Below are 112,622 nucleotides of genomic sequence, written 5' to 3'. Positions count from 1 at the left end.
CGCGCCCTGCCGTCATCGCGAGGCCGCAGATCGGATGCTATGATGACCCAATCGGGTTCATCGACTTTCCCATGCGTATCATCCTGATCACCGGCATCTCCGGTTCCGGCAAGTCAGTGGCGCTCAACGCGCTCGAAGACGTCGGCTACTTCTGCGTCGACAATCTGCCGCCGCGCTTTCTGCCGCAACTCGCCCAATATCTTTCCGAAGACGGCTACGACCGCCTCGCGGTCGCGATCGACGCGCGCTCCAGCTCCTCGTTCGAGGACATGCCGGAGATGATCCGCGGTCTCGCGCGCGAGCACGATGTGCGCGTACTGTTCCTCAACGCCAGCACGCAGTCGTTGATCCAGCGCTTCTCGGAAACACGCCGCCGCCATCCGCTCTCCGGCTCCGCCGCGCATGACGCCAATGTCGGCATGCTCAAGTCGCTGGAAGAAGCGATCGAGCACGAGCGCGAACTGGTCGCCAATCTCGCCGAATTCGGTCATCAGGTCGATACCAGTAACCTGAGCTCGAATTCGTTGCGCCAGTGGGTGAAGGTGTTCGTCGAAGGCGAGCGCGGCTCGCTCATGCTCACCTTCGAATCGTTCGGCTTCAAGCGCGGTGTGCCGCTCGACGCGGATCTCGTGTTCGACGTGCGCACGCTGCCCAATCCGCACTACGACGCCCGCTTGCGTCCGCTCACCGGGCTCGACCAGCCCGTGATCGACTTCCTCAAGGCGCAGCCGGCCGTGCATGAAATGATCGACGATATCCATGCGTTCGTCGCCAAGTGGCTGCCGCATTTTCGCGCCGACAACCGCAGCTATCTGACCGTCGCGATTGGCTGCACCGGCGGCCAGCATCGTTCGGTCTTCATCGCCCAGACGCTCGCCACGCGTTTTGCGGGCGAGTCGAACGTGATCGTGCGTCACCGCGATGCACCTCTCGACGTTGGAGAATCGTCCCGGCTGATCGCCTAACTGGCCGCGCACGCGCGGCCTTAACCGAAAGCGTTGCGCCATGCCCTCTTCTCCTGCCGTGCTCGCCGATTTGCCGCTCTTTCCGCTGCATACGGTGCTCTTCCCCGGCGGCCTGTTGCCGCTGAAGATCTTCGAAGCGCGTTATCTGGACATGGCGCGCGAGTGTCTGCGCGAAAAAACGCCATTCGGCGTGTGCCTGCTCAAAAGCGGCGGCGAAGTCGCGCAGCCCGATGAGCCTTCGGTGCCCGAAACCGTGGGCTGTCTTGCCGAAATCGAGCAATGCGATGTAGAGGCGTTCGGCATGCTGCTGATCCGCGCGCAAGGCACGCGCCGCTTCCGCCTGCTCTCGCATCGCGTGCAGCCCGACGGTCTGCTGGTCGGCATGGCCGAGCCCTTGCCCGCCGACATACCGCTCGAAGGCGCCGAGCCGCTGGCGCGCTTCGGCGCCTGCGCGGAAGTGCTGGAGCGCATTATCGCGACGATTCGCGAACGCGATGCGGCGAGCCTGCCGTTCGCCGAACCCTACCGCTTCGACGATCCTTCCTGGGTCTCCAACCGCCTCGCCGAAGTGCTGCCGATCGCATTGCGTGCGCGTCAAAAACTCATGGAACTGGACGATGCGGGTACGCGTATCGACGTCGTGCATCACTACATGCAGCAACATCAGTTGCTCTGACGCCCCCGCATGGAAGGCACGCGCGACGCGTCAGATAAGTGATCCGCGCAGGCCGTCGAGCAGTTTGCGCACCGGCGCGGGCACGCCATAAGCGTCGATCTCGCGCAGCGCGACCCACGCTGTTTCCGCCTCCTGCGCGATCAGCACACCGCCTTTGCGCCCAAGCTCAGCGACACGCGGCTCGATATCGAGTTTGAAGTGCGTGAACGTATGGGCGAACGGCGCGAGTGGTGAAACCGATGCGACATCGGCGCCCAAACCTTCTGCGCGCTCGGCAAGCGCGGCTTCGTCGGCGGCTTCGGGCAGACTCCACAAACCACCCCAGATACCCGAAGGCGGACGCTTCTCCAGCATCACCGCATCGCCATCGAGCAGCACGAGCATCCACGTGCGGCGCGTCGGCACGGCCTTCTTCGGGCGCGAAGCGGGCAACTGGCGCTGGCGTCCCGTCGTCATGGCGACGCAGTCGCCCGCAAACGGGCAGCGCTCGCAATCGGGCTTGCCGCGCGTGCAGAGCGTCGCGCCCAGATCCATCAAGCCCTGCGTATAGGCGCTCACGTCGGCGTCCGTTGCCGATGCGTCGGGCACCAGCGACTCGGCCAGCGTCCACATGCCGTTCTCGACGCGCTTCTCGCCCGGAAAACCTTCCACGCCGAACACCCGCGCCAGCACGCGCTTGACGTTGCCGTCGAGGATCGTCTCACGCGCGCCGAAGGCGAACGAGGCGATCGCCGCCGCCGTCGAACGGCCGATGCCCGGCAACTCCGCCAGTCCTTCGAGCGTGCGCGGAAACTGGCCGCCGTGCTGCTCGGCCACCACCTGTGCGCAGCGATACAGATTGCGCGCTCGCGTGTAATAGCCAAGACCGGCCCACAGCGCCATCACATCGTCGACGGGCGCGGCGGCGAGCGCCTCGACAGTCGGGAAGCGTTCGAGAAAGCGCGCGTAGTACGGAATCACCGTCGACACCTGGGTCTGCTGGAGCATGATCTCCGAGAGCCAGATCCGGTACGCATCGCGCGTGTTTTGCCACGGCAGGTCGTGGCGACCGTGCTCGCGCTGCCAGGCGATCAGGCGCGGCGCGAAGCTGGCGAGCAGTTCGGCGGGATAGGTGGCCTTCAGCGCGGCCTGGCGCGCGGCGCTCGTGAGCGTGTTGGTGGATGCGGTCGAGAGATACATGGAGAAACTGGTTCGTCAGCGCTGGCAGCGCGGACAGAAATAGGTGGAGCGCTGGCCCTGCACGATCTGTTTGATCGGCGTGCCGCACACGCGGCACGGCTGGCCCGCACGGTCGTAGACAAAATATTCAAGCTGGAAATAACCGCTCTCGCCATTGCTGCCGACGAAGTCGCGCAGCGTGCTGCCGCCCTTCTCGATCGCCGAGGCGAGCACGGCGCGCACGGCGTCAGCGAGCAGTTCGTAGCGCGCGAGCGAGACACGGCCCGCAGCCGTGGTCGGGCGGATTCCTGCGCGAAAAAGGCTTTCCGACGCGTAAATGTTGCCCACGCCCACGACGATATCGCCCGCAAGCAGCGCCTGCTTGACGGCGACACGGCGCCCGCGCGTCTCGCGAAACAGCAGCGCACCGTCGAAGGCGGGCGTGAACGGTTCGATGCCAAGGCCTGCGAGCAGCGGATGACCAAGCACGTCGCCCGCCTCGCGCGGGTGCCAGAGCACCGCGCCGAAGCGACGCGGATCGCGAAAACGCAGCGTGAAATCGTCGAACAGCCAGTCGACGTGATCATGTTTTTCGGCGGCGGGCGGCTTTGGAAGATTACGTAACACCCTGAGCGTTCCAGTCATGCCAAGATGCACGATGAACCAGCCTTCATCGACTTCGAACAGCAGATATTTGCCGCGCCGGCCCACGGAACGGATCGTGCGACCGCGCAGCGTGCGGGCAAGCGTAGCCGGCACCGGCCAACGCAGCGACGCGTTGCGCACGTCCACGCGTTCGACCCGGCGACCGGCGACCCACGGCTCGATGCCCCTGCGGGTGACTTCGACTTCTGGCAGTTCTGGCATGGCTAACGACTGGTGAGAGTGTGCTGGAACGATGTGGGGATGAATACCAACCGATCAACGAACGATCGACAAACGATTGGGGAGCAATGCAGGGCTGGTCTGCAACTTGCGTCATCGTCGTGCGCGTATTGTAGCCAGCGCGTTACAATCGACCGAAACATTCGACGGAATTCCATGGAACTGTCTTTCGTAAAGCTGTTTGCGAAGCGCCTGCCTGGAGCAGCGCCGCGTCTGCGCAACACCACGTCGCTGCGTGCGTTCGGCCCCCGTCGCCTGATCGGCGCGGCCGTGCTCGCGGTGTGGGCGTTGACCACGTCCAGCGCGTACGCGCAAGATCCGTCCCTCGACACGGACGACACTTCCGTTACGATGCCGGACGCCTTCGGCCCCGCCTCGGCGGATGAGCAGAAGGACCTGCCGGGCATCGCGCTCTCCAGTCAGATCGTCTTCCAGGTGCTCGCCGCCGAAATCGCGCTACAGCGCGACCAACCGGCGCCCGCCTATCAGACCTATCTCGCGCTCGCGCGCGACACGCACGACCCGCGCATGGCGCAGCGCGCGACCGAAATCGCGCTCGCCGCGCAAAGCCCGACCGATGCGATGACGGCCGTGCAGCTCTGGCAGCAGTACGCGCCCAATTCGGAGCGTGCGGCTCAGCTCGACGCGTCGCTGCTCGTGCTCGGCGGCAAGCCCGCCGACGCGCAGCCGCTGCTCGCGCGCGAACTGGCACGCGTGCCCGCCGACAGCCGCGGCCCGGCGATCCTGTCGCTGCAACTGCTGCTGTCGCGCGGCCCGAATCGCGCGGGCGGCCTCGACGTGCTCAAGTCGCTGCTCAGCAACGACATGAACCGCCCCGAGGCGCAGCTCGCGATCGGCCGTCAGCAACTGCTGGCCGACGACGTCCCCGGCGCACGCAAGTCCTTCGAACAGGCGCTCACGATCAAGCCCGACTATCTGCCAGCCGCGCTGATGCTCGCGCAGATGGGTCCGGAAGAGCGCAAGGAGGGCATCGCTGCGATCGAGAAGTACGTGCAGGCCAATCCGAAGTCGCGTGACGGCCGTCTTGCGCTTGCGCAGACCTATCTGGCCTCCGACCGCCTCGACGACGCGCAGAAGCAGTTCGAGATCCTGCACAAGAACGACTCGAAGGACCTGATGCCGCTGATGGCGCTCTCGCTCATCGACGTGCAGCAGAAGAAGTACGACGACGCGAAGAAGTACCTGACGCAATACGCGCAGCAGGCTGAAAAGACCCCGGGGGCGGATCCCGGCCAGGCCTACATCTACCTGGCGCAGCTTTCCGTCGAGCAGAAAGACGACGCAGGTGCCCAGGCGTGGCTCAACAAGATCGGCCCGTCCAGCCAGCAATACGTGCCCGCGCAGATCACGCGCGCGCAGATGCTCGACCGCCAGGGCAAGATCGACGACGCACGCCGCCAGCTCGCGAGCATCCAGAGCGACGACCCGCGCGACCAGGCGCTGATTGCCCGCACGGACGCCGCGATCCTGTTCGACGCGAAGCGCTACACGGATGCCGAAGCGCGCCTCGCCAAGGCTACCGCCGACTTCCCGGACGATCCCGACCTCACCTATGACTACGCGATGGCTGCCGAAAAGAACGGCCATTACGAAATCATGGAAGCGCAACTGCGCAAGTTGATCCGCACGCAGCCCGACAACCCGCAGGCGTACAACGCGCTCGGCTACTCGCTCGCGGACCGCAACCAGCGCCTGCCGGAAGCGGACAAGCTGGTCGAGAAAGCTTCCGCGCTCGCGCCCGACGACGCGTTCATCATGGACAGCGTGGGCTGGGTCAAGTACCGCATGGGCGACAACACCGACGCCATCAAGCTGCTGCGCCGTGCCTACAGCATGCAACCGAACGCCGAAATCGGCGCACATCTGGGTGAAGTGCTCTGGAAGAACGGCGACCAGGACGGCGCGCGCGAAGCCTGGCGCGAAGCGCGCAAGCTCGAGCCCGACAACGACACGCTCGTGAAGACGCTCAAGCGCTTCCAGGTCAACGATCTCTGATCGACATCTGATGGCTGAAACTTACCTGCACACCCGCCTGGCCGCGCGCCTCATCCGGCGCCCGGCGCTGGGCGTGGCGGCCGCCGCGCTGCTCGCCCTCGCGGGTTGCGCGACGCAAGCGCCGCGCGAGCCGTCCACCGCGCGCGCCACGACCTCGCTCACCACGCAGACGAGCCGCGCGTATCACGGCCGTTTCGCGATCCAGTACAACGATCAGAACGGTCAGCAGCGCAATGCCTATGGCAACTTCGACCTGCGCGAAGCCGATTCGACCGTGACTTTGCAACTGCTCAATCCGCTTGGGCAGACGCTTGCGATCGTGACGTCGGCGCCGGGCCAGGCCACGCTCGAACTGCCGAACAAGCAGCCGCTCACCGCCGACAACGTCAGCACGCTGATGCAGCAGGCACTGGGCTTCGCGCTGCCAGTCGACGGGCTGCGCTACTGGCTGCAGCCGTCGGCTGCGCCCGATTCGCGGGCGCACACAACGCCTGACCCGAAGAATCCGCAACGCCTCTCGCAGATCGAGCAGGACGGCTGGACCATCGACTATCTCGCTTACGCGGATGCGCCGGCCACCGGCGTCAAACGCGTGAACCTCACGCGCGAAGATCCGCCGTTGCAGATCAAGCTCGTGCTCGACCAGTAACACAGGAACCGCGCCCGGCACGCGCTCCCCGTCACCCGCGCCTCATCCGCAGACGCATCGACCAACGCCTTCGCCGGGCGCCACGCATCATGACCGAAACTCAAGACTCGCTGCGCGACTGCCTCGCGCCCGCGAAACTCAATCTCTTCCTCCACATCACGGGCCGCCGCCCGGACGGTTATCACAATCTGCAAACCGTGTTCCAGTTGCTCGACTGGGGCGACACGCTGCATTTCACGCGCCGTCAGGACGGCCGCATCACGCGTACGACGGAAGTCGACGGCGTGCCCGCCGAACACGACCTCACCGTGCGCGCCGCAACGTTGCTCAAGCAACATACGGGCACGCAGGAAGGCGTGGAGATCGACATCGAAAAACGCCTGCCGATGGGCGCGGGCCTCGGCGGCGGCAGCTCGGACGCGGCCACCACGCTGCTCGCGCTCAACCGTCTGTGGAAGCTCAATCTGCCGCGCGAAGAATTGCAGGCGCTTGCGCTGAAACTGGGCGCGGATGTGCCCTTCTTTGTGTTCGGGAGAAATGCGTTTGCCGAAGGTGTCGGTGAGGCACTCGAGGCGGTACAATTGCCCGCGCGCCACTTTCTGGTGGTGACGCCGCAGGCTCATGTTCCTACCGCTGAAATTTTTTCAGAAAAGTCGTTGACACGGGACACTGAGCACTGCACAATAGCAGTCTTTCTTGCACAGCAAGCAACGCAGAAGGGATGGCCAGATAGCTTCGGTCATAACGATATGCAAGCGGTTGTCGCAGGAAAATACGCGGAAGTAGCGCAGGTGTTGCGATGGTTTGAAAATGTTTCAAACAGCGTCGCCCCAGCGCGGATGACCGGATCGGGTGCAAGCGTCTTCGCAGCATTCGCCAGTCGGTACGAAGCAGAAGCGGCTCAGGCCAAACTGCTTGCGGAACAGCCGAACTGGAGAAGCGCAGTCACCACGAGTCTGGAGAAACATCCACTCTTCACTTTCGCGGCATAGTTTTGCGTGGTTGATCGGTCCTACCCGGTCAGGCAGGCACGAAGTTGAGTGTAGGGGAGTCGCCAAGTTGGTTAAGGCACCGGATTTTGATTCCGGCATTCGAGGGTTCGAGTCCTTCCTCCCCTGCCAAAAATTCCAAGTAGTTCGCCCAAGTAGTTCCTCTCGCCCCCCCAAGTCCGCAGCAGGTGCATGATGAGCAGCCATGACGGCCTGATGGTATTTACTGGCAACGCCAATCCCGCGCTTGCACAGGAAGTCGTCAAGATCCTCGGTATTCCCCTCGGTAAGGCTATGGTTAGCCGCTTCTCCGACGGTGAAATCCAGGTCGAAATCCAGGAAAACGTGCGTGGCAAGGACGTCTTCGTCCTCCAGTCCACCTGTGCTCCGACCAACGACAATCTGATGGAACTGATGATCATGGTCGATGCGCTCAAGCGCGCATCCGCCGGCCGGATCACTGCCGCCATCCCCTACTTCGGCTATGCCCGTCAAGACCGCCGCCCCCGTTCGGCGCGCGTCGCCATCTCGGCGAAGGTCGTGGCGAACATGCTGGAAATCGCGGGCGTCGAGCGGATCATCACGATGGATCTGCACGCTGACCAGATCCAGGGCTTCTTCGATATTCCCGTCGACAACATCTACGCTACGCCCGTGCTGCTCGGCGATCTGCGCAAGCAGAACTACGAGAACCTGCTGGTCGTTTCGCCGGACGTTGGCGGCGTGGTGCGCGCCCGTGCGCTCGCCAAGCAGCTTGGCTGCGATCTCGCGATCATCGACAAGCGTCGTCCGAAGGCGAACGTCGCCGAAGTGATGAACATCATCGGTGAAGTCGAAGGCCGCACCTGCGTGATCATGGACGACATGGTCGACACCGCCGGCACGCTCTGCAAGGCAGCGCAAGTGCTGAAGGAACGCGGCGCGAAGCAGGTCTTCGCTTACGCCACGCACCCGGTTCTCTCGGGTGGCGCGGGCGAGCGTATCGCCGCTTCGGCTCTGGACGAACTGGTCGTGACCGACACGATTCCGCTGGGCGCAGAAGCCCGTGCCTGCTCGAAAATCCGCGCGCTCACGAGCGCCGGCCTGCTGGCAGAAACGTTCTCGCGTATCCGTCGCGGCGACTCGGTGATGTCGCTGTTCGCGGAAAGCTAAAAAGATTCACGCGCCAGGCGCGGCATTCGCAAGGATGTCGCGCCTTCGTGTAATCAGCGCAGACGGACGAAGGTCTGCGCTGTATCGTCGGGGACCTTCTGGCACATGTTTGCCGTAAGGCCCCCGTTTTATTTACTGCCTGGTCGCGGGCAGTGCATTGAAAAAGAGAACACCATGAAAGTCATCGCTTTCGAGCGTAACCTGCAAGGTACGGGTGCGAGCCGCCGCCTGCGCATCGCTGGCAAGACCCCTGGCATCGTTTACGGTGTCGGCGCTGAGCCGCAACTGATCGAAGTCGATCACAACGCGCTGTGGCACGCCCTGAAGAAGGAAGCCTTCCACTCGTCGATCCTCGACCTCGAAGTGGCCGGCAAGTCGCAACAAGTTCTGCTGCGCGACGTGCAATACCACCCGTTCCGTCAGCTCGTGCTGCACGTGGACTTCCAGCGCGTCGACCCGAGCAAGAAGCTGCACACGAAGGTGCCCCTGCACTTCATGAACCAGGAATCGAACCCGGCCGTCAAGCTGGGTGGCGCGATCATCTCGCACGTTCTGGCTGAAATCGAAGTCCAGTGCCTGCCGGGCCAACTGCCGGAATTCCTCGAAGTCGACCTGGCGAACATCCAGGCTGGCCAATCGCTGCACGCCAAGGACATCACCCTGCCCGCAGGCGTGACGCTGGTCTCGCACGTCGAAGCCGAAAACCCGGTCGTCGCATCGGCACCGGTTCCGGCTGGCGCGCAAGCTGCTGCTGAAGGCGACGCTGCAGCCGAGTAAGCTGCAGGCGCAAGCCGATCCTCTCGATCCGTTTGAATAAAACGGTCGACGTGACCCGCCGCGGTTCGCCCGGCGGGTTTTTTTTCGCACTCTTTTCTACACTTCCGTACACTTGCGGATCGGTTAGCGATCTTTGCAGGCGGAACACCACACATGATCAGGTTGATCGTCGGGCTCGGCAATCCGGGCGCCGAATACACGGCGACGCGCCACAACGCGGGCTTCTGGCTCGTGGACCAGCTTGCGCGCGAAGCCGGCACGACACTGCGCGACGAGCGGCGCTTCCACGGCCACTACGCGAAGGCGCGCCTCTACGGCGAAGAAGTGCATCTGCTCGAACCGCAGACCTATATGAACCGTTCGGGCCAGTCGGTCGTCGCGCTCGCGAACTTCTTCAAGATCCTGCCCGACGAGATCCTCGTGGCGCACGACGAACTCGATCTCGCGCCCGGCACCGTGAAGCTCAAGCTCGGCGGCGGCAGCGGCGGCCACAATGGCCTGAAGGACATTTCCGCGCATCTGTCGACGCAGAATTACTGGCGTCTTCGCATCGGCATCGGCCATCCGCGCGATCTGATTCCCGAAGGCGCGCGCGCCGGCGCCAAGCCCGACGTGGCGAACTTCGTGCTCAAACCGCCGCGCCGCGAGGAGCAGGATGTGATCGACGCGTCGATCGAGCGCTCGCTCGCCATCATGCCGACGTTCGTGAAAGGCGAAACCGAGCGCGCCGTGATGCTGCTGCATCGCAATAGCTGATTTTTTGCGCGCGGTCGTGCAGGGTTGACGGCATTTGCACCCACCGCGCCGCAGGTCATATCGAAGGAGAGCGTCTTGAGTCGTTTCTGGAGTGACATCGTCCACCGTCTCGTGCCCTACGTGCCCGGCGAACAGCCGGCGCTCGCGCACCCGGTGAAGCTGAACACCAACGAGAACCCCTACCCGCCCTCGCCGCGCGTGCCTGAAGCGATCCGCGCTGAACTCGGAGAAGCGGGCGAATCGCTGCGCCGCTATTCCGATCCGGTCGCGAAGCGCCTGCGCGCCACGGTGGCCGCGCATCATGGCCTGAAGGCGGACCAGGTGTTCGTGGGCAACGGCTCCGACGAGGTGCTTGCGCACGCCTTCCAGGCGCTGCTCAAGCACGACAAGCCGATCCTCTTCCCGGACATCAGCTACAGCTTCTATCCGACCTACGCGCGCCTCTACGAAGTCGAGTACAACACGGTGCCGCTCGACGAGCAGTTCGCGATCCGCGTGGACGATTACCTCGGGCCGAACGGCGGGGTGATCTTCCCGAATCCGAACGCGCCCACCGGCCATGCATTGCCGCTCGCCGAAGTCGAGCGTCTGGTCGCGGGCAATCCCGATACGGTTGTGATCGTCGATGAAGCGTATGTGGATTTCGGCGCGCAGTCGGCGATCGCGCTGATCGACCGCTATCCGAATCTGCTGGTCGTGCACACGACGTCGAAATCGCGCTCGCTCGCGGGCATGCGCGTGGGCTTCGCGTTCGGCCATGCCGACCTGATCGACGCGCTCAACCGCGTGAAGGACAGCTTCAACTCCTATCCGCTCGACCGTCTCGCGCAGGCAGCGGCAACGGCCGCGTATGAAGACGACGCGTACTTCAAGTCGACCTGCGAACGCGTGATCGCGAGCCGCGCACGCTTGACTGCGTCGCTCGAAACGCTCGGCTTCGAGATCGTGCCGTCGGCGGCGAACTTCGTGTTCGCCAAGCATCCCGCGCACGATGCGGCGACCATTTCCGCGAAACTGCGCGAGCAGGAAATCTTCGTGCGCCACTTCAACGCGCCGCGCATCAACCAGCATCTGCGTATCACCATCGGCACCGATGCCGAATGCGACACGCTCGTCGAAGCGCTCAAGGCCATCGTCGCCTGAAACACGGCTGTTTTCGGCCTGAGCATAAAAAAACGCGCCCTCGGGCGCGTTTTTCGTTTGCGGCACGGCTTCAGGCGTTCTTCGTCGCCGTCAGCGTCTCGTACTTCTGCATCAGTTGCTCTTGCGTTTCGACGTGCTCGGGATTCTTCGGGATGCACTCCACCGGACACACCTGGATGCACTGCGGCTCGTCGAAATGGCCGACGCACTCCGTGCACTTGTTCGGGTCGATCACGTAGATTTCCGGGCCCATCGAGATCGCGTCGTTCGGGCACTCAGGCTCGCAGACGTCGCAATTGATGCACTCGTCGGTAATCATCAGGGCCATACTTCTCTCGCTTTTCCCTTCAAAAACAATACATTATAGCGCTGCGGCCCTAGGTCTGCCGACCCGCGAATCGCTCAGGGCTTGACCGCGGCGCCGAGCGTCGCCACCTTGTCCTGCAAACGCTTTTCCACCGAAGGAAACACGAACTTGCTGACATCGCCGCCCAACTGGGCGATTTCGCGCACGATCGTGCCCGAGATGAACTGGTATTGATCCGACGGCGTCATGAACATCGTTTCGACGTCGGGCAGCAGGTAGCGGTTCATGCCGGCCATCTGGAACTCGTACTCGAAGTCCGACACCGCGCGCAGCCCACGCACGATCACGCGCGCGTTGTTGCTGCGCACAAAATCCTTGAGCAAGCCCTTGAAACTCATCACCTGCACGTTCGGATAATGGCCGAGCACCTCGTGGGCAATTTCGAGCCGCTCGTCGAGCGAGAAGAACGGCTTCTTGTTGCGGCTGTCGGCCACGCCGACCACCAGCGTGTCGAAAATGCTCGATGCGCGCCGCACGAGATCTTCGTGACCGCGCGTGAGCGGATCGAACGTACCGGGGTACACGGCGACTACCATGAGGCTTCTCCTCTCAACAGAAATGGGGCGCATTGCAACGCCTGGATAGGGCATGCGCGAGTGCTTGCGTGGCGCCAATGCCGCCCGCCCGCTTCGTTATCGAACGCGCATTATTCCTCATTTTCGCGCTGCAGCAAATGATAGCGGACCGCGCCCGCCTTGCCCTCGCGAACCACGCTCCAGCCCGCCAGCGCCGGCTGTGCGGCTGGGTCCACCGGCTCGCCGGACTCCACGTAGAGCCAGCCGTCTGGCGCGACGAGCGGTGCGGCCAGTTCGAGCGAGCGCGTGAGCAGCGCGGCATCGCCGAACGGCGGATCGAGGAACACCACGTCGAAAGAGCCCGGCGCGAGATTCGCGGCGAGGCGCAGCGCATCGGCCTCGGCGATCTCGATCATGCGCGCACCCAGACGCGTCTGGTTCGCGCGCAATTGCGCCGCGGCGCGCGCGCTGCGCTCCACCATCACGACGCGCGCGGCGCCCCGCGACGCCGCCTCGAAGCCGAGCGCACCGCTGCCCGCGAACAGGTCGAGGCAGCGCTGGCCATCGAGACTCTGGCCAAGCCAGTTGAACAGCGTCTCGCGCACGCGGTCGGGCGTCGGGCGCAGACCGTCGAGATCGAGCACCGGCAGGGGCGTGCGCTTCCACTCGCCGCCGATGATGCGGATCGTATGTGCGCCGCCTTGTGCGGACTTTGCGCCATGAGCTGGGCGGTTGCCTTGCGGGCGCGGGGAGGATGAACGGGCCATACGTGTTGAACTGTCTGTATCGATGCGGGTTTGCGCCGGCGGACGTGGGCGGGATTGCGCCTTGAAACGGCGGTTTTGAAACCGCTCGCGCCCCTCGCGCCAGCGCCGCGCCGGCCATTGCGCGAACGTTACCACAGGGGCACGCAAACGCCGCAGCGAGGCCACGTACAAGCGCTGTCGCGGGCATCGCCGCGGGTCGGAAATAGCGCGAAAACAGCGCGAGGCCGGTCGCGACGACGCGCCCGGGGCCGCCTGATAAAATGCTGTGTTTTCCACGCGTTGCCCGCATCCACGACGTCGATGACCGTCCCTCGGTCAGACCCGCAACGCGACGCCACCACACCAGACCATGTTCAGTTTCTTCAAACGACTCCGGGGCTCGAAAGGCGCCGGAAACGAGGCGTCCGAGTCCGCCGCGACGAGCGAAAGCGAAGCCGCACACGACGAAGCGCCCGAAACGCTCGACGCGCCCCTCGCCGTCGAACCGCCTGCTCCTGCCGCAACAACGCCGGCGCCTGCGCCCGAGGCCGACGAGACCGAACTCGACATCGTCGAAATCGTGCCGCCGCCCGCGCTTGACGCCAGCGCGAAGAAGTCCTGGCTCACGCGCCTGAAGTCGGGTCTGTCGAAGACCAGTTCGAACATCCAGAGCATCTTCGTCAACGCGAAGATCGACGACGATCTCTACGAAGAGCTCGAAACCGCGCTGCTGATGTCCGACGCGGGCGTCGAAGCGACCCAGTATCTGCTCGACACGCTGCGCCAGAAAGTGCGCACCGAGCGCCTGACCGAGGCACAGCAGGTGAAGGAAGCGCTGCGCCAGTTGCTGATCGACCTGCTCAAGCCGCTCGAACGCTCCCTCGTGCTGGGCCGCGCGCAGCCGCTCGTGATGATGATCGCGGGCGTCAACGGCGCGGGCAAGACCACCAGCATCGGCAAGCTGGCCAAGCATCTGCAAAGCTTCGACCAGAGCGTGCTGCTGGCCGCCGGCGACACCTTCCGCGCCGCCGCGCGTGAGCAGCTGACGATCTGGGGCGAGCGCAACAACGTGACGGTCGTGCAGCAGGAAAGCGGCGACCCCGCCGCCGTGATCTTCGACGCGGTGAACTCGGCGCGCGCGCGCGGCATCAACGTCGTCATGGCCGACACGGCCGGCCGTCTGCCCACGCAACTTCACCTGATGGACGAACTGAAGAAGGTCAAGCGCGTGATCGGCAAGGCGTTCGACGGCGCACCGCACGAAGTGCTGCTCGTGATCGACGCCAACACGGGCCAGAACGCACTGACCCAGGTGAAGGCCTTCGACGATGCGCTCGGCCTCACCGGCCTCGTGGTCACCAAGCTCGACGGCACCGCGAAGGGCGGCATTCTGGCGGCCATCGCGCGTCAGCGTCCGGTGCCGGTGTACTTCATCGGCGTGGGCGAAAAGGTCGAAGATCTACAGCCGTTCGTGGCCGAGGAATTCGCAGACGCGCTACTGGGGAACTGATCTCCCGCGCGGTCAGTGCGCAAACACAAAGGGCGCCATTCTTTCGAACGGCGCCCTTTTTTCATCTACTGATGCGGTCAAGCTCGCATCTGGCTTATTCGGCGTCCGGCTGCTCGCCCGGCGCCGCGCGCGCGAAGGCGTCGAGTTGCATGGCGTAGTCGTAGATACGCTGAATGGTCGGATAGCGCGTCGTGTCGATCTTGAAGCGATTTGCGTTGAACACCTGCGGCACGAGGCACAGATCGGCGAGAGTCGGCGTATCGCCGAAGCACAGCTTGCCGGTGCGCGGGTCGCTCGCCAGGCGAGCCTCCAACGTGGCAAAACCGCTCTCGATCCAGTGACGATACCAGGCATCCTTGGCCGCGTCGTCCACGCCCAGCGTGTGCTTCAGGTATTTCAGCACGCGCAGGTTGTCGATCGGATGGATTTCGCACGCGACCTGAAGCGCGAGCGAGCGCACGTGCGCGCGGTCGACGGGCGATTTCGGCAATAGCGGCGGCTCGGGATGCGTCTCCTCGAGGTACTCGATGATCGCCAGCGACTGCTGGATCGCGTGATTGTCGTCGTCGACAAGCGTCGGCACGATCGCATCGGGATTGATCTTGCGATACTCGGGCTTCAGTTGCTCGCCGCCCTCGCGCACCAGATGGACCGGTTGGTATTCGTAGGGCAGATTCTTCAGATTCAGCGCAATACGCACGCGATACGACGCCGAACTGCGGAAATAGCTGTAAAGCTTCATGCTCCTCTCATGCTCCCTGTCAGGATTTTTAGACCACGCGCACGGCGAATTCACCCAGGCCGTCTACGCCGCCCGTCATGACATCGCCGGACTTCACGGCGCCCACACCCTCGGGCGTGCCCGTGTAGATCAGATCGCCAGCCTTGAGCTCGAACAGCGTGGAAAGGAACGCGATCGTGTCGGCAACCGGCCAGATCATCTGCGAAATATCCGAACGCTGCTTTTCTTCGCCATTCACTGCGAGCCAGATCGCGCCTTTGGCCAGCTGGCCGATTTGCGCGACCGGATGGATCGGGCCGATGGGGGCGCTGTGGTCGAAACCCTTCGCCGTATCCCACGGACGACCGAGCTTTTTCGCCTCGGCCTGAAGGTCGCGGCGCGTCATGTCGAGGCCGAGCGCATAGCCGAACACATGATCGAGCGCGCTCTCGACAGGGATGTTCTTGCCGCCCTTGCCGATGGCCGCCACCAGCTCCATTTCGAAGTGCACGTTCTGCGACTGGGCCGGATACGGGAATTCGGCCGTTGCACCCGGTGCGACATAGAGCACGGCGTCGGCGGGCTTGGCGAAGAAGAACGGCGGCTCGCGGTTCGGATCGTGGCCCATCTCGCGCGCATGCGCCTCGTAATTGCGGCCAACGCAGTAGATGCGGCGCACCGGGAAACGCGCGTCGCTGCCAGCGACCGGCACGGCGGCTTGCGGCGCCGGATCGAATACATAAGTCATCGAAATCTCCGTCTTCTTGATGAGGCCTGGTCGCAGCCGATGGGAATCGCGCGAGCGGCGAGGCGCAACGCACGAGTGTAACGCGCGAGGGTGGCGGGACGTCAGCACGGCGCGGCAACACGCCTGCTGCGGCCCTTTCTGTGCCCACTGCGTCCGGCCCGGCCGCGCCGCTCATGCGATACTTCCCGCATCCCCGACACCACCGACATTGAGCGCAGCGGCACGCGTCGCCTGCGCAACCTCGACGCCATGAACGCCCCCGATTCCACCGACACCTTCTCCTGCGCCCGCTTCATCAAGGAGATCGGCCGCGGGCCGCATGGCGCGCGCTCGCTGTCGTCCGAAGACACGCACGCGCTGTATGCGGCGATGCTCGACGGCCGCGTGCCCGAACTCGAACTGGGCGCCGTACTGCTCGCCTATCGCCTCAAGGGTGAGACCGCCGACGAACTGGCCGCGATGCTCGCCGCGGCGCACGCGTCATTCGCACCGATTGCCGTGGCGCAAGGCGCGTATCGTCCGGTGTCGATTCCGAGCTACAACGGCGCGCGCAAGCAGCCGAACCTCGTGCCGCTGCTCGCGCTGCTGCTTGCACGCGAAGGCGTGCCGACGCTCGTGCATGGCGTCGTCACCGATCCTGGGCGCGTGACCAGCGCCGAAATCTTCGCGGCACTCAATCTGCCCGCCGCGCGCGATCACGCCGACATCGAGACTCAACTGGCCGGTCGCAAGGTGGCGTTCGCGTCGATCGAAACTCTCGCGCCCCAGGTTGCGCGGCTGCTTTCGCTGCGTCGACGCATGGGCGTGCGCAACTCCACGCACACACTCGTCAAGCTGCTCCAGCCGTTCGCGACGCCAGGCCTGCGGCTCGTCAACTACACGCACCCGCCCTATCGCGAAAGCCTGAGCGCGCTGTTCGCCGCGCATCCGGAAGCGGCCGCGGGCGGTGCGCTGCTGGCGCGCGGTACCGAAGGCGAAGCCGTCGCCGACACGCGCCGCCAGGTGCAGGTGGACTGGCTGCACGACGGTATCTGCGAGACGCTTCACGAACCGGAGCGCTCATCGCCGGATGCGCCCGAAGTCGATCTGCCCGAAGGCCGCGATGCGCCCACGACGGCTGCCTGGATCGACGCGGTCTTGCGCGGCGAAGCGCCGATACCTGCCGCCATCGCGCGTCAGATCGAGACAATCAAGCGCATCGCGAAGCGCTAAAGCAGCGCCAGAGAGGCGCATCGGCCAATCTGCTGAAAGCCGCGCGGGGCGGGCGTCCCGCGCGAACCGCGAAATGCGATTGGCGCGCTTCGTCGGCCATCTGCACGCATCTTCACGCGCCCAATCTGCAAAATCCCTGTTGACACACGCATCCGCCCTGATTTACATTGGACGAATGCGTTCCTACCCGAACACCCTCCGCATTGCCTTCGGCCTACTATCGGCCCTATCGCTACGCCTAGCCTAAAGCTGGTGTAGCGCCGCAACGACCACCTCTCCGGTCACCGCGGTCCTCCCAAAGCAGTTCTCGCAGTACCCCAAATCCGCTGTATCTCTACAACCTGTCGTCTGCATTCGTCCGCTTACCGTTCGGACGAGTCGCGAGGTCAAAATGCACGTTGCATGGGCATCGTTCACGTCCGCTTTCGCCGCGCCGGCTACCGCCGTCACCGTGGCCGTCTTCTTTGCGTTCGAGGTTGCCGCCCGAACGCGTGAAGTTTCGCGCACCGTGCTCCGTCGCCAGCCCGCCAGCCGCCCGCTGCCGACCGCCATCGCAAACGACAAAACGAAGAACGAGGCTCGTCATGTTGCGTAATCCCGCCGAGAAATACCGCCCTTTCCCCGCCATCCGCTTGAACGGCCGCAAGTGGCCGACGCGCTCCGTCGAACGCGCGCCGATCTGGATGAGCACCGACCTGCGCGACGGCAACCAGTCGCTGATCGAACCGATGAGCATCGAGCAGAAGACTGAGTTCTTCGAAATGCTCGTGGCGATCGGCTTCAAGGAAATCGAAGTGGGCTTTCCGTCCGCTTCGCAGACCGACTTCGATTTCGTGCGCAAGCTGATCGACGAAAAGCGCATTCCCGATGACGTCACCATCGAAGTGCTCGTGCAATCGCGCGAAGAGTTGATCGCACGCACCTTCGAAGCGCTCGAAGGCGTGCCGCGCGCGATCGTGCATCTCTACAACGCGATCTGCCCGTCGTTCCGCAAGATCGTGTTTGGCCAGTCGAAGGATGAAGTGAAGGCGCTCGCGGTCGAAGGCACGCGCATCATCCGCGAATACGCCGACAAAAACCCGCAAACACACTGGATTTATCAGTACTCGCCCGAAACGTTCAGCATGACCGAGTTGACGTTCGCGCGCGAAGTCTGCGACGCCGTCGCCCAGACGTGGCGCCCGACGCGCGATCACAAGATGATCGTGAATCTCCCGGCGACCGTCGAAGCAGCCATGCCCAACGTCTACGCCGACCAGATCGAGTGGATGGACCGCAATCTCGCGTATCGCGACAGCATCGTGCTCTCGGTGCATCCGCACAACGACCGCGGCACGGCCGTGGCCGCCGCCGAAATGGCGCTGCTCGCGGGGGCGGATCGTATCGAAGGCTGCCTGTTCGGCAACGGCGAGCGCACCGGCAATGTCGATCTCGTCACGCTCGCGATGAACCTCTACACCCAGGGCATCGACCCGGGTCTCGACTTTTCCGATATCGACGCCGTGCGCCGCGTCGTCGAACGCTGCAACCAGTTGCCCGTGCATCCGCGTCACCCGTATGCGGGCGACCTCGTGTTCACAGCGTTCTCGGGCTCGCACCAGGATGCGATCCGCAAGGGCTTCGCCGTGCAGCAGGCCGACGCCGTCTGGGAAGTTCCCTACTTGCCGATCGACCCCGCCGATCTCGGCCGCAGCTACGACGCGGTGATCCGCGTGAACAGCCAGTCGGGCAAGGGCGGCGCGACGTACCTCCTCGAACGCGCTATGGGCTTCACGCCGCCGCGCCGCGTGCAGATCGAGTTCAGCCACGCTGTGCAAACGGTCGCCGATTCGTCCGGTGAAGAGATCACCGGCGAGGCGATCTCCGCGCTGTTCGCTCGCGAGTACTTCGAAACGACGGGACCGGCGGCACATATTGGCGCGGGCCGAGTGCGCTTCGATGACGAGGACATTGCGATCGCCGCAGCCGCGCACGCCGACGAAACTCACGCTCAAGCCGTTGCGACGGCGATCGGCACCGCCGCCGGCGAAAGCATTGAGATCACGTCGTATGAAACTGCGCGCACGTCGCAAGGCGGCATGGCGGTATTCGTCGGCGCACGCGTCGGCGGTCAGGCGCTGCGTCATGGCGTGGGCGTCGCGGACGACGCGGCTCAGGCAGTGGTCGCCGCCGTCGTCAGTGCGGTCAATCGCGCTGCATGGCAGCACGTCGATCGCCGCGTAGCGGCCTGATCGACACACAAGGAATCAGCAGTCTGAAGTAGCAGCAAATCAGGAAAAAGCCAGGAAGGCGGCGCCGTTGAGCGCCGGCGGCATCACGGGCCGCTGGCGTGCGCCCGATCCGCTTATCAGGCGGAATCGGCGAGTGGACTAATCGGTCATCACTCGATCGCGCAACGCGTCGCCTGCCACGCGAGCAGACGCCAGTGGCCATCCTCCTGCGTCTGGATCGCCGTGTAGGCAATCGGAAAGAGCAGCGCGCCGTTGTTCGCTTCCATTTCGATCAGCGCGCGCCCCGAGACGACACAGGTCTCGCGCCCCACAGGCAGCACGTCCTGAGACTGGATCTCGATCTGGCGATAGCGGCGGCGGCCCGCCGTGATCGCATCGATAAACTGCTGCTTGGTCTCGCGCTTGCCGTTCGTATGCACGAAGGTCGCACTGTCGGAGAGCAGTTGGTCCAGCGACGTACCGTCGCCTTCCACCATCGCGCGAAACCGCTCGCGCTCCAGTCCGCGAATCGCATCGATTACTTTTGCCACCATTGCTCGAGCCCCCTGCGCAAGTCCACGGCGATTCCGCCGACTCGCGCCGATGATTGACCGCACGCGCCTCGCAGAAATTTATACCAGGATTTCGCGCAAGGATACTTGCGATCAAAGGAAGCGCCCTCATCTAGGTTGTCGAGCGCACACGCGCAGAACGAAAGCGCGCCTCTATGTCGCAGCGCTGCATTTTCAGATACCTCTGATGTCTATCCGATGTGTTGCGGGATCAGAATTCGGGCCTGTTTAAGATCCGATTAAGATCTCCTGGCTACGATAAAAACCGTGGCAACCATCACCTTGAAGTCCCGTTATTCCTGCCCTTTTTCTCTACCGTTTCCGTACAGGATTCGGCTCCGTTCTAGAGTATTTCTTCGACCCGCAGGTGTGCGCGGGTCCGTCCCGGGCCGCAGGCCCCGTCCAGCTTGCCTGCTGCAGTTTCGCTGAAACCTATCGAAACAACTATTTCGATAGGATAGCCGGAACCTTGAAGCCCTTACAGACTCCAAGTATTAGCACTCACTGATTCAGAGTGCTAACATCCACCGTGGAGTCGCAGTCCGACTTTTGCAAGATTCCTGAGGAGTTCGCTACGTGAGCAACGCAATGACCATGACCCTTCCGAATACGCTGAGCCCTTCGTCGGCCAAGGCCGGGGGTTCGGGTGTACTGGCGCTCGCGAACGCTTCCATGCTGCCCGGCCAGTTGGGCAACATCGACGCCTACATTCAGGCCGTGAACCGGATCCCGATGTTGACGCCGCAAGAGGAGCGCCAGTTCGCGACCGAGTTTCGCGAGCAAAACAATCTTGAAGGCGCACGCCGCATGGTGCTCTCGCACCTGCGTCTCGTGGTGTCGATCGCGCGCAACTATCTGGGCTACGGCCTGCCGCACGCCGACCTGATCCAGGAAGGCAACATCGGCCTGATGAAGGCCGTGAAGCGCTTCGACCCGGAGCAGAACGTGCGCCTCGTGTCGTACGCCATGCACTGGATCAAGGCCGAGATCCACGAATACATCCTGCGCAACTGGCGCATGGTGAAGGTCGCCACGACCAAGGCGCAGCGCAAGCTGTTCTTCAACCTGCGCAGTCACAAGCAGGGCCTGCAGTCGTTCACGCCGGAAGAGATCGAAGGCCTGGCGCAAGAACTGAACGTGAAGCGCGAAGAAGTCGTGGAGATGGAAACGCGTCTGTCGGGTGCCGACATCGCGCTCGAAAGCCAGAACGACGACGGCGAGGAATCGTTCGCGCCGATCGCGTGGCTTGCCGACTCGCATAACGAACCGAGCGCCGTGCTGGCCGCACGTTCGCGCGATCGTTTGCAATCGGACGGCATTGCAAGCGCGCTCGAAGCACTCGACGCACGCAGCCGCCGCATCATCGAGGCGCGCTGGCTCCACGTCGCCGACGACGGTTCGGGCGGCTCGACGCTGCACGAACTGGCCGACGAGTTCGGCGTCTCCGCCGAGCGTATCCGCCAGATCGAGGCGAGCGCCATGAAGAAGATGCGCACGGCGCTGGCCGAGTACGCCTGATACAACCGACGGCGCCGCCTCCGGCGGCCTCTGGCCCGGTACAAAGCCCCGCTCCATTCGAGCGGGGCTTTTCTTTTGGTGCGCCGCAATCGCGCACGCCGCGACGTACATCTTCGCACCGCCGATTTCCGTTCCCTCATAAGATATTTTCAGGATGATGCCGCCCTTATGCGGCAATGGCGTCACACATCCTGGCATTCGACCCCGCAAAACTGACCTATAACAATAAGGTCGCGATGCCTTAGTAGTGCCAAGATTGTGAGCAAGGGAGATGTGGGCAGATGCGACCCCAAGGTCGCCGCCCCGGCAACAGGAAACTGCAAGGAGCCCTCGTCGCCATGATTTCCACCCCAGGCCAGTCACGACGCGTCCCGTTACTGCTGGGCGCACGCATTCTTCAGTGGGTGCGCGGCCCGACGTTCTCGCGCGACATCGTGCTCGTACTCGCCTTCAAGCTCATCCTGCTGATGGCGCTGAAATACGCGTTCTTCAATCATCCGCAAGCCGACAACATGACCATGCGGCCCGCGGACGTCGCACAGGCCATCCTGTCCGTGCCCGTACCGCCCGAGAAGATTCCGCCTCAAGGGGACCACCATGCCCATTAGCGAAACCGTCGATCTCTCGCGCTTGCAATTCGCCGTCACCGCGCTCTATCACTTCCTGTTCGTGCCACTCACGCTCGGCCTCTCGTGGCTGCTCGTCATCATGGAGTCGGTCTACGTGATGACCGGCAAACCGATCTACAAGGACATGACGCAGTTCTGGGGCAAGCTCTTCGCGATCAACTTCGTGATGGGCGTCACCACCGGCCTGACGATGGAGTTCCAGTTCGGCACCAACTGGTCCTACTACTCGCACTACGTGGGCGACATCTTCGGCGTGCCGCTGGCCGTGGAAGGACTCGCCGCGTTCTTCCTCGAATCGACCTTCGTGGGCCTCTTCTTCTTCGGCTGGAACCGCATGACGAAGGGCGGACACCTGATCACCACGTTCTTCGTCGCGCTCGGCTCCAACCTCTCGGCACTGTGGATTCTGGTCGCCAATGGCTGGATGCAGAACCCCGTGGGCGCATCGTTTAACTACGAAACCATGCGCATGGAGCTCACCAGTCTCTTCCAGGTGATCTTCAATCCCGTTGCTCAAGTGAAGTTCGTGCATACGGTGTCGGCCGGTTATGTCACCGCGTCGATGTTCGTGCTCGGCATTTCGTCGTGGTATCTGCTGCGCCGCCGCGATACCGAATTCGCACTGCGCTCCTTCGCCATCGCCGCGGGCTTCGGCCTCGCTTCCACGCTCTGCGTGATCGTGCTCGGCGATGAATCGGGCTACCGCACTGGCGAAGTGCAACAGGTGAAGCTCGCTGCGATCGAAGCCGAATGGGAGACCGCGCCAGCACCCGCGCCATTCACGCTGTTTGGCATCCCTAATCAGAAGGAAGAGCGCACCGACTACGCGATCCGTATTCCGTATCTCATGGGCATCATCGCGACGCGCTCGATCGACGAGCCGGTGATCGGCCTGCGCGATCTGATGGGACGCGCCGAAGTGCGCATCCAGAACGGCATGCTCGCTTACGCCGCGCTGCAAAAAATGAAAGAAGGCACGGCCGACAACGCCACCCGCGACGTCTTCGAAGCGCACAAGGCCGACCTCGGCTACGGCCTGCTCGTGAAGCAGTTCGCGCCCAAGGTCGTCGATGCCACGCCCGAGCAGATCAAGGCCGCCGCGAAGCACTCGATCCCGCCGGTCGCGCCGGTGTTCTGGTCGTTCCGCGTGATGGTGGGCCTCGGCATGCTGCTGCTCCTCAACTTCGTGCTGGCGTTCTGGTTCTGCGCACAACGCTCGCTGCTGCGGGAGAACCGCCGCTGGTTCCTCAAATGGGCCGTCTGGGCGATTCCGCTGCCGTGGCTCGCCGCCGAATTCGGCTGGGTCGTCGCGGAACTGGGCCGCCAGCCATGGACCATCGCCGAGGTGCTGCCAACCCACCTTTCCGCCTCGAGCCTCGCGCCCGGCGACGTCTGGCTAAGCCTCGCGGGCTTCGTCGTGTTTTACACCGCGCTCTTCATCATCGAGATCACGCTGATGTTCAAGTACGCGCGCCTGGGGCCGTCCGCGCTGCATACGGGCCGCTATTTCCACGAGCAGGCGTCGGCGGTGCCCAGCGGCAACCGCGTCGCGTGAAGCGAGCCATCGTCCTTTAAGGAACCACATCATGGACTACGCGACTCTCAAGGTGATCTGGTGGGTGTTGATTGGCGTGCTCTTGATCGGCTTCTCGCTCACCGACGGCTTCGACATGGGCGCGGCCGTGCTGCTGCCCTTCATCGGCAAAACCGATGCCGAGCGCCGCATCGTCATCAACACGGTGGGGGCGACCTGGGAAGGCAACCAGGTCTGGCTCATCACGGCGGGCGGCGCGATGTTCGCCGCCTGGCCGCTGGTCTACGCGGCGTCGTTCTCGGGCTTCTACTTCGCAATGCTGCTCGTGCTGTTCGCGCTGTTTTTCCGGCCCGTGGGCTTCGACTATCGCGGCAAGCGCGACAACCCGAAGTGGCGCGGCGCGTGGGACTGGGCGCTCTTTATCGGCGGCTTCGTGCCGGCGCTGGTGTTTGGCGTGGCCTTCGGCAATCTGCTCCAGGGCGTGCCGTTCCAGTACGACACCGACCTGCGCGTGACCTATTACGGCAGTTTCTGGGCGCTGCTCAATCCGTTCGCGCTGATCTGCGGACTCGTGAGCCTCTCCATGCTGACCGCGCACGGCGCGGCGTTCGTGAAGCTGAAAAGCGACGGCATCGTGGCCGTGCGTGCGTCGAAGGCGCTGCGTATCACGGCAGGCCTTGCGGTCGTATTGTTCATCGTGGCGGGCGCGCTGGTGGCCACGCTGATAGGCGGCTACGCGATCACCACGCCCGCGCCCTATGACACCGTCGCCAATCCGCTACTGAAGAGTGTCGAGCCTGGACCCGCATTGTGGATCAGCAACTACATGCTCTATCCGTGGATGGCGACCGCGCCAATCGCCGGCATTCTGGGCGGCGTGATCGCGTTCATCCTTGCGGGCTCGCGACTGGAAAAGACGGCGTTCCTCGGCACTTCGCTGTTGATCATCGGCGTGATTCTCACCGCGGGCTTCTCGATGTTTCCGTTCATCATGCCCTCGTCGCTGGACCCGCGTTCGAGCCTGACCGTGTGGGATTCCACCTCGAGCAAGCTGACCCTCGAAATCATGCTGGTCGCTGTCATCATCTTTTTGCCGATCGTGCTGGCCTATACGACCTGGGCATATCGCATCATGCGCGGCAAGGTCACGATCGAAGCCGTCGAAGACAAGCGCAATTCGTTGTACTGAGTCTTGCGCGGCGCGATCCTGATTGCGTCGATGGAATAAAAAAACCGGCCCGAAGGCCGGTTTTTGCATCGCGTCGAACCACGCTCAGGCAGACTGGAGCGACAACGCATCCGCGTAACGTTGCGCCGCATTGCCGACGACGATATGCAGCGTGTCCGCCGACACCCAAACGACGTCCAGCGTATCGAGTCTCGCACGGTCAACCACCGAGGCATCGCGCACGATCACGCGCAGACGCGTGGCCGCGACGGCGTCGAGCGAGACGATGTTGCCTGCACCGCCCAGCACCGACAGCCAGCGCGACGGATCGGGATCGAGCGGGCCTGCTTCCTGCAACGCGCTCGCCGCCGCAGCCTGAGCCGCTTGCACAGCAGGCGCTGCGCTTGCAGACGGAACAGTCGCCTTGACCGCAGCAGCCGGGCGACCGCTGGCGATCTCGCGACGGATCTCGTCGGCGATGATGTCCGCTTCCGGCCCGATGATGACCTGCACGCTTTCGCCGCCGCGCTTGAGCACGCCCCGTGCACCGATCGCCTTGAGCGCCGGTTCCGAAACATGCGCCGGGTCCACCACGTTCAGACGCAGGCGCGTCGTGCAGGCGTCGACCACCTTGAGGTTGGCCGCGCCGCCGAGCGCATCGATATAACGCGTCGCACGCGTAGCCGACGCGGCATCCGCCACCGCCACACCCGACATCGTCGAAGCAATCTCCGTATCGCCCGCCGAAGCTTCACGGCCCGGCGTGGGCAGATTGAAGCGACGGATGAAGAAGCGGAACAGCCCGTAGTACACGACCGCGTAGGCAACGCCGAGCGGAATCGCTTCCCAGCCATGCGTCGACAGACCGTAGTTCAGGAAGTAGTCGATCGCGCCCGCCGAGAACGTGAAGCCGAGCTTGATGTTCAGCAGCGAGCAGATCGCGAGCGACAGGCCCGTGAGCACCGCGTGGATGCCGTACAGCACCGGCGCGAGGAACATGAAGGTGAATTCGATCGGCTCGGTCACGCCCGTGAGGAACGAGGTGAGCGCCATCGACAGCAGCAGGCCGCCGACCATCGCGCGCTTTTCCTTCGGCGCCTCGTGCAGCATCGCCAGACACGCGGCCGGCAGACCGAACATCATCACCGGGAAGAAGCCGGCCATGAAGCCGCCCGCCGTGGGGTCGCCCGCGAAGAAGCGGTGCAGGTCGCCCGTCACCGGCGCGCCGCCCGCCGGCGTGAAGGTGCCGAACACGAACCACACGAGCGAGTTGAGGATGTGATGCAGCCCGGTCACGAGCAGCAGACGGTTCAGCAGTCCATAGACGAAGGTGCCGATCGCGCCTGCCGTGGTGAGCCAGTGGCCAGCCGTGTCGATCACGGCCTGCACAGGACCCCACGCATAGCCGAATATCACCCCGAGCACCAGACACACGAGCCCGGTGATGATCGGCACGAAGCGCTTGCCGCCGAAGAACGCCAGGAACTCGGGTAGCTTGATGTCCTTGAAGCGGTTGTACAGCATGCCCGCGACCACACCGGCCACCACGCCCGACAACACGCCCATGTTGAGCTTGTCGTTGATGTCCTTCATCACGGCGGTTTCGACCAGATAGCCGAGCGCGCCCGCGAGCGCCGCCACGCCGTTGTTGTCCTTCGCGAAGCCCACGGCGATGCCGATCGCGAACAGCAGCGGAAGATTGTCGAAGATCGCGCCGCCCGCGTCGGCGATGATCTTGATATTGAGCATGTCGCTCTGGCCGAAGCGCAGCAGGATGCCCGCAACGGGCAACACTGCGATCGGGAGCATCAGCGCGCGGCCGAGGCTCTGTATCTTGAGAAACGGATTGCCATCCATTGAACTGCCTCCAGTCCCTGTCTCTTGCGTGACGTATTGAGGTGAGAGAAGCCGGCGCACGATCGCTGCGCACGCCGGTGTGTGGTTACTGCCGATTTTTATTGAGGATATTTAACGATTAACCGAACCGACCGCCCGTGACGCTCAATCGAGCGGCCAGTGCGTACGGCTCGCAGCGCGCACAGCCTGCGCCGATTCGAGCGCGAGAATGTCGAACACACGCTCGCGGCATTGGTTGTAGTCGAGATTGCGCACGCGCGCCTTGATCGACGGCACGGAAACCGGATCGACCGACAGCTCCGTGATACCGAGCCCGACGAGCAGCGGCACCGCGAGCGGATCGCCCGCCAGCGCACCGCACACGCCCACCCACTTGCCATGCTTGCTCGCGCCTTCGACCGCCACGGCAATCAGGCGCAGCACGGCCGGATGCAGGCCGTCGGCCTGAGCCGCGAGATCGGGCTGGCAGCGGTCCATCGCGAGCGTGTACTGCGTGAGATCGTTGGTGCCCACCGACAGAAAATCGGCATGGCGTGCGAGCTGATCGGCCAGCAGTGCCGCCGACGGCACCTCGATCATCACGCCCACTTCAATACGGCCGGTACGGCCCGCCTCTTTGGCGAACGCGTCGATGCGCTCGCGCAGGCGGATCAGTTCGCCCACGTCGGTGACCATCGGCAGGAGGATGCGCACGGCGCCCAGCGGCTCGACCGCCAGCAGGCCGCGCAACTGATCGTCGAGCAGATCGGGGCGCACCTGCGCGAGGCGGATGCCACGCAGACCCAGCGCGGGATTCGGCTCGGGCGGCAGCGTCAGGTAATCGACTTCCTTGTCCGCGCCCACGTCGAGCGTGCGGATGATGGCCGTGCGCCCTTGCAACGCCTGCGCAATCGCCTGGTAGCCTTCGCGATGCTCTTCGACCGTCGGCGCCGACTGACGGTGGATGAACATCAGCTCGGTGCGCAGCAGGCCGACCGCATCCGCGCCGTTTTCGACGGCGGTGCGCGCATCGTCCAGCGTCGCGATGTTCGCCGCGACTTCGACCGCGTGGCCGTCGCGCGTGGCGGCGGCCTGCTGCGAGGTCAGGCGGTTCGCTTCGCGCACGCCCGCGAGGCGCTGCTTCTCGGCGCGCGCACGTTCGATGTCCTGCGCGCTCGGGGCGTAGACGAGACGACCCGCCCCCGCATCCACCACCACTTCGGTGCCTTCTTCAATCTTGTGCAGCGTGTCGCCCAGCGCGACGAGTGCCGGAATGCCCGCCTGACGCGCGATGATCGCCGCGTGCGAGGTCGCGCCGCCACGCGCCATCAGGAGCGCGGTGACGCGCTTTCGGTCGAGCGTGGCAAGGTCGGACGGCGTGAATTCGTCGGCCATCAGCACGGCTTCGTCGGGCAGTTCGCGCGGCGCGGTGTTTGCCGCACCGCTCGTCTGTGTGAGCGCGCGCAGCACGCGCTTTTCCAGATCGCGCAGGTCGGCGGCACGTTCCGCGAGCAGCGGATCGTCCACCTTGCCGAGCACCGCGATCTGCGCGCGGATCGACTCGCGCCACGCAAAGCCCGCGCTCTTGCCGAGGCTGATGAGATCGCGCGCCGCGTCGATCAGCGTGGGGTCTTCGAGCAGCACGCGATGCATCTGGAAGATGCCCGCTTCGCCGATCGCACCACGCTGCGATGCCGTGCGCACGGAAACGTCGAGCTCGGCATCCACGGCTGCGACGGCCTTGTCGAGCAGACGGCTTTCCGCCGCCGAGGGACCGCTCGCCAGTTCGGTCGGCACGAGTTCCGCGTCGTCCCAGCGCACCAGCTTGCCGACCGCGACGCCCGGCGCCGCGCACACGCCCGTGAGCGTGCCCGGTGCGGCTTGCGCTGCACCGGCTGCGGCGGGCGCTGCCGATACAGCCGGCGCCGGCGACAGTTGCCGCGCAGGCGCTTCACCGCACTCGCCGGCTGCTTCGCGCAGCAGTTCGTTCGCGACCGCATCGACGGCCTTTTGCGCCTCGCGGCCCATGCCGACGAGTTCGACGGTCGCGCCCTCGCCCGCACCCAGAGCCAGCAGACCGACCACGCTTTCAATCGCGGCCTTGCGCTCGCCGTAACGCACCTCGACGCGCGCGTCGACGCCGCGCACCGCCTCGCGCGCCCGTGCGGCCGGCCGCGCATGCAGGCCGCCCGCATGCGTGAGCGTCACGCTGCGGCGCACTTCGTCCATCACCAGATTGGCGCTACCGGCCGCGCCCACCGTATGGGCCGCGCCGTCGCGCGCGCGCAGCACCAGCAGCGGCGTCTTGCCCGCCTCCACGTGCCCGGCACCCGCGCGGTTGATCACTTCGAACGCATCGGAGTTCGCCACCGCGATCACCGAAACGAGGCTCGGCGCCTCGCAGGCCACGACATCGAGATCGAATTCGATCAGCAGATCGCCGCGGCGCACCTGCGCGCCCTGCTCGACCTTGGGCGAAAAACCCTTGCCGCCCAGCTCGACCGTGTCGATGCCGATATGCACGAGCACCTGCGCGCCTTCAGCCGTCTCCAGCGTCACGGCGTGGCCGGTGCGCGCGAGGTGCATCACCGTGCCGTCGCAGGGCGCGAGCAGCTTGCCGGCGAGCGGATCGATGCCGATGCCGTCGCCGAACAGGCCTTCCGAAAACACCGGATCGGGCACCGCGGCGAGCGGCACGATCGGGCCGGTGAGCGGCGCGATCAACGCGATGCTGCCGGGCTGGCTCTGATCGGCGGAATTTTCCGGGTTCATCAGGCGGGACTCCTGGATGCGTTCCATCAGCTTTCCAATCTAGTGGGTTTCGGTGACTTTGTTCAGGTAACGCGGCTCGTCCGGATTACGGCCGCGCGCAGCGGCAAGACCCGCCGCCATCACGTAGAACGACAGAATCGCGGCGATCGGATCGAGTGCCGCATCGGCGCTTTCGACCAGCGGCAAGGTGGCGTCCTGAACGTCGGTGGGCGCGGCCAGCAGCACGCGCGCGCCGCGCTTTTGCATGTCGCGCGCCAGCTCGACGAGACCGGCCTGCTCCGGTCCGCGCGGGGCGAACACCAGCAGCGGATAGTCGCGTCCGATCAACTCCATCGGGCCATGACGCACTTCGGCGCTCGAAAACGCTTCGGCCTGGATACCCGAGGTTTCCTTCAACTTGAGCGCCGCTTCCTGCGCGATGGCCAGACCCGCGCCGCGGCCGATCACGATCATCTGCTTGACGTCGCGCAGCTCATCCACGGCCTTCGACCAGTCGAGCGAGCCAGCGCGATGAAGCGCGTCCGGCAGTGCGCGCACGGCGTCGAGGAACGCGGCGTCGCGTTGCCAGAACGCGACCAGTTGCGCCGACATCGCGAGCATCGCGATATAACTCTTGGTCGCGGCCACGCTCAGTTCGGGACCCGCTAGCAGCGGCAACTCCGTGCCCGCCGCCTCGGCGAGCGGCGAATCGGCGACGTTGACCATTGCCGCCGTCAACGCGCCCGCGTCGCGCAGCGCCTTGATCGTCGCGACGAGATCAGGACTCCTACCCGATTGGGAGAAAGCGAGAGCAAACTGGCCCTGTACGCGTAAGGGCGCCTGCTGGAGCGTGGCGATCGACATGGGCAGCGACGCCACCGGCACGCCGATGCGGCTCATGGTAAGCGCGGCGAAATAGCTCGCCGCGTGGTCGGAGCTGCCGCGCGCGACGGTGAGCGCAACGTGGCGCGGCTCGGCCTGGAGCGCGCCCGCGAGCGCCTCGACGCGCGAGGTGTCCGCGAGCTGCGCGGCGACGACGCTGGCCGAGGCCAGCGCTTCATTAAGCATATTCGACAATCGATTCTCCTTCGACATAGGTCGCGGTGAGCGCGAGATCACGGTCGAACACGTTGACATCGGCCCAGGCGCCGCGCTTGAGGCGGCCCCGGTCTTCGATGCCGAGGTAGTCGGCCGCGTAGCGCGACAGGCGCGCGGATACGTCCGCGATCGGCAAGCCGAGCGAGACGAGATTGCGCAAGGCCTGGTCCATGGTGAGCGTGCTGCCCGCCAGCGTGCCGTCCGCAAGACGCACGCCGCCGAGGCATTTGGTGACGCGCTGGCTGCCGAGGTGGTACTCGCCGTCGGGCATGCCGGTGGCCGAGGTGCTGTCCGTCACCACATAGAGGCGCGGGATCGCGCGCAGCGCGGCGCGGATCGCGCCCGGATGCACGTGCAGCAGGTCGGGGATGATTTCCGCGTATTCGGCGTGCGCGAGCGCCGCGCCGACCACGCCGGGGTTGCGGTGATGCAGCGGCGACATCGCGTTGAAGAGGTGCGTGAAGCCGCACGCACCGTGCTTGAGCGCGTTGACCGCGTCGTCATAAGTCGCGAGCGTATGGCCGATCTGCACGCGCACGCCGCGCGCCGCCATCTCGCCGATGATCTCGATATGGCCCGCGATTTCCGGCGCCACCGTCACGACGCGGATCGGCGCGATCGACAGGTACTTGAGCACTTCGTCGAGTACGGCGGACACCGCCGCGTCGGGCTGCGCACCCAGCTTGCCCGGATTGATGTACGGCCCTTCGAGGTGCACGCCCAGCACGCGCGCCGCGCCCGGCGTGCGCCTGCGCGCCACGTCGCCCAGACCGGCGACCACGTGCATCAGCTCGTCGCGCGGCGCCGTCATGGTGGTCGCGAGCAGGCTCGTGGTGCCAAAGCGCGCGTGCGTGCGCGCAATGGTCTCGATGGCATCGCCCGCTTCCATCACGTCGGCACCGCCGCCGCCGTGCACGTGCAGGTCGATGAAGCCCGGCAGGATGTAGGGCGCATCGTTCTTCGCCGGATCGGCGGCCTCGCCCTCGATCGACGTGATGCGTCCGTTTTCGAACGTCAGCGTGCCGTTGATCCAGCCATCAGGGGTGAGAATGTTTCCGCTCAGCATGAGATTTTTCCGATATTGCACGCGGCAAATGCCTGCGCGCGGTCAGTCTTGACGGTGACGTGCATGAGAGAGTCGTCGCGCGCGCTGGTGTTCCCGCGCGCCACATTTTTTGACATGTGCCTTGTTGCGCTCGTTGCCGCTGTCATTGCCGCAGCTCCGCGACAAAGTCGTAATAGCCGTCACGGCAATACGTGTCGGTCAGCTCGATCGCGTGCTGGTCGCGCGAAAAACCCACCCGCGTAATCACGAGCAACGCCGCGCGCGGCTCCACGCCCATCAACTCGGCGATCTCGCCCGTCGCATTCACGGCGCCGAAGTGCTGCAACGCGCGCACGACGGGCATGTTGCGCGCTTCAAGGTAAGCATAGAGCGAGCCGTCGATCGCCTCGGGGTCCGGCACGATCGACACCGGCAGCGCCGAGTGTTCGACCGCCATCACGATGCCATCCGCGCGACGCAGACGCCGCAGGCTGGTGACCGACGCGCCCGGCGACAAGCCGAGCTGCACGATTTCCTCGCGGCGCGCGGGCCGCACCTCGCGCTCGAGCCACACCGAATCGGCCGTGAAGCCGCGCTGCTCCATCTTTTTCGTGAAGCCGGTGAGGCGCGAAAGCGGATCTTCCACGCGCGGCGTGATGAAACTGCCCGCGCCACGGGCACGACGGATCAGCCCCTGCTCGACGAGCAACTCGATCGCCTTGCGCGCTGTGATGCGCGACACGCCGATGGCATCCGACAGCGTGCGCTCCGAGGGCAAGGCCTCGCCGGCCGACCACACGCCGCAATGAATCGCGGTGGCCAGGTTGCGCGCCAGCTGCAGATAGAGCGGCGTCACATTGCGCGCATCGGGCATCAGGGCAGACCAACGGGTTTCCATGGAACTCCGGCCAGCGGTTTGACGGATCGTGGGGGCCCGGACAGGCCATCGAGTGGATTTGACGAAGCCAGCAAGGCTGCGGTCCGGTGCGAAAGCGAGCCCATTATATAACCACAATAATACCAGTCAACACGCACGATGCATTGTTCCGATGCAAGATAAAATCTTTACAAATCAACATCTTGCACGAACACATAAGGCGTAGCGGGCAGCCTTTCCGGCATCGGTATTTTCCCTGGAGTGGATCTATTGGGCTCCCCGATTACAACCATTCGAGGGCCAACAACCCGGCTCCGATAGCCCAGCGTGGTACCGCTTTGGAACCAATACGGCGTTTCAGGCAAAGAACGATATCGCGAGCCCCTGACATCCCATATAGTGGCGTCTGACCAATATCAACGAACTGACGACGGGGATCCAGTTTGTCGAACGATTCCGACACGAGACGGCGAGCCGAAGCCGTCCTGCAGTTCAACCGCTTCTATCGCTCGTTTCTCGGTGCACAGCAGGACGAAGTGCCGCACACGCCGTTCTCGCTGACCGAAATCCACGTGCTGCGCGAACTCGACAGCGGCGGCACACAGACCGCCGCCGCGCTCGCGCGTGCCCTTTCGCTCGACTCGGGTTATCTGAGCCGCATCCTCGCGAGCTTCGGACGCCGCCACCTGATTGCACGCGCGGCCTCCCAGGTCGACGCACGCCGCACATTCATCTATCTGACCGACACCGGCCGCGCGACCTACGCGTCGCTCAAGGCCGCGGCGATCGGCGGCCTGGCCGAGCGGCTCGACAAGCTGACGCCGGCTGAACAGGAAGAATTGATCGGCGCGATGGAAGTCGTGCAACGGCTGCTCGGCTGACCGCAGCCCGGCTGAGGGCAGCCCAGTTGAGCCCAGCGCGGCGCGCAAACAAAAAAAGCCGCCCCATCGAAATGGCGGCGGCTTTCTTGCTCGCGATACTGACACGTCGCGGCCCGCAGGCCGCGCGTCATGACTCGCTTAGAACGACGGGATCATCGAACCCTTGAATTCGTTCTTGAGGTACTGGCGCACGTCTTCCGACTGGTAAGCGGCGACCAGCTTCTTCACCCACGGCTTGTCCTTGTCCTGCGCGCGCACGGCGATCAGGTTGGCGTACGGGCTGTGCGTGTCTTCCAGGGCGATGGCGTCCTTGGTCGGCTGCAGGCCGGCGGCCAGCGCGTAGTTCGTGTTGATGACGGCGGCGTCCACGTCGCCAAGCGCGCGCGGCAGTTGCGCAGCGTCGAGTTCGACCAGCTTCACCTTCTTCGGGTTCTCGGCGACGTCGAGCGGCGTGGCGTTGTTGCCGTTCGTGCCCGCGCCTGCGCGCAGCTTGATCAGGCCCTTGCTTTGCAGCACGAGCAGCGCACGGTTTTCATTCGACGGATCGTTCGGCACCGCGACCTTCGCGCCTTGCGGCAGGGCGGCCAGCGACTTGACCTTCTTCGAGTACACGCCGATCGGCGAGATGTACGTGAGACCTGCGTTCACGATCTTGTAGCCGCGCTGCTTGATCTGGCTGTCGAGGTACGGGCCGGTCTGGAAGCTGTTCGCGTCGAGGTCGCCCGAGTCGAGCGCCGCATTCGGCTGCACGTAGTCGTTGAACTCGATGACCTTGACGTTCAGGCCTTCGCGCTTGGCGACCTTCTGGACGACGGCCCACACCTGGGCGTCCGGGCCGGCCACGGTGCCAACCTTGATGACCTGGTCGTCGGCGTGTGCGCCGAAGCTGGCTGCGAGGGTGGTGGCGGCGACGCCGGCGAGGAGTGCTTTGATCAGATTTCTGCGCTGCATGGAGATGATGTTTCCGCTTGTTGCGTGTTTAGTACTGCGTTGGTGCCGACTGTCGCCGCATCGTGTGCCGCGCCATGACAGATATAAATGGTCTCATATGGCACCAGCCCCGCGAAATATAGAAATCGCATACTGGTATGCCGGCGCGCGCCAGTGTGGCGCATCGAACTTTCAGAAGGCCTGCAAGGGGCGGTATGGAACCGCCCTGACCGTTCTCAGCTCCCGTCGTTCATGCCGAGCAGGATCTTGAGATCGTGCACCCACGGCGTCACGCCCTGCCCGTCGCGTGCGAACAGGCGCAGCTTGCCCGTGGTGTCGAACACATAGCTCGCGGCGGTGTGATCCATCGTGTAGCCGTCGGGCGTGCTGCCGGGCACCTTCGCGTAGTAGACGCGGAAGTCCTTCGTCACCTGCTTGAGCTGGGCGTCGTCGGCCGGCCGCAGCGCGATGAAGGTGGGATTGAAGGCGCTCACGTACTGGCCGAGGATTTGCGGCGTGTCGCGCTCGGGATCGACGCTCACGAAGATCACCTGCACGCGCTTCGCAGCATCGGGACCCAGTTGCTGGAGCGCCTGCGAAAGCTCGGCCATGGTGGTCGGGCAAACGTCCGGGCAGTGCGTGTAGCCGAAGAACAGGACGACGACCTTGTCCTTGAAGTCCGCCAGCGTGCGCGTCTTGCCGTTCGAATCGGGCAGGGAGAAGTCCTTGCCAAACTGCGTGTTGCCGGTGATGTCGAGATTTGAGAACGACGGCGGCTGCTGGCCGCAGCCTTCCAGGCCGAGCGTCGCGCCAAGCGCGAGCGTTGCCGCAAGCGCGACCACCGTTGCGCGCGCAAAGCGCGCCAGCGTGCCTTGAGCCATATTCGTTACGCCCCGATCAGTGTGCGTACGTAGTGATCGACGAGCAGCGCGACGAACAGCACCGAGAGGTAAAGGATCGAGAAGCGGAAAGTCTTGCGTGCGAGCGCGTCCGAATACTCGAGGTAGATCTTCCACGCGTAGGCGAGGAACATCGCGCCGAGCGTCACGGCCGTCACGAGATACAGCAGGCCGCTCATGCCCGAGATATAGGGCATCAACGTCACGGCGAAGAGAATGATCGTGTAGAGCAGGATATGCAGGCGCGTGTACTTCTCGCCGTGCGTGTTCGGCAGCATCGGCAAGCCCGCTGCTTCGTAGTCCTTGCGGCGATACAGCGCGAGCGCCCAGAAATGCGGCGGCGTCCACACGAAGATGATGAGCACAAGAATCCAGGCATCGCCGGGCACATGGCCCGTGACGGCGGCCCAGCCGAGCGCCGGCGGCATCGCGCCCGACGCACCGCCGATCACGATGTTCTGCGGCGTGGCCGGCTTGAGCAGCAGCGTGTAGATGATCGCGTAGCCGATAAAGGTCGCGACCGTGAGCCACATCGTCAGCGGATTCGTGAAGGTGTACAGCACCCACATGCCGATGCCGCCGATCACCGCCGAGAACAGCAGGATCTGCCGGCTCGTGATCTCGCCGCGCGCGGACGGACGCCACGACGTGCGGCGCATGCGTGCATCGACCTTTTGTTCGACGAGACAGTTGATCGCGAAGGCCGCGCCGGCGGTCAGCCAGATGCCGACGGTGCCGCCGATCAGTTGCTTCCAGGGCACCATGCCCGGCACGGCGAGGAACATGCCGATGACCGCGCAGAACACAGCCAGTTGAGTGACGCGCGGTTTGGTGAGCGCGAGATATTGCGAAACGCGGCTACCGGGCGACTGGGGGAGGGTTGTACTTTCCATAGGGCGGGATCACACCGCAGCGGTGTCGCGCGCAGGGAAAACAGCGCGGCCGGGGCGGCTACAAGCAATTCGAAAGTTTAGCACGACGAGCAAAAGCAACAGGATCGCCGCACCACCGTTGTGGGCCACCGCGATAGGCAGCGGCCACTGCAGGACGATATTGGAAAGTCCTGTCAGAAACTGGATCGCGACCACGATCAGAACCCAGTTCGCGGGGCGGCGCAACGAGGCATAGCGCCGCATTTTGAGAGCGAACCATACCAGATACGCGATAACGGCGAAGGCAAACGTGCGGTGCGTCCAGTGAATCGCGACGAGCGCGTCCTGGGTGATGACGTCGCCATTGCCGTCCATGCCGAGTGCGCGCCAGAGGTGGAAGCCGTGATGGAAATCCATCGGCGGAATCCATGCGCCGTTGCAGGTCGGGAAGTCGGTGCAGGCGAGCACCGCGTAGTTCGTGCTCACCCAGCCGCCCAGCGCAATCTGCGCGACCAGCAGCGCGAGCGCCGCCAGCGCGGCCACCCGCCAGCGTGCGGCATCGGGCTCGAAGACCGGCAGCGGCGTCATACGCGCGCCGAGCCACGCAAGCGTGCCGAGCAGCGTGAGACCGAGCAGCAAATGCGTCGTGACGATCACGGGCTGGAGCTTCATCGTCACGGTCCATGCGCCGAACACGCCCTGCACGACGATCAGGCCGAGCAGCGCGGTAGGCCACCACGGCGACACATGCAGCGGCAGACGCTTGATGCGCGCGCGCCAGGCGATCGCCATCTGCGCGATGATCAGCACGCCAATGGCCATCGCGAAGTAGCGGTGAATCATCTCGATCCACGCCTTCGACATACTCACCGGCCCGCTTGGCAGAGCCAGATGAGCCGCGGCGATCTGCGCATGCGCGATGAACGGCGACGACGTGCCATAGCACCCCGGCCAGTCCGGACAGCCGAGCCCCGAATCGGTGAGACGCGTGAAGCCGCCGAACATCACGAGATCGAGCGTCATGAAGGTCGTGAGCCACACGAGCTTGCGGAACTTGTTGTCGTCGGCCTTCACCCACACCCACGAAAGCGGCAGCAACGCGATGCACAGGCCGATCAGGCCCAACTCCAAAATAAACATCTCTTACTCTTTTCTGTCAGAAGTCGCGCTGCGCACCTTAACCGATGCTGGACCACTTGAGGAGTTTAGTCACGTCCTGCTTGATCTTTGACGGATCGGGATGGGCGGGAAAACGCATCATCAGGTTGCCGTTGGGATCGACCAGGTAGATGTGATCGCTGTCTTTCGTCGTATCGGTGGCGGGTAGCCACGCGGCCAGCGCTGCGGGATCGGCGCGCAGCATGCGGGTGTCCGGATAAGCGCTGCGCACGACGCCGGGCACGTTGGCGTCGTCGGTGCGCAGCCAGATCGTGGCGACGCGCTCGCGCTCCGCGCCCTGGGTCGCGCGCACCTGGCGCATGAAATAGAGCTTGTGCACGCAGGCTTCGTCGCACGTGCTGCCATCGACCGAGATCATGAGCCAGCGTCCGCGCAGCGAGTCGAGCGGCACTTCGCGACCATCGTCGCCCGTCACCATCAGCGCGGGAGGAATCGTGCGCTGCGGCTCGATCAGCGTGCCGTAGCTCGTGCTGCCGCCCTTCGGCTTGATCACGTAGTACGTGAAGTACGAAATCGCGATCGGTGCGCCGCAAATCAGCGCGATGAGCAGCAACATCCAGCGGCCGCTGCGCCACGAGCCCTTTTTCGGCGGCGTGCCACTCGGCGCGGTGTTACGTGAAACCTGCGTTGTATCGGAAGATTGCGTGGACACTGCGTGAACCTCGTTTCTGTCGCTTCCTGTTGACCATGCGCTGCCATTCAGCAGCGCGCCGGATATTGCAGACGATCTCGACCTGCCCGATCGTCAGGCGTCCTTCGCACCGTGTACTGGCCCTTTCGTGGCATTGGCCTCTTGCGCGCCCTGCATGCGCTCTTTTGTCGCAGCTCGACGGGCCGCGTAGAGACCAAATCCCAGCGCCGCGGCCGCCATGCCCCACCACTGGAGCATGTAGCCGTAGTTGCGCTCGACATCCGTGGCGGGCGCTGGCCAGTCGCGCACGAGACCGTCCTTCGAGGCTGGCGCCGAGGTGCTGACAAACCCCGTTTGCTGGATCACGAAGGGTTGCAGCGGCAGACCGGTTTCCGCCGCATAAGAAGCGACGGCGAGATTCTGCCGGATCTTCTGATGCGCTGCAGAGCCGCCCGCACCCAGTTCATACGCGCGCGTAGCATCCGCACGGGCAATGCCCTCCACTTCCACCGGCCCTGCTGGCGTGTCATAGGGCGCGATCCGCTCGCGCTCCTCGATGCTGCGCGGCAACCAGCCACGATTGACGAGCACATAACCGCCGTCGTCCAGTTTAAGCGGCATCACCACGTAAAAGCCTGGCTGGTCGTTATAGGGACGATTGTCGAGATACACCACGCGCTCCGGCAGGAACGTGCCTTTGGCGCGCACGCGATGGAACTCGATGTCCTTGAGTGCGAGCGGCGCGGCGCCCACTGTTTGCGGGCTGGCGTTTTCGTATTGCGTGATCTGCGCCTGCAAGGCTTCCTTCTGATGCGCGCGATCGCGCTGCCAGAAGCCGAGCCTGATCGTCACGGCCATCACGATCAGGATCAGCAGCGCGGGAACAAGACGGATCTTCATCGGGCACGACCGATGCGGCACATACGGCTGATCGAACCCCGCGCGTAAAGACGCGGTGCGATAATGAGACTGGCGTTTTCAGACATGCGCGATCCCGTGAACTTCATGCACATACTCGTCCCCATTGCATTCGCGTTGATCATCGCAAGCATGATCTCCGCGCTCTATTTCATGATGCACGACCGGGGCCGCACCAAGCGTATGGTCTGGTCGCTCGCCACGCGCGTGGGGCTCTCCATCTCGCTGTTCCTCTTCATCCTCTTCGCGCACTGGATGGGCTGGATTCAGTCCACCGGGATTCCTTACGGCCGCTGAAGCCGGCACAGCAACGCGAACCGGCATAAGCTTGAACCCGAGGGACCCGAAAGGCTCGAAGCCTCAAAAGCCAAGGCGCCGCGCCGACCATGTCGGAGCGGCGCCTTCGTGTTTTTAGACGCGTTTTCTAGATGCGACGTGCAAAAGCAGGCTCCGCACGCATCACAGCCAGTACACCACCACGTAAAGACCGAGCCACACCACGTCCACGAAGTGCCAGTACCACGCGGCGCCTTCGAATGCGAAGTGATGCTCCGGCGTGAAGTGGCCGCGAATCAACCGGATCATCACCACGGCTAGCATCGTGCCGCCGAGGAACACGTGGAAACCGTGGAAGCCGGTGAGCAGGAAGAACGTCGAACCGTAGATGCCCGATGCGAGCGTCAGATTCAGTTCGTTGTACGCGTGAATGTATTCGAAGGCTTGCAGGCAGAGGAAGCAAAAGCCCAGCACCAGCGTACCCGCGAGCCACGCGATGGCCTTCTTGCGATGGTTGTCGCGCAGCGCGTGGTGCGAGACCGTGAGCGTCGCGCCCGAGGAAAGCAGCAGCGCCGTGTTGATGGTCGGCACGGGCCACGGCGTCATCGAGCGGAAATGCGAGACCAGCGCCGCCGGGCCGTTGTTGGGCCACACCGCCGTGAAGTCCGGCCAGATCAGCTTGAAGTCGAGGCTGCCGAGTTGATGCAGTGCGATCTGGCGGGCGTAGAACAACGCGCCGAAGAACGCGCCGAAGAACATCACCTCGGAGAAGATGAACCAGCTCATGCTCCAGCGGTACGACACATCGACACGTTTGCCGTACATGCCGCCCTCGGATTCGGAGATCGCGTCGCCGAACCAGTGCCAGAGCGTGAAGAGCACCCACAAGAGACCGGCCGCCACGCCGATGGGCGCCCACGATTCGCCGTTGATCCACGACGCGAGCGACGAAAGCATGACCAGCAGGCCAATGGCCGCGCTGATCGGATGCCGCGACGGGTGCGGTACGAAGTAGTACGGGCTATCGTTTTGACCGCTCATGCCTGTTTCTCCAATTTCCAGTTGCTCCGGACATCGCCGGCTGTCTTTTCGTTATTCACGGATGCCTCGCTACGACGCCTGCTAACCCACCACCGCGTGCACGATCAGCAACAACACGACGATAAACAGAATCGCGCCGATGATCCCCGCCGCGATCAACGCGGCCGGATGCAGTTGCGCGGCGTCGGATTCGAGGTCGGCGCGCTTGCGCACGCCGAGAAATGACCACGCCACCGCCTTCACCAGTTGCAGCACGCCACCCTTTTTCGCCTTGGTCGCGCCTGCTCCACCGTCGTCGCTCATCGTGGCCTCAGCTTCACATCAAGCGCCCGCGGACTGCTTCGGCGCTTTCGCCACCGCGGGCTGGTTCAGCTCGAAGAAGGTGTACGACAGCGTGATCGTCTTCACGTCCTTCGGGAGCTTCGGGTCGATCACGAAGACCACCGGCATGCGCTTCGTTTCGTTCGCCTTCAAGGTCTGCTGCGTGAAGCAGAAGCATTCGATCTTGCGGAAGAACTCGGTCGCCTGCTTCGGCGCGTAGCTCGGGATCGCCTGCGCGTCGATCGTGCGTCCTTCGTTGTTCGAAATGTCGTACATCACGGTCATCACTTCGCCCGGATGCACGTCGAGACTCGTCTGCTCCGGCTTGAAGCCGAGCAGCCCGCGCGCATTGGCGTCGAACTCCACCGACACCGTGCGCGTCATGTCCACCTGCGTATTGCGCGCCTCGCGCGCCGTCGTATCGCGCTGCACGAGATTGTTGATGCCCGTGACTTCGCAGATCGCGCGATACATCGGCACCAGCGCCCAGCCGAAGCCGAACATCAGCAACGCCACCACCACGAGCTTGATCAGCATCGAGCGGTTGAAAGCGCGGTCGCTACCTGCTTGCTGCGTGGACATCGGACTTCCTCGAACGGTGTGCCGTCACGACGCCCGTGCGTCAATGTGCGGCGAAATACACCTGCTTCACGACGGCGCCCAGAAAGAAGACGGCAGCCACCGCCAGCAGGATGAGACCAAGCCGCAGGTTGCCCGCGCGAATCTGCTCGGGCGTGCGTCTTTTCGGAGAATTGCCGGTCATGCTTGCAGTACGGTTGGCCGCGGCTTCTTCGATCATCGTGATGCGCATCGTGAATCGCTCCTCGTGCGTGCTGCCGATGAAAACGCGTGAACACCGCGGCTTCGTTGCGTGTCCGGCGCGTGGGGCCGGACACCTGAGGTTGATCGAGCCTTACTCGACCGTCGGCGGGTTCTCGAAGGTGTGGAACGGCGCCGGGCTCGGCACGGTCCATTCGAGGCCGGTTGCGCCATCCCACGGCTTGTCGCCCGCTTTTTCCAGCTCGCCGCCGCCGCGATACGCGGGCAGCGCGACGAAGAACAGGAAGTACACCTGCGAAAGGCCGAAACCGAATGCGCCGATCGTGATCACCTGGTTCCAGTCGGTGAACTGGGCCGGATAGTCGGCGTAGCGACGCGGCATCCCGGCGAGGCCGACGAAGTGCATCGGCAGGAACGCGACGTTGAAGAAGATCAGCGAGCACCAGAAGTGGATCTTGCCGCGCATCTCGTTGTACATCCAGCCGGTCCATTTGGGCGACCAGTAGTACCACCCTGAGAACAACGCGAATAATGACCCCGCCACCAGCACGTAATGGAAGTGCGCGACCACGAAATACGTGCCGTGATACTGGATGTCGAGCGGCGCCATCGCCAGCATCAGGCCCGACAGACCGCCGAACGTGAACACGATCAGGAAGCCCACTGCCCACAGCATCGGCGTCTCGAAGGTGAGCGAGCCGCGCCACATCGTGGCGACCCAGTTGAATACCTTCACGCCCGTCGGCACCGCGATCAGCATGGTCGCGTACATGAAGAACAGCTGGCCCGTGACCGGCATGCCCGTGGCGAACATGTGGTGCGCCCAGACCATGAACGAGAGAATCGCGATCGACGCCGTGGCGTACACCATCGAGCTATAGCCGAACAGCGGCTTGCGCGAGAACGCCGGGATCACCTGCGAAACGATCCCGAACGCCGGCAAGATCATGATGTAGACCTCGGGGTGGCCGAAGAACCAGAAGATGTGCTGGTACATCACCGGGTCGCCGCCGCCTGCGGCGTTGAAGAAGCTCGTGCCGAAGTGGCGGTCGAACAGCAGCATCGTGATCGCGCCCGCCAGAACCGGCATCACGGCGATCAGCAAATAGGCGGTGATGAGCCAGGTCCACGCGAACATCGGCATCTTCATGAGCGTCATGCCCGGCGCGCGCATGTTGAGGATGGTCACGACGATGTTGATGCCGCCCATGATCGACGAGGCGCCCATGATGTGGACCGCGAAGATCGCGAAGTCCATGCCCGGGCCCATCTGCGTGGAGAGCGGCGCGTAGAGCGTCCAGCCCGCTGCGGTCGCGCCGCCCGGCGCGAAGAACGAGCCGACCAGCAGGACGGCCGCCGCTGGCAGCAGCCAGAAGCTGAAGTTGTTCATGCGCGCGAAGGCCATGTCCGATGCGCCGATCTGCAGCGGCACCATCCAGTTCGCGAAGCCCACGAAGGCCGGCATGATCGCGCCGAACACCATGATCAGGCCGTGCATCGTGGTGAGCTGGTTGAAGAACTCGGGGCGCATGATCTGCAGGCCCGGCTCGAACAGCTCGGCGCGGATGGCTAGCGCCATCACGCCGCCCGACAGGAACATCACGAACGAGAACAGCAGGTACAGCGTCCCGATGTCCTTGTGGTTGGTGGCCATCAGCCAGCGGCGCCAGCCGTGTGGCGTCGCGTGGGCGTGGTCGCCATGCACGTGACCGTGCCCCCCAGCTACATCGTGTCCGATGCTAGACATGACTCTTTCTCCTGTCGGCCGAAGTTGGCGTTTAAGCGCCGGACTCGGGCCCCATGCAATTTAGTTGCTGAAGCAAATTGCTTTGCGTCTCTTACTGCAGTGTTGGCCAGCTTGCGTTGCCGCTGCACGTGCCCGCTTTTTTACAGCGTACTGCGAGTTTCTTGTTATCGAATTCGTTATGGACTGCTTGTGGTGACGCAACTTTGCGGGGCCGATACCGCCCCGCTACCCAACTGCTTATGCAGCCGGGCTGATTTCCACGCGGCGCGCTTCCTTCGCGTCCGCGCCGCCGGTGACGGTTTCCGGCTTCTTCAGAATGATGTGATCTTCGGCGATGCCTGCGGCCTTGAGCGCGTCGCGCACGGCCTGCGCGCGATGCTTGGCGAGTTCTGCGTTGATGTCGGCCTTGCCGCTTGCGTCGGTGTAGCCCGAGAGCGTGAACTTCGCGTCCGGATGCGCCTTCGCGTAGTCGGCGGCCGCCTGGATCGCGTCCTTCGCGTCGGCGGGTAGCGTGCTCTTGCCCACTTCGAAATAGACGCTAGCGGGCAGCGAGGCCGTGCTCTGCGCCGCGCCCGAAGCTTGATCCGCCCCGCTTGCCGCCGCAGCGGGGGCAGCGCTTGCGGCAGCCGCCTGATCGGCACCGGCCGCCGCCGTCGTGCCGCCGCCTTCGGGCATCTTGCCGTTGCGCGCATCGGCCACCTGGCGCGGTTGCAGGATGTCGCCCGTGTGGTTGCCCCACGCGTTGCGCTCGAAAGTGATGACCGAAGCGATCTCGACGTCGTTGAGGGTGGGTGCCCACGACGGCATCGCGTTCTTGCCCTTGAGGACGATGCTCACGTGCTCGGCGATCGGCCCGTTGGCGACCTTGCTGCCATCGAGCGCCGGGAAGGCGCCCGCGCCCTTGCCGGTCGGCTGATGGCACAGCGCGCAGTTCGACGCGTAGACCTTCTCGCCGCGCTCCTTGAGCTCGGCCATCGTGTAGGTCTTGTTCGGGTCGTCGTTGGCCGCGGCCATCTTCGCCTTTTGCGTCTGAACCCACTTGGCGTAGTCGTCGTCGGACAGCACCTCGACCACGACCGGCATGTACGCATGCTCCTTGCCGCACAGTTCGGTGCAGAAGCCGCGGTAAGTGCCGACCTTCTCCGCCTTGAACCAGGTGTCGCGCACGAAGCCCGGAATCGCATCCTGCTTCACACCGAACGCGGGCACGTACCACGAGTGCACCACATCGTTGGCCGTCGTGATCACGCGGATCTTCTTGTTGACCGGCACGACGAGCGGGTTGTCGACTTCCTGCAGATAGGTGTCCGTGATCGGCGCGAGGCCGTTCACTTCGCTACGCGGCGTGGTGAGCGTGGAGAGGAAGCTGATGCCCTCGCCCGGCCCCTTCACGTAGTCGTAGCCCCACTTCCACTGATAGCCCGTGACCTTCACGGTGATATCGGCGTTGGTGGTGTCCTTCATCGCGACGACGGCCTTGGTGGCCGGCAGCGCCATCAGCACGACGATGATGAACGGCACGATCGTCCAGATGATTTCGACGGTCGTGCTCTCGTGGAAATGCGAAGCCTGATGCCCCTTCGATTTGCGATGCGCAAAGATCGAATAGAACATGACGCCGAATACGCCGATGAAAATCACCGTGCATAGGATCAGCATCATCGTATGGAGGTCGTAAAGCTCTTCTGCGATGCGCGTGACGGGCGGCTGGAGATTGATCTCGTTGACCGCTGGGCCGCCCGGACTGTCTCCGACTGCGAGTGCCGCGCCGGCGACGAAAAGTCCGCTGCAGGCGAGCACGCCCTGTAGGGCTCGCTTGATTGTTTTCATAGCTTCCTTACCCATATTTTCCATTCAAACCCTCGGCCCCGCAGGAAGGTTTTGCAACCAGGTCACGCCCTGGGGGGCGCACACGCCGCGTCGTGATCCGCTCACGACGCGCATGAAATCAAACCGCGCGCGCAAGCCACGAGCGCAGTTCCCGCGCGAACTGCGCACGCCGATACTGTGGCAAATGCAACCCGACCGCGACCGCCTGGCCGCGGGACACGAGACGCACCGGGTCGCGTGGGGTAGCGCCCGGCTCGACCCGGACCCAGCGGGGATTGAATTCGAACTGCGTGAGCGCGTCGGCGCTCATCTGCTCGATCACCAGCCGGTTCGGATAAAGCCTGATACGTTCGTAATCGACAGCATGGCGCGCATAGATGGCGAAGGCGCCCCCAACGACCAACAGATCGATACCAGTGAACGGCAAAACCAGCCAGGCGCCGTGGATCAACAGCAGAACGGCGATCGCGATGGAGACCAGCGCCAGCGACACATAGAACAGCACGAATTGCCTGGGCGAAACCGAACAGTTGCGTTTCATCGTCCAGTCCTTGAGGACTGGCTCCGGACTCGCCAGCAGATCAGATGTCTGCATCGCTCGTTTCCCCCACTGCAACATCCCCAGACTATCGCCGCTTTGCGCCTTGCACAACTGCGGGAGATCTGGAGTCGCCACGGTGTTGCATCGATGTTCATCGCGCCCCACCACCTGCAGACCGACGCATTATAGGCGCGATCCTTAGGCCCCACAAGCAAGGCCCAATCGGCCCAAAACCCAATGCCAGCGGGCTTTCCAGCGATTTTTCAATAAAATTTCGAGGGCTTTTCAGGCGCTAATTTCAGGCATAACGAAAGCCCCCTTATTACGTCAACGATTCCTTGCCGGACCACGTCCGATATCTTCCAGACGCACGATGCCGTGACCTTCCGCAGTCGTGCGCGGCACGGCTTTCCACGCGTGTCCGTAAATGATCTCGAAGGTGAGCGGGATCGTGCCCGCGTTCGGCCCAGCGGTCAGGCGGCGCGCTTCGAGCGCGGCCAGCAGCGCGCGATAGTGGCGCCGCGAGGCCGGCGCATGCTCCGCCTCGCCATCTTCAGCCCACGCGCGCGCGAACGGGTAGGCGCCCCAACGACGCACATCGGCGAGCAGTTTCTCCGGCGTCTTGTAGGTCACGGTGAGCGTTTCCTGATCCATCACCGGAATCTCGAAGCCGTTCTCGACGAGCATGTCGCCGAGATCGTGCATGTCGACGAAGTCGATCACGTGCGCCTGCGAGGGCACGCCATGCGCCGCCTCGACTTCCGCGTAAGCGCCGCGCAACTCCTTGAGCGTGTCGGGGCCGAGCGTGCTGAACATGAGCAGGCCGTTCACCTTGAGCACGCGCTGCCATTCGCCGAACACAAGGTCCGGGCGCGGATGCCAGTGCAGCGCGAGGTTCGACCACAGCAGCTCGAAGGCGGCGTGGGCAAACGGCAAGGCAGCGAAATCGGCCTGCGCGAAGCGTGGGCCGCGTGCACCGAGCGCGCGTCCGATCGAGGCGGGCAGGAAACGCCGCCAGCTCGTGTCGCCGGCGTCGTGCGCGCGGGCGCGCTCGAGCATGGCGAAGGAGAGGTCGGCGCCGAACACGGGCGCTTCAGGGAAGCGCTCGCGCAGTGCCGGGAGGTCGTCGCCGGGTCCGCAGCCGAGGTCGAGCACGCTTGCCGGGCTCACCTTGATGTATTCGAGGCGCTCCCGCATGCGGTCTGCGATCTCGCGCGGCAGGAACGCGACGTCGTCGAAAGTCGCCGCGCGGCGGTCGAAAATCCGCTGCAAATAGCGCGGATCATAGGCCGGACGGCCGGGTCTGGGGTGAGACGGGGACATGTCGGTCGTATTGGCGAAGTCTGCGAAGTATACTCGCTCACTCCCATCCTTTCAGTTCACGCGCCCGCTTCGGGCCGTCCTACGATGCCGCCGCCGCCCATTCCGACGTCCTCTGCGACGTCCATACTGTCGTCAGTCCCGCGACGCGCCTGCCAGACTTTGGCCTGGCGCGCGTTTCGGGGCGTGCGGCATTGGCCGCGGCTCGTGCGTTGCGTGTTGCCGGATCTGCTGCCGTATTGCCTACCGAGTGCGTGCCCATTATGCGGCAATTTGCCGCGACGCTCGCCCGGGGTGCGCAGTGCCACCGCAGGCTCGTCCAGCATGCTTGACGGGCCGCCTTCCGGCCCGCTTTCCCACTTCTGCCCGGACTGCGACGCGGCGTACTGGAACGAAGCGCGGCTGCGCTGCCAGGTCTGCGCGCTGCCGCTCACGGGCAGGGCACGCACACGCGCGCGCTATCGATGCGACGCCTGCGCGAAAACACCGCCCGCCTTCGACGCGACGATCGCGCTCGCCGACTATCGTGCGCCGCTCGACGCGCTCGTACGAGGGCTGAAATTTCGCGCGCGACTCGGGCTCGGCGAGGAATTCGCATGGCGTCTCGCCCGCGCGGCGCAGGATGCACTCGATCCCGCCGATCAACCGATGCTGATCGTGCCGGTGCCGCTCTCGCGCGAGCGTCTGGTCGCGCGCGGCTACAACCAGGCGTGGCAGATCGCGAAGCCGCTCGCCCGCGCGCTCGGCACGCGCGCCGACGCCACGCTCGTGCGCCGCACCTTGCACACGGCCGCGCAGTCGCAGCTCGATCGCGATACGCGCCGCCGCAACGTGGGCCGCGCGTTCGCGCTACGGGAGGCGCGCCCCTCGCTCGATGGCCTGCACGTCGGGGTGGTCGATGACGTCATGACCTCAGGCGCGACGCTCGACGCACTCGCGCACAGGCTGAAAGCGGCAGGCGCGCGACGTGTGACGAATTTCGTCGCGTTGCGCACACCGAAGGACTGACGTCCCTCTTTTCTTTTCAAGTTCTCTTCACTGGTTTTATCGTCATGTTCAACGTCGTTCTCGTCGAACCGGAAATTCCGCCGAACACCGGCAACGTGATCCGCCTGTGTGCGAACACGGGCGCACGCCTGCATCTGATCGAGCCGCTCGGCTTTCCGCTCGACGACACGAAGCTGCGCCGCGCCGGCCTCGACTATCACGAATATGCGCAGATGAACGTGCACCCCGACTGGGACGCCTTCATCGCCAAGGAAACGCCTGACCCATCGCGCATGTTCGCGTTCACGACGCGCGGCTCGGGCCGTTTTCACGATCACGCGTTTTTGCCCGGCGACTGGTTCGTATTTGGCGCAGAAACGCGCGGATTGCCGGACGCGGTGCTAGACCGCTTTGCAACGCAACAACGCGTGCGCCTTCCGATGCGCCCCGGCAACCGTAGCCTGAACCTCTCCAACACGGTTGCGGTGGTGGTGTTCGAGGCGTGGCGGCAGGCTGGGTTCGAGGGCGGCGAATGAGCTAGCGCGACGGTTGCGCGGCGAGTTCGCGCTCGTAGCGCGCGTGCATCGCATCGTCGAAGCACGCGAAGATCACGCGTTCGAGCTCGGGATAATTGGGCAAGATCTCGATGACCGTTGCGAGCGCAATCTTCACGGCCTCGTCGGCCGGAAAGCGATACACGCCGCAGCTGATCGCCGGGAACGCGATGCTCTTCACGCTCGCCTCGCGCGCCACGGCCAGCGAGCGCCGGTAGCACGAGGCGAGCAAACGCTCTTCGTCGCGCGCGCCGCCGTGCCAGACGGGCCCGACCGTGTGGATGACGTATTTCGCTGGGAGCCGGTAACCGGCGGTGAGCTTCGCATCGCCGGTCGGGCAGCCGTTCAGCGCCTCGCATTCGCGCAGCAGATCGGGGCCCGCGGCGCGATGAATCGCGCCATCCACGCCACCGCCGCCGAGCAGCGACGAGTTAGCGGCATTGACGATCGCATCGACGTGCAGCGTCGTGATGTCCACGACCTGAGACTCGATGCGGCACTGTCCGATAGTCAGCATGACGGTGCTCCTTGCGCTTTCGCGCGCGGTCACTACGCCCGGCGGCGGCACGCAAGAGGCTGCGCCGGACCGCGCCCTACTCCGCCTTCGCGTCGCGCCGCAGCAGTGCGCTCACGGCGTCGCGCGGCGCCACGCCGTCGAACAGCACGGCGCATACCGCTTCCGTAATCGGCATGTCGATCTGGTGCGCACGCGCGATTGCCAGCACGGCGCGCGCGCAGCGCACGCCTTCGGCCACATGGCCGAGCGCGCCCAGAATGTCGTCGAGCGTGCGCCCGCTCGCGAGCTGCTTGCCCACGGTGCGGTTGCGCGAGAGGTCGCCGGTGGCGGTGAGAATCAGGTCGCCGAGGCCCGTGAGGCCGGTGAAGGTTTCCGCGCGGCCACCCAGCGTCACGCCCAGACGCGTCATTTCGGCGAGGCCGCGCGTGATGAGCGCAGCGCGCGCGTTCAGGCCGAGGCCCAGACCGTCGGAAATGCCCGTGGCGATCGCGAGCACGTTCTTGACCGCGCCGCCCACTTCCACGCCCACGACGTCGTCGCCGGTGTAGATGCGCATCGCGCGGTGATGGAACGCGGCGAGCGTGCGCTCGCGGCAGTCGGCCGAGGCGCTGGCGACAGTGAGCGCAACGGGCAGGCCCTCGCCTACTTCGCGCGCGAAGCTCGGGCCGGACAGCACGCCGTTGCTCGCATGATCGGGCAACTCGGCCGCCACGACCTGATGCGGCATGAGCTGCGAATCGGCCTCGAAGCCCTTGCAGAGCCAGACGAAGTGCGCGGGCACGCGCCCCATGTCGCGCATGGTGCGCAGCATGTCGCGCAGGCCCGCTACCGGCGTGCCGAGCACGACGAGATCCGCCTCGCCCGACGCATGGTCGAGCGCGACGCCTAAATCGGTTTCGTACTGAAGAGAGGGCGGCAGCGAGACGCCCGCGAGATAGCGGGCGTTCTCTTGCGTCTGCCGCAGGGTGTCGACGAGCGCGCCATCGCGCGCCCACAACAACGTGTCATGCGCCTGGGCGAGATGCCCTGCCAGCGCGGTACCCCACGCTCCGGCGCCGAGAACGGCGACTTTCATTCCAATACTCCGCACCGGTTGTGAGGTTCAGCGATCAATCAATGCGTGGCCGTGCTGTTGGCGCCTTGTTGCTGCGCGAGCTGCTGCAGGCGTTGCTCGTAGAGCGCCTGGAAGTTGATTTCGGCCAGATGGATCGGCGGGAAGCCTGCACGCGTGATCGCGTCGGCGATGTTCGAGCGCAGGTACGGGAACAGGATGGTCGGGCAAGCGATGCCAACGAGCGGATCGACCTGTTCAGCCGGGATGTTGCGAATGTCGAAAATGCCGGCTTGCTTGGCTTCGATCAGGAATGCGACCTTGTCCTTGACCTTCGCGGTGACCGTGCCGGTCACGAGGATTTCGAACACCGATTCCGCGAGGCGCTCGGCCTTGACGTCGACTTCGACTTCGACGGAGGGCATGTCCTGTTCGAGGAAGATGGCCGGCGAGTTCGGCTGCTCCAGCGAAAGGTCCTTGAGGTAGATGCGCTGGATGTTGAAGAACGGCTGGTTGTTCTCGTCAGACATGGTCTTTGGCTTCCTGATTAAATGGGTTTGCGGTTGCGTGCACAGTATCGCGACGTTTCGCAATGCCGGACATCGAACATTGTCGAAATGCCGCCGCGCAGCCGCAATGAGCAGCATCAAACGACAGCAAGCCCGTGCGAGCCCTGAGGGCCCGCACGGGCGAAAAAAACGGCGGAGCGACCGCGCACAAAGGCGCGCTGGCCACCCCGGTGCGTCAAGCAGCCGCTTCGAGCAGCGGCATCAGGCCGCCGGCGCGATCGAGCGCGGAGAGGTCATCGTAACCGCCCACGTGCGTCTCGCCGATGAAAACCTGCGGCACGGTCCTGCGGCCCGTGCGCGTCATCATTTCCTCGCGCCGCGCCGGATCCCGGTCGATCAGCACCTTCTCGATGTGTTCGACGCCGCGCGACTTTAAAAGACGTTCGGCCATCTGGCAATACGGGCACACCTGGGTGCTGTACATGACAACCTTGCTCACTTCGTACCTCCTTGTTTCACGACCGGCATACCGGCCTGCTGCCAGGCGTTCACGCCGCCGTCCAGCACGTGGACTTCGGCAAAACCGGCTTCCTTCACGAGGCTCGCGGCCTTGTGCGATTGCTGGCCCGTCTGGCAGACCAGCAACACCGGGTTGCTCTTGTTCTTGACGAGCTGCGCGACCTTGCCCTGCAACTCGCCCAACGGCAGGTGACGGGCGGCGGGCAGATGGCCCTTGGCGAATTCGTCGGCCGAACGCACGTCGATCACCACCGCGTTGCGGCGATTGATCATCTGCGTCGCTTCAGCGGCGGAAACGCCGCCCCGGCCACCGCGCTTGAGCGTCGGCCACAGCAGCAACCCTCCTGAGATGAGGACGATCGCGATGAGTACAAGGTTGATGTAATTAGTAAAGAACGTCACGGATGAGCCGCCGGGAAAAAGAGAAATCGAGGGAAATCCAGTTCAGACAATCCGCTCATTATAAAATAACCGTTTGTCGCAGGGTTGCCGCCCCCCAGCCCGGGCGTATAACCCGCTGGACCGGTCTGCGAACGCGGTAGCCGTATCACCGACGTTCCCCGTCCCCGATTACCGCTTCCCTCACTACCGACCGTCATCCACATGTACAAACTCGTACTCATCCGCCACGGCGAATCGACCTGGAACAAGGAAAACCGCTTCACCGGCTGGGTGGACGTCGACCTGACCGAACAGGGCAACCGCGAAGCCCAGCAGGCCGGCCAGCTGCTCAAGGCATCCGGCTATGCGTTCGACATCGCCTACACCTCGGTGCTCAAGCGCGCGATCCGCACGCTCTGGCACGTCCAGGACCAGATGGACCAGATGTATCTGCCCGTCGTTCACTCGTGGCGCCTCAACGAGCGCCACTACGGCGCGCTTTCGGGCCTGAACAAGGCAGAAACGGCCGCCAAATACGGCGACGAACAGGTTCTGGTCTGGCGCCGCAGCTATGACACGCCGCCGCCCGCGCTCGATCCGTCGGACGACCGCACGGCCTACAACGACCCGCGCTACGCGAAGGTGCCGCGCGAAGAGCTGCCGCTCACGGAATGCCTGAAGGACACCGTGGCGCGCGTGCTGCCGCTGTGGAACGAGTCGATCGCTCCGGCCATCAAGGCGGGCAAGAACATCGTGATCGCCGCGCACGGCAACTCGATCCGCGCACTCGTGAAGTACCTCGACGATATTTCGGACACCGACATCGTCGGCCTGAACATTCCGAACGGCGTGCCGCTCGTCTATGAACTGGACGAGAACCTCAAGCCGATCACGCACTACTACCTGGGCGACGCCGACGCCATCGCCAAGGCTCAGGCCGCCGTGGCCAACCAGGGCAAGAAGTCGGACTAAGTCCATCATCTTCGCTCACGCATCACACTCGCCGGCCTTGGCGCATGCCAGGGCCGGTGGTTTACTCGTGGCGAAGCGGACTGCAGCGCGAGCCACTGCGCTCGTCTTTCGCTCGTTCGAGTATTTCCTGCCGAATTTCGCGACCTCACTGGCAGCTCTGCCAGTCTCCCGTCATACCCACGTCAGTCCCGCGCCCAGCAAGGATTTGCGGCACACGCCTTGCGAACCCGCTGGCTTTCCGACTGTCGAACCCGCAACGTTCGTCCCCGCATCGCGCCTTATACACAGGGCGGCCGAGTGTGCAGTTATACTTGTCCGTCGTTTTTCCATTAGACGCTGCCACGCGCCTTTCGACCGCACGCAACAATCTCTATGCGAAAGAACCTAAAAAACATCGGCCTGATTGCCGCTGGCCTCGCGACCGGCGTCTTTGCCACCCTGCAAATTTCCGCTTCGGCGCAGCAGACCCAGCAAACCGTGATCGAGCCGCTGCCGCTCGACCAGCTCCGGCTTTTCGCCGAAGTGTTCGGCCAGATCAAGCATGAGTACGTCACGCCGGTCGACGACAAGAAGCTGCTCACCGCCGCCATCAAGGGCATGGTGTCGAGCCTCGACCCGCACTCGTCGTATCTCGACAAGACCGACTATCAGGAACTCCAGGAACAGACCAAGGGCCGCTTCGCGGGCCTTGGCATCGAGATTTCCTCGGAAGACGGCCTGATCAAGGTGATCTCGCCCATCGAAGACACGCCCGCATATCGCGCCGGCATCCGTCCGGGCGACCTCATCACGCGCATCAACGACAAGCCCGTGCGCGGCATGACGCTCGACCAGGCGGTCAAGCAGATGCGCGGCGACCCGGGCACGAAGGTCACGCTCACGATCTTCCGCAAGACCGACGACCGCACCTTCCCGCTGACCATCACGCGCGCCATCATCAAGGTGCAGAGCGTGAAGTCGAAGATCCTGGCGCCGGGCTACGCGTACATCCGCATCACGAGCTTCCAGGAACGCACCACGCCTGACCTCGCAGCCAAGCTGCAGGACATCGCGCGTCAGGAGCCGAACCTCAAGGGTCTCATTCTCGACCTGCGCAACAACGGCGGCGGTCTGCTGCAGAGCGCGGTCGGTGTCGCAGGCGCGTTCCTGCCGGCGGACTCGGTCGTCGTGTCGACCAACGGCCAGATCCCCGATTCCAAGCAGGTCTATCGCGACAACTACGAGAACTACCGCCTGCCGTCGTTCGACGGCGATCCGCTCAAGGGCGAGGCAGCCGAGTTCAAGACCGTGCCGATGGTCGTGCTGACCAACGCCTACTCGGCGTCGGCCTCGGAAATCGTCGCGGGCGCGCTGCAGGACTCGAAGCGTGCGCTCATCGTCGGCAAGACGACGTTCGGCAAGGGCTCGGTGCAAACGGTGCGTCCGATGACCGCCGACACCGCGCTGCGCCTGACCACGGCGTACTACTACACGCCGAGCGGCCGTTCGATCCAGAACAAGGGCATCCGTCCTGACATCGCGGTCGACCAGTACGCCGACGGCGATCCGGACGACGCACTCGTCACGCGCGAAGTCGACTACTCGAACCACCTTGCGAACACGCAGGACCCGGACGAGAAGAAGGAACAGGAAACGCGCGAGCAGGAACGCATGGACATGCTGCGTCAGCTCGAAGAGCAGAACGACAAGAAGACGCCGGAACAGCGCCAGAAGGATCGCGAGCGCAAGCCCGTGGAATTCGGCTCGACCGACGACTACATGCTCCAGCAGGCGCTGAACAAGCTCGAAGGCAAGCCGGTGGCGGAATCGAAGTCGCCGATGGAGCGTCGCCTCGCGCAATCGAAGCCGCCTGCATCGGCATCGGCGCCCATCGCAGTGAAGCCGGGCGCGCTGATCATGGCACCGGGCGCTTCGGCACCCGCGCCGGCCTCGGCTCCGGCTGCCGCACCCGCAAAGTAAGCTCACGCTGCACGTCGTACCTGCCTCGCGGCCCACGTTCGAACCTGAACGTGGGCCGCGAGAGCGAAGCTCCCGCCGCCGGTACAATACCGATTCTGCGAATCCTGTATTCCCGGCGCGCTTCCCCGGTCTTTCGGCCTCCCGGCCTTCTGTCCATCGCGCGCCCGCACCGTGCGCATCGCGATGAACGACGACCAACTCCTCCGCTATTCCCGCCATATCCTCGTCGACGAGATCGGCATCGAGGCGCAACAGCGCTTTCTCGACGCGCATGCGCTCGTGATCGGCGCGGGCGGCCTCGGCTCGCCAGCCGCCATGTATCTGGCGGCCTCGGGCGTAGGCACGCTCACCCTCGTCGATAACGACACCGTCGACCTCACCAACCTCCAGCGGCAGATCATGCACGAGACGGCGTCAGTAGGCCGCGCAAAGGTCGAGTCGGGCCGCGACGCCATCGCGCGCCTGAACCCCGAGGTGAAGGTGAACGCCGTGCAGGCGCGCATCGACGACGCCTGGCTCGACGAGCATGTGCCGCGCGCGAGCGTCGTGCTCGACTGCACCGACAACTTCGCCACGCGCCACGCCATCAACCGCGCCTGCGTGAAGCATGGCGTGCCGCTCGTTTCGGGCGCGGCGCTGCGCTTCGACGGACAGATCAGCACCTTCGATTTCCGCGACGCCACCTCGCCCTGCTACGCCTGCGTGTTCCCCGAGGATCAACCGTTCGAGGAAGTCGCGTGTTCGACAATGGGCGTGTTCGCGCCGACGGTGGGCATCATCGGCGCGATGCAGGCTGCCGAGGCGCTACGCGTGGTCGGCGAGATCGGCACGCCGCTCGTCGGGCGACTCATGATGCTCGACTCGCTGCGCATGGAGTGGAACACGATGCGCATCGCGCGCCAGCCCGACTGCCCCGTCTGCGGCGAACGGCACGCATGAAAAAGCCCCGGCTCGCCGGGGCTTTTTTACATCGTGATGCGCCGATGGCGCTGCTTCAGGCCAGCGCGAGACGCCCCAGCGCCGCCTCCAGTTCCTCGGGCTCGTAGGCCGCGAGCACATCGGCCACGGGCTTGTCGAGCGCCTTCAGTTGCGAGCGCAGGATCTCCTGCTTCACCACCAGCAACTGGCTCGGGTGCATCGAAAACTCGGTCAGCCCCATACCCAGCAGCAATCGCGTGAGCTGCGGATCGCCCGCCATCTCCCCGCACACCGAGACGGGCACGCCCGCGCGCTTCGCCTCGCGCAGCGTGTGCGAGATGAGTTGCAGCACGGCCGGATGCAGCGGATCGTAGAGATCGGCCACGGCGTTGTCGGCGCGGTCGATTGCGAGCGTGTACTGGATCAGGTCGTTGGTGCCGATCGAGAGGAAGTCGAGCCGCCGCAGGAACATCGGCAAGGCCAGTGCCGCCGCCGGAATCTCGATCATCGCGCCCACCTGCACGTTCGGATCGTAAGCGAGGCCGGCATCGTCGAGCTGGCGCTTGGCCTCGCGGATCAGGTCGAGCGTCTGGTCGATCTGCTGAGCGTGCGCCAGCATCGGGATCAGGATCTTGACCGTGCCGAACGCCGAGGCGCGCAGGATCGCCCGCAACTGCGTGAGGAACATCTGCGGCTCGGACAGGCTCCAGCGGATCGCGCGCAGGCCCAGCGCCGGGTTCGCCGCCGTCTCGTAGCCGTCGCTCGCGCTCATCGCTTCTAGCGGCTTGTCGGCGCCCACGTCGATCGTGCGGATCGTCACGGGCAGTCCGTTCATCAACTCGGCCGCACGCTTGTAGGCCTCGAACTGCTCGTCCTCCTCCGGCAACTGGTCCTTGTGATTCATGAACAGGAACTCGGTGCGAAAGAGGCCCACGCCCGTCGCGCCCGAATCGAGCGCCGCCTGGGCGTCCTCGGGCAGTTCGATGTTCGCGTAGAGCTGGATCTTGGCGCCGCACAGCGTCTGCGTAGGCGAAAACTTCAGGCGCTGGAGCTTGCGCCGCTCGAGCGCCATCTCGCTCTGGCGGTAGGTGTACTCCTCCAGCACGATGGGCGCGGGATCGACGATCACGACGCCATGATCGCCATCGACAATGATGAGATCGTCCTGACGGATCAAGGCGCTGGCCTGCTGCACGCCCACGGCCGCCGGAATGCCCAGGCTGCGCGCGACGATCGCCGTGTGCGAGGTGCGCCCGCCCAGATCGGTGACGAAGCCCTGGAACGTTTGGCCCTTGAATTGCAGCATGTCGGCGGGCGCGATGTCGTGCGCGACCACGATCATTTCGTCGCAACCGCCGTGCAGCACGGCGGGCGAGGCGCCCGCGAGCGCCTTGAGCACGCGCTCGACCACCTGCTCGATGTCGGCCTTGCGCTCGCGCAGGTATTCGTCCTCCACATCGTCGAAGTGGCGCGAGAGGCGTTCGAGCTGTTCGGTCAGCGCCCATTCCACGTTGAAGCGGCGCGTGCGGATCAGGTCGATGGTCTCCTGCACGAGCATGACGTCGTTCAGGATCATGAGGTGGACGCCGATGAACGCGCCCATTTCGCTGGGCGCGTCGGCGGCGAGGTCGGCGCGCAGCGTGTCGAGCTCCTGCTCGACGAGCTTGAGCGCGACGCGAAAGCGCTCGATTTCGCCCTCGATCTGCGAGAGTTCGACCAGATAATGGTCGACGTCGAGCGCGGCCGGCGCGATCAGATACGCCCGCCCGATGGCGATACCGCGTGATACGGGAATTCCATGCAGCGTGAACGGCACGCGCACCTCCTCTGGTTATGTAATGCCGCGGCAAACCGCTGCAATGCGCTCTCTCTGACCCCGGCTTTTATTATAAATTCCGCGACGCCCGGATGTTCTATCCGACCCACTCGCGAGGCGCGAAAATCCGCGCCCAGCAAGCTTTCGCGCCGCTGCCGGGTGGCTTACGCCCGGGTGCTTCCCGCTTGCCCCAAATCCATTGCCGCAACGAAAACGCCGCGTCGAAACGCGGCGTCGGGCGGGGAAGATCCGGCAGTCGCCCATCGCGAAAACGAAATGGACGACAGAAACGCTTAATGCGCGCTCATTGGCCTTCGCCGAACTTGTCGGCGATCAGCTTGAGCATCGCGCCCATCGCGTCGGCCTCATCCGGGCCCTCGGTTTCGATCAGCACCGTACTGCCGATGCCCGCCGCCAGCATCATCACGCCCATGATGCTCTTGGCGTTGATGCGGCGGCCATTGCGGCTCATCCAGATTTCCGACTGATAGTTGCCCGCCAGTTGCGTCAGCTTCGCCGACGCCCGCGCATGCAGGCCGAGTTTGTTCACGATGGTCGTTTCTTGTTGCAGCATAGGTCGATCCAGGCGCAGTGTGTAGAAGTGATGCTGTGGGATTGTGCGTCGCGCGCGCAAGACGCGCGCGCTGCGCGTCCGCTCGCTCGCGCGAGCGCGAACTTCGTGCTTGCAGTTTGACGTGCGCCCAAGCCGGATCAATCCGGCTCAGGCTGTACCGGCAGGCTTGAACGCCATCGCCGGGGCGGCTGGCGCCGCACTCGCCGCTTCGGCGCGCCCGGCCAATTCGGCCTTGGCCGTGCTGCTCGCGGCCGCGGTAGTCGCAGCAGCAGTGGCCGCCGCGGCGACGGCCGCTTTCGCCACGGCTTCGGAAGCCGCTTCGGCACACGGCGTAGGGGCGCAGCCGCAGTCGTTGGCAGGCTGGGGCGTGCTCGGGCCGATCGTTTGAACGCCCTTGCTCGCGCCCGCGAGCGCCTTTTCCACCAGCACATCCAGCGGCGTCGCCCGGTAGCAGACCGCGCGCACCAGCATCGGCAGATTGACGCCGGCCAGCACACGCACCTGCGGCACCGTCGCGAGGCGTGCGGCGATGTTCGACGGCGTGGCGCCAAACATGTCGGTGAGCACGAGCGCCCCGTTTTCCTCGCGCAGACGCTCGATTTCAGCGTTCGCCTGGGCGACGACCACGGCGGGGTCGCTATCGGGCAGCACGTCGAGTGCGCCGATGCGCGCCGGACAGCCGCCATAAATATGGGCAATGCATTCGCGCAGCGCGGTGGCGAGCGGTGCGTGAGCGATGATCAGAATCCCTGCCATGTCAGCGTGACTACAAATAACGGCTTCGGTTGATGCCTGGGGCCGATCTGCGATGATCGCGTCCGACAGCGCCGACCTGGGGCCAGCCGTGGGCCATCAGGGTCGGAACATGCGCCGGGCATTGCGCTACGCCGTTTTTGGCGACGCAGCACGCATGACCCGGGCGCGGGCTCGCGGCATTGTAGCAGGGTCATTTTCGCGCTGACCATGCGGTTTTGCTCGCGGTTTCCCGCTATTCGTACCGCTAATCGTACACCTGCCGATGCGCAGGTTTTGTGCCGTGCAGCACGTCAATCCGCTCCAGGGCACACCCAGCGCGCATCCGCATCTCGAAGATGCTGGCGCGGCGGCTTAAATCAAGCACGCGTCAAGCACCGTGCCGCCGCGATTCGAGCCCTTCCTCAACCGAGTTATAGGCGCTTTTGGCAACAGAAGGCAGCACTCAGGCCGCCGCGCGCTCCAGCGCGTCGATGAACATCGCCGCCACGTCGAAGCCGGTCTGCTCCATGATCTCGCGGAAGCACGTCGGGCTCGTCACGTTGACCTCGGTGAGCCAGTCGCCGATCGCATCGAGCCCCACCAGCAGCAGCCCGCGCGCCGCGAGCTTCGGCCCCAGCGTCTTTGCGATCTCCAGGTCGCGCGCGGTGAGCGGCTGCGCCACGCCCAGACCGCCCGCCGCCAGGTTGCCGCGCACCTCGTTACCCTGCGGAATACGCGCGAGCGAGTACGGCACCGGCTCGCCGCCGATCAGCAGGATGCGCTTGTCGCCGGCCTTGATCTCGGGGATGAACTTCTGCGCCATGACGCTGCGGCGGCCGTCTTCGCTCAGCATTTCGATGATCGAACCGAGGTTCATGCCGTCCGGCTTGACGCGGAACACGCCCATGCCGCCCATGCCGTCGAGCGGCTTGAGAATCACGTCCTGATGCTCTTCATGGAATTTGCGCAGGCGCGCGGCATCGCGCGTGACGAGCGTGGGCGCGACGAACTGCTGAAATTCGCCGATGGCGAGCTTTTCCGAATGATCGCGAATCGACTGCGGCTTGTTGAAGATCTTCGCGCCCGCGCGCTCGGCGATCTCCAGCAGCCACGTCGAGGTGACGTACTCCATGTCGAAGGGCGGGTCCTTGCGCATGATGACGGCGTCGAAACCGGTCAGTGCGCGCGAATCGGGCGAGTCCTTGAACCACGTCTCGCGATGCAGGTCCGCTGTGTCGCCGACGATCTCGAAGCGCCGCACATCGGCTTCGACCTGGCCGTTCACCCAGGCGAGATGCTGCGGCTCGCACGCGTAGAGCGTGTGGCCGCGCTTCGCAGCCTCGGCCATCATCGCGTAGGTCGAATCCTTGTAGATCTTGAACCGCTCGAGCGGATCGGCGATGAAGAGAATGTCCATGTCGTCCCTGCAGCTATGCTGATGTTTTGCTGGAAATTTTCCAGCCTTGATGACGACTGCGCCCGCTCGGGGCGGGCGCAGCAAGTGTTGTTATCGACGCGTTTTCAACCTGACGGGGCGTCAGACCTGGATCGCCTCGGGGTCGGTCTTCTCCAGCTCGACCGACGCCGCCAGCAGCCCAAGGCGCGCCACCACGCCGTACATGTAGAAGCGGTTCGGCGGCGCCGCACCGGGCTTGGCGCGCGTGTCGGGCAGCGCCGTGTGCTCGAAGCCGAGCGGCACGAAATGCATGCCCGGCGCGTTCAGGTTCTGGTCGCGCTCGCGGCTGCCGTGCGCGCGGTAGAAGCCGCCCACCACGTAGCGGTCGATCATGTACACGACCGGCTCGGCCACTTCGTCGCCGATGTGCTCGAACGTGTAGACGCCTTCCTGCACGATGACGTCGCGCACTTCCAGCCCGTCCTTCGTGGCCGACATCTTCGCACGTTCGCGCTTCGTGAGTGCGGCGACCTCGGACGCGTCGTGCACCGTCATCACGCCGCGGCCGTCGGTGCCCGCGTCGGACTTGATGACCACATAGGGCTTTTCGGTGATGCCGTACTCGCGATACTTCTTCGCGATCTTCTTGAGCACCGCGTCGATGGACGTAGCCAGTTTCTCCTCGCCCGTGCGCGCCTCGAAATCGACGCCCTCCACGTGCGCGAAGTACGGGTTGATCATCCAAGGATCGACGCCGACCATCTTGGCGAACTTCTTCGCCACGTCGTCATAGCAGGAGAAGTGCGTCGACTTGCGGCGCACGGCCCAGCCCGCGTGCAGCGGTGGCAGCAGGTATTGCTCGTGCAGATTTTCGAGCACGCCCGGAATGCCGCCCGACAGATCGTTGTTCAGCAGGATCGAACACGGGTCGAAATTCTTCAGACCGAGGCGGCGCTGCGAACGCTCGAGCGGCTCCAGCACGATCTTCTGGCCGTCGGCCAGCGAGATCGTGACCGGCCCGGCGATGTTCTCGTCGAGCGTGCCGAAGCGCACGTTCAGACCGGCCTGACGCATGATCGTCGCGAGGCGCGCGACGTTTTCCAGGTAGAAGGCGTTGCGCGTGTGCTGCTCGGGGATCACGAGCAGATTCTTGGCGTCCGGGCAGATCTTCTCGACGGCGGCCATCGCGGCCTGCACGGCGAGCGGCAGCACTTCCATCGGCAGGCAATGGAAGGCGCCAGGAAAGAGATTGGTGTCGACGGGCGCGAGCTTGAAGCCGGCATTGCGCAGGTCCACCGACGCGTAGAACGGCGGCGTGTGCTCCTGCCATTCAAGGCGGAACCAGCGCTCGATGGCCGGCGTCGCGTCGAGGATGCGCTGCTCCAGCTCGAGGAGCGGGCCATTCAACGCCGTAACCAGATGCGGGACCATAAGGTATTACTCGCGGACAAAAGCTAGTTGATTGTAGGAAAACTGGGAGCTTATCTGGGGACGATTGCGCCGGTTACAAGACGGCTTTTCCCTTACGCTCCATAGGGTTATCGACTTCACCCCGTTTTAGGGCCGCAAGACGGCCGACCTTAGGCCAGAACCGCCCCCGTTATCCACATCGAATAACCATTCTGGACCGCGCGCCCTGTCAAAAGCAATGGGGCCGCACGAATTGAAGGGTCACTGGGGTAACGCACGGTCGCGCGCCTTATTCCGTTCAATGTCCAGCGAATGCACTGCCCCGCACGGCACACGCCAAAAAAGAAAGGGCCCGCCATAAAGACGGGCCCAAGTCGCTGTGCTCCAGTGCTGCTACTGCTGCTACCTTACTGCTTCCAGCATGCTGCTACCCCGTGCAACGCTATGCTTGTTATTCGACGCGCTCGCCGTGAAGGATCACGTCGAGACCTTCGCGTTCTTCTTCTTCCGTGACGCGCAGGCCCATGACCATGTCGATCACCTTCAGCAGGATGAAGCTCACCACGCCGCTGTAGATGAGGGTCGTCGCGACGCCCTTGATCTGCAGGATCACGCTGCCGTCGGCGCCGCCGATGTCCTTGACCGCGAACACGCCGGTCAGGATAGCGCCGATGATGCCGCCGATGCCGTGCACGCCGAATGCGTCGAGCGAGTCGTCATAACCGAACTTGTGCTTGAGCCACGTAGCCGACCAGAAGCAGACCACGCCTGCCACCACGCCGATCACGATCGAGCCCATCACGCCCACGAAACCCGAAGCCGGCGTAATCGCAACCAGACCTGCAACCGCACCCGAAGCGATACCGAGCACCGAAGGCTTGCCCTTGGCGATCCACTCCGCGAACATCCAGCCGAGTGCGGCGCAAGCCGTCGCGACCTGCGTCGTGAGCATCGCGAAGCCGGCACGGCCGTCAGCCGCGACTGCCGAACCCGCATTGAAGCCGAACCAGCCCACCCACAGCATGGCCGCACCCATCAGCGTGAGGACCAGGTTGTGCGGTGCCATGACTTCGCGGCCATAACCGACACGCTTGCCCAGCACGAGACAGCACACCAGACCCGCCACACCGGCGTTGATGTGCACCACCGTGCCGCCTGCGAAGTCGAGGATGCCTGCGCTTGCCAGCCAGCCGGTCGGTTCCCAGACCATGTGGGCGATCGGCGAGTAGACGATGATCGACCAGAGCGACATGAACACCAGCATCGCCGAGAACTTCATGCGGTCAGCAAACGCACCCGTGATGAGGGCCGGCGTGATGATCGCGAACGTCATTTGATAGACGAAGTACACGGTCTCGGGGATCGTCGGTGCGAGGTGGCTCACGGTCAGCGTGGTCGCCTTGTCGCCCTTGATGTAGTTCATGCCCTCGAGGAAGATCCGCGAGAATCCGCCGATGAACGAGCCGCCCGGCGTGAACGCGATGCTGTAGCCGACCACCGTCCAGATCACCGTGACGACGCAGGTGATGGCGAAGCTCTGCATGAGCGTCGAGAGCACGTTCTTCTTGCGGACCATGCCGCCGTAGAAGAGCGCGAGGCCCGGGATCGTCATGAACAGGACGAGCGCGGTGGAGGTCAGCATCCAGGCGGTGTCGCCCGAGTTGATCTTCGACGAATCGACCGAGAACGGTGCCGTCGGTGCGGCCGGAGCGGCTGCGGCTGCGGCTGCGGCCGATGCATCGGCCGGTGCGCTGGCTGCGGTTGCCGCCGGTGCCGAAGCGGCGTCTGCTGCCGGTGCCGAAGCGGCTGCGGCGGCCGGTGCGGAAGCAGCGTCGGCTGCGGGTGCGGAGGCGACTGCGGCCGCCGATGCGTCGGGTGCGGATGCCGCGGCGGGGGCGGACGCATCGTCCGCCAGCGCGGCGCCGATGCCGCCGCCCAGCAGCGAGCCGGCCATCAGCAAGGACATCAATAGTTTGCGCATCTCGGTTTCCTCTTGTCTCTCTATGTGTCGGCCAGGTTGACGCTTGAGCGACTTACGCTGGCCCCATGACTGTTGGTCGCTGTTACAGGGCGTCGGCGCCGGTTTCGCCGGTGCGGATGCGAATCACTTGTTCGATGGGGGTGACGAAAATCTTGCCGTCGCCGATCTTGCCGGTGCGCGCTGCGCGCTCGAGCGCCTCGATGGCCTGATCGACGATGTCGTCCGACACGGCTGCCTCGATCTTCACCTTCGGCAGGAAGTCGACGACGTATTCCGCACCGCGATACAGCTCGGTGTGGCCCTTCTGACGGCCAAAGCCCTTCACTTCCGTGACCGTGATCCCCGAAACGCCGATGGCCGAGAGAGCCTCGCGTGCTTCATCGAGCTTGAAAGGCTTGATGATTGCTGTAATCAGTTTCATGTAGTCCTCGCTGTGGTTGCTTTCATCCCGTATTCACTACTGCTTCTGCGACGGGCGCCTGCGGTGCGGGTCTCGCTCCGCTGGCGCACCGCGAGCCAGCCGTTGTTCGGTGCGCGGGGGGTTATTAGCAACACCCGTGCCAATTCAACCAAAGCGCGATCGAAACGCGATCGAACGACTTTCTTGCGGCGTGCTGACAAAGTTCGATGCACGAAGCGCTCATCCCGTGGACAATGCCGGTCCACACGCTGAAGTCCGCGCCGCGCGGGCCGCCGCGTGCTTGCCCAAGGCCCTGGCCGAACGGCCAGCGCAGGCCTCGGGCGGTGGCAACGCCAGGCGAGAGTTGCTAGAGTGTTCTGCAGGACGAAGGCGCGGCACGATGCCTTCAGATGCGCGCGGATAAGCGTGAGAACGAAGCGCAGCGGGCCGCGAAGCACTCACGGGCCGCACGTCGGGCAACCATGCGCCGCACTTGCGAGGTACACAACCAGGTCACGCGCGTGCCGCGCACCAGATGCGCTCATGAGCATCGCGGGCTTCGCGGGTCTCGCACCAAGATCGCTCACGATCCAGGTCGAGGCACAGTCGAAACGAAATCTGCACATTTTTTGTGCAGCGAAGGGGAAACCGAATGAAACAACCGAACGATGTATTCAACGATCTGCAGTCGAAGGTCAGCGAACTTTTGAAGAACTCGCCGGCGCGCGACGTCGAGCGCAATGTGCGCGCCATGCTCTCGCAAGGCTTTTCGAAGCTTGAGCTCGTCACGCGCGAGGAATTCGACGCGCAGACGCAAGTGCTCGTGCGCACGCGTCAACGTCTGGAAGAGCTGGAACGTCGTGTGGCCGAACTCGAACAGAAGCTGCCCGTGACTGGCCAGTCGTCCTGATCAATTTCATCGCTACCCGAGCAAGCGAGCCGTAACGGTTTAGCAATGGAACCGTAAAGGGGCACGCGCTTCACCAGCCTGGCGCATGCGAAAAACTGCGGGAAAACGCAGCGCATGCCCCACCTTTCGGAGAACTCCATGTCGCTTGCCGTGGTGAAAAGCCGCGCGCCGGCTGCTGGCCGCGCGCCTGAAGTCACCGTCGAAGTTCACCTCGCCAACGGGCTGCCGTCGTTTTCGATCGTCGGCCTGCCCGATCTCGAAGTCCGCGAGAGCCGTGAGCGCGTGCGCGCCGCGCTCTCGAACTGCGGCTTCGACTTCCCTGTCCGAAGAATCACCGTCAATCTCGCGCCGGCCGACTTGCCGAAAGAGTCGGGGCGTTTCGATCTGCCCATCGCGCTCGGCATCCTCGCCGCGAGTGGGCAGATTCCCGCCAACGCGCTCGCACACGAACATCAACCCACGCGCGAATTCGCGGGCGAGCTTTCGCTGACTGGCGCGGTGCGGCCCATGCGCGGCGCCTTCGCGATGGCGTGCGGCACCGCGCGAGCCCATGCCGACACTACAGCGCCCTCACCCGAACTCTATCTACCCGCCGACAACGCCAGCGAAGCCGCACTGGTGCCCGGCGTCGACGTCTACGCCGTGACCGATCTGCGTGCACTCTGCGCGCATCTCGCACGCGCCGAGGACGCGCAACTCGTGCCCGTGCGCGCGCCTGTGCTGGACTCGGCGCACACGAGCGCGCTACCCGATATGGGCGACGTGATCGGCCAGCGCGGGGCGCGCCGCGCACTCGAAGTCGCAGCAGCCGGCGGCCATCATCTGCTGATGGTCGGGCCGCCCGGCGCGGGCAAGTCGATGCTCGCAGCGCGCCTGCCCGGCCTGCTCCCGCCCATGAGCGATGAGGAAGCGCTCGCCAGCGCCGCGCTGCTCTCGGCGAGCGCAGTCGGTTTCTCGCCGCAACAGTGGCGACGCCGCCCGTTTCGCGCTCCACATCACTCGTCGAGTGCGGCAGCGTTGATCGGCGGGCGCAATCCGCCGCAGCCCGGCGAGATTACGCTCGCTCACCTGGGAGTCCTGTTCCTCGATGAGTTGCCGGAATTCGACCGGCACGTCCTGGAGACACTGCGCGAGCCGCTGGAAGCCGGCAGCATCACGATCTCGCGCGCCGCGTGGCAGGCCGACTTCCCCGCCGCATGCCAGCTGGTGGCCGCCATGAACCCGTGTCCGTGCGGATGGCGCGGCGATCCGTCCGGGCGTTGCCGCTGTACGCCCGAAGGCGCGGCGCGCTATCGACGCAAACTCTCGGGGCCGCTGCTCGACCGCATCGACATCCAGATCGAGTTGCCCGCGTTGCCGCCAGCCGAATTGGCCTCGCGCGCCGCCGCGCCCGGCGAACCTAGCGCCGCGATTGCCGCGCGCGTGGCTACGGCGCGCGAACGCCAGCTCGAACGTCAGGGGAAAACCAACCGCGAATTGAGCGGCCGCGAAACCGATGAAGTCTGCCGCCCGGATGCCGCAGGCGAGGCGCTGCTGCGCGAAGCGGGCGAGCGCTTTGGCTGGTCAGCGCGCGCTTACTATCGCGCGCTCAAGGTGGCGCGTACGATTGCGGACCTCGCGGGGACGGCCATGCCCGAGGCCGCGCATGTCGCCGAAGCCGTGCAGTATCGGCGGGCCTTCAGCGATCAGTAGTGCGGATCAATCGCATTGCGGTGGCGAGTGGCGAAAATGGCCTTGCCCAGGAAACCCGCCCGGCAACGGCGCAGCGGGAAAAAAACTCACCGTTGAGGCCGCTTGCCGCATTCTCCAGACGGATCAAAAAATCGAAGTCAAGACTTGACTTATGCACACTTGGTCGTGTTGCAGTGCTTTCACGACACGATTCGCATTTAGCGGCGAGCAAAAACGCAAGTCATTGATTTTTATACGTTTCAAAATCCACCGGAAGACTGCGAAAACTGACAAAAGGCCCACAGCACGGCCTTTTGCGGGCTGCGCCGGCGTTTTACCCACAAAGTTGTCCACAGGAGCTGTGGGTAACTCGTAAACCCTCAATCAAATCCGGCAGATAGCTCGTAAACCCAGGAGAGCACATTCACTTCAGGGCGCAAACGGCAGCCCATTCAGACGCGTCGCCGCACCGTCGCTCGGGTCTCCTCAATACAGCTTGAACGATTGGAAGAACTGATCGACTTGCTCGACGGCGGGTTGCTCTCGCCCCACGATCGCAAGCTGATAGACATGCGCGCCCTTCGCCACCAGACGCGCGTGAATCGTGCGCGATTCCTCGTTCTCCCCGGCTTTGCCCGACAGCGCCATATCGAATCCCGCCACACTGCCGCCTGTCGCGACCGGCACAGCCACCGCACGCGCCTGCGGCTGCGCACCCACATTGCGCGCGAGACCGTCACGCAGGAAGGTCAGCGCCTTTTGTTGCGTGGCAGGCGTCGCATCGGGCAAATCGAGCGTGCCCACCACGAACACGGCACCGCCCACTTCGGCGGTTTGCATATGCATGCGCATCGGCGTGCCGTCCACGTCGACGCTGCGCGCATCCGAGCCGGGCTTGGCGGGCAGATCGACACTGTAGCCGCTCGCAGTGCTGGATATCGTGCGCCAGTCGTAAGTCGGCGCGCACGCCGCCGTTGCGATGACAAGCGTCGAGACAAGCACGCTCGCGGCTAGCGAACGCGCGGACATCGGCGGGATCGGCATGAGTCGGGCACGGCGAAGGGCGTCGATGAGCATGGGATGCACTGAGGGGACGGAATAGAGTGAAATGGGGCGCGAAACCGTGGCGCCCGACATTATCCCGCGCCCTCGCCTGCGCGTGCCGCCGCAACCGCTATGCCGGGAAATTCGGCGCTACAATGTTCGCCCGAGCCATTGCGAGATAGACTGGCTCCGCCAGATCCGCAACATTGAGCGCCCTCAGGCGCGCGAGGCTTCACCCATGTCCGCATCCCAGACTCCTTCGAAAGCACGCTCCGGCGCGCTGCGCAACATCGCCGCCGCGATCGTCGTCGTAGCCATCGCCGTGGCGGGCTACTTCGCATTCTTCGGCAGCCAGCAGCGCGTGCCCGACGCCACCTTCACGCTGCTGTCGGGCCAGAAGGTCTCGACCGCCGATCTCAAGGGCAAGGTCTATCTGATCAACTTCTGGGCGACGAGCTGCGCGACCTGCATGCAGGAAATGCCGCAGATGGTCCAGACCTATAACCGCTTCAAGAGCGATGGTCTTGAATTCGTCGCCGTGGCGATGAACTACGACGCGCCGATGTACGTCGCCAACTACGCGCAAACGCGCCAGTTGCCCTTCAAGGTGGCGATGGACGATGGCTCGGCGGCGAAGCAGTTCGGCAACGTGCAGCTCACGCCGACGACCTTCGTGGTCGACCGCAACGGCAAGATCCTCAAGCGCTATGTGGGCGAGCCGCAGTTCGCGGAACTCGATCAGTTGCTGAAAAAGGCGCTGTCGACCTGATGTGCGACTGACGCGCCCGAGCGGCGCAAAACCAAAAACGAGAACGGCAGCGAAATTCGCTGCCGTTTTTATTTCCAGCACCGCCGGGCCCCGCTTCGCGCTCAGCCGCGCGTCTCGTTCTCCTGGCGCGCGACCAGCCCGTAGCGGCGAATCTTCTCGTAGAGCGTGGCCTTCGCCATCTGCAAGCGCTCGGCGGCCTGCGCGACGGCACCATGCGTCTGCTGCAACGCATCGGCGATCAACGCGCGCTCGTATTGCTCCACGCGCTCCTTGAGCGGCAGCGCCTCATCGGCGCCTGCCGCCACGGGCGCGGCGACATCGTCGGGAATCCCAAGCACATGGCGATCCGCGGCGTTGCGCAGTTCGCGCACGTTGCCCGGCCAGTCGCGCTGCGCGAGCCGCATGCGGTCGCGCTCGGTCAGGAGCGGCGCGCTGCGCTGGTAGCGCACCGCCGCATCGAGCAGGAAGTGTTCGAACAGCGGCACGATGTCCTCGCGGCGCTCGGCGAGCGGTGGCAACGCGATCGTCACCACGTTCAGGCGATACAGCAAATCGCGCCGGAAGGTGCCCGCCGCCACGTGTTCGTTCATGTCGCCCTTGGCGGCCGCCACCACACGCAGATCGACGCGCACCGGCTGATTCGAGCCGAGCCGTTCCAGCACGCCGTCCTGCAGCACGCGCAGCAGCTTCACCTGAAGCGCGAGCGGCATGCTCTCGATCTCGTCGAGAAAGAGCGTGCCGCCTGCCGCATGCTCCAGCTTGCCGATCCGGCGCTTGGCCGCGCCCGTGAACGCGCCAGGCTCGTAGCCGAACATCTCCGATTCGAACATCGGCTCGGGCAGCGCGCCGCAGTTCACGGCGACGAAGGGCTTGTCGCGGCGCGGCGACAACTCGTGCAGGCTGCGCGCGATCAACTCCTTGCCCGCCCCCGTATCGCCGTTGATGAGCACGGAGGCATCGGTAGGCGCGACGTTCGCGATCAGCCGCCGCACCTGCTCGATCGCCGGACTCTTGCCGATGATGCGCGGCGCAAGCGGGTTCTGGCCCGCCAGTTCGCGGCGCAGCGCGAGGTTTTCGAGCATCAGCGTGCGGCGCTCGAGCGCGCGGCGCACCGTCTCGATCAACCGCTCCGAGGCGAAGGGCTTTTCGATGAAGTCGTATGCGCCGTCGCGCATCGCCTGCACGGCCATCGTAATGTCGCCGTGGCCGGTCACGAGGATCACGGGCACGTCGGGCGCACGCTCGTGGCACTGCGCGAGCAGATCGAGCCCGCTCATGCCGGGCAGGCGGATGTCGCTCACGACAATGCCCGCGAACGCGGCATCGACGAGCGGCAGCGCGGCCTCGGCGGTCGCGTAGCCGGTGGTCTCGAAGCCCGCGAGTTGCAGGCTTTGAACCCCGGCGCGGCGCACCAGTTCGTCGTCCTCGATGTAGAGCACCCGGCCGGGCGTTGGGTTGACCATGTTCGTTCGTTTTCCTTATGGCTGATACGGCTTGCCTGCGCGGGATTCAATCCGGCGCGCCGGGCGTGCCGCTCGTGTCCGCAGCGTTCGTGGCGTTCACCGTTAGCGCGCCGTCGCCCCCGTTCGCGCCGCTCACGCGCGAGCGTCGCAGCGTCAGCACGAACGCGGCGCCGCCTTCTTCGGCATTGTGCGCCGCGAGCGAGCCACCGCAATCGCGCGCGATCGACGAGGAAATCGCGAGGCCAAGGCCCAGTCCCTGCCCCATCTCCTTCGTCGTAAAAAACGGCTCGAAGAGGCGCGGCATCACCTCGGCGGGAATGCCGGGTCCATTGTCGCGCACGGTGATGTCGAGCGTCGCGGGCAGCGCGTGCACGTCGATGACGATGCGCGGCCCGGGCAAGCCCGCCACCGCGTCGAGCGCATTGCCGATCAGGTTGATGAGCACCTGTTCGAGCCGTAGATCGTCGCATTGCGCGACCAGTTCGGGATAGCCGCCGTTCGGATCGAGCGGCACGCTCGCGGCGTCGCCATCGGTGAGCGTGAGTTCGACGTGCACACCCTCAAGACGCTTGCCGAGCAACGCCAGCGCGTTGCGCAACGCGCGCGCCACCGGCGAACGCTGCCCGCGGGGCTTGGCGCGCCCCACGAATAGCTTGAGCTGATTGACGATCTTGCCCATGCGTTCAGTGAGCGAGCCGATCGCTTCAAGATTCTCGTGCGCCGCGTCGTACTGCCCGCGCTCCAGAAACACGCGCGTGTTGTCGGAGAAGCTGCGCAGCGCCGCGAGCGGCTGATTCAGCTCGTGCGTGATGCCCGCCGCCATCTGCCCGAGCGCGGCCAGCTTGCTTGCCTGGATCAACTCGTCCTGGATGGCGCGCAATTCCTGCTCGGTGCGGGTGCGCTCGGCGACTTCGCGCTGCAAGCGTTCGTTCGCCTGCGAGAGATCGACGGTGCGCTCGGCCACGCGGTCGTTGAGCATCGCGTAGGCCTTTTGCAGCATCGCGCGGCTCTTCACCACTTCCCGCACGCGCGCGCGGCGCATGCGCCAGTAGAACGCCAGCAGGCACAGCGAGACGTAGCCGAAGCCCGTCATGATGGTGGCATTGCGCGTGGCGTCCAGCACGGGATCGACCGGCGACATCGTCACGAGATGCCAGTCGGGCTCGCCAATCGCGCGGCGCGTCTCCAGATAGCGCGGCGCGCGCAGGCCGCTGCCCACGCGCACGATGTCGGCGTCGCCCTCCAGCACACGCTCGACGCTTGCAGGCAACGGCGGGATATCCTGGCGCGCGTACTGACGCGTCGCGTCGATCGAGGCCACGATATCGGAGGGCAGCGGCCGCACCGTGCGGTACTTCCACGCGGGCACCGACGACAGGAAGATCACGCCGTGATCGTCAGTGACGAGCAGCGGCTCGGAAGCGTCGGAGCCGGGAAACCATTCAAGGTTGAGCTTCACCACCGCCACGCCGACGATCTGCCCATTGCGCCGCACCGGCTGCGAAATGTAGTAGCCCGGATCGTGCGAGATCGTGCCGATGCCGAAGAAGCGCCCCACGCCGCCCTTGGCCGCCTCGATGAAATACGGCCGGAAGCGGTATTCCACACCCACGAAACTGTCCGCGCCGCGCCAGTTGCTGGCGGCGATGCACAGGCCGTCCGTGCGGATGATGTAGGTCGTGGTGGCGCGCGCGTGACGGTTCACGTCTTCGAGATAGCGGTTGGCCGCGGCCACGAGTTCGGGCTTCGGATCGGCCAGCGCGTCCTGCACGAGCGGATGCGCGCCCACCAGATACGGCAGCGATTCATAGCGCTCCAGCGTGCTCTTGAGCGCGGCGGTCGTGCGGTCGCCGCGCACGGCGGCATTGCGGCGCAGCGCGTCGATACCGGTCTGCCAGGCGAGCGACCACGCGAGCGCGCAGACAGCCGCAAGCCCGACGGCGAGCGCAAAAAGCAGAATGAGGCGGCGCGTCACGGATGAGGCTTCCGGTTGATCGAGCGGAGATGGGTGGGATTGTGGCACACGCATACCGCGCGAGGCGGCCGATCGGGGAAGGCGGTGAACGCCGGGGAAGACGGGGGAGATAGCGGGCGGCGCGCCGCAGGGGAACAGCACGCCGCCCAACGGCTTGCGCCGCTTACTGCCGGTACAGCAACCGCCGGTACAACGGGTACGACAGGCAAAACCAGTGCAACAACGGCTCATGGCCCGAGCGGCGCAAAGCCGCCACGCTCGGGCCGCGCGGCATTACGCGCCCGCGCTTTCCTTCATTTCTTCGGACTTGCCCGCCAGCACGGCGCGCAGCTTGTTGCGGTCGAGCTCCTTCTCCCACGCCGACACCACGACCGTCGCCACGCCGTTGCCGACGATGTTGGTCAGCGCGCGGCACTCGCTCATGAAGCGGTCGATGCCGAGGATCAGCACCATGCCCGAGAGCGGGATCGTCGGCACCACGGCCAGCGTCGCCGCCAGCGTGATGAAGCCCGCGCCGGTCACGCCGCTCGCGCCCTTCGAGGTGAGCATCGTGACGGCGAGCAGCGTGAGCTGCTGGGTCCACGTGAGGTCGGTGTTGGTCGCCTGGGCGATGAAGAGCACCGCCATCGTCATGTAGATGTTGGTGCCGTCGAGGTTGAACGAATAGCCGGTCGGCACGACGAGGCCCACCACCGAGCGCGAGCAGCCCAGGCGTTCGAGCTTCTGCATCAGTTGCGGCAGCGCCGATTCCGACGAGCTCGTGCCCAGCACGATCAGCAGTTCTTCCTTGATGTAGGAAACGAAGCGGATGATCGAGAAGCCCACGAAACGCGCGATCGTGCCCAGCACGACCAGTACGAAGACGATCGACGTGAGATAGAACGTGCCGATCAGCTTGAGCATCGGCAGGAGCGAGCCCACGCCGTACTTGCCGATGGTGAAGGCCATCGCGCCGAACGCGCCGATCGGCGCGAGCTTCGTGACGATCTTGACGACGCCGAACAGCACGCCCGAGACGCCGTCGATGAACTCGGTCACCACGCGGCCGCGCTCGCCCAGTTGCGTGAGCACCGCGCCGAACAGCATCGCCACGAGCAGGATCTGCAGGATTTCGCCCTGGGCGAAAGCCGAGAAGATCGTGTCCGGAATGATGTGCATGAAGAAGTCGACCGTGCTCTGGCCATGCGCCTTTTCGGCGTAGCTCGCCACGGCCTTGGCGTCGAGCGTGTTCACGTCGACGTTGAAGCCCGCGCCGGGCTTGAGCACGTGCGTGGCGATCAGGCCGAGCACGAGCGCGAAGGTCGAAACGATCTCGAAGTAGAGCAGCGCCTTGCCGCCCACGCGACCCACCTTCTTCATGTCCTCCATGCCGGCGATGCCGGTCACGACGGTACAGAAGATGATCGGCCCGATCACCATCTTGATGAGCTTGATGAAGGCGTCGCCGAGCGGCTTCATGTCGATGGCGAGCGTCGGCCAGAAGTGGCCAAGAATCACGCCGATCACGATCGCCACGATCACCTGGAAGTAGAGGACTTTGTGGAGAGGTTTCTTCACTTTGGGTGCCTGCAATGAGTTAAGCCGATGGCCGCGCCTTTCGAGCGCCTGCCGCGACAGGTCGAAACGGGGGAATCAGCGAAACCGGCAGAGGTGATCGGACATCGGCTGTCTCCTTCGATGGAATGGGCGCTGTGGCCGCGTGCCATCTCATGTTTTTTGTGTCGCGGCCGAGGTTGGCCGCGCGCTCTTTATTGCAAGGTTGATGCCAGCCCTGTCATCGTCCTGAAAGCCTTGATTCGCAAGGCTTTTGCCGAGACGCGGCGAGCGCGGAATCTGGATTTCCAGAAATGCGGAATGAATGCGTCCGGGAATCCGTAACACCAGACGCAAAAAAGCCCGCACGAGGCGGGCTTTTTTCCTGACGGCTCGCGGGGTTTAGACCACGCCCGCGCCGTGTGCCTGCACATCGGCGTGGTAGCTCGAACGCACCATCGCGCCAACCGCGGCGTGCGTGAAGCCCATCTTGTAGGCCTCTTCCTCGTACATCTTGAAGGTGTCGGGATGCACGTACGAACGCACCGGCAGGTGGTGCTCCGAAGGTTGCAGGTACTGGCCGATCGTCAGCATGTCGACGTCGTGCGCACGCAGGTCGCGCATCACCTGCAGAATTTCTTCCTCGGTTTCGCCCAGACCCACCATCAGCCCCGACTTGGTCGCGACTTCGGGATGCAGCGCCTTGAAGTCCTTGAGCAGCTTGAGCGAGTGCGCGTAGTCCGAACCCGGACGCGCTTCCTTGTAGAGGCGCGGCACCGTTTCCAGGTTGTGGTTCATCACGTCGGGCGGCGCGGCGTTGAGGATGCCGATCGCGCGATCGAGACGGCCACGGAAGTCCGGCGTCAGGATTTCGATGCGGGTTTCCGGCGAGTGTTCGCGCACCTGGCGGATGCACTCGACGAAGTGGCCGGCGCCGCCGTCACGCAGGTCGTCGCGGTCCACGCTCGTGATCACGACGTACTTGAGCTTGAGCGCGCCGATGGTGCGCGCGAGGTTGCCCGGTTCTTCCGGATCGAGCGGATCGGGGCGGCCGTGGCCGACGTCGCAGAACGGGCAGCGGCGCGTGCACTTGTCGCCCATGATCATGAACGTCGCGGTGCCCTTGCCGAAGCATTCGCCGATGTTCGGGCAGCTCGCTTCCTCACACACCGTGTGCAGGTTGTGCTCGCGCAGAATGTTCTTGATCTCGTAGAAGCGCGAATTGCCCGTGGCCGCCTTCACGCGGATCCACTCGGGCTTCTTGAGCTTCTCGATCGGAACGATCTTGATGGGAATGCGCGCGGTCTTGGCCTGCGCCTTCTGCTTCGCGGTGGCGTCGTAGGGAACGCCGTCGGCACTGGGGCTCACCGCGGGATTCACTGCGGAGTTCGCTGCGGGGTTGGCAGTTACGTCAGTCATGCTTTCGATCCAGTCAGGCCGCCGGGGGAACGCCAGCCTGCGGTTGTGGCGGTTGCCCGCCTTCAGACCGCGCGAGCGGCCGGGTCCACGGCGGCCGCTTCGGCCGCGGGGTCTGCGGCAGCCGCTTCGGCTGCCGGAAGAGTTTCTGCTTGCGCGGCCTCGCCGTGCTTTGCGATCTGCGTCGCCGAATGCTCCGCGAAGTTCGCTTCGAGTCGCGCCGCCAGCGTGTCGGCTGCTTCGCGCCATGTCGCGCGCGCGCCGAGCGTTGCCATATCGACGGTTTCGAGGCCCGCGTAACCACAAGGATTGATGGCGAGGAACGGGCTCAGATCCATCGCAACGTTCAGGCTCACGCCGTGATAGCTGCAACCGTTGCGGATCTTGAGACCCAGCGCGGCAACCTTGGCGCCACGGTGGGCCGCGCTCTCGCCCGGGGCGTCATCTGGCACGTAAATGCCGGGCGCACCGGCCTTGCGCTCACCGGCGAGATTATACGCCGCCAGTGTTTCGATCACGGCCTGCTCGATGAGCGTGACGAGCTCGCGCACCATGAGTTTCCGGCGTCGCAGATCGAGCAGCAGATAGGCCACCACCTGCCCCGGCCCGTGATAGGTAATCTGGCCGCCACGATCGATCTGCACGAGCGGGATGCCGCTGTTGGCGATCAGCAGATGCTCGGGCTTGCCGGCCTGGCCGAGCGTGAAGACGGGCGGATGTTCGACCAGCCAGATTTCGTCGGGCGTGTTCGCATCGCGTTGCGCGGTGAACTCGCGCATGGCGTCGAAACTGGTCTGATAAGGCTCGGTGCCGCGCCAGCGCAGCACGATTGGCTCGTGAGCGGGAACGACAGCGGGGTCGGATGTAATTAGCAGGGATGAAACCGGGGTGGCGCACATGATTTCCGGAGTTTACCCAATTCGGGACAAGCGCGCCGAGGGCTCTGCGGACAAACAACGGGCGCCCCATCCGATGAGCGCCCGTCGTCATGCACGTCACTTATGTCACACATTTGCGCTAGCCCATGCGTCAACCCGCGCCTCAAACCGTGCGCCAGCCGTCGCCCGCATGAATGCCCAGGCGCGCCGCTTGCCGCGCGGCCCAGTCGATGACGCGCTCGCTCACGCGCGAAGGCGTTGCGAACGCCACCCACGCCGCCGCACCCTGCTCCGCACCGATCCACAGTCGCTCGCCGCGCCGCAGCCGCAGCGTGTGGCCCGGTTCCAGCCAGTAGTCGGCGGTATCGTCGCTACGCGTGACCCACACTGCGCCGCAGCGCACGGTCAGCCGCGTGCTGCGCGACACGCGCACCGACGCAACTTGATTGGCCTCGACTTCGAACGTGATATCTGAAGAAATTTCTCTCATTTCAGCCTCCGATTGCCCTGCTCCGATGGCTACAATCCTAGACAACACAAGGGATCGGGCAAAACGATCATTTTTCACGGCTATGTGAGAAAAAATACGATGGACCTGCGTACGCTACCCGCGCTCAACGCCCTCAAGGCCTTCGAGGCCGCGGCCCGCCACGAGAGTTTTTCGCGCGCCGCCGACGAACTGTTCGTCACGCACGGCGCGGTCAGTCACCAGATTCGCGCGCTCGAAGCCGAACTGGGCGTGGCGCTGTTCTCGCGCGACGGCAAGCGCGTGCGTCTGACCGACACGGGCCGCCGCTACGCGAGCCAGGTGCGCGACGCACTCAGCCAGCTTGCCCATGCGACGCAGGAAATCCGCGCGGGCGACCGCGACCGGCGCCTCGTCATCTCGATGCTCTCGTCGTTCGCGGCGCGCTGGGTCACGCCGCGCATCGGCCGCTTTATCGAGGCCAATCCGCAGTGGGATGTGGAACTGCAATCCACCAACCTGCTCACCGATTTCGCGCGCGACGACGTCGACGTGGCGATCCGCTTCGGCTACGGCCACTATCCCGGCCTGCACGCCGAGCTGCTGCTCGACGAGATTTTCTTTCCCGCCTGCTCGCCCGACTTTCGCGGCGGCAAACTGCCTGACGATCCGCGCGAACTGGCGCAGTTGCCGCTCCTGCGCTCCGACGACGAACTCTGGCGCCCGTGGTTCGACGCCGCCGGCATGCAGGACATGCCCGAGCCCAAGCGCGGCGTGCTCTATCAGGACTCGTCGAACCTGCTGCAGGCCGCAATGGACGGCCAGGGCATCGCGCTCGTGCGCCGCTCGCTGGCGATGCACGAGATCACGCGCGGGCGCCTGGTACGCCTCTTCAAGGAAATCGACGGACCCAGCCCGTGGCGCTACTACCTGATCAGCACGCCGCAGCGCTTGCAGACCGAGCGCGTGCAGGCGTTCCGCCACTGGGTGTTCGACGAAGTGGCGCGTTTCAGGCGTCTTTACGAAGACGCCTGCGAAGCCGGCCCGCTGATGACGGCCGCCGCTGCGGCTTTGCGCGCGAACGAAAGCGATACGGCCTGAGCAAGACCTGAGCGCCAAAGAAAAAGGGCCGCCCGAAAGCAGCCCTCTTTGCGACCCGACGCGCAGCGCCAGTCTTTACAGCACGATCTTCACCATCGGATGACCGGTGAGCGCGCGGTAGATATCGTCCAGATGCGCCTGGCTCGTCGTGCGCACCGTCACCGTGAGGCCGGTGTAGTTGCCGCCGCTCGACGGGCGCTTTTCGATGGTGGTTTCGTCGAAGCCGCCGTCGAATTCGCGCAGCACCGCGATCATGGTCGATTCGAATTCCGGATGCGTCTTGCCCATCACCTTGATGGGGAAATCGCAGGGGAATTCGATCAGCGATTCTTTTGCTTCGGCGCCTGCGCCGATTACTTGTGTTCCAGTCATTTTTCCACTTCCTGTAGCGTGGCTTGCGCGGCCTGCTTGCCATGCACCGCGCGCGCCTCGTGCGCTTTCGCACGCTGATAAGCCTCGTAGAGCGCGGCATAAACCGGCCCCGGTTTGCCGTTGCCGACGGCCGCGCCGTCGAGCGTGACCACGGGCAAAATTTCCTTGGTCGCCGAGGATACCAGCACTTCGTCGGCGTCGCGCAGCGCGGCTTCGTCGATCTCGCGTGCCTCGAAGCGCAGGCCGCAGTCCTGCGCCAGCTCCTCGATCAGCCCGTAACGGATGCCTTCGAGGATCTTATTGCTACGCGGCGGCGCGTACAGCGCGCCATCCTTCACGATCCACACGTTCGACGACGATGCCTCGGTCAGCCAGCCGTCGCGGAACTGGATGGTCTCGAACACGCCATGTTCGACAGCGTTCTGCGCCATCAGCACGTTGCCGAGCAGCGAAGTCGCCTTGATGTCGCAATTGAGCCAGCGGCGGTCTTCGGCCGTCACGCAGGCCACGCCCGCCGCGCGCTGCGCGGCTCCCGGCATGACGAGCGGATTGACCATCACGAACACCGTGGGCGTGATGCCCGCCGGAAACGCGTGGCCGCGTTTGGCCACACCGCGCGTCACCTGTACGTAGACGTTCGCATGAGCGTCGCGCGCGAGCGCGCCCGCTTTTTCGTTCGCCTCGATCACGCCCGCGATAAGCGCACGCCAGCCCGCTTCGTCGAACGGATTGGCGATGCCCACCTTGTCCAGCGAGCGCGCCAGACGCGCGAGATGCTGGGCGATGCGAAACGGCACGCGCACCGCTTCGCGCGCTTCCCCGGCTTCGAGCACATAGACCGGCACCACTTCATAGATGCCGTCGCCGAAGATGAAGCCGCGATCCAGCACCGGCACGCGCGCTTCGGAAAGCGGCGTGAGTTCGCCGTTGAGCCAGACGATGGGCTCGGCGGCTTCATGCGTCGTCGAAGTCGGGGACATGGCGTCGTACTTCGTAATTACTTCTTCTTGTTGAACATGAGCATCAGCGAATCCCACACGCGACCCACGATGCCGGCTTGCGGCACCGCGTCGAGCGCGACCAGCGGGAACTGCGCGAGCACCTTGCCGTCTGCGCCGACGAACTTCGCCGTGCCGACCTGCTGGCCGTTGGCGAGCGGCGCGATCAGCGGGCTCGTGATCTCGACCTGCGGCTTGGCCTTGTCGGCCGCGCCCTTGGGCAGCGTCACGAACTGATCCTTCTTCACGCCGATCTTGACCGAGTCCGCCGCGCCCTTGTACACGCGCTGCGTGGCCACGGTCTGGTTCGCGCCGTAGATGCGCGTGGTGTCATAGGCGCTATAGCCGTAGTTGAGCATCTTCAGGCTGTCCTGCACCCGGTCGTGCTCTTTCTGCTCGCCCATCATCACCGAGACCAGACGGCGATCGCCGCCACCCGTCATCGGGCGCTTGGCCGACGCGATCAGGCAGTAGCCCGCCGCTTGCGTGTGGCCGGTCTTCAGACCGTCGACGGTCGGGTCGATCCACAGCAGACGGTTGCGGTTCGGCTGCTTGATGTTGTTGTACTTGAACTCCTTCACCGAGAAGATGCTGTAGTACTCGGGGAAGTCGCGAATCAGGCGTGCGGACAGCGTGGCGAGGTCGCCGGCCGTCGTGTAGTGATTCGGGTCGGGCATGCCGTTCACGTCGGCGAAGTGCGTGTGCGCCATGCCGAGCTTCTGCGCCTCGGTGTTCATCATCGTGACGAAGTTCGACTCGCTGCCGCCGACCAGTTCGGCCAGCGCGATCGCCGCGTCGTTGCCCGACTGGATGATCATGCCGTACACGAGGTCATGCACGGACACCGGCTTGTTCGCCTCGATGAACATGCGCGACTCGTCGGTCTTCACGCGGCGAACGGCTTCGCTCGGCGTGACGATCTGCTCCATCGAGATCTTCTTCGTTTGCAGCGCCTCGAACGTGAGGTACGCCGTCATCAGCTTGGTGAGCGAGGCGGGCTCGACGCGTTCGTCAGCGTTGCCCGACGCGAGCACCTGGTTGGCGGTCGCATCGACGAGCACCCACGAACGCGCGTTCACTGCGGGCGGCGGCACCTGCGCGAAGGCCGATGCGCTCGCGAGCAGCGTGGCGCCGAGCGTGATGTTGCGAACGATGGAGGGGGAAATGAAGGAGGACTGCTGGCCGTTGGAGAGAAAACGCATAGGTTCAGATCGGACGGGATTGGGGTCGGGATGAACGTGGCGCGCCATGCGGCGCACGGTCGGGTGTGAGCCGGAGTGCGGCGCCTCGCTCACACGCCTCACCAGACGATGCTGACGGCGAAGGCGGGCGCGGCGGCCGCAAAAAGAGCGCTCATTATACGCGTCACGTCAGGGCGTTTTTCTTTCGAACCTCACGTTTGCGCGTACCTGTCGTGCATTTTTCACGCGTCGCGAATTTCGAGCACGCTTTTTTCAGCGTGCTTCCAAGCTTTTCCTCAACTTTTTCTCAAGCTTTTCTCACGAACCTCCAACGCGTGCCTTACAGCGAGCGAGCACAGCGCTTACGTTCAACGCCAGGCATCGACGATGATGCGTTTGAGAACATGCAACTTGCGATGCAGGAAGTGTTCTGCCCCCGGAATCACGACGATCGGCAGCTCCTGCTCGCGCGCCCATTCGTACACCGAGAGAATCGGCACCGTCTCGTCGAGTTCGCCGTGAATCACGAGCGTATCCTCGCGCACGGGCGCGACTTCCCAACGGCTCGCCGCCGTGCCGACGAACACCATGCGCTCGATTTCGCCGCCGGCTTCCAGATAGCGTTTCGCGACATGCGACAGCACGAAGGTCCCGAACGAAAAGCCTGCGAGCACGAGGGGCACATCGGCCTGGCCCGGCTGCGCTTGCATGTGCTTGAGCAGTGCCAGCAGATCGTCCTGTTCGCCGATGCCGTTGTCGTGCGTGCCCGCCGTCGTGCCCACGCCGCGGAAATTCGAGCGGTAGGTCACATAGCCCAGTTGCACGAGCGTGCGCGCGAGCGTCTGCGCGACCTTGTTGTCCATCGTGCCGCCAAAGAGCGGATGCGGATGTGCGACGAGCGCAATGCCGCGCACGGGCGTGCCGGCGTCGGGCCGGTCGAGCGCGCATTCGATCGTGCCGACGGGACCGTCGATATGAAACTTCTCGGTTTGTGCGTTCATCGTTCTGAAGTTCTTTTAGGTAGGGTCGTGCGCAGCAAGTGCCGCAGGCCTCAACGGTCGATCTTCAGACGCTCGACCACCTGGCCGTTCTGCAGATGCGAAACGACGATCTCGTCGATGTCGCTTTCGTCGATATAGGTGTACCAGGTGCCTTCGGGATACACCACCACGACCGGGCCTTCCTCGCAGCGATCGAGACAGCCCGCCTTGTTGATGCGCACCTGGCCCGGGCCCGCGAGGCCCAGTTGCTTCACGCGCTTTTTCGCGTACTCCTGCATCTGCGTGGCGTTGCAGCTTGCGCAGCTCGGACGTTCGGCGCCGGGGTCGCGCTGGTTCAGGCAGAAGAAGACGTGATGCTTGTAGAACGAATCGGTCATGACGTGGCGTACCTGTGGAGACGGTGAAGCCGATGAGTCGCGCGCGGCGCGGCGCGCGATGCTCCGGCTGCCGTTATGAATGGGGATGCGGTCGATTATAGCGAGCGCAGCGCGTTCGCTCAGGTGGGCTTGGGTTGGCGCCTGGCTTAGCGCGGGCCTGCGCCGGGCGCCTGCTTGCGCCGCGCGCGCCGTGCAAGCCACGCGCGCTCGAGCGAAAACGCGGTCCAGCCGAGCGCCGCCCACGGCCAGGTCCACGCGAGCCAGCGCGCGAGACCATTGAAGTGCAGATAGCGGCCCTGGCGCCAGTCGGCCAGCACGACATCGAAATAGGGATTCACCGGCAGCAGGTTGACCAGCACCAGCGCGACAGCCAGCGCCACGGTCGCCGCCGCCGCGCGCGCCGTGCGCGGCAGGCGCAGCGCGAGAAATGCGGCGAGCGTGCCCCACACGAGGCCCGCGAGCGCGCCCGGCGTCGCCCAGTCGAATAGCAGGCCGCTTTGCGATTGCAGGAAGGTTGCGCCCGACTTCACCACGAGCGTGGTCGCCAGCAGCGCCACGATGAGCCGTGCGCGCGGCGCGCGAGGGCGCATCGGCAGCGACGCGAAAGCCGCCGCACCGAACAGGTTCAGCGTCGTCACGATGGCCTCCCAGTCGCTCTCGGGCAAACGCGCGGCAAGCGTATCGGGCAGGGCTCGCAGATGCCAGACGGCGGGCGTCCAGGCGAGCACGGCGTCCTGCATCGACGCATCGAAGCGCAGCCAGATCGCGCGCGGCCAGTCGCCCATGCCGAAGAGACGTGGCGCCGGAAACATGGTCGCGAACGGCCAGAGCGCGGCCAGCACCATCAGCGCCCCGCCGTCGCGCTCGAACCAGCGAAAGCGCAGCCGGCGCAGGAAACCGCGTTCGAGCAGCGCGCCGGTGGCGGGCGCTGCGAGCAACGCGCCGAGTAGCGCGCCGAGCACATTGGTGGCGAGGTCGAGATTCGAGGCGACGCGCGTGGGCAGATACGTCTGCACCGCTTCCATCACGCCCGAAAGCAGCGTGCCGCCAAGCGTCGCGAGCGCGATCGCCAGCAGCCCGCGGCAGCGCGGCCACACAGCGAGCACCGCCAGCGCGCCGAACGGCATATAGCCGAGCACGTTGGTGATGACGTCGAAGACGGTCCAGTAGCGCGGAAACGGATCGCCGAGATAGGCGAAGGGGCTCAGGCCGAGCGAGCGCCAGCCCGAAAACGGATACCACGAGCCGTAGACGATCAGCGCGGCGTAGAGCGCGAACGCCTGACGCGACAGCGTGGACGCCTGACGCGGCAGCGCCTCGGGAGCATGCGCCTGGCTTTCGCCGGGCGTTGGAGGGTGGGAAGTGCTATCGCCGCTCATGTCACTGCTCTGGCCGTCATCCGCCACGCGGCGGATGACGGCGCACCTCAAGGCGTGGCGGCGAGCGCCTGCCCGTTCAACCATGCGCCGATCTGCCCCGAGAAATCGTCGCTTGCGGCACGCAACGCCGCCGCGCCGCCCGCCGCGTCGGGTGTGCTCGCGGGCGCGCGCGCAACGAACGAGCGTTGCGCGATCACCTTGCCGCCCTTCATGAGCGTCGCGCGTGCGCTCAGCACGCCCGAGCTTTGGGTCGCGCTATCGAAGACCTGTTCGAACTGGGTCAACTCGATCTTGAGCATGGGCGCGGGCACGGCGTCGCCGCCCGAGAGCACCGTCGCGCGCGAGGACAGTGCCGAGCGCACGCGCTGCGTGAGCAGGCGCGCGGGCGACATGGTCCAGCGGCTGTTGGCATAGCGGCTCTCGCGCTGGGCGTCGCCGCTGATGCGGTAGAGAATGCCGTCGTTGTCGAGCGTCGGCGGCGCGCTGACTTCGAGCACCTTGAGCGGCGGCAGCGCTGCGGACGCGGGCGGCGCCGACTGCGCGTCGAGCGGCCCGAGGTCGTAACGGATATCCGAGTACGCGGCCTGGTTGCCGGCGCACGCCGCGACCAGCGTGCCGACGGCGAGCGCCGCGAGCAAGGCGCGGCTCAGCCTGGCGAGCGAGTGTAACGAAGTGGCTTGGCGTGACATGGCGATTCCTTCTGTGTCCTTCCTGTTACGGCGTTTTTGGTGCTTCGGCGGTCCGGCGCCCTACTTTCCAGCCGTGCCCGCGGGCCACGAGAAACCCGGCTCGCCCGGTCCCGGCGCGGGCAGCGGCGCGCCGCCGAACAGCAGGCTGCGCGGGCTGCTCGTGAAGGTGCCCGCCGCGCGGTCCACCGAGCGCATCGCCGAGCGCACGTCGTCGGTCAGCGAATCGACGCGCGGCAGCGTGTCGTAGCCCACGCTCGCAGCAAGCTGCTGGATCGAGTCGTTCATCGACGCCAGTGCCTGCCCCGCCTGCTGCGCGGCCGTGCCGGCCTTGTTCAAGTTCACCTGGAACGGTCCATCGGGACGGTTCACATTGGTGATGAGCTGATTGGTCGATTGCAGCGTCTTTTGCAGATCGGCCACCGCGCCCGGCAGGCGTTGCGTGGTGGGCTGCAATTGCTGCGCGAGCACGTTCACGCTGCTTGCGGCCTGCTGCAAGCTCGCCACGGTCGCCATCATCTGCTTGCGATTGTCTTCGTCGAGCAACTGGTCCATGTCGCTGGCGATGTTGTCGAGCTTGCGCAGCAGCGCGTCGCCGCGCCGCTGAAGCTGGTCGAGCAGGCCCGGGCGCAGCGGCACCTCGGCGACATGTTTCTCGGACGACGGCAGCGGCGAGAGATCGAGATTGTTATCGTCGAGCTGCACGAAAGCGATGCCGGTCACGCCCTGGAGCGCGAGCGTGCCGTAGGTGGAGCGCGTCATCGGCGCCTTCTGGTCGATCAGCACGCGAATGCGGATCTGCCCCGGATGGTTCGTGTCGAACTGGATCGACTGCACCTTGCCCACGTCGATGCCGCGATAGCGCACGGCCGCGTCGGCATAGAGCCCCGTCACGCTGCTGTGCGAGATCAGATCGTAGGGCACGCGCACCTTGTGGTCAGCGCTGAAGAAAAAGACCGACAGCGCGATCACGGCCAGCAGACCGATCGTGAAGAGGCCCGCCCAGAACGCATGCGGTTTGTTTTCCATCGTCAGATTCCCTCGTTGACGGTCGCTTCAGTGGCCGCTTGACTGCGTGCATCAGCGGCCGGCCCCGGCGTGGTCGTTATGTTCAGCATGGCTTCGCGCCCACCGAAGCCGGCGCGAGCGCCGCCGCCGGCAGCTTCGCGCGGCGCTCGGGCGGTAGCGCCTGTAGCGCGCGGCGACCGCGCATGCCCAGAAAGTATTCGCGGATAAACGGATCGTCCACGCCCGCCGCTTCCTCCACGGGCGCGGCCACCAGCACCTTGCGCTCGGCCAGCACGGCCACGCGCGTGGAGAGCGCGACCATCGCGTCCAGATCGTGCGTGACGAGGACGACGGTCAGGCCCAGCGCCCGGTGCAGCGTGCTGATCAGTTCCACCACTTCGTCCGACGAGCGCGGGTCGAGCCCCGCCGTCGGTTCGTCGAGAAACAGCAGTTCGGGCTCCAGCACGATCGCGCGCGCCAGACCCACGCGCTTGACCATGCCGCCCGAGAGCGCCGCCGGCATCTTGGAGGCGTGCTTGCACGGCAGGCCCACCATCTCCAGCTTGAGCATGACGATGTCGCGCATCAGGTCGACCGGCACCTTGCCCAGCTCCCGCACCGGTTGCGCGATGTTGTCGAACACCGAGAGCGACGAAAACAGCGCGCCGTGCTGGAACAGCATGCCCGTGCGGGTGCGCATGAGGCGCGCGCGCTCCGGGTCGACGGTCGAAATGTCCTCGCCGAACATCTTGATGGTGCCCGAGGTCGGCCGCTCCAGCCCCAGAATCTGGCGCACGAGTGTGGTCTTGCCCGAGCCCGAGCCGCCCACGATCGTGACGATCTCGCCGCGACGGATGTCGAGGTTCAGATGCTGATGGACGATATTGCGTCCATAGCGCTTGGTGAGATTGCGCACCTCGATGATCGGCTCGCCGATGGCCGGCAGCGGCAGGTCCTCGACGGCTTCCTTGAGCGGCGTGCTCATGACAGCCCCACGTTCTGGAACAGGATGGCGAACACGGCGTCGGCGAGGATCACGATGGTGATCGAGGTCACGACCGAGGTGGTCGTGCCTTCGCCGAGGCTCTGCGAATTCGCCTTGATCCGAAAGCCGAAATGGCAGCCGACGATGCCTACCAGCATGCCGAACGCCACACCCTTGCCAAGACCGATCCACAGGTTCGCGATCGGCACCACGCTCGGCAGCGAGCGGATGAACCAGGACATGTCGATGCCGAGCACCGCCTTGGCCGCGAGCGCGCCGCCGATCAGCGCGATGATGTCGGTCCAGATCACCAGCAGCGGCATGGCCACGCCCAGCGCGATCACGCGCGGCAGGATCAGCCGCAGGCCGTGCGAGATGCCCATCACGCGCATGGCGTCGAGCTCCTCGGTCACGCGCATCACGCCAATCTGCGCGGTGATGGCGGAACCGGAGCGTCCGGCCACGAGAATCGCGGCGAGCACCGGCCCGAGTTCGCGGATCACCGCGAGGCCGAGGATGTTGACGATGAACTGATTCGCGCCAAACAGGCGCAACTGCTGTGCCGAAAGATAGGACAGCACGATGCCGATCAGAAACGCGACGAGCGCCGTGATCGGCAGCGCCCGCGCCCCGGCGTTATAGACGTTCGCTGAAATCTCCACCCACGGCGTGGCCTTGGGTTTGCGCAGGATGAAGATCAGATCGAGCATCACGCGCCCGAGCATCGCGAGCCCGCCGTACAGGTGGTCCCAGAACGAGAAGATGGCGAGGCCGAGTTGCGTGACGAGATCGACGCGCACCACGCGCTCGGGGGCTTCGCGCACCGAATCGAGCAGCGCAATGCGTTTGAAGATGTCGCGCTGGGTGTCCGAGAGCGCGATCAGGTCGGCGGGCAGCTTGTGCCCCCAGACGCGCCACAGCGCCTGGCCGCCCACGTGATCCATGCGTTCGACGCGCGACAGGTCCCATTGCCCGACACGCTCGCCGACGAGCGCGCGCAGCCGCCGCGCCGCGCCGCCCTGATCGCGGTCGCGCGCGAGCGCAAGCGCGGTCCACTGGCCGGACAGGCGCACGATTTTTCCCTGGGTGCCGGCCGCGATGTCGAGGCCGGGCGGCGTTTCTTGAGTCAAGGCGGGGCGCTCGATCGGGGAAGAATGATCAGTCATTGTAGCGAACGCGCCCTGTTTCGGCGGTACGGACGCACACCGATGCGTGAGCACCGCCCAGCTGTGGATAATTCTGTGGATGAACTGTTGGCAGGCTGTGGGTGCAATGTGGAATATTCAGACAGTGAGGAAGAATTGAAGCGATTCGCTCACCGTCCTCGAGACCTCACCTGTGGATAGTTCTGTGGATTTCCTGTTGGCCGCTTGTGGATCGGCTGTGAATTGCATAAAAAATAAGCAAATCTGCGGCTCTAACCCGTGCTGATCACCGCCCTCTTCCGCCTGCCGATTTGCGGCCGTCAGAGCACAAGTCAGCCACTACAATACGCACCATGAACGCTACCCCCACGCCCCCCGAGACTCCGCGCGCCGACGACTGGCGCATCGACCGCGACCGCGCGGTGACGCTGTTCGGCCCGGCCGCGAACGACTGGCCCATCGAGATCGTCGAGGAAACCGGCTCGACCAACGCCGATCTGATGGCTCACCTGAAGGCGCTACCGCATCGCGCCGATGCGCTCGCGCGGCCGATCGTGCGGGTCGCCTATCTGCAAACCGCCGGCCGTGGCCGGCGTGGCCGTAGCTGGGTCGCCCAGCCCGGCGACGCGCTGCTGTTCTCGCTCGCCTGCGTGCTGCCGCGCCCGATCGAAGGGCTCGCGGGGCTGAGCCTCGCCATCGGCTCGGCGCTGGTGGATGGTCTGCGCACGCTGCCCGTGGCCGCGCCCGGCCAGATCGCGCTGAAATGGCCGAACGACGTCCTGCTCGAAGGCGACAAGCTGGTGGGGATCCTCGTGGAAAGCGCGTGGAGCACGCCGGATGCGTCGGCGGTCGTGATCGGCATCGGCACGAATGTGCGCGGCGCGGACGCACTCGCGAAAAAGGTCGAAGCGCTCAACGCCGATGCTGCGGCACAGCAAGCCGCGCCCGTGCCCGGCACGACGCCCACCGCGCTCTCGCGCGTGTGGCCCGGCGCCAATCTGACGGATGTGCTCGCCGCCGAACTCAACGCACTCGAAGGCGCGCTCACGCGCTTCGGCGCACACGGCTTCGCGCCCTTCCAGGCGCGCTGGAACGCCTGTCACGCCTACGCGGGCCGCGAAATCGCGCTCTACGAACAAGGCGCCGAACTGATGCGCGGCGTGGCCGTGGGCGTGGACGAGCGTGGGCAACTGCTGGTCGATACGGCGCACGGCCGCGAAGCCATCACGACCGGCGACGTCTCGCTGCGGCTTGCGGGCAGCGGTGCATGAGCGGCGCGCAGCACGCTGGCTCGCCCTCTTTTCTTCTGATCGACGCCGGCAATAGCCGGATCAAGTGGGCGCTCGTCACCGCCGACGGCTCGCGCCTGCACGCGGGCGCGGTGAACCATGACGACGTCCCCGGCGCACACGATTTCGAAGACTGGGCGGCGTTGCCCACGCCCGGCAGCGCGTGGATATCCAACGTTGCGGGCGCAGCCGTGGCGCAGCGCATCGACGCCGCGCTCGAGGCGCACTGGCCGGGCCTCGCGCGCACGGTGATCCGCTCGGTCGAGCATCAATGCGGCGTGACCAACGGCTACACGACGCCCGGCGGGCTCGGCAGCGACCGCTGGGCCGGCATGATCGGCGCGCGCGCGGCGTTCCCGAACGAACCGCTTTTGATCGCGACTTTCGGCACGGCCACGACGCTGGAAGCGCTGCGCGCCGACGGCACCTTTGTAGGCGGCCTGATCGCGCCGGGCTGGACGCTCATGATGCGCTCGCTCGGCGAGCACACTGCGCAGTTGCCGGTGCTCGACGCGCACAGCGCGCCGGGCCTGGCTGGCGTGACCAGCACAAGCGGTACAAGCGGCGCGGCGGGAACAGCCGATGGGGTAAAGTTGGGGCCGCTCTTCGCGACCGATACGAAACGCTCGATCGCGGCGGGCTGTGCGCTCGCGCAGGCGGGCCTCATCGAGCGCGCCTGGGCCGATTTGCAGGATGCGTGGAAAATGCCGGTGCGGCTGGTGGTGAGCGGTGGCGCGGCCACCGAAGTGACAGCGGCGCTCAAGGTGCCGCATACTCGCCACGACGCGCTGGTGCTAGCGGGCCTCGCGCTGATCGCAGCGCAATCCTGAACGCGCCCGCAGCCTGATTTCAAGAACGATTTCGACGGAGTTTTACACGATGCTGCGCGGGCTGATCGCCATTCTGATTCTCGCCAACCTGCTCGCCCTCGGGGCGATTCGCGGACTGTTCGGGCCTCTGCCCGCGTCCGGCACACTCGAACGCAAACATCTGAACCGCCAGATCCATCCGGAAGGCCTGGGCGTGCGGGCGATCAGACCATCGGAGTCGGTGGACGTGCCCGTGGTGGGCGGGCCGGTCGTCGACCCGGCCATCCAGTCGTCCACCTTGACGCAGTAAGCGCCGGGGGCGCGCGCTTAATCTTGTTGCGCGCGCACCTTCTGTAGCAGCTTCGTGGTCGAGCGATCGTGCTCGAACGCGATGGCGAGCGCCTTGCCGCCCCAGCCGCGCACCAGCGCCGACTCGGGCAGCGCATCCATGTCGTAATCGCCGCCCTTCACGAGAATATCCGGACGCACCGCCTCGATCAGCTCGACCGGCGTTTTCTCCGTGAACTGCACCACCCAGTCCACGCTTTCCAGCGCCGCCAGCAGCGCCATGCGGTCGTTCTCGTTGTTGATCGGGCGATCGTCGCCCTTGCCGAGCATCTTCACCGACGCGTCGCTATTCACGCCGACGACGAGCGTCGCGCCCAGCGCCTTCGCATCGGCGAGATAAGTGACGTGGCCGCGATGCAGGATGTCGAAGACACCGTTGGTGAACACCACCGGGCCAGGCAGCGAAGCGCGCAGTTGCGCGAGCGCTTCGCGGGTCGTGATCTTGCGTTCGAAGGAAGCGGGCATCGGATGAAACTCGGATAGTTGTGGATCGGATCAGCGAAACATTTCAACAAAACGGCCCGGACGCTTGCGCGTGCCGGGCCGTGTCGTTCTGGTGCTGCCGCGCGCCGTCAGGCTGGCGCGCTTCGGGTCAGTCAGCCGCTCAGGCGGGCTGCTGCGTGCCCTGTTCGGCCTGCAGGCGCTGCACCACTTCCTTGCGGTAGCGGTTCAGTTCCTGGGCCGTGCTGAACGTGCGTTCGAACAGGATCGAGAGGTTGTGCAGGATACGCTCGACCACCTTCTTCTCCCAGCCGTCGTCGAAACGGATCTGCTCGTCGAGCCAGCGCTCAAGCCATTCCGGATCGGGCAGGCGCGACTGGATCGTGTCGCGCGGGAACAGCGCCTGGTTCACGTGCAGGTTGGTCGGGTGCAGCGGCTTTTCGGTGCGGCGCGCCGAAGCCATCAGCACGCCGATCTTCGCGAAGGCCGCGCGTGCGACGTCGCCGCAGTTGTTGAGCGCCTTCTTCATGTAACGCAGGTAAGCGCCGCCGTGGCGAGCTTCGTCGCGCGAGATGGTTTCGTAGATGGCCTTGATGACCGGCTCCGTGTGCCATTCGGCGGCGCGGCGATACCAGTGGTTCAGGCGGATCTCACCGCAGAAGTGCAGCATCAGCGTTTCGAGCGGCGGCGCCGGGTCGAACGTGAAGCGCACGGCGTGCAGTTCTTCTTCGGTCGGCACCATTTCCGGCTTGAAGCGGCGCAGGTATTCCATCAGCACGAGCGAGTGCTTCTGCTCTTCGAAGAACCAGACGCTCATGAAAGCGGAAAAGTCGCTGTCATGATGGTTGTCGCGCAGGAACATTTCCGTGGCCGGCAGCGCCGACCATTCGGTGATCGCGTTCATCTTGATGGTCGCGGCCTGCTCGTCGGTCAGGAGCGAGCCGTCGAACTTGTCCCAGGGAATGTCCTTTTCCATGTCCCAACGGACCGATTCGAGCGATTTGTAAAGTTCCGGATAAAGCATCGTGTTCATAGTCCCGCCCCTGTTCTGCGCATGACGACTTCGTAGCGTGCTGCCCGCGGCGCGTGTCCTCACGTGTCCGGCGGGCGAAAAGCATTTAATTTTACGCGGTAACCGGCCCTCTGGACGCAATTGCACGCTCGCTAAACAGATTACTTCCTGTCGAGCGGCAATCCGCCATGCCGGAGTGGAAGGCGCCGTGATGGGTTCTGGGTAGTTGCACCGTGCCTCGAACCCGGCTGCCGGAAAAACCGCGGAGAGCCGCCCGCGCCGTCTGGCCGCCTCGCCCGCGTGGCGCGCGGCGGACCCAACGGACCGTCCAGCAAGGGTCGCCCGCTCATACTGCGACAGATTGTCGCAGCGTGGCACCCTCACCGTCCCCGTTTTTTCGACGCGCCTTTCGACTCACGTGTCGACTACCTGCTGCCGGTCGCCGCGGCGTCAACGCACACGCTGGCTCAATGTGACCGTAAGCAAACGGGGAACGCCTCGGGGCGCGGGCCGGCATGCGCAAAAGCGACCTGACACCCTCAAGACAGTCGGAAAAACCTTACACGATGATAGCACGGCGATCTTTCAGTTCCGGGGCGCCTCCGGGTGCCCCAACGCGGCGCCCGTCCGGCTCTCCGACGACTGTTTGAGCCAAGTCAAAAGAACGTCACTTTTCGCTAGCGTGTCGCGATAACCGAGCTCGATCAACTCCTCCGTAAAAGCACGCTCGAACAGCAGATAGCTCGCAAACGCCGCGCCCGAAGCCCGATTGCCGCCCACCGCGCCTAGCAGCATGCGCACCGAGAGCGGCAACTGCCGCAAATGCCGCGCCGCGATCAGCTCGATGCGCTCGCTCGGGCCGATTGCCAGCACGTCGACATGCCGCCAGCCGCTTTCCGGCTCGATCGTGTGCGGCAGGTGCTGCACCATGCGGTTGACGTGCTCGATGCGCTCGATATCGGCGCCGATTGCGTCGAGGAACACGCTCGCGAGCACCTGCTGGCCGACCTGCGCGAGGCTCGGATAGACGTCGAGGTCGGGACGTGCCGCCGAAACTTCCGGCCCGGCGGCCGCCTCGGGCGCGCTCGCGTTGGCGCCGATCACGACGATGCGCTCGGCGCCGAAGTGGATCGCCGGCGAGAGCGGCGCGATCTGCCGGATCGAGCCATCGCCGAAATATTCGTGGCGGCCGTCGAGTTCGAGGCGCACGGCGGGGAACACATAGGGAATCGCCGCCGAGGCCAGCAGGTGCGCAGGCGTGAGCTCGACCATACGGGCCGTGCGCTGCGCGCGCCGCCAGGCGCGAATCGGCTCGCTGGCCTGATAGAAAGTGAGATGGCGTCCCGACGAATAGCTGAGCGCCGTCACCGCGAGCGCGTGCAGCACGCGCCGGTCGAGCATCTGCTCGATGCGGTGGAAGTCGAGCGTGTGGCCGAGAAAGCGGGCGAGCGGCGCGTTATCGAACAAGGTGCGCGGCGCGCGCCGCGCCGTCATGCCGAAGGTGGCCCAGCCAAACGCGAGCGCGCCCAGCCAGCGCGCGCCCGACGCCGCAATGCCCGGCCAGTCGGTGCGATAGACCTGATCGGCGGAGAGTTGCGCCCAGACTTCGACGAGGCGCTGGGCGCCGCTCAGGAACTGATCGGCGTGACTGGCGATGGAGGTGGCATTGATCGCGCCCGCCGAGGTGCCGCAAATCACGGTAAAGGGGATCGCACGTCGCGCGGGTTCGGCCTGCGCGGCGAGTTCCGCGAGCGCGCGCAGCGCGCCGGCCTGGTAGGCCGCGCGTGCGCCGCCGCCCATCATCACGAGCGCAAGCCGCATGTCGCCGACGCTCCCCGTGTGTTTACCGGATGCATCCGGCTTGTGTCCTGCTGGCCGCGTCCCGCGGATCACACCCCGCGAGACCGCCGGCCTCCTGATGCCGCGCCGTGACGCGGCGCGTCTTACTCGGGACGCACCGGCGCTTTCTTCGCGCTGCGCGCCGTGGTCTTGCCGGCTGCGGCGCCTGTGCTTGCGCCGCCACTGCTGCGCTTGGCCGCCGGTTTCGCGCGCGCCTCAGAAGGCTCGCCGCTGCCCACGCCCGCGGTAGTGGCCGCCGTGGCCGCCTCAGCTGCGGCCTGCGCCGCTTGTGCCGCTGCGGCGGGCTGCGCCATCGCGAACTGCGCGAGCTGGTTGAACTGTGACTGAAGCAGGTTCCACCACCCCGAGGCGTCGAAGCCAGCTGCGGCATCGGCGTCTTCGGCATTCGCGCCCTCGCCCGCCGAGGAAGCGGCCGACGATGCATTCGCCGAGGCACCCGACGAATACGCCGAAGCACGCGGCGGCGCCTCCTGCGCGGGCGGCGCGCTCATCTGCGACTGCGCGAACGCGCCGAATGCACGCAGCGTCGAGAGCGTCGCACGCTGCACTTCCAGCGCCTGAATCGACGATTGCAGCATGCTCAGGTTGAGCTTGAGCCACTGCTCGACCGCGCGCAGATCGGTAATGCGCTTGTCGAGTTCTTCGATATTGGTGAGCGGCGTCATCATGTCGGACATCATCGACAGCGACGGCCCGAGTCCCTGCCCCGCGCCTGGCTCGGTGCCGGGGAAGGCGCTGCCGAACGGCGTGAGGCGCATCATCCCCCACATGCGGTCGAGCATCTCGGCGGGCGGGAAACCGGGAAAGCCCGGGAACGGCGGCACGGTGCCGGTTGAATCGGTCATGCGAATCTCCCTCGCAATGCATCAGGATTGGACTGCGCGGCGCGCGATTGACCACGCGCCCGCTGCTTGTCGATCATACCGCGCGTAGAAGGCGGAAAAAGGTAGATTCCGGCGGATTCAGAACGGATCGCCGCCCGGAAACTCCGGCGCACGCCGCTCGCGCAGCGACTGCACGCCCTCGTGCACGTCGGGGCCCGCGAAGCCCATGAATTCGAGCGCAAGCGACGTATCGAAGTTCGGCCCCGCCTGGCGCAGCCAGTTGTTGAGCGCGTACTTGGTCCAGCGCAGTGCGGTCTGCGAACCGTTGGCCAGACGCTTTGCCACTTCGAACGCCTTCGGCAGCAGATCGGTCTCGTCCACGGCCAGCGACACCAGACCGATGCGCTCCGCTTCCTCGCCGCTCACCGGCTCGCACAGCAGCAGGTAGTACTTCGCCTTCGCCATGCCGCACAGCAGCGGCCAGACAATCGCCGCATGATCGCCGGCCGCCACGCCCAGGCGCGTGTGCCCGTCGATGATGCGCGCCGTTTTCGCGGCGATCGAGATATCGGCGAGCAGACCGGCGACGAGACCCGCGCCCACGGCCGGCCCATGCATCGCCGAGACGATCGGCTTGCTGCAATTGATGACGTTGTAGACGAGGTCGCGCGCCTCGCGCCAGACCCGCGCGCGCACGTCGAAGTGCTTCGCCATGTCCTCGACGAGCGCGAGATCGCCGCCCGCCGAAAAGCCCTTGCCCTCGCCGCGGATCACCGCGACGCGCGCGTCCGGATCGCGGTCCACGTCGCGCCAGATTTCCGCGAGTTCGCGGTGCATGTTGGCGTCGGCGGTGGCGAGGCCGCTCTTGTTGGCGCCCTCGCCGCTCATCACGATCTCGACGATGCCGTGTTCGTGACGCCGCACGCGCAGGGCGTGATAGCGGTCGTAGTAAGGATCGTTCATGGCGTGTCTCCTGTGTCTCCAGTATTGCAGTATCGCCGCGTCGCTTCAGTGCGGCTGATAAATCCACTTGCCGTCGCGAATCTCGACCATCACGCGCGCACGCGCATCGAGGCCGAGGTGATCCGTGGCGCTCATGTTGATGATGCCGTTGGTCGTGTGCAGTCCGCGCGTCGCCTCGATGGCGTCGCGCAACGCATGGCGGAACGCGCTCGTGCCCGGCGCGGCGCTCTTGAGCGCGACCGGAATCGCACTACCGAGCAGAAGGCCCGCGTCCCAGGTATAGGCGCCGAACGCCGATACGGAGCCCGCACCGTAACGTGCTTCGTACCGCGAAATATAGTCGAGCGCGAGGCGTCGCTCGGGACGATCCTCGGGCAGTTGCGCGGCCACCAGCACCGGGCTTGCGGGCAGGAAGGTGCCATTGCAATCGGCGCCGCACACGCGCAGGAAGTCGCGGTTGCCCACGCCGTGATTGTGATAAATGAGGCCCTTGTAGCCGCGTTCCTTCAGCGCCTTCGGCGGCAGCGCGGCGGGCGTGCCGGCCGCGCCCACCACCACGGCGTCGGGCTGCGCGGCGACGATCTTCAGCGCCTGGCCCGTCACGCTCGGGTCGGTGCGGTTGAAGCGCTCGTTCGCGACGATCTTGATGTCGTGCGCCTGCGCGGCCTTCGCGACTTCGTTATAGAAGGTCTCGCCGAGCGCATCGGCCTGACCGATATAGGCAATCGTCTTCACCTTGTGCGCGTTGGCGTGCTCGACGATGGCGCCCGCCATCATCGCGTCGGTTTGCGGCGTCTTGAACATCCAGTGGCGCTTGTCGTCGACCGGCTCGATGATCTTCGCCGACGACGCCAGCGAAATCGCAGGCGTCTCGCCCTGCGCGATCACATCGAGCATCGCGAGCGTGTTGGGCGTGATCGACGAACCGATGATCGCGTCCACCTGCTGCTCGTCGATCAGCTTCTTCGTGTCCTGCACGGCCTGGGTGGTGTCGGAAGCATCGTCGAGCACGATGTACTGCACCTGCTGGCCGGCGATCTGCGTGGGCAGCATCGCAACGGTATCGCGCGCGGGAATGCCCAGCGAAGCGGCCGGACCGGTGAGCGACAGCACGAGGCCGATCTTGATCTGCGCGAGTGCGAGCGTGGGGGCGACGGTCGTGAAAAATGCGGCAAAAAGCGGGGCGAGCGCACGGGGGAACCGGCGCGTGCGAGAGGGCTGCATGGTGTCTCCTCTTTCGTTTGGCGAGCGTATTCTGCGTACGGCTTCGAAGGCGATGCGCGCGTGTCGCGCGGCACTGCGTGCGCGTGGCAGGACCGTTTTCGACGGCCCGCCCGCGCGTTCGCCAGTTTAGCCGCACATGGGACGTGCGGCATCCGGCGAAACCCTTTCGGCTAGAGCGTTGTCTGGCCGCTTATTCCATGCTTATTCAACATCCGACAGCGCCGTGACGGCCTGGTCGATCGCACCGAAAATCGACTGCCCCGCCGGATCGAGCATCTCGATCTTCACGCTGTCACCGAACTTCATGAACTCCGTGCGCGGCTCGCCATGCTCGATCGTTTCGAGGCAGCGCTTCTCCGCGATACAGCAATAGCCGCGCTTCGCGTCCTTGTTCGAGACCGTGCCCGAGCCGACGATCGCGCCCGCGCGCAGATTGCGCGTCTTCGCCGCGTGGGCGATCAACTGGCCGAAGTGGAACACCATGTCCGTGCCCGCGTCAGGCTGGCCCACTTTCTTGCCGTTCCAGTAGACCAGCATCGGCAGATGGACGCGACCCTCGCGCCAGTGCTCGCCCAACTCGTCGGGCGTCACGACGACCGGCGAGAACGACGTGGCCGGCTTGCTCTGGAAGAAGCCAAAACCCTTGGCCAGCTCCGCCGGAATCAGGTTGCGCAACGACACGTCGTTGGCCAGCGCGACGAGACGCACGGCCCTGAGCGCTTCGTCGACGCTCGCGCCCATCGGCACGTCGCCGGTGATGACGGCCACTTCCGCTTCGAAGTCGATGCCGAACGCTTCGGTTGCGCACACGATGTCGTCGGTCGGGCCGATGAAGTCGTCGCTGCCGCCCTGATACATGAGCGGATCGGTCCAGAATTCGGGCGGCATCTCGGCGCCGCGCGCGCGGCGCACGAGTTCGACGTGGTTCACGTAGGCCGAGCCATCCGCCCACTGATAGGCGCGCGGCAGCGGCGCCATGCAATCCCGCGCATCGAAGCTGAAGCTGTTGCGGGCGCGGCCATGATTGAGCGCGTCGTAGAGCTCGAGCAATTGCGGCGCGTAGAAGCGCCAGTCGTCGAGCACGCGCTGGAGCGTGGGCGCGATTGCATCGGCGATGGCGGCGCTGCGCAGGTCGCGGGAAACGACGATCAGTTGGCCGTCGCGGGTGCCGTCCTTCAGCGTGGCGAGTTTCATGGAATCAGGCGTGGATGACGATAGAGGAAATGTATTCTACGATGGTGAATCGGCGCGGCCCAAGGGGAGGCCTGCAGCCGTCACGCCGCGCGCCCTCGCAACGCGCAACGTCAACGCATCACTATCCAACCCGAGACCCAATCGATCTCCATGCCGCCGTCCACCCGCTCCGCTTCCTCGTCCCGCTCCAGCGCTGCTTCGGCAGATGACCACGCCGCGCTCGACACCGCCGATCTCGACGAAAACAGCGAAGGCGGTGAAGGCGGCGAAAGTGGCGAGGAAAAGCTGCGCTCGGGCATCCAGTCAATCGAAGTGGGCTTTCGTCTGCTCGAAGTGCTGACCAACGAGCCGCGCGCGATGATGCTGCGCGACCTGGCGCAGCGCGCGGGCATGAGCCCTGCAAAAGCGCATCGCTATCTCGTGAGTTTTCTGCGGCTCGGCGTGGTCGCGCAGGACCCGGTCTCGGGCCGCTACGAACTGGGCGGCTTCGCGCTGCAACTGGGTCTCGCGCGTCTTGCGCGCGTGGATGGCGTGAAGCTCGCGCGCATCGCGCTCGCCGAACTGCGCGATGCGCTCGATATCACGGTCGGCATCGCCGTGTGGGGAAATCAGGGGCCGACGGTCGTGCACTGGATGGAATCGAGTCATCCGGCCAAGGCGTCGCTCAAGCTCGGCGACGTCATGCCGATGCTCAGCTCGGCGACCGGCCTGCTGTTCGCGGCCTACCTGCCGCGCGGCAAGACCGCGCCGATGATCGAGCGGGAGCTTGCCAGCGCGCAACATTACGCGTGGGGCTCGACGCCGCGCACCGCCGAAGCGCTCGCCGAAACGCTCGTGGACGTGCGCGAGCACGGCGCGGCGCGCGTCGAAGGCATGCTGCTGCCGACCATCCACGCGTTCTGCACGCCCGTGTTCGACGCTAGCGGCGATCTCGCGCTGGGTCTGATCGCGCTCGGCCATGAAGGCGCGTTCGACAGCGGCTGGGGCGGCGCGGTGGATAGCGCGCTGCGCGCGTGCGCACAGAAGCTCTCGTACGAATTGGGGTACAGCCCCGTCGAGCGTTGAAAACCGGGGCCGCTGGACGCGCTCCTGCCGCCGCTTCTGCAAGCATCAGGCTCGTCGTGTCACAGTAGCGCTTATCCGCGATCCGGCCCGAAGGCCGACTGAACCCGATGTCCACATCCGCCGCCGACCAGAACGCTTCCACCTCGCCCCGCCGCCCGCGCGCGTGGCGCTGGCTGGCCGTGTTCGTCGCGGTCACGGCGCTGCACTGGCTCGCGGCGCAATGGTTCGAGCGCCATCACGGCGCGCAGCAACCCGTCACACCCGCGCATGTGCCGGTGCAGGTGCGGCTGCTCAAAACCGAGCGCATCGAGCAGCAGGCCAAACCCGCCGCGCCGGCCACCCAGCCCGCGGCTAAACCCGCTGCGCCCGCGCGCCCCAAACGCGCGCCGAGCCCGCCGCATACGCTCCAGGCCATCACGCCGCCCGAGGCGCATCCCAAGACCCCTGCAGCGCCCGCCGAGGCCGCGTCCAGCCCTGCCGCCCCCGACACCGCCGCAAGTGCTGCGAGTGGCGCAAGCGGCAGCGCGCAAGCCGCCGCGCCCGGCAATGGCAATAATCCGAACGCGCAAGCCGTGCAGGCTTCGCACGGCGTCAAGTTCCAGGTGCCGCCCTCGGGCGAGCTTCAGTACGACACCTTCTTCAACGGCGTGCGCAACGAGCCCGGCACGATCCACTGGAAGAGCGACGGGCAGCACTACGAAATGGTGGTGTCGATCCCGCTGCCCTTCGTCGGCACCTTTAGCTGGACGAGCCGCGGGCATGTCGACCCCTTCGGTCTCGCGCCCGATCAATACATCGAAAAGCGTGGCCGTCGCCCGGCGGACTTCACCGTCTTCAATCGCAGCCAGAAGCAGATCGTCTTCACCCGCACGCCCAACTCGCTCGCGCTGCCCGACGGCGCGCAGGATCGCTTCAGCATGGTGATGCAGCTTGCGAGTCTCGTACGCGGCGACCCTGACACCTACAAACCGGGCGTCACGCGCGAGTTCTATGTCGCCGATAACGATAGCGGCGAGACCTGGCCCATCACCACCATCGGCGATGAAAACGTGCGCACGGATCAGGGTTTCGTGAGCGCGCGCCACTTCATGCGCTTGCCGCGCCACGATGGCGACAAACGACGTATCGACGTGTGGCTTGCGCCTTCGCTCGGCTGGTTGCCGGTGCGTCTCGTGCAGACCGAGCCAAACGGCACCGAAGTGGAATTGCTGTGGCACGGTGCGTTGCGCGTGCCGACGGTGTCGAACGACACGGCAAACAGTGCGGACAATGGCACGACGAATAGCGCTCCAAGCAGCCCATCGAATCAAGCTGCGAGTTCGTCACCCGCATCGGCGGCGAGCGAGCCCGCGCCTGCACCGAACGATGCGACCAGCAACCCGGCGCCGACACCCACAACGGATCAATCCACCGATCAATCCGCTGCGCCAGCGCCCGAAGCCGCCCCCACACCGCCTGCCGACGCGCCCATGCACCCTTAAGCGTCCCGTCGCACGCAGCGGTGCAAGGAAAGCGCGTGCAAGCCACAAAGCTGGCCGTTTTGACCGCACATTTGCGCGAAATAGCGCATACTGGAAATCATCGAAGCGCCTTGTATTCGAACTGCATCGGATAAGCGCGCGGCCCGAGACGAGCACAAGAAAGAACAGAGGAAAGCGTTCGCAAGGAGGCTCGAGTCCCGCACGAAACCGGAGCAACCGGCTGCACAAACCATCCGCCCCGCGCCTTTCAGGCACGCGGCTTGCAACAGCCGCACGACGTCCACGCAGTACTTCGCAACCAGCCTGACTCCCGCCCCCATCGGCCAAGGAGGAACGCATGCAAGCGACTGTCAATGGCATCGATACGCGCTACGTCTTCGAAGACCGCAGCGGCGGCCCCGCGCTGACCTTCATTCATCAGCTCGGCGGCGACCTCTCCGTGTGGGACACGCTCGCGGGGCATTTCCGGCATCGCTTCCGCGTATTGCGCTACGACGTGCGCGGCCACGGCACGAGCGCCGTGTCGAATGCGGCGTTCGGCTTCAAGGAACTCGCCGCCGATCTCACCGCACTGCTCGATGCGAAGGACATCGAAAAGACGCATCTCGTCGGCATGTCGATGGGCGGCATGATCGCGCAACAGTTCGCGCTTGATCATGGCGGCAAGTCCAGCTCGCGCGTGCTCTCGCTCACGCTGTGCGATACGGCGAGCCGCACCGCGTCCGATGCGCGCGAAACGTGGAACGAACGCGCGGCACTCGTGCGCCGCGAGGGCCTGGGCGCACTCGCCGACGTGACGATTGCGCGCTGGTTCACAGCGGACTTCCGTCGCACGAATCGCGATACCGTCGCGCACATTTGCGAGGTTTTATTACGGACACCTGCAGAGGGCTATGCGCGCGCCTGCGAAGCCTTGCGCGACTTCGACGTTCACGAACGACTCTCGCAGTTGCGTGTGCCCACGCTCGCCGTGGCCGGTCGCCACGATAGCGGCACGCCGCCCGCGCTCACCGAGGCGCTCGCGCAAGCGATTCCCGATGCACGTTTCGAAATGCTCGACGCCGCGCATCTGGCCCCGGTGGAGGAATCGCACGGTTTCGCGGCGCTGCTCGAAACGTTTCTTCGCCAGCAGGTCTAATAGTTGCACTCGAAGTTGCACTCGCAGCCGCACCAGGACTGAAGTTGAATTCGTCGTACCCGGCATCACGTGGCAAAGCAGCACAGTCGTGCCCGTTGCAGGTAACAAAGACCGGAAGCAAAGGGAGAGCAGTCCGAAAAAAGAGGTGAAGCGGGACCCACCCCTTGAATTCCAGATCGAACGCTCCATGTATCGACTGAAGCAGTGAGGGAGCACAGGAAAAAGGAGTGTCGCCATGCAGATGATCTACAACAGTCCAAACTATTGCGTTGTCGAGTTTCCCCCGCAGGACGGTCACGTCGCCATGCGCTCTGGCGGCTATGAAATCGTCGACAAGAACGCACGCCGCGAGTTGTTCATCGACGGCGTGATGGCGGCACGTTTTCGCGAAGACGTGCAGAAGCTGATGGACGAAGATCAGTCGCTCGACGAGGTGGACGAATTCCTCGGACAGTTCGACAGCCTGATGCAGCAACCCGTCGTGCTGCACTGACACGTGGCAGCCCGCGCAGTACGCGCGCAGCATGACGGCTCTCACGCTCGGCCTCAGCACCCCGCTCTCGTAGCAGAACACGCAGCAGGAAGTTGACGTAAAACGCGCGCCGCCCGGATCCCGGCGGCGCCCCCGCTCAGGAAACCCCGTCTGGCTCACGCCGCGCGGGGTTTTCTTTTGGCGGCACGGAGCGCGAGCGGAGGCCTTGTGACCCCACGCGCGTCAGCGCCCCGCCCCGGCTGCGGATACAATGTCAGGTTTCCCAGTTCAACCGGCGCTTTCGCCCGCCCGTCATCCATGAACCAGCCCGCCGAACACGCTACGCGCCCCGCCGGGGCCGCCCCTCGCGCCACGCCGTACACGCGCGCAGCCTCGCTGCCCGCGCTGCTTGCCTCGCGCATCGTGATCCTCGACGGTGCGATGGGCACGATGATCCAGCGCTACAAGCTCGACGAAGCCGCCTATCGGGGCGAACGCTTCAAGGACTACCCGCGCGACATCAAGGGCAATAACGAACTGCTCTCGCTCACGCAACCGCAGATCATCAGCGAGATCCACGAGCAGTATCTGGCCGCGGGCTCGGACATCATCGAGACGAACACGTTCGGCGCCACCACGGTGGCCCAGGACGACTACGGCATGGGCGAACTCGCCATCGAGATGAACATCGAGTCGGCGAAGCTCGCGCGCGCAGCGTGCGACAAGTACTCGACGCCGGACAAGCCGCGCTTTGCCGCCGGCGCGATCGGCCCGACGCCGAAGACCGCGAGCATCTCGCCCGACGTCAACGATCCGGGCGCACGCAACGTCACCTTCGAGGAACTGCGCCGCGCCTACTACGAGCAGGCCAAGGCGCTGATGGACGGCGGCTGCGACCTGTTCCTCGTCGAGACGATCTTCGACACGCTCAACGCCAAGGCCGCGCTGTTCGCGCTCGACCAGTTGTTCGAGGACACGGGCGAGAACCTGCCCATCATGATCTCGGGCACCGTCACCGACGCATCCGGGCGCATTCTCTCGGGGCAGACCGTCGAGGCCTTCTGGAACTCGCTGCGCCACGCCAGGCCGCTGACCTTTGGTCTGAACTGCGCTCTGGGCGCGGCGCTGATGCGCCCGTATATCGCCGAGCTCGCGAAGCTCTGCGATACCTACGTGTCGTGCTACCCGAACGCCGGCCTGCCGAACCCGATGAGCGACACCGGCTTCGACGAAACGCCCGCCGATACCTCGGCGCTGCTCAAGGAGTTCGCAACGGCGGGTCTCGTGAACGTCGCGGGCGGCTGCTGCGGCACCACGCCCGAACACATCGCCGCGATCGCCAAGGCGCTCGCCGAGATCAAGCCGCGCCGCTGGCCTGGGCAGTATCGCGACGCGGCGTAAGCCCCGCGACTCGTCCGCCACGCCATTGCACGCCTGCATTTCAAGACAAAACTGACGAACCCTGACGATCCGGTCCCCCGCCATGACTGACCATACCCTGCGACTCTCCGGCCTCGAACCGTTCAATGTGACGGACGGCACGCTGTTCATCAACGTGGGCGAGCGCACCAACGTGACCGGCTCGAAGGCGTTCGCGCGCATGATCCTGAACGGCCAGTTCGACGAAGCGCTCGCGGTCGCCCGCCAGCAGGTCGAAAACGGCGCGCAGATCATCGACGTCAACATGGACGAGGCGATGCTCGACTCCAGGGCGGCGATGGTGCGTTTCATGAACCTGATCGCGTCGGAACCCGACATCGCGCGCGTGCCGATCATGATCGACTCGTCGAAGTGGGACGTGATCGAAGCGGGCCTGCAATGCGTGCAGGGCAAGGCCATCGTCAACTCGATCTCGCTCAAGGAAGGCCGCGAGCCATTCATCCATCACGCAAAACTGATCCGCCGCTACGGCGCGGCCGCCGTCGTGATGGCCTTCGACGAGAAGGGTCAGGCCGACACCTTCGAGCGCAAGACCGAGATCTGCAAGCGCTCGTATGAAGTGCTCGTGAACGAGGTGGGCTTCCCGCCCGAGGACATCATCTTCGACCCGAACATCTTCGCGGTCGCCACGGGTATCGAGGAGCACAACAACTACGCGGTGGACTTCATCGAGGCCACGCGCTGGATCAAGCAGAACCTGCCGCACGCGAAGATCAGCGGCGGCGTGTCGAACGTGTCGTTCTCGTTCCGCGGCAACGACCCGGTGCGCGAGGCGATCCATACCGTGTTCCTCTACCACGCGATTCAGGCGGGCATGGACATGGGCATCGTCAACGCGGGCCAGCTCGGCGTGTATGCCGATCTCGACGCCGAGTTGCGCGATCGTGTGGAAGACGTGGTGCTCAACCGCCGCGATGACGCCACCGACCGTCTGCTCGAAATCGCCGACAAGTTCAAGACCGGCGCGGCGAAGAAGGAAGAGAACCTGGAGTGGCGTAACCAGCCGGTCGAAAAACGTCTTGCGCACGCCCTCGTGCATGGCATCACGAACTTCATCGTCGAAGACACCGAAGAAGCGCGCCAGAAGATCATGGGCGGCGGCGGCCGTCCGATCAACGTGATCGAAGGGCCGCTCATGGACGGCATGAATGTCGTCGGCGACCTGTTCGGTCAGGGCAAGATGTTCCTGCCGCAGGTGGTGAAGTCGGCGCGTGTGATGAAGCAGGCCGTCGCGCATCTGATTCCGTTCATCGAGGAAGAAAAGCGTCTGCTCGCCGAGTCGGGCGCCGACGTGCGCGCGAAGGGCAAGATCGTCATCGCGACCGTCAAGGGCGACGTGCACGACATCGGCAAGAACATCGTCTCCGTCGTGCTCCAGTGCAACAACTTCGAAGTGGTCAACATGGGCGTGATGGTCCCGTGCAACGAGATCCTCGCGAAGGCGAAGGTCGAGGGCGCGGACATCATCGGCCTCTCGGGGCTGATTACGCCGTCGCTCGAAGAGATGGCCTACGTCGCCTCCGAAATGCAGCGCGACGACTATTTCCGCGTCAAGAAGATCCCGCTTCTGATTGGCGGCGCGACGACCTCGCGCGTGCATACGGCCGTGAAGATCGCGCCGAACTACGAAGGCCCGGTCGTGTACGTGCCGGACGCGTCGCGGTCGGTATCGGTCGCGTCGAGCCTGCTCTCGGATGAAGGCGCGACGAAGTACATCGACGACCTCAAGACCGACTACGAGCGCATTCGCGACCAGCACGCCAACAAGAAGGCGCAGCCGATGGTCACGCTCGAAGAAGCGCGCGCCAACAAGACGAAGATCGACTGGGCCGACTTCCAGCCCGTGAAGCCGAAGTTCATCGGCCGCCGCGTGTTCAAGAACTACGATCTGAACGAGCTCGCGAACTACATCGACTGGGGTCCGTTCTTCCAGACCTGGGATCTCGCGGGTCCGTATCCGCAGATCCTCAACGACGAGATCGTGGGCGAGTCGGCGCGCAAGGTGTTCTCCGATGCGAAGTCGATGCTCTCGCGCCTGATCCAGGGCCGCTGGCTGCAGGCCAACGGCGTGATCGCGCTGCTCCCCGCGAACACCGTCAACGACGACGACATCGAGATCTACACCGACGAGTCGCGCACCGAAGTCGCGCTCACGTGGCGCAATCTGCGCCAGCAGTCGGTGCGTCCGGTCGTCGATGGCGTGATGCGCCCGAACCGCTGCCTCGCCGACTTCATTGCACCGAAGGACTCGGGCAAGGCCGATTACATCGGCATGTTCGCAGTGACGGCCGGCATCGGCGTGGACGTGAAGGAAGCGCAGTTCGAGAAGGACCACGACGACTACAGCGCGATCATGCTCAAGGCGCTCGCCGACCGCTTCGCGGAAGCGTTCGCCGAGGCGATGCACGCGCGCGTGCGCCGCGACCTGTGGGGCTACGCGGCGAACGAAACACTCGACAACGATGCGCTGATCGCCGAGAAGTACGCGGGCATTCGTCCGGCGCCGGGTTATCCGGCCTGCCCGGATCACCTCGTCAAGCGCGATATGTTCGACTTCCTGCAATGCGGCGAGATCGGCATGAGCGTGACGGAGTCGCTGGCGATGCTGCCGGCAGCGAGCGTTTCGGGCTTCTACCTCGCGCATCCGGACAGCACGTATTTCTCCGTCGGCAAGATTGGCCAGGATCAGCTTGCCGATTTCGCGCAACGCATGGCGCTCTCCCCGGACGACGCGCGCCGCGCGCTCGCGCCGCTGCTTTAAGGACATCGCCGCCAGCCTTGGGCGTTCGGGCCGCACACAACGCGCACAGCACACCGTTGTGGCGGCCCGACATACGCGATCCGATAGCCTGAATATTTCGCGCACGGAATTTTTCGGCTTTGTAAGATGGCCCCGCATTACCCAAGGCCAAACGCGGCAGGCATCGCCCGGCGCCGCGCCGGCTCGCTCATCAGCAAGTCCTTAAAAGTAGATCGAAAGCAACCTCGACGGAGAACAATCGTATGAAGAAGCTGATGTTGATATTGACCGCCTTCGGCGTCGCCGCGCTCGCGCAGCCGTCGTTCGCACAGCCGGCCTCCGCAGTGCACGAATCGAGCGCGGTGTCGTCGTATTCGGCGCCCACCGAAAAGCACGTGAAGAAGCCGAAGAAAAAGAAGGTCAAGAAGGGCGCCGCTTCGGCCGCAGAAACCGCAGAACCGACTGCCGCCAGCCAGTAAGCACAGGCTGACACCGCAAAACAAAAGAGCCCGCAGATTTGCGGGCTCTTTTGTTTTCATGCAGCGATGACCGACCGTCCTAGATACCCCAGACGATGTCGTTGTCTTCCTTCCTCGCCGCGCGCAGCATGTCGAGGAACGGGAACGCGCGCTGGGCAAGACCCGGCGGCAGTTCGTGCGGCTCGCGACCTTCTTCGCCTTCGTGGAAGTGACCGTCATGTTCGGCACGATCCTTCTTGTCGACGGCGATGGCCGATTCGAGCTTGCTGATCGCGCCGTCCAGTTCTTCATGCGTGATGACGCCGCGCTCGCCAAGCCGCTTGCCGATAATGCCAAGCAGATATTGCGCGAGACTGTCCAGCATCAGCACGTCGGGCGACGCGTGGCATTTGAAAGTAATCAGCATGACTGTTCCCTTTTGATTTTCTAAGTTGAGCGCGCTGCAACCGGAACATTCGCGGCGAGCCGCCGCTGCGGGCTTCCGTGCCTTGGCCGGGCGGCCGCACTTGCCGGGGTTCTCATTTCACATATTAGCACCTGCTAAAATCCGTCTGAACGGAATTACCCGAAGTCACTCGATGGGCGCGGCACGCCCGCCCGGCAAGCCGAAGCGCCAGCGCAGGCGCGCGGCGCCGACCGCCCTCACCCGGATTCGACGGCCCGCGCCGGCCACGCGACATCGCAGTCGGCCCCGCACCCAAACTACCCGCACAGGACCTGCAACAAGCATGCTGCCCGCACAGAAACACACCCTGGAGACTCTGCTCGCCGACGCCGTCGCCCAGGTGGCGAAGGCCACCGAAGGCGCCTCCGAAGCCGCATTCGTCGTGCCCGCGATCGCGCTGGAGCGCCCGAAGGTCGCCGCGCACGGCGACGTCGCCTGCAACGTGGCGATGCAGCTCGCCAAGCCGCTGCGCACGAACCCGCGCGCGCTGGCCCAGCAGATCGTCGATACCGTCAAGGCGCTGCCCGCCGCGGCCGGCCTGATCGCCGACGCCGAAGTGGCCGGTCCCGGCTTCATCAACCTGCGTCTGACCGCCGAAGCCAAGCGCACCGTGCTGAACGCCGTGTTCGCCGAAGGCGCCACGTTCGGCCGTTCGCAGCGCGAAGCGGGCAAGCACGTGCTGGTCGAGTTCGTTTCGGCCAACCCCACGGGCCCGCTGCACGTCGGCCACGGCCGCCAGGCCGCGCTTGGCGACGCGATCTCGAACGTGCTGGCCTCGCAGGGCTGGGGCGTGCACCGCGAGTTCTACTACAACGACGCGGGCGTGCAGATCGGCAACCTCGCCGTTTCCACCCAGGCGCGCGCACGCGGCCTGAAGCCGGGTGACGCGGGCTGGCCGGAAGCCGCCTACAACGGCGAATACATCGCCGACATCGCGCGCGACTACCTCGCCGGCGAAACGGTGGCCGCGAAGGACGGCGAGCCCATCACGGGCGCGAAGGATCCGGAAGACCTCGAAGCCATCCGCCGCTTCGCCGTGGCCTATCTGCGCCACGAGCAGGATCTCGATCTGCAAGCGTTCGGCGTGAAGTTCGACCGCTACTACCTGGAGTCGTCGCTCTACACCGAAGGCCGCGTCGAGAAGACCGTCGAGGCGCTGGTCGCCTCGGGCCAGACTTACGAGCAGGACGGCGCGCTGTGGCTCAAGACCACCGACTACGGCGACGACAAGGACCGCGTGATGCGCAAGTCCGACGGCACCTACACGTACTTCCTGCCGGACGTCGCCTATCACGTCACCAAGTGGGAACGCGGCTTCACCAAGGTCATCAACGTCCAGGGTTCGGACCACCACGGCACCATCGCGCGCGTGCGCGCGGGCTTGCAGGCGCTCGGCGTGGGCATCCCCAAGGGCTACCCCGACTACGTGCTGCACAAGATGGTCACGGTGATGCGCGACGGCCAGGAAGTGAAGATCTCCAAGCGCGCGGGCAGCTATGTGACGGTGCGCGACCTGATCGAATGGTCGGGCGGCGCGAACCCGGGCAGCGAAGTCTCGCCCGATCTGCTCGACGAAGCGACCATCCGCCGCGGCCGCGATGCCGTGCGCTTCTTCCTGATCTCGCGCAAGGCCGACACGGAATTCGTGTTCGACATCGACCTCGCGCTGAAGGAAAACGACGAAAACCCGGTGTACTACGTGCAGTACGCGCACGCCCGCATCTCGTCGATTCTCGGCGACTGGCAAGGCAAGCACGGCGGCAACCTGGCCGCGCTGCCCTCGGTCGATCTCTCGCCGCTGTCGAGCGAGCGCGCCCTCGCGCTCATCGCGAAACTCGCCGAATTCCCCGACATGCTCACGCATGCCGCCGCGGAACTCGCACCGCACGCGGTCGCCTTCTACCTGCGTGAACTCGCGGCTGAATTCCACTCGTTCTACAATGCCGAACGCGTTCTCGTGGACGATGCCGCCGTGCGGGATGCGCGCGTCGCGCTGCTCGCGGCCACGCGCCAGGTGCTGGCGAACGGCCTCGCCATGATCGGCGTCTCGGCTCCCGAGCGCATGTAAAACGGGCTGCGAATCCGTAGCCCGGCCCGCGCGGCAGCCGTCGCGCGGGCGCTCCGTCCAAAACGCATGACGACATGTTTGGGGCGCACCCGTCTGGGCGCGCCGTTCCGGAATACTCTTGTTTGCAGGTGATTCAGACGATGGCACAAGCGATTGCAAAAGCACGCCGCACTACAAAACAGCAGTCGAAACAGACCGGGGGGACGTTTCTCGGTGTCGTGCTGGGCCTGATTGTCGGCCTTGCGATCGCCGTGGTGGTGGCGCTTTACATCACGCGCTCGCCCACGCCGTTCGTCTCGAAAGTCGCGCCGCCGACTGCCTCCGACGCGAGCCAGAGCGAGCAGTACGATCCGAATCGCCCGCTGCAGGGCAAGTCGCCGGGCCAGCCTGTGACGCCGCAGGCCGCGCAGAGCACGCCGCCGAACACGGCGCCGGGCCAGACCACGAACCAGTCGCAGTCGTCGGGCATGCTCGAAGAGCCGCAGATCGTCGAGGTGCCGCCGTCGGGCAACGCGAACGCTAACAACGGCAACGCCGGCGACAACGGCACGGCCGCGAACAGCAACGCCAACGCCAACGCGGGTGCGAACAACGGCGTCGCCGTCGCGCCGAAGCCCGCCACGAACGAGAACAGCCCGACGATCGCGAAAAAGCCGCAACCGTCGAGCCAGGCGAATCTGGCGCTCCAGCAGTTCGCCAACAACCAGCCGATCAAGACGCCCAACACGCCGAATACCGCCCCGCCGGCCGCCAAGCCCGCGCAACCGGGCTCGGCTGCGCCCACGGCCGGCGACGCCAACACCGGCTACTTCCTGCAAGTCGGCGCGTACAAGACCTCGGGCGACGCCGAGCAACAACGTGCGCGCCTCGCGTTCCAGGGCTTCGAATCGAAGGTCACGCAGCGCGATGCAGGCGGCGTCACGTACTTCCGCGTGCGCATCGGCCCGTTCTCGAAATTCGACGACATGAACTCGACCCGTCAGCGTCTGTCAGATGCCGGGATCGACACTGCCGTCATCCGTTTCACGAAGCAGTAATCAGCTGCAATCGCGAAACGCCAGGCGACGCGCGCACCGCGCGCGTCGGTCACAAACCGCAACACTCGTACGCCGCGCGCCGGCGTGCAATCTGGCCGGATGCCGCCGGCCCCGTTCACTGGAATAACACGCTATGAATCGACTTCTCGGAACGCTCCTGCTCTCGCTCACGATGCTCGCCGGCGCGGCGCACGCATCGCCGGCCGCGCCCGTCGCCGGCAAGGAATACACGGTGCTCAAGAGCGCCCAGCCGCTCGACGTGCCCGCGGGCAAGATCCAGGTGATCGAGTTCTTCTGGTACGGCTGCCCGCACTGCAACGCGCTCGACCCGTTCCTCGAAAGCTGGATCGCCAAGCAAGGCCCGGACGTCGTGTTCAAGCGCGTGCCGGTGGCGTTCCGCGACGACTTCGTGCCGCACTCGAAGATGTACTACGCGCTCGACGCGCTGGGCCTCGCGCAGAAGCTCACGCCGGCCGTGTTCCATGAAATCCACGTGAACAAGAACTACCTGCTCACGCCGGAAGACCAGGCCAAGTTCCTCGCCACGCAAGGCGTCGATACGAAGAAGTACATGGACGCGTACAACTCGTTCTCGACGCAGAGCGCGCTCCAGCGCGACAAGGGCCTGCTCGACGCGTACAAGATCGACGGCGTGCCGACCATCGCGATCCAGGGCAAGTATGAAACGGGCCCGGCGCTGATGCAGGTGTCCGAAGACAAGGCCGACCCGGCCACGCTGCAAGTGATGGACTACATCATTTCGCAGATCCGCGCGAAGAAGATGTGAGCGCACGCGCCGGTATGACTCAACCGCTGAAGGTCTTCATCACCGGCGCGTCGAGCGGCATCGGCGCCGCCCTCGCCGCCGAGTACGTGCGGCGCGGTGCCATCCTCGGGCTGGTCGCACGCCGCACGGACGCCCTGGAGGCGTTTCGCGCAGCCCATCCGCAACACCCCATCTCGCTCTATCCCGCCGACGTGCGCGACGCCGATGCGCTCGCCGCCGCCGCCCTCGCCTTCGTGGCGGAGCACGGCATGCCCGACGTGGTGATCGCCAATGCCGGCGTGAGCCGCGGCGCGCTCACCGGGCACGGCGACCTCGCGACGTTCCGCGACGTGATGGACACCAATTATTTCGGCATGGTCGCCACCTTCGAGCCCTTCGCCCAGGCGATGGCCGAGGCGCGGCGCGGCACGCTCGTGGGTATCGCGAGTGTGGCGGGCGTGCGCGGCCTGCCGGGCTCGGGCGCGTACAGCGCCTCGAAGGCGGCGGCGTTCGCCTATCTCGAAGCGCTGCGCGTCGAGATGCGGCCGTTCAACGTGCCCGTCGTGACGATCGCGCCCGGCTACATCCGCACGCCGATGACGGCGAAGAACCCGTACCGCATGCCGTTCCTGATGGACGCTGACCGCTTCGCCGCGCGCACCGCCGACGCCATCGCACGCGGCACCACCTTCGCGGTGTTTCCGTGGCCGATGCGCGTGGTCGCGACGCTGCTCGGCGCCCTGCCGCGCTGGCTCTACGACCGCGCGTTCGTGCGCGCACCGCGCAAGCCGCGCACCGCCGAGCACTGACCTCACCCGCGGCGCAGACTCATGCGCCGCGCGTCATTTCCTGCCATACCTCAAGGCCGTGCGCGCCTTGACCTCCAGCACGCCCGGATCGCACCCCATATGGGTATGTCGATTAAATTGTTGTCTGGGCAATTTCCCTTCGATAAGCTTGCCCCGATCGGGCCCCGTGCGCGGTGCGCTGCTTTCGCCTCGCGCGCCACGGCCCCAGACCGACCCACCCTGCCGACCCCGGCCATCGCACCATCGGAGATCCCATGCGCTTCACCTCGCCCGCTCCCGTGCTCGCCGCCGCGCTGTGCGCGGCGCTCGCCTGCGCGGCCACGCCTGCGCTCGCGAAACCGCTTACGGTCTGCACGGAATCGAGCCCGGACGGCTTCGACGTCGTGCAGTTCAACTCGCTCGTGACGACCAACGCATCCGCCGATGTGATCTTCAACGCGCTGGTCGCCTACGACGAAGCCCAGAAGAAAGTCGTGCCCTCGCTCGCGCAGTCGTGGGACGTGAGCAGCGACGGCCTGACCTACACCTTCCATCTGCGCCCGAACGTGGCGTTCCAGACCACGGAATGGTTCAAGCCCACCCGCACGCTGAACGCCGACGACGTCGTCTTCACCTTCGAGCGCATGCTCGACGAGAACAACCCGTGGCACAAGGTGGCGGGCGCGAGCGGCTTCCCGCATGCACAGTCGATGGGCCTCGCGAAGCTCGTGAAGTCGATTACGAAGGTCGACGCGAACACGGTCAAGTTCGAGCTCAACGAGCCGAATGCCACCTTCCTGTCCATCCTCTCGATGGGCTTCGCTTCGATCTATTCGGCCGAGTACGCCGATCAGTTGCTCAAGGCCGGCAAACAGGTCGACCTGAACGCCAAACCCGTGGGCACCGGCCCCTTCGCGCTCAAGAGCTACACGAAGGACGCGGTGATCCGCTACGACGTGAACACAGCCTACTGGGGGCCGAAGCCGAAGGTCGACCGCCTGATCTACGCCATCACGCCCGACGCCACCGTGCGCGCGCAGAAGGTCAAGGCCGGCGAATGCCAGATCGCGCTCTCGCCCAAGCCGCAGGACGTGGCCGACGCCAAAGCCGACAAGTCGCTCAAGGTCGTGCAGACGCCCGCCTTCATGACCGCCTTCGTCGCGCTCAATACGCAGAAGAAACCGCTCGACAACCCGAAGGTGCGCCAGGCGCTGAACCTCGCCTTCGACCGCACGACCTATCTGAAGACCGTGTTCGACAACACGGCGACGGCCGCGACCAACCCGTGGCCGCCCACCACCTGGGGCTACGACAAGTCGATCCAGGCGTATCCGCATGACGTCGCGCGCGCGAAGCAACTGCTCGCCGAAGCGGGTGTCGCCAACGGCTTCTCGACGACCATCTGGGTGCGTCCGAACGGCAGCGTGCTCAATCCGAACCCGCGCGCGGGCGCGGAGCTGCTGCAGGCCGATTTCGCGAAGATCGGCGTGAAGGCGGAGATCAAGGTGATCGAGTGGGGCGAGCTGATCAAGGAAGCCAAGCAGGGCCAGCACGACACGCTCTTCATGGGCTGGGCCGGCGACAACGGCGATCCGGACAACTATCTTTCGCCGCTCTTTAGCTGCAATGCCGTGCAGTCGGGCATCAACTTCGCGCGCTTCTGCGATCCGCAGCTCGACAAGCTGATCGCCGAAGGCAAGGCCACGACCGATCAGGCCAAACGCGTGAAGCTCTACGACGCTGCGCAAAAGATCATTCACGATCAGGCGCTGTGGATTCCGCTCGGTTATCCGACCGCTTCGGCCATCACGCGCACCACGGTGAGCGGCTATCAGGTGAGCCCGTTCGGTCGCCAGAACTTCGGCGCGGTGACGGTGCAGTAAGCGCAGCTTGCCGAAAAGGAAAAAGCCGGGGTATGCCTCGGCTTTTTTTGCGTTTGCGTTCGACGATTTCGCGGCCGTTTCAGCCGGCCCTTCACTCCAGGTCCGCGCATGCCTCACGCGTGAACGTGCGACGCTCAGGCGAACGCCAACGCCGATTCGCGCACAGGTTCGCGCACCGAGGCGCCGACCGGCGAGCGCCCGGCATCCTTCGTACGCGCAACGGGGTGCGCGAGCGACTGCCAGTGCAGCTTGGGGAAAATATCGTCGCCCAGCGCGCTATCCAGCGACAGGTTGCATACATCGATACCACGGCGCGCGAGCAGAGCGGCGGCATGGCGAAACGACGGCTCGATAAAGTCAGCGAAGTTGTCGTCGAGATAGCTCGGCTGCATGTCCGACGTCGATTCGTAAAAGCGCGGCGTGCGCTTCGCGGCCTGCAAATCGACGCCATGCAGGTAGAGCCGCTTGAAACCCAGCGCCGCGAGCACCTGCAATCCCGCGTAGGCGACGGTGCGGCCGTCGAACACGCCACGCCGCACATCGAGACTGAAGCCAAGCGGCTGCGGGGCGTCGAACAGCGCGAGCGCGCGTGTGTCGTAGAGCGCGCGCAACTCACGCGGCAACGGGGCGCGACGACCCGCGGGAAACAACATGTCGTCGAGGATGAACACGCGGCAACGGATACGCTCGATGCCGAAGCGCTCGGCGATATGCCAGAGCACGAGCGGCGTGGCGAACAACGTGAGCGGCTCGCCGATCACGCGCTCGACCAGGTCGGGCCGGTTGCGCACGAAGCCCGTATCGACAATGCAGTAGTAATCGAAGCGTACGCCCTGCTGACCGGCCAGCGCGATCGCGCCGTTCACGCCGAGCACGCGCTGCATGGGTAGCGCGCGGTAGTCGATGGCGTTGACGGAGGGACCCGTGGCAATCAGATGGCATTCACGCGCGATATCGAGGCCTTCTGGCGCCGGCGTGAGCAGGCCGTTTACGCACGCGAGTCTGCGGCCGCGAATTCGCATGCCAGAGAGCCGCCCGGCTTCGTCGCGCTCGAGCGCCACACCATGCGCGAGGCGTTCGTTGTGCCGCCACGCGCGCGTATGCGTATAGCGATACAGCAGTTTGAAAAACGTGTTGCCGGCACGCCTTACCGGCGAAATCGTTGCTCGCGCAACATTCTGCCCAGCGCTGCGCGCGCTCGACGAATGGATGGCGTTGCCTTCGATAATCATTACTCTGCCTTGCAACGAAGCGAAGCCGGCGGCCTCGCATCACAGTAAAGCGGGAGTCTAGGGTTTTTGACCGTTACACAGGTTACAGTTAGCCCGCAAGTTATTACGATTATTTACGGGTTATTGCCGTTTATGCATGAAAGCCGAACGTAACGCCATTCCGCAATACGCAAAAATTTGCGTCGTTCATTGCGCCCT

General features: G+C 65.1%; 108 protein-coding genes and 1 tRNA gene. 44 read left to right on the top strand and 65 right to left on the bottom strand.

Annotated elements, in window-relative coordinates:
• Positions 1–71: 71 nt before the first annotated feature.
• Together rapZ and U5782_RS11400 are read left to right on the top strand one after the other, a co-directional pair.
• A complete protein-coding gene (gene rapZ, locus U5782_RS11405; protein WP_322043904.1) occupies positions 72–965 on the top strand; it encodes an RNase adapter RapZ in 894 nt (297 codons plus the stop codon).
• Positions 966–1,005: 40 nt separating this feature from the next.
• Positions 1,006–1,641 (top strand): LON peptidase substrate-binding domain-containing protein, encoded by a 636-nt coding sequence (locus U5782_RS11400; protein ID WP_322043903.1) that lies wholly within the window; start codon positions 1,006–1,008, stop codon positions 1,639–1,641.
• Between the two features lie 30 nt (positions 1,642–1,671).
• Here the strand turns inward: U5782_RS11400 and mutY are convergent, their stop codons facing one another.
• Both mutY and mutM read right to left on the bottom strand, forming a co-directional pair.
• Entirely contained in the window at positions 1,672–2,820 is a 1,149-nt protein-coding gene (gene mutY, locus U5782_RS11395) for an A/G-specific adenine glycosylase (RefSeq protein WP_322043902.1), read from the bottom strand.
• Between the two features lie 15 nt (positions 2,821–2,835).
• On the bottom strand, positions 2,836–3,666 hold the full coding sequence (mutM, locus tag U5782_RS11390) for a bifunctional DNA-formamidopyrimidine glycosylase/DNA-(apurinic or apyrimidinic site) lyase (protein WP_322043901.1): 831 nt from the start codon (positions 3,664–3,666) through the stop codon (positions 2,836–2,838).
• 174 nt (positions 3,667–3,840) lie between these two features.
• Here mutM and U5782_RS11385 point away from each other — a divergent pair, with 174 nt between their 5' ends.
• The 8 genes from U5782_RS11385 to hisC all read left to right on the top strand — a co-directional run bounded on the left by U5782_RS11385 (position 3,841) and on the right by hisC (position 11,166).
• On the top strand, positions 3,841–5,700 hold the full coding sequence (locus U5782_RS11385; protein ID WP_322043900.1) for a tetratricopeptide repeat protein: 1,860 nt from the start codon (positions 3,841–3,843) through the stop codon (positions 5,698–5,700).
• Positions 5,701–5,710: 10 nt separating this feature from the next.
• Positions 5,711–6,349 (top strand): lipoprotein insertase outer membrane protein LolB, encoded by a 639-nt coding sequence (gene lolB, locus U5782_RS11380; protein WP_322043899.1) that lies wholly within the window; start codon positions 5,711–5,713, stop codon positions 6,347–6,349.
• 89 nt (positions 6,350–6,438) lie between these two features.
• On the top strand, positions 6,439–7,341 hold the full coding sequence (ispE, locus tag U5782_RS11375) for a 4-(cytidine 5'-diphospho)-2-C-methyl-D-erythritol kinase (protein WP_322043898.1): 903 nt from the start codon (positions 6,439–6,441) through the stop codon (positions 7,339–7,341).
• A gap of 52 nt (positions 7,342–7,393) precedes the next feature.
• Positions 7,394–7,470 (top strand) — tRNA-Gln (locus U5782_RS11370).
• A gap of 63 nt (positions 7,471–7,533) precedes the next feature.
• Complete coding sequence (locus tag U5782_RS11365) at positions 7,534–8,490, top strand: ribose-phosphate pyrophosphokinase (RefSeq protein WP_027815686.1); 957 nt, start codon at positions 7,534–7,536, stop codon at positions 8,488–8,490.
• A 174-nt stretch (positions 8,491–8,664) separates the two neighbouring features.
• Positions 8,665–9,267, top strand: a complete 603-nt coding sequence (locus tag U5782_RS11360) for a 50S ribosomal protein L25/general stress protein Ctc (RefSeq protein WP_322043897.1) — start codon at positions 8,665–8,667, stop codon at positions 9,265–9,267.
• 153 nt (positions 9,268–9,420) lie between these two features.
• The gene (pth, locus tag U5782_RS11355) at positions 9,421–10,023 is read left to right on the top strand and encodes an aminoacyl-tRNA hydrolase (protein WP_322043896.1); all 603 of its coding nucleotides are present in this window, start codon (positions 9,421–9,423) and stop codon (positions 10,021–10,023) included.
• 75 nt (positions 10,024–10,098) lie between these two features.
• Positions 10,099–11,166 (top strand): histidinol-phosphate transaminase, encoded by a 1,068-nt coding sequence (gene hisC / locus U5782_RS11350; protein WP_322043895.1) that lies wholly within the window; start codon positions 10,099–10,101, stop codon positions 11,164–11,166.
• A gap of 70 nt (positions 11,167–11,236) precedes the next feature.
• Here the strand turns inward: hisC and U5782_RS11345 are convergent, their stop codons facing one another.
• The 3 genes from U5782_RS11345 to rsmD all read right to left on the bottom strand — a co-directional run bounded on the left by U5782_RS11345 (position 11,237) and on the right by rsmD (position 12,815).
• Positions 11,237–11,494 (bottom strand): YfhL family 4Fe-4S dicluster ferredoxin, encoded by a 258-nt coding sequence (locus U5782_RS11345; RefSeq protein ID WP_322043894.1) that lies wholly within the window; start codon positions 11,492–11,494, stop codon positions 11,237–11,239.
• A gap of 74 nt (positions 11,495–11,568) precedes the next feature.
• The gene (coaD, locus tag U5782_RS11340) at positions 11,569–12,069 is read right to left on the bottom strand and encodes a pantetheine-phosphate adenylyltransferase (protein WP_322043893.1); all 501 of its coding nucleotides are present in this window, start codon (positions 12,067–12,069) and stop codon (positions 11,569–11,571) included.
• A 110-nt stretch (positions 12,070–12,179) separates the two neighbouring features.
• On the bottom strand, positions 12,180–12,815 hold the full coding sequence (rsmD, locus tag U5782_RS11335; RefSeq protein ID WP_322043892.1) for a 16S rRNA (guanine(966)-N(2))-methyltransferase RsmD: 636 nt from the start codon (positions 12,813–12,815) through the stop codon (positions 12,180–12,182).
• A 349-nt stretch (positions 12,816–13,164) separates the two neighbouring features.
• Between rsmD and ftsY the strand changes: the two genes are divergently transcribed.
• Positions 13,165–14,304 carry a signal recognition particle-docking protein FtsY gene (ftsY, locus tag U5782_RS11330; protein ID WP_322043891.1) on the top strand — a complete coding sequence of 380 codons (1,140 nt, stop codon included), beginning with the start codon at positions 13,165–13,167 and terminating at the stop codon, positions 14,302–14,304.
• A gap of 94 nt (positions 14,305–14,398) precedes the next feature.
• Here the strand turns inward: ftsY and maiA are convergent, their stop codons facing one another.
• Both maiA and U5782_RS11320 read right to left on the bottom strand, forming a co-directional pair.
• Positions 14,399–15,046, bottom strand: coding sequence for a maleylacetoacetate isomerase (gene maiA, locus U5782_RS11325; RefSeq protein ID WP_322043890.1), 648 nt, complete (start codon positions 15,044–15,046; stop codon positions 14,399–14,401).
• 28 nt (positions 15,047–15,074) lie between these two features.
• The gene (locus U5782_RS11320) at positions 15,075–15,773 is read right to left on the bottom strand and encodes a fumarylacetoacetate hydrolase family protein (RefSeq protein ID WP_322043889.1); all 699 of its coding nucleotides are present in this window, start codon (positions 15,771–15,773) and stop codon (positions 15,075–15,077) included.
• Positions 15,774–16,022: 249 nt separating this feature from the next.
• Between U5782_RS11320 and ybiB the strand changes: the two genes are divergently transcribed.
• Positions 16,023–16,985, top strand: a complete 963-nt coding sequence (gene ybiB, locus U5782_RS11315) for a DNA-binding protein YbiB (RefSeq protein ID WP_322043888.1) — start codon at positions 16,023–16,025, stop codon at positions 16,983–16,985.
• Positions 16,986–17,569: 584 nt separating this feature from the next.
• Positions 17,570–19,216 carry a 2-isopropylmalate synthase gene (leuA, locus tag U5782_RS11310; protein WP_322043887.1) on the top strand — a complete coding sequence of 549 codons (1,647 nt, stop codon included), beginning with the start codon at positions 17,570–17,572 and terminating at the stop codon, positions 19,214–19,216.
• Between the two features lie 149 nt (positions 19,217–19,365).
• Here the strand turns inward: leuA and U5782_RS11305 are convergent, their stop codons facing one another.
• Complete coding sequence (locus tag U5782_RS11305; RefSeq protein WP_322043886.1) at positions 19,366–19,749, bottom strand: nuclear transport factor 2 family protein; 384 nt, start codon at positions 19,747–19,749, stop codon at positions 19,366–19,368.
• Between the two features lie 594 nt (positions 19,750–20,343).
• Here U5782_RS11305 and rpoH point away from each other — a divergent pair.
• The 4 genes from rpoH to cydB all read left to right on the top strand — a co-directional run bounded on the left by rpoH (position 20,344) and on the right by cydB (position 24,637).
• Positions 20,344–21,285 carry an RNA polymerase sigma factor RpoH gene (rpoH, locus tag U5782_RS11300; RefSeq protein WP_322043885.1) on the top strand — a complete coding sequence of 314 codons (942 nt, stop codon included), beginning with the start codon at positions 20,344–20,346 and terminating at the stop codon, positions 21,283–21,285.
• A gap of 338 nt (positions 21,286–21,623) precedes the next feature.
• The gene (gene cydP / locus U5782_RS11295) at positions 21,624–21,893 is read left to right on the top strand and encodes a cytochrome oxidase putative small subunit CydP (RefSeq protein ID WP_322043884.1); all 270 of its coding nucleotides are present in this window, start codon (positions 21,624–21,626) and stop codon (positions 21,891–21,893) included.
• Positions 21,883–23,469: a cytochrome ubiquinol oxidase subunit I gene (locus U5782_RS11290; RefSeq protein WP_322043883.1), complete on the top strand. Its 1,587-nt coding sequence runs from the start codon at positions 21,883–21,885 to the stop codon at positions 23,467–23,469. The genes cydP and U5782_RS11290 overlap by 11 nt, the downstream gene beginning before the upstream one ends.
• Before the next feature lie 31 nt (positions 23,470–23,500).
• A complete protein-coding gene (cydB, locus tag U5782_RS11285) occupies positions 23,501–24,637 on the top strand; it encodes a cytochrome d ubiquinol oxidase subunit II (protein WP_322043882.1) in 1,137 nt (378 codons plus the stop codon).
• Between the two features lie 84 nt (positions 24,638–24,721).
• Here cydB and nagE read toward each other — a convergent pair whose 3' ends face one another.
• The 5 genes from nagE to U5782_RS11260 all read right to left on the bottom strand — a co-directional run bounded on the left by nagE (position 24,722) and on the right by U5782_RS11260 (position 32,244).
• Positions 24,722–26,473, bottom strand: coding sequence for an N-acetylglucosamine-specific PTS transporter subunit IIBC (nagE, locus tag U5782_RS11280; RefSeq protein WP_322043881.1), 1,752 nt, complete (start codon positions 26,471–26,473; stop codon positions 24,722–24,724).
• Between the two features lie 144 nt (positions 26,474–26,617).
• Positions 26,618–29,224: a phosphoenolpyruvate--protein phosphotransferase gene (ptsP, locus tag U5782_RS11275; RefSeq protein WP_322043973.1), complete on the bottom strand. Its 2,607-nt coding sequence runs from the start codon at positions 29,222–29,224 to the stop codon at positions 26,618–26,620.
• A gap of 39 nt (positions 29,225–29,263) precedes the next feature.
• A complete protein-coding gene (locus U5782_RS11270) occupies positions 29,264–30,271 on the bottom strand; it encodes an SIS domain-containing protein (RefSeq protein WP_322043972.1) in 1,008 nt (335 codons plus the stop codon).
• Positions 30,264–31,367, bottom strand: a complete 1,104-nt coding sequence (gene nagA / locus U5782_RS11265; protein WP_322043880.1) for an N-acetylglucosamine-6-phosphate deacetylase — start codon at positions 31,365–31,367, stop codon at positions 30,264–30,266. Before nagA ends, U5782_RS11270 begins: the two co-directional genes overlap by 8 nt.
• A gap of 142 nt (positions 31,368–31,509) precedes the next feature.
• Positions 31,510–32,244, bottom strand: a complete 735-nt coding sequence (locus tag U5782_RS11260) for a GntR family transcriptional regulator (RefSeq protein ID WP_322043879.1) — start codon at positions 32,242–32,244, stop codon at positions 31,510–31,512.
• 422 nt (positions 32,245–32,666) lie between these two features.
• Here U5782_RS11260 and U5782_RS11255 point away from each other — a divergent pair, with 422 nt between their 5' ends.
• Positions 32,667–33,104, top strand: a complete 438-nt coding sequence (locus U5782_RS11255; RefSeq protein ID WP_322043878.1) for a MarR family winged helix-turn-helix transcriptional regulator — start codon at positions 32,667–32,669, stop codon at positions 33,102–33,104.
• A gap of 138 nt (positions 33,105–33,242) precedes the next feature.
• Here U5782_RS11255 and U5782_RS11250 read toward each other — a convergent pair whose 3' ends face one another.
• From U5782_RS11250 to U5782_RS11225, 6 genes are all read right to left on the bottom strand, one after another.
• The gene (locus U5782_RS11250) at positions 33,243–34,055 is read right to left on the bottom strand and encodes a MetQ/NlpA family ABC transporter substrate-binding protein (RefSeq protein WP_322043877.1); all 813 of its coding nucleotides are present in this window, start codon (positions 34,053–34,055) and stop codon (positions 33,243–33,245) included.
• Between the two features lie 215 nt (positions 34,056–34,270).
• Positions 34,271–34,915 carry an SCO family protein gene (locus U5782_RS11245; protein ID WP_322043876.1) on the bottom strand — a complete coding sequence of 215 codons (645 nt, stop codon included), beginning with the start codon at positions 34,913–34,915 and terminating at the stop codon, positions 34,271–34,273.
• A 5-nt stretch (positions 34,916–34,920) separates the two neighbouring features.
• Positions 34,921–35,826 (bottom strand): heme o synthase, encoded by a 906-nt coding sequence (gene cyoE, locus U5782_RS11240; protein WP_322043875.1) that lies wholly within the window; start codon positions 35,824–35,826, stop codon positions 34,921–34,923.
• A 9-nt stretch (positions 35,827–35,835) separates the two neighbouring features.
• Positions 35,836–36,945: a COX15/CtaA family protein gene (locus U5782_RS11235; RefSeq protein ID WP_322043874.1), complete on the bottom strand. Its 1,110-nt coding sequence runs from the start codon at positions 36,943–36,945 to the stop codon at positions 35,836–35,838.
• Between the two features lie 37 nt (positions 36,946–36,982).
• Complete coding sequence (locus tag U5782_RS11230) at positions 36,983–37,636, bottom strand: SCO family protein (protein ID WP_415914300.1); 654 nt, start codon at positions 37,634–37,636, stop codon at positions 36,983–36,985.
• A gap of 93 nt (positions 37,637–37,729) precedes the next feature.
• Positions 37,730–38,515, bottom strand: a complete 786-nt coding sequence (locus U5782_RS11225) for an SURF1 family protein (protein WP_322043873.1) — start codon at positions 38,513–38,515, stop codon at positions 37,730–37,732.
• 105 nt (positions 38,516–38,620) lie between these two features.
• On the opposite strand from U5782_RS11225, the gene U5782_RS11220 reads away from it, so the two are divergent.
• Complete coding sequence (locus U5782_RS11220; protein ID WP_075155677.1) at positions 38,621–38,830, top strand: twin transmembrane helix small protein; 210 nt, start codon at positions 38,621–38,623, stop codon at positions 38,828–38,830.
• Positions 38,831–38,992: 162 nt separating this feature from the next.
• Here U5782_RS11220 and U5782_RS11215 read toward each other — a convergent pair whose 3' ends face one another.
• The 8 genes from U5782_RS11215 to U5782_RS11180 form a co-directional block, all read right to left on the bottom strand.
• On the bottom strand, positions 38,993–39,850 hold the full coding sequence (locus U5782_RS11215) for a cytochrome c oxidase subunit 3 (protein ID WP_322043872.1): 858 nt from the start codon (positions 39,848–39,850) through the stop codon (positions 38,993–38,995).
• Positions 39,851–39,931: 81 nt separating this feature from the next.
• On the bottom strand, positions 39,932–40,153 hold the full coding sequence (locus tag U5782_RS11210) for a DUF2970 domain-containing protein (protein WP_322043871.1): 222 nt from the start codon (positions 40,151–40,153) through the stop codon (positions 39,932–39,934).
• A gap of 18 nt (positions 40,154–40,171) precedes the next feature.
• Positions 40,172–40,753 carry a cytochrome c oxidase assembly protein gene (locus tag U5782_RS11205; RefSeq protein WP_322043870.1) on the bottom strand — a complete coding sequence of 194 codons (582 nt, stop codon included), beginning with the start codon at positions 40,751–40,753 and terminating at the stop codon, positions 40,172–40,174.
• A 40-nt stretch (positions 40,754–40,793) separates the two neighbouring features.
• Positions 40,794–40,934 (bottom strand): cytochrome oxidase small assembly protein, encoded by a 141-nt coding sequence (locus tag U5782_RS11200; RefSeq protein ID WP_322043970.1) that lies wholly within the window; start codon positions 40,932–40,934, stop codon positions 40,794–40,796.
• A 150-nt stretch (positions 40,935–41,084) separates the two neighbouring features.
• A complete protein-coding gene (gene ctaD / locus U5782_RS11195) occupies positions 41,085–42,698 on the bottom strand; it encodes a cytochrome c oxidase subunit I (RefSeq protein ID WP_322043869.1) in 1,614 nt (537 codons plus the stop codon).
• Positions 42,699–42,935: 237 nt separating this feature from the next.
• The gene (gene coxB, locus U5782_RS11190; protein WP_322043868.1) at positions 42,936–44,552 is read right to left on the bottom strand and encodes a cytochrome c oxidase subunit II; all 1,617 of its coding nucleotides are present in this window, start codon (positions 44,550–44,552) and stop codon (positions 42,936–42,938) included.
• Positions 44,553–44,646: 94 nt separating this feature from the next.
• On the bottom strand, positions 44,647–45,123 hold the full coding sequence (locus U5782_RS11185; RefSeq protein WP_322043867.1) for a DUF2244 domain-containing protein: 477 nt from the start codon (positions 45,121–45,123) through the stop codon (positions 44,647–44,649).
• Positions 45,124–45,396: 273 nt separating this feature from the next.
• Positions 45,397–46,392, bottom strand: a complete 996-nt coding sequence (locus U5782_RS11180; RefSeq protein ID WP_322043866.1) for a methyltransferase domain-containing protein — start codon at positions 46,390–46,392, stop codon at positions 45,397–45,399.
• A 228-nt stretch (positions 46,393–46,620) separates the two neighbouring features.
• Here U5782_RS11180 and U5782_RS11175 point away from each other — a divergent pair, with 228 nt between their 5' ends.
• Both U5782_RS11175 and trmL read left to right on the top strand, forming a co-directional pair.
• A complete protein-coding gene (locus U5782_RS11175; protein WP_415914307.1) occupies positions 46,621–47,397 on the top strand; it encodes a ComF family protein in 777 nt (258 codons plus the stop codon).
• Between the two features lie 44 nt (positions 47,398–47,441).
• Entirely contained in the window at positions 47,442–47,912 is a 471-nt protein-coding gene (trmL, locus tag U5782_RS11170; RefSeq protein WP_322043864.1) for a tRNA (uridine(34)/cytosine(34)/5-carboxymethylaminomethyluridine(34)-2'-O)-methyltransferase TrmL, read from the top strand.
• 1 nt (position 47,913) lies between these two features.
• Here the strand turns inward: trmL and U5782_RS11165 are convergent, their stop codons facing one another.
• The 5 genes from U5782_RS11165 to U5782_RS11145 form a co-directional block, all read right to left on the bottom strand.
• A complete protein-coding gene (locus tag U5782_RS11165) occupies positions 47,914–48,447 on the bottom strand; it encodes an O-acetyl-ADP-ribose deacetylase (RefSeq protein ID WP_322043863.1) in 534 nt (177 codons plus the stop codon).
• Between the two features lie 76 nt (positions 48,448–48,523).
• On the bottom strand, positions 48,524–49,522 hold the full coding sequence (locus tag U5782_RS11160; protein ID WP_322043862.1) for an NAD(P)H-dependent glycerol-3-phosphate dehydrogenase: 999 nt from the start codon (positions 49,520–49,522) through the stop codon (positions 48,524–48,526).
• Between the two features lie 38 nt (positions 49,523–49,560).
• A complete protein-coding gene (gene secB, locus U5782_RS11155) occupies positions 49,561–50,028 on the bottom strand; it encodes a protein-export chaperone SecB (protein ID WP_322043861.1) in 468 nt (155 codons plus the stop codon).
• 214 nt (positions 50,029–50,242) lie between these two features.
• Positions 50,243–50,506: a glutaredoxin 3 gene (grxC, locus tag U5782_RS11150; protein WP_027815727.1), complete on the bottom strand. Its 264-nt coding sequence runs from the start codon at positions 50,504–50,506 to the stop codon at positions 50,243–50,245.
• Positions 50,503–50,928, bottom strand: coding sequence for a rhodanese-like domain-containing protein (locus tag U5782_RS11145; RefSeq protein WP_322043860.1), 426 nt, complete (start codon positions 50,926–50,928; stop codon positions 50,503–50,505). The genes grxC and U5782_RS11145 overlap by 4 nt, the downstream gene beginning before the upstream one ends.
• A 201-nt stretch (positions 50,929–51,129) precedes the next feature.
• Here U5782_RS11145 and gpmA point away from each other — a divergent pair, with 201 nt between their 5' ends.
• From gpmA to U5782_RS11130, 3 genes are all read left to right on the top strand, one after another.
• Complete coding sequence (gpmA, locus tag U5782_RS11140; protein ID WP_322043859.1) at positions 51,130–51,879, top strand: 2,3-diphosphoglycerate-dependent phosphoglycerate mutase; 750 nt, start codon at positions 51,130–51,132, stop codon at positions 51,877–51,879.
• 372 nt (positions 51,880–52,251) lie between these two features.
• The gene (locus U5782_RS11135) at positions 52,252–53,838 is read left to right on the top strand and encodes a S41 family peptidase (protein ID WP_322043858.1); all 1,587 of its coding nucleotides are present in this window, start codon (positions 52,252–52,254) and stop codon (positions 53,836–53,838) included.
• Positions 53,839–54,021: 183 nt separating this feature from the next.
• Positions 54,022–54,777, top strand: a complete 756-nt coding sequence (locus tag U5782_RS11130; RefSeq protein ID WP_322043857.1) for a molybdopterin-synthase adenylyltransferase MoeB — start codon at positions 54,022–54,024, stop codon at positions 54,775–54,777.
• 55 nt (positions 54,778–54,832) lie between these two features.
• Here the strand turns inward: U5782_RS11130 and ptsP (U5782_RS11125) are convergent, their stop codons facing one another.
• The 7 genes from ptsP (U5782_RS11125) to U5782_RS11095 all read right to left on the bottom strand — a co-directional run bounded on the left by ptsP (U5782_RS11125) (position 54,833) and on the right by U5782_RS11095 (position 63,089).
• The gene (gene ptsP, locus U5782_RS11125; protein WP_322043856.1) at positions 54,833–56,572 is read right to left on the bottom strand and encodes a phosphoenolpyruvate--protein phosphotransferase; all 1,740 of its coding nucleotides are present in this window, start codon (positions 56,570–56,572) and stop codon (positions 54,833–54,835) included.
• 304 nt (positions 56,573–56,876) lie between these two features.
• Positions 56,877–57,146 carry an HPr family phosphocarrier protein gene (locus U5782_RS11120; protein WP_129561055.1) on the bottom strand — a complete coding sequence of 90 codons (270 nt, stop codon included), beginning with the start codon at positions 57,144–57,146 and terminating at the stop codon, positions 56,877–56,879.
• 147 nt (positions 57,147–57,293) lie between these two features.
• The gene (locus U5782_RS11115) at positions 57,294–57,902 is read right to left on the bottom strand and encodes a PTS sugar transporter subunit IIA (protein WP_322043855.1); all 609 of its coding nucleotides are present in this window, start codon (positions 57,900–57,902) and stop codon (positions 57,294–57,296) included.
• 442 nt (positions 57,903–58,344) lie between these two features.
• Positions 58,345–59,298, bottom strand: a complete 954-nt coding sequence (gene gshB, locus U5782_RS11110; RefSeq protein ID WP_322043854.1) for a glutathione synthase — start codon at positions 59,296–59,298, stop codon at positions 58,345–58,347.
• A 120-nt stretch (positions 59,299–59,418) separates the two neighbouring features.
• Positions 59,419–60,708, bottom strand: a complete 1,290-nt coding sequence (gene gshA, locus U5782_RS11105) for a glutamate--cysteine ligase (RefSeq protein WP_322043853.1) — start codon at positions 60,706–60,708, stop codon at positions 59,419–59,421.
• 430 nt (positions 60,709–61,138) lie between these two features.
• Complete coding sequence (locus tag U5782_RS11100) at positions 61,139–62,668, bottom strand: ammonium transporter (protein WP_322043852.1); 1,530 nt, start codon at positions 62,666–62,668, stop codon at positions 61,139–61,141.
• A gap of 82 nt (positions 62,669–62,750) precedes the next feature.
• Positions 62,751–63,089 (bottom strand): P-II family nitrogen regulator, encoded by a 339-nt coding sequence (locus U5782_RS11095; protein WP_006048089.1) that lies wholly within the window; start codon positions 63,087–63,089, stop codon positions 62,751–62,753.
• A 631-nt stretch (positions 63,090–63,720) separates the two neighbouring features.
• Here U5782_RS11095 and U5782_RS11090 point away from each other — a divergent pair.
• On the top strand, positions 63,721–63,978 hold the full coding sequence (locus U5782_RS11090; RefSeq protein ID WP_028217123.1) for an accessory factor UbiK family protein: 258 nt from the start codon (positions 63,721–63,723) through the stop codon (positions 63,976–63,978).
• Positions 63,979–64,116: 138 nt separating this feature from the next.
• On the top strand, positions 64,117–65,670 hold the full coding sequence (locus U5782_RS11085; protein ID WP_322043969.1) for a YifB family Mg chelatase-like AAA ATPase: 1,554 nt from the start codon (positions 64,117–64,119) through the stop codon (positions 65,668–65,670).
• Positions 65,671–66,135: 465 nt separating this feature from the next.
• Here U5782_RS11085 and U5782_RS11080 read toward each other — a convergent pair whose 3' ends face one another.
• Positions 66,136–66,678, bottom strand: a complete 543-nt coding sequence (locus U5782_RS11080; protein WP_322043851.1) for a hypothetical protein — start codon at positions 66,676–66,678, stop codon at positions 66,136–66,138.
• 253 nt (positions 66,679–66,931) lie between these two features.
• On the opposite strand from U5782_RS11080, the gene U5782_RS11075 reads away from it, so the two are divergent.
• On the top strand, positions 66,932–67,462 hold the full coding sequence (locus U5782_RS11075) for a TlpA disulfide reductase family protein (RefSeq protein ID WP_322043850.1): 531 nt from the start codon (positions 66,932–66,934) through the stop codon (positions 67,460–67,462).
• A gap of 101 nt (positions 67,463–67,563) precedes the next feature.
• Here U5782_RS11075 and U5782_RS11070 read toward each other — a convergent pair whose 3' ends face one another.
• The 3 genes from U5782_RS11070 to U5782_RS11060 form a co-directional block, all read right to left on the bottom strand.
• Positions 67,564–68,925, bottom strand: coding sequence for a sigma-54 dependent transcriptional regulator (locus U5782_RS11070; protein ID WP_322043849.1), 1,362 nt, complete (start codon positions 68,923–68,925; stop codon positions 67,564–67,566).
• Positions 68,926–68,971: 46 nt separating this feature from the next.
• A complete protein-coding gene (locus tag U5782_RS11065; RefSeq protein WP_415914298.1) occupies positions 68,972–70,954 on the bottom strand; it encodes a sensor histidine kinase in 1,983 nt (660 codons plus the stop codon).
• 219 nt (positions 70,955–71,173) lie between these two features.
• Complete coding sequence (locus tag U5782_RS11060) at positions 71,174–72,457, bottom strand: dicarboxylate/amino acid:cation symporter (RefSeq protein ID WP_322043848.1); 1,284 nt, start codon at positions 72,455–72,457, stop codon at positions 71,174–71,176.
• Between the two features lie 27 nt (positions 72,458–72,484).
• On the opposite strand from U5782_RS11060, the gene U5782_RS11055 reads away from it, so the two are divergent.
• Positions 72,485–72,778, top strand: a complete 294-nt coding sequence (locus U5782_RS11055; protein WP_322043847.1) for a hypothetical protein — start codon at positions 72,485–72,487, stop codon at positions 72,776–72,778.
• A 57-nt stretch (positions 72,779–72,835) separates the two neighbouring features.
• Here the strand turns inward: U5782_RS11055 and lipA are convergent, their stop codons facing one another.
• The 3 genes from lipA to U5782_RS11040 all read right to left on the bottom strand — a co-directional run bounded on the left by lipA (position 72,836) and on the right by U5782_RS11040 (position 75,217).
• Positions 72,836–73,852 carry a lipoyl synthase gene (gene lipA / locus U5782_RS11050; protein WP_322043846.1) on the bottom strand — a complete coding sequence of 339 codons (1,017 nt, stop codon included), beginning with the start codon at positions 73,850–73,852 and terminating at the stop codon, positions 72,836–72,838.
• A 62-nt stretch (positions 73,853–73,914) separates the two neighbouring features.
• A complete protein-coding gene (gene lipB / locus U5782_RS11045; protein ID WP_322043845.1) occupies positions 73,915–74,748 on the bottom strand; it encodes a lipoyl(octanoyl) transferase LipB in 834 nt (277 codons plus the stop codon).
• A 142-nt stretch (positions 74,749–74,890) separates the two neighbouring features.
• Complete coding sequence (locus U5782_RS11040) at positions 74,891–75,217, bottom strand: DUF2917 domain-containing protein (protein ID WP_322043844.1); 327 nt, start codon at positions 75,215–75,217, stop codon at positions 74,891–74,893.
• A gap of 99 nt (positions 75,218–75,316) precedes the next feature.
• Here U5782_RS11040 and U5782_RS11035 point away from each other — a divergent pair, with 99 nt between their 5' ends.
• Positions 75,317–76,294 (top strand): transcriptional regulator GcvA, encoded by a 978-nt coding sequence (locus U5782_RS11035; RefSeq protein WP_322043843.1) that lies wholly within the window; start codon positions 75,317–75,319, stop codon positions 76,292–76,294.
• Between the two features lie 75 nt (positions 76,295–76,369).
• Here U5782_RS11035 and U5782_RS11030 read toward each other — a convergent pair whose 3' ends face one another.
• The 10 genes from U5782_RS11030 to U5782_RS10985 all read right to left on the bottom strand — a co-directional run bounded on the left by U5782_RS11030 (position 76,370) and on the right by U5782_RS10985 (position 85,411).
• Positions 76,370–76,666: a DUF493 family protein gene (locus U5782_RS11030; RefSeq protein WP_322043842.1), complete on the bottom strand. Its 297-nt coding sequence runs from the start codon at positions 76,664–76,666 to the stop codon at positions 76,370–76,372.
• The gene (locus U5782_RS11025) at positions 76,663–77,646 is read right to left on the bottom strand and encodes a D-amino acid aminotransferase (protein ID WP_322043841.1); all 984 of its coding nucleotides are present in this window, start codon (positions 77,644–77,646) and stop codon (positions 76,663–76,665) included. Before U5782_RS11025 ends, U5782_RS11030 begins: the two co-directional genes overlap by 4 nt.
• A 17-nt stretch (positions 77,647–77,663) precedes the next feature.
• The gene (locus U5782_RS11020) at positions 77,664–78,866 is read right to left on the bottom strand and encodes a D-alanyl-D-alanine carboxypeptidase family protein (RefSeq protein WP_322043840.1); all 1,203 of its coding nucleotides are present in this window, start codon (positions 78,864–78,866) and stop codon (positions 77,664–77,666) included.
• A 347-nt stretch (positions 78,867–79,213) separates the two neighbouring features.
• On the bottom strand, positions 79,214–79,846 hold the full coding sequence (locus U5782_RS11015; protein WP_322043839.1) for an alpha/beta hydrolase: 633 nt from the start codon (positions 79,844–79,846) through the stop codon (positions 79,214–79,216).
• A gap of 50 nt (positions 79,847–79,896) precedes the next feature.
• Positions 79,897–80,223: a (2Fe-2S) ferredoxin domain-containing protein gene (locus tag U5782_RS11010; RefSeq protein WP_322043838.1), complete on the bottom strand. Its 327-nt coding sequence runs from the start codon at positions 80,221–80,223 to the stop codon at positions 79,897–79,899.
• A 146-nt stretch (positions 80,224–80,369) separates the two neighbouring features.
• Positions 80,370–81,602, bottom strand: a complete 1,233-nt coding sequence (locus U5782_RS11005) for a VanZ family protein (protein WP_322043837.1) — start codon at positions 81,600–81,602, stop codon at positions 80,370–80,372.
• Positions 81,603–81,649: 47 nt separating this feature from the next.
• On the bottom strand, positions 81,650–82,291 hold the full coding sequence (locus tag U5782_RS11000; RefSeq protein ID WP_322043836.1) for an ABC-type transport auxiliary lipoprotein family protein: 642 nt from the start codon (positions 82,289–82,291) through the stop codon (positions 81,650–81,652).
• 60 nt (positions 82,292–82,351) lie between these two features.
• Entirely contained in the window at positions 82,352–83,317 is a 966-nt protein-coding gene (locus U5782_RS10995) for an MlaD family protein (protein WP_322043835.1), read from the bottom strand.
• An 82-nt stretch (positions 83,318–83,399) separates the two neighbouring features.
• Complete coding sequence (locus U5782_RS10990) at positions 83,400–84,281, bottom strand: ABC transporter ATP-binding protein (RefSeq protein WP_322043834.1); 882 nt, start codon at positions 84,279–84,281, stop codon at positions 83,400–83,402.
• Entirely contained in the window at positions 84,278–85,411 is a 1,134-nt protein-coding gene (locus U5782_RS10985) for an ABC transporter permease (RefSeq protein ID WP_322043833.1), read from the bottom strand. Before U5782_RS10985 ends, U5782_RS10990 begins: the two co-directional genes overlap by 4 nt.
• Positions 85,412–85,779: 368 nt before the next feature.
• Between U5782_RS10985 and U5782_RS10980 the strand changes: the two genes are divergently transcribed.
• The 3 genes from U5782_RS10980 to U5782_RS10970 are packed head-to-tail and all read left to right on the top strand — an operon-like array spanning position 85,780 to position 87,834.
• Entirely contained in the window at positions 85,780–86,697 is a 918-nt protein-coding gene (locus U5782_RS10980) for a biotin--[acetyl-CoA-carboxylase] ligase (RefSeq protein WP_322043832.1), read from the top strand.
• Complete coding sequence (locus U5782_RS10975; protein WP_322043831.1) at positions 86,694–87,545, top strand: type III pantothenate kinase; 852 nt, start codon at positions 86,694–86,696, stop codon at positions 87,543–87,545. Before U5782_RS10980 ends, U5782_RS10975 begins: the two co-directional genes overlap by 4 nt.
• A gap of 49 nt (positions 87,546–87,594) precedes the next feature.
• A complete protein-coding gene (locus U5782_RS10970; RefSeq protein ID WP_322043830.1) occupies positions 87,595–87,834 on the top strand; it encodes a hypothetical protein in 240 nt (79 codons plus the stop codon).
• A gap of 17 nt (positions 87,835–87,851) precedes the next feature.
• On the opposite strand, the gene rfaE2 is transcribed toward U5782_RS10970, so the two are convergent.
• The 7 genes from rfaE2 to U5782_RS10935 all read right to left on the bottom strand — a co-directional run bounded on the left by rfaE2 (position 87,852) and on the right by U5782_RS10935 (position 95,390).
• Positions 87,852–88,337: a D-glycero-beta-D-manno-heptose 1-phosphate adenylyltransferase gene (rfaE2, locus tag U5782_RS10965; protein ID WP_322043829.1), complete on the bottom strand. Its 486-nt coding sequence runs from the start codon at positions 88,335–88,337 to the stop codon at positions 87,852–87,854.
• 139 nt (positions 88,338–88,476) lie between these two features.
• Positions 88,477–89,346, bottom strand: a complete 870-nt coding sequence (locus U5782_RS10960; RefSeq protein ID WP_322043828.1) for a ferritin-like domain-containing protein — start codon at positions 89,344–89,346, stop codon at positions 88,477–88,479.
• A gap of 564 nt (positions 89,347–89,910) precedes the next feature.
• Entirely contained in the window at positions 89,911–91,146 is a 1,236-nt protein-coding gene (locus U5782_RS10955) for a patatin-like phospholipase family protein (protein WP_322043827.1), read from the bottom strand.
• A gap of 122 nt (positions 91,147–91,268) precedes the next feature.
• Entirely contained in the window at positions 91,269–92,030 is a 762-nt protein-coding gene (locus U5782_RS10950) for a PhaM family polyhydroxyalkanoate granule multifunctional regulatory protein (protein ID WP_322043826.1), read from the bottom strand.
• A gap of 117 nt (positions 92,031–92,147) precedes the next feature.
• Positions 92,148–92,972 carry an enoyl-CoA hydratase/isomerase family protein gene (locus U5782_RS10945; RefSeq protein ID WP_322043825.1) on the bottom strand — a complete coding sequence of 275 codons (825 nt, stop codon included), beginning with the start codon at positions 92,970–92,972 and terminating at the stop codon, positions 92,148–92,150.
• A gap of 45 nt (positions 92,973–93,017) precedes the next feature.
• Entirely contained in the window at positions 93,018–94,196 is a 1,179-nt protein-coding gene (locus U5782_RS10940) for an ABC transporter substrate-binding protein (RefSeq protein WP_322043824.1), read from the bottom strand.
• Between the two features lie 201 nt (positions 94,197–94,397).
• The gene (locus tag U5782_RS10935) at positions 94,398–95,390 is read right to left on the bottom strand and encodes a fumarylacetoacetate hydrolase family protein (protein ID WP_322043823.1); all 993 of its coding nucleotides are present in this window, start codon (positions 95,388–95,390) and stop codon (positions 94,398–94,400) included.
• Positions 95,391–95,540: 150 nt separating this feature from the next.
• Between U5782_RS10935 and U5782_RS10930 the strand changes: the two genes are divergently transcribed.
• The 7 genes from U5782_RS10930 to U5782_RS10900 all read left to right on the top strand — a co-directional run bounded on the left by U5782_RS10930 (position 95,541) and on the right by U5782_RS10900 (position 104,205).
• Positions 95,541–96,455: an IclR family transcriptional regulator gene (locus U5782_RS10930; protein WP_322043822.1), complete on the top strand. Its 915-nt coding sequence runs from the start codon at positions 95,541–95,543 to the stop codon at positions 96,453–96,455.
• A gap of 107 nt (positions 96,456–96,562) precedes the next feature.
• Positions 96,563–97,936, top strand: coding sequence for a DUF3108 domain-containing protein (locus U5782_RS10925; RefSeq protein WP_322043821.1), 1,374 nt, complete (start codon positions 96,563–96,565; stop codon positions 97,934–97,936).
• A gap of 337 nt (positions 97,937–98,273) precedes the next feature.
• Entirely contained in the window at positions 98,274–99,074 is an 801-nt protein-coding gene (pcaD, locus tag U5782_RS10920; protein WP_322043820.1) for a 3-oxoadipate enol-lactonase, read from the top strand.
• A gap of 235 nt (positions 99,075–99,309) precedes the next feature.
• On the top strand, positions 99,310–99,567 hold the full coding sequence (locus U5782_RS10915; protein ID WP_027815766.1) for a DUF3567 domain-containing protein: 258 nt from the start codon (positions 99,310–99,312) through the stop codon (positions 99,565–99,567).
• Positions 99,568–99,864: 297 nt separating this feature from the next.
• Entirely contained in the window at positions 99,865–100,947 is a 1,083-nt protein-coding gene (locus U5782_RS10910; protein WP_322043819.1) for a homocysteine S-methyltransferase family protein, read from the top strand.
• A gap of 82 nt (positions 100,948–101,029) precedes the next feature.
• Entirely contained in the window at positions 101,030–103,747 is a 2,718-nt protein-coding gene (gene metH, locus U5782_RS10905; protein WP_322043818.1) for a methionine synthase, read from the top strand.
• 242 nt (positions 103,748–103,989) lie between these two features.
• Positions 103,990–104,205 carry an acid-shock protein gene (locus tag U5782_RS10900; RefSeq protein ID WP_322043817.1) on the top strand — a complete coding sequence of 72 codons (216 nt, stop codon included), beginning with the start codon at positions 103,990–103,992 and terminating at the stop codon, positions 104,203–104,205.
• 79 nt (positions 104,206–104,284) lie between these two features.
• On the opposite strand, the gene U5782_RS10895 is transcribed toward U5782_RS10900, so the two are convergent.
• Positions 104,285–104,611: a DUF1840 domain-containing protein gene (locus U5782_RS10895; protein WP_322043816.1), complete on the bottom strand. Its 327-nt coding sequence runs from the start codon at positions 104,609–104,611 to the stop codon at positions 104,285–104,287.
• Positions 104,612–104,933: 322 nt separating this feature from the next.
• Here U5782_RS10895 and argS point away from each other — a divergent pair, with 322 nt between their 5' ends.
• The 5 genes from argS (at position 104,934) to U5782_RS10870 (ending at position 111,192) form a co-directional block, all read left to right on the top strand.
• The gene (gene argS, locus U5782_RS10890; RefSeq protein WP_322043815.1) at positions 104,934–106,718 is read left to right on the top strand and encodes an arginine--tRNA ligase; all 1,785 of its coding nucleotides are present in this window, start codon (positions 104,934–104,936) and stop codon (positions 106,716–106,718) included.
• A gap of 140 nt (positions 106,719–106,858) precedes the next feature.
• Positions 106,859–107,755 carry an SPOR domain-containing protein gene (locus tag U5782_RS10885; protein WP_322043814.1) on the top strand — a complete coding sequence of 299 codons (897 nt, stop codon included), beginning with the start codon at positions 106,859–106,861 and terminating at the stop codon, positions 107,753–107,755.
• 133 nt (positions 107,756–107,888) lie between these two features.
• Positions 107,889–108,542 (top strand): thiol:disulfide interchange protein DsbA/DsbL, encoded by a 654-nt coding sequence (locus tag U5782_RS10880; protein ID WP_322043813.1) that lies wholly within the window; start codon positions 107,889–107,891, stop codon positions 108,540–108,542.
• Between the two features lie 14 nt (positions 108,543–108,556).
• On the top strand, positions 108,557–109,330 hold the full coding sequence (locus U5782_RS10875; RefSeq protein ID WP_322043812.1) for an SDR family oxidoreductase: 774 nt from the start codon (positions 108,557–108,559) through the stop codon (positions 109,328–109,330).
• A gap of 254 nt (positions 109,331–109,584) precedes the next feature.
• Complete coding sequence (locus tag U5782_RS10870; RefSeq protein ID WP_322043811.1) at positions 109,585–111,192, top strand: ABC transporter substrate-binding protein; 1,608 nt, start codon at positions 109,585–109,587, stop codon at positions 111,190–111,192.
• 134 nt (positions 111,193–111,326) lie between these two features.
• Here U5782_RS10870 and U5782_RS10865 read toward each other — a convergent pair whose 3' ends face one another.
• Positions 111,327–112,424 carry a hypothetical protein gene (locus tag U5782_RS10865; protein ID WP_322043810.1) on the bottom strand — a complete coding sequence of 366 codons (1,098 nt, stop codon included), beginning with the start codon at positions 112,422–112,424 and terminating at the stop codon, positions 111,327–111,329.
• Between the last annotated feature and the right edge of the window lie 198 nt (positions 112,425–112,622).

The organism is Paraburkholderia sp. J67, from assembly GCF_905220265.1.
GTDB lineage: Bacteria > Pseudomonadota > Gammaproteobacteria > Burkholderiales > Burkholderiaceae > Paraburkholderia.
This window is presented reverse-complemented; position numbering and strand designations above follow the sequence as displayed.

Excerpts from the sequence above, each read along its gene's own strand:
- rapZ (WP_322043904.1), top strand. The coding sequence starts at position 72 with ATGCGTATCATCCTGATCACCGGCATCTCCGGTTCCGGCAAGTCAGTG.
- U5782_RS11400 (WP_322043903.1), top strand. The coding sequence starts at position 1,006 with ATGCCCTCTTCTCCTGCCGTGCTCGCCGATTTGCCGCTCTTTCCGCTG.
- mutY (WP_322043902.1), bottom strand. The coding sequence starts at position 2,820 with ATGTATCTCTCGACCGCATCCACCAACACGCTCACGAGCGCCGCGCGC.
- mutM (WP_322043901.1), bottom strand. The coding sequence starts at position 3,666 with ATGCCAGAACTGCCAGAAGTCGAAGTCACCCGCAGGGGCATCGAGCCG.
- U5782_RS11385 (WP_322043900.1), top strand. The coding sequence starts at position 3,841 with ATGGAACTGTCTTTCGTAAAGCTGTTTGCGAAGCGCCTGCCTGGAGCA.
- lolB (WP_322043899.1), top strand. The coding sequence starts at position 5,711 with ATGGCTGAAACTTACCTGCACACCCGCCTGGCCGCGCGCCTCATCCGG.
- ispE (WP_322043898.1), top strand. The coding sequence starts at position 6,439 with ATGACCGAAACTCAAGACTCGCTGCGCGACTGCCTCGCGCCCGCGAAA.
- U5782_RS11365 (WP_027815686.1), top strand. The coding sequence starts at position 7,534 with ATGAGCAGCCATGACGGCCTGATGGTATTTACTGGCAACGCCAATCCC.
- U5782_RS11360 (WP_322043897.1), top strand. The coding sequence starts at position 8,665 with ATGAAAGTCATCGCTTTCGAGCGTAACCTGCAAGGTACGGGTGCGAGC.
- pth (WP_322043896.1), top strand. The coding sequence starts at position 9,421 with ATGATCAGGTTGATCGTCGGGCTCGGCAATCCGGGCGCCGAATACACG.
- U5782_RS11345 (WP_322043894.1), bottom strand. The coding sequence starts at position 11,494 with ATGGCCCTGATGATTACCGACGAGTGCATCAATTGCGACGTCTGCGAG.
- coaD (WP_322043893.1), bottom strand. The coding sequence starts at position 12,069 with ATGGTAGTCGCCGTGTACCCCGGTACGTTCGATCCGCTCACGCGCGGT.
- rsmD (WP_322043892.1), bottom strand. The coding sequence starts at position 12,815 with ATGGCCCGTTCATCCTCCCCGCGCCCGCAAGGCAACCGCCCAGCTCAT.
- ftsY (WP_322043891.1), top strand. The coding sequence starts at position 13,165 with ATGTTCAGTTTCTTCAAACGACTCCGGGGCTCGAAAGGCGCCGGAAAC.
- maiA (WP_322043890.1), bottom strand. The coding sequence starts at position 15,046 with ATGAAGCTTTACAGCTATTTCCGCAGTTCGGCGTCGTATCGCGTGCGT.
- U5782_RS11320 (WP_322043889.1), bottom strand. The coding sequence starts at position 15,773 with ATGACTTATGTATTCGATCCGGCGCCGCAAGCCGCCGTGCCGGTCGCT.
- ybiB (WP_322043888.1), top strand. The coding sequence starts at position 16,023 with ATGAACGCCCCCGATTCCACCGACACCTTCTCCTGCGCCCGCTTCATC.
- leuA (WP_322043887.1), top strand. The coding sequence starts at position 17,570 with ATGTTGCGTAATCCCGCCGAGAAATACCGCCCTTTCCCCGCCATCCGC.
- U5782_RS11305 (WP_322043886.1), bottom strand. The coding sequence starts at position 19,749 with ATGGTGGCAAAAGTAATCGATGCGATTCGCGGACTGGAGCGCGAGCGG.
- cydP (WP_322043884.1), top strand. The coding sequence starts at position 21,624 with ATGATTTCCACCCCAGGCCAGTCACGACGCGTCCCGTTACTGCTGGGC.
- U5782_RS11290 (WP_322043883.1), top strand. The coding sequence starts at position 21,883 with ATGCCCATTAGCGAAACCGTCGATCTCTCGCGCTTGCAATTCGCCGTC.
- cydB (WP_322043882.1), top strand. The coding sequence starts at position 23,501 with ATGGACTACGCGACTCTCAAGGTGATCTGGTGGGTGTTGATTGGCGTG.
- nagE (WP_322043881.1), bottom strand. The coding sequence starts at position 26,473 with ATGGATGGCAATCCGTTTCTCAAGATACAGAGCCTCGGCCGCGCGCTG.
- ptsP (WP_322043973.1), bottom strand. The coding sequence starts at position 29,224 with ATGAACCCGGAAAATTCCGCCGATCAGAGCCAGCCCGGCAGCATCGCG.
- U5782_RS11270 (WP_322043972.1), bottom strand. The coding sequence starts at position 30,271 with ATGCTTAATGAAGCGCTGGCCTCGGCCAGCGTCGTCGCCGCGCAGCTC.
- nagA (WP_322043880.1), bottom strand. The coding sequence starts at position 31,367 with ATGCTGAGCGGAAACATTCTCACCCCTGATGGCTGGATCAACGGCACG.
- U5782_RS11260 (WP_322043879.1), bottom strand. The coding sequence starts at position 32,244 with ATGGAAACCCGTTGGTCTGCCCTGATGCCCGATGCGCGCAATGTGACG.
- U5782_RS11250 (WP_322043877.1), bottom strand. The coding sequence starts at position 34,055 with ATGCAGCGCAGAAATCTGATCAAAGCACTCCTCGCCGGCGTCGCCGCC.
- U5782_RS11245 (WP_322043876.1), bottom strand. The coding sequence starts at position 34,915 with ATGGCTCAAGGCACGCTGGCGCGCTTTGCGCGCGCAACGGTGGTCGCG.
- cyoE (WP_322043875.1), bottom strand. The coding sequence starts at position 35,826 with ATGGAAAGTACAACCCTCCCCCAGTCGCCCGGTAGCCGCGTTTCGCAA.
- U5782_RS11235 (WP_322043874.1), bottom strand. The coding sequence starts at position 36,945 with ATGTTTATTTTGGAGTTGGGCCTGATCGGCCTGTGCATCGCGTTGCTG.
- U5782_RS11225 (WP_322043873.1), bottom strand. The coding sequence starts at position 38,515 with ATGAAGATCCGTCTTGTTCCCGCGCTGCTGATCCTGATCGTGATGGCC.
- U5782_RS11220 (WP_075155677.1), top strand. The coding sequence starts at position 38,621 with ATGCACATACTCGTCCCCATTGCATTCGCGTTGATCATCGCAAGCATG.
- U5782_RS11215 (WP_322043872.1), bottom strand. The coding sequence starts at position 39,850 with ATGAGCGGTCAAAACGATAGCCCGTACTACTTCGTACCGCACCCGTCG.
- U5782_RS11210 (WP_322043871.1), bottom strand. The coding sequence starts at position 40,153 with ATGAGCGACGACGGTGGAGCAGGCGCGACCAAGGCGAAAAAGGGTGGC.
- U5782_RS11205 (WP_322043870.1), bottom strand. The coding sequence starts at position 40,753 with ATGTCCACGCAGCAAGCAGGTAGCGACCGCGCTTTCAACCGCTCGATG.
- U5782_RS11200 (WP_322043970.1), bottom strand. The coding sequence starts at position 40,934 with ATGACCGGCAATTCTCCGAAAAGACGCACGCCCGAGCAGATTCGCGCG.
- ctaD (WP_322043869.1), bottom strand. The coding sequence starts at position 42,698 with ATGTCTAGCATCGGACACGATGTAGCTGGGGGGCACGGTCACGTGCAT.
- coxB (WP_322043868.1), bottom strand. The coding sequence starts at position 44,552 with ATGGAAAATATGGGTAAGGAAGCTATGAAAACAATCAAGCGAGCCCTA.
- U5782_RS11185 (WP_322043867.1), bottom strand. The coding sequence starts at position 45,123 with ATGCAGACATCTGATCTGCTGGCGAGTCCGGAGCCAGTCCTCAAGGAC.
- U5782_RS11180 (WP_322043866.1), bottom strand. The coding sequence starts at position 46,392 with ATGTCCCCGTCTCACCCCAGACCCGGCCGTCCGGCCTATGATCCGCGC.
- trmL (WP_322043864.1), top strand. The coding sequence starts at position 47,442 with ATGTTCAACGTCGTTCTCGTCGAACCGGAAATTCCGCCGAACACCGGC.
- U5782_RS11165 (WP_322043863.1), bottom strand. The coding sequence starts at position 48,447 with ATGCTGACTATCGGACAGTGCCGCATCGAGTCTCAGGTCGTGGACATC.
- U5782_RS11160 (WP_322043862.1), bottom strand. The coding sequence starts at position 49,522 with ATGAAAGTCGCCGTTCTCGGCGCCGGAGCGTGGGGTACCGCGCTGGCA.
- secB (WP_322043861.1), bottom strand. The coding sequence starts at position 50,028 with ATGTCTGACGAGAACAACCAGCCGTTCTTCAACATCCAGCGCATCTAC.
- gpmA (WP_322043859.1), top strand. The coding sequence starts at position 51,130 with ATGTACAAACTCGTACTCATCCGCCACGGCGAATCGACCTGGAACAAG.
- U5782_RS11135 (WP_322043858.1), top strand. The coding sequence starts at position 52,252 with ATGCGAAAGAACCTAAAAAACATCGGCCTGATTGCCGCTGGCCTCGCG.
- U5782_RS11130 (WP_322043857.1), top strand. The coding sequence starts at position 54,022 with ATGAACGACGACCAACTCCTCCGCTATTCCCGCCATATCCTCGTCGAC.
- U5782_RS11120 (WP_129561055.1), bottom strand. The coding sequence starts at position 57,146 with ATGCTGCAACAAGAAACGACCATCGTGAACAAACTCGGCCTGCATGCG.
- U5782_RS11115 (WP_322043855.1), bottom strand. The coding sequence starts at position 57,902 with ATGGCAGGGATTCTGATCATCGCTCACGCACCGCTCGCCACCGCGCTG.
- gshB (WP_322043854.1), bottom strand. The coding sequence starts at position 59,298 with ATGGACATTCTCTTCATCGCCGATCCGCTCGAGCGGTTCAAGATCTAC.
- gshA (WP_322043853.1), bottom strand. The coding sequence starts at position 60,708 with ATGGTCCCGCATCTGGTTACGGCGTTGAATGGCCCGCTCCTCGAGCTG.
- U5782_RS11100 (WP_322043852.1), bottom strand. The coding sequence starts at position 62,668 with ATGCGCAAACTATTGATGTCCTTGCTGATGGCCGGCTCGCTGCTGGGC.
- U5782_RS11095 (WP_006048089.1), bottom strand. The coding sequence starts at position 63,089 with ATGAAACTGATTACAGCAATCATCAAGCCTTTCAAGCTCGATGAAGCA.
- U5782_RS11090 (WP_028217123.1), top strand. The coding sequence starts at position 63,721 with ATGAAACAACCGAACGATGTATTCAACGATCTGCAGTCGAAGGTCAGC.
- U5782_RS11085 (WP_322043969.1), top strand. The coding sequence starts at position 64,117 with ATGTCGCTTGCCGTGGTGAAAAGCCGCGCGCCGGCTGCTGGCCGCGCG.
- U5782_RS11080 (WP_322043851.1), bottom strand. The coding sequence starts at position 66,678 with ATGTCCGCGCGTTCGCTAGCCGCGAGCGTGCTTGTCTCGACGCTTGTC.
- U5782_RS11075 (WP_322043850.1), top strand. The coding sequence starts at position 66,932 with ATGTCCGCATCCCAGACTCCTTCGAAAGCACGCTCCGGCGCGCTGCGC.
- U5782_RS11070 (WP_322043849.1), bottom strand. The coding sequence starts at position 68,925 with ATGGTCAACCCAACGCCCGGCCGGGTGCTCTACATCGAGGACGACGAA.
- U5782_RS11065 (WP_415914298.1), bottom strand. The coding sequence starts at position 70,954 with ATGCGTGTGCCACAATCCCACCCATCTCCGCTCGATCAACCGGAAGCC.
- U5782_RS11055 (WP_322043847.1), top strand. The coding sequence starts at position 72,485 with ATGGCCGCGCCTTTCGAGCGCCTGCCGCGACAGGTCGAAACGGGGGAA.
- lipA (WP_322043846.1), bottom strand. The coding sequence starts at position 73,852 with ATGACTGACGTAACTGCCAACCCCGCAGCGAACTCCGCAGTGAATCCC.
- lipB (WP_322043845.1), bottom strand. The coding sequence starts at position 74,748 with ATGTGCGCCACCCCGGTTTCATCCCTGCTAATTACATCCGACCCCGCT.
- U5782_RS11040 (WP_322043844.1), bottom strand. The coding sequence starts at position 75,217 with ATGAGAGAAATTTCTTCAGATATCACGTTCGAAGTCGAGGCCAATCAA.
- U5782_RS11035 (WP_322043843.1), top strand. The coding sequence starts at position 75,317 with ATGGACCTGCGTACGCTACCCGCGCTCAACGCCCTCAAGGCCTTCGAG.
- U5782_RS11030 (WP_322043842.1), bottom strand. The coding sequence starts at position 76,666 with ATGACTGGAACACAAGTAATCGGCGCAGGCGCCGAAGCAAAAGAATCG.
- U5782_RS11025 (WP_322043841.1), bottom strand. The coding sequence starts at position 77,646 with ATGTCCCCGACTTCGACGACGCATGAAGCCGCCGAGCCCATCGTCTGG.
- U5782_RS11020 (WP_322043840.1), bottom strand. The coding sequence starts at position 78,866 with ATGCGTTTTCTCTCCAACGGCCAGCAGTCCTCCTTCATTTCCCCCTCC.
- U5782_RS11015 (WP_322043839.1), bottom strand. The coding sequence starts at position 79,846 with ATGAACGCACAAACCGAGAAGTTTCATATCGACGGTCCCGTCGGCACG.
- U5782_RS11010 (WP_322043838.1), bottom strand. The coding sequence starts at position 80,223 with ATGACCGATTCGTTCTACAAGCATCACGTCTTCTTCTGCCTGAACCAG.
- U5782_RS11005 (WP_322043837.1), bottom strand. The coding sequence starts at position 81,602 with ATGAGCGGCGATAGCACTTCCCACCCTCCAACGCCCGGCGAAAGCCAG.
- U5782_RS11000 (WP_322043836.1), bottom strand. The coding sequence starts at position 82,291 with ATGTCACGCCAAGCCACTTCGTTACACTCGCTCGCCAGGCTGAGCCGC.
- U5782_RS10995 (WP_322043835.1), bottom strand. The coding sequence starts at position 83,317 with ATGGAAAACAAACCGCATGCGTTCTGGGCGGGCCTCTTCACGATCGGT.
- U5782_RS10990 (WP_322043834.1), bottom strand. The coding sequence starts at position 84,281 with ATGAGCACGCCGCTCAAGGAAGCCGTCGAGGACCTGCCGCTGCCGGCC.
- U5782_RS10980 (WP_322043832.1), top strand. The coding sequence starts at position 85,780 with ATGAACGCTACCCCCACGCCCCCCGAGACTCCGCGCGCCGACGACTGG.
- U5782_RS10975 (WP_322043831.1), top strand. The coding sequence starts at position 86,694 with ATGAGCGGCGCGCAGCACGCTGGCTCGCCCTCTTTTCTTCTGATCGAC.
- U5782_RS10970 (WP_322043830.1), top strand. The coding sequence starts at position 87,595 with ATGCTGCGCGGGCTGATCGCCATTCTGATTCTCGCCAACCTGCTCGCC.
- rfaE2 (WP_322043829.1), bottom strand. The coding sequence starts at position 88,337 with ATGCCCGCTTCCTTCGAACGCAAGATCACGACCCGCGAAGCGCTCGCG.
- U5782_RS10960 (WP_322043828.1), bottom strand. The coding sequence starts at position 89,346 with ATGAACACGATGCTTTATCCGGAACTTTACAAATCGCTCGAATCGGTC.
- U5782_RS10955 (WP_322043827.1), bottom strand. The coding sequence starts at position 91,146 with ATGCGGCTTGCGCTCGTGATGATGGGCGGCGGCGCACGCGCGGCCTAC.
- U5782_RS10950 (WP_322043826.1), bottom strand. The coding sequence starts at position 92,030 with ATGACCGATTCAACCGGCACCGTGCCGCCGTTCCCGGGCTTTCCCGGT.
- U5782_RS10945 (WP_322043825.1), bottom strand. The coding sequence starts at position 92,972 with ATGAACGATCCTTACTACGACCGCTATCACGCCCTGCGCGTGCGGCGT.
- U5782_RS10940 (WP_322043824.1), bottom strand. The coding sequence starts at position 94,196 with ATGCAGCCCTCTCGCACGCGCCGGTTCCCCCGTGCGCTCGCCCCGCTT.
- U5782_RS10935 (WP_322043823.1), bottom strand. The coding sequence starts at position 95,390 with ATGAAACTCGCCACGCTGAAGGACGGCACCCGCGACGGCCAACTGATC.
- U5782_RS10930 (WP_322043822.1), top strand. The coding sequence starts at position 95,541 with ATGCCGCCGTCCACCCGCTCCGCTTCCTCGTCCCGCTCCAGCGCTGCT.
- U5782_RS10925 (WP_322043821.1), top strand. The coding sequence starts at position 96,563 with ATGTCCACATCCGCCGCCGACCAGAACGCTTCCACCTCGCCCCGCCGC.
- pcaD (WP_322043820.1), top strand. The coding sequence starts at position 98,274 with ATGCAAGCGACTGTCAATGGCATCGATACGCGCTACGTCTTCGAAGAC.
- U5782_RS10915 (WP_027815766.1), top strand. The coding sequence starts at position 99,310 with ATGCAGATGATCTACAACAGTCCAAACTATTGCGTTGTCGAGTTTCCC.
- U5782_RS10910 (WP_322043819.1), top strand. The coding sequence starts at position 99,865 with ATGAACCAGCCCGCCGAACACGCTACGCGCCCCGCCGGGGCCGCCCCT.
- metH (WP_322043818.1), top strand. The coding sequence starts at position 101,030 with ATGACTGACCATACCCTGCGACTCTCCGGCCTCGAACCGTTCAATGTG.
- U5782_RS10900 (WP_322043817.1), top strand. The coding sequence starts at position 103,990 with ATGAAGAAGCTGATGTTGATATTGACCGCCTTCGGCGTCGCCGCGCTC.
- U5782_RS10895 (WP_322043816.1), bottom strand. The coding sequence starts at position 104,611 with ATGCTGATTACTTTCAAATGCCACGCGTCGCCCGACGTGCTGATGCTG.
- argS (WP_322043815.1), top strand. The coding sequence starts at position 104,934 with ATGCTGCCCGCACAGAAACACACCCTGGAGACTCTGCTCGCCGACGCC.
- U5782_RS10885 (WP_322043814.1), top strand. The coding sequence starts at position 106,859 with ATGGCACAAGCGATTGCAAAAGCACGCCGCACTACAAAACAGCAGTCG.
- U5782_RS10880 (WP_322043813.1), top strand. The coding sequence starts at position 107,889 with ATGAATCGACTTCTCGGAACGCTCCTGCTCTCGCTCACGATGCTCGCC.
- U5782_RS10875 (WP_322043812.1), top strand. The coding sequence starts at position 108,557 with ATGACTCAACCGCTGAAGGTCTTCATCACCGGCGCGTCGAGCGGCATC.
- U5782_RS10870 (WP_322043811.1), top strand. The coding sequence starts at position 109,585 with ATGCGCTTCACCTCGCCCGCTCCCGTGCTCGCCGCCGCGCTGTGCGCG.
- U5782_RS10865 (WP_322043810.1), bottom strand. The coding sequence starts at position 112,424 with ATGATTATCGAAGGCAACGCCATCCATTCGTCGAGCGCGCGCAGCGCT.